We start from the raw sequence: 115,343 nt of genomic DNA, 5'->3' as shown, positions 1-115,343 counted from the left end.
CGGTTGCGTTCTACCTGTCGATCCCGCCAGTCGTCTCGTCCCTCGTCGCCCGCTTCCAGTCGGCGAGACCGACGATCTCGCCGTCGAGTACGTCCGGATCGCACTCCGTCGCCGCCCAGACGAAGAGCTCGGCTACCGACTCGGGGTCTCGACCCTCGCCACCAGTGAGGTCCGTCGCGACCTGTCCTGGATCGAGACAGCCGACGACGGAATCGGTGTCGGCGGCGAACCCGCGAATGACCGCCTCGGCGCCCGCTTTCGAGACGGCGTAGGAGCCGTAGCCTGGATTCCCGTCGCGGGTAACTGAACCCGTCGGCACGAGTACCCGGGCGCCGTCGCTCAAATGCGGCAGGGCTTCCGTAACCGTGGCGAACACGCCGCGCGCGTTCGTCCGCCAGTGATCGTCGAACCGGCTGTAGGATTCGTCGTCGAGAGGCGTCGTCCCTGGGCCGCCGTGGTAGACGCCGGCACAGGCGACGACGACGTCGATTCCGCTCCCGGGTCCGGTTCTCGAGGCAGTCTCCATCAATCGCTCGCAGTCGAACTCGTCGCGGACGTCGGTCCGGAGGCCCGTGACGGTGCCGTCGGTCTCCGAGGTGATGTCCGCGACCGTCTCCTCGAGTTGGGCGACATCTCGAGCCCCGACGACGACCGTCCACGCCTCGGCCGCGAAGGCCGAAGCGACCGCTCGACCGATTCCGCGCGTCCCGCCGGTGACGACGACCGTCCGTTCGTCCATGCGCGACCCACGGCGGCCAGTTACTCGAGCGTATCGACTCGCCGCGGCCAGTTGCTCGAGTGTCTCGACCGTCGGAGTCGGTCATTCGAGTGCATGACCGGCGGCGAGAGACCCCTTCGTGAGCGACACCTACGTGGGTAGGCACACGTTTATCACCAATCCAACACTACTTTGGGACCATGCACTCGCTCGTGGGAGAGTCGGTCGTCGTGATCGGGGCCGGGATCGGCGGGTTGTCGACAGCGTGCTACCTCGCGGACGCCGGGGCCGATGTGCGAGTCATCGAGAAGAACGAGCAACTCGGCGGTCGAGCCAGCCGCCTCGAGAAAGACGGCTTTCGCTTCGACATGGGGCCGTCCTGGTACCTCATGCCCGACGTATTCGAGCGGTTTTTCGCGACGTTCGACCGCTCGCCGGGCGACTATTACGACCTCACCCACCTCGATCCTCACTACCGGATCTTCTTCAAGGACGGAGACCGGGTGGACGTCACGCGCGACCTCGAACGGACCAAATCGGTGTTCGAGTCGTACGAAGACGGTGCCGGCGACGCCCTGGAACGCTACCTCGAGAAATCGAGGGAGAACTACGAGGTCGGGATGGAACACTTCGTCTACGAGGACCGCGAGCGCCTGCGCGACTATCTCGACCTCGACGTGGCCCGCCAGGCCCGCGGTCTCTCGTTGCTGGGGTCGATGCAGGGTCACGTCGAGAACTACTTCGACCACCCCAAGCTCCAGCAGATAATGCAGTACACCCTCGTCTTCCTGGGCGGGTCGCCCCGGAACACCCCCGCGCTGTACAATTTGATGAGCCACGTCGACTTCAATCTCGGCGTCTGGTACCCCGACGACGGCATTGGCGGGGTCATCGACGGCATCGCCGACCTCGGGCACGAACTCGGAGTTACCTACGAGACGAACCGGCCGGCGACCGAGATCAAGGGCCGCGAGGGGGCGTTCTGTGTCGAAACCCCCAATGGGCCCCTCGAGGCCGATCTGGTGGTCAGCAACGCCGATTACGCCCACACCGAGCAGGACCTGCTCCCGCCCGAGAAGCGCGGCTACGACGCCGGCTACTGGGCGTCGCGCACCTACGCCCCCTCCGCGTTTTTGTGCTACCTCGGTGTGGAGGGTGACGTGCCGGAACTCGCTCACCACACCCTCGTACTCCCGACGGACTGGGAGCACCACTTCGGGCAGATCTTCGACGACCCCGTCTGGCCGGACGACCCGGCCTACTACCTCTGTGTCCCCTCCGAGACCGACGACACCGTCGCCCCCGAGGGCCACAGCAACCTGTTCGTGCTCGTCCCGGTCGCGCCCGGCCTCGAGGACACCCCCGAAATCCGCGAGGAGTACCGCGACTTCGTCCTCGCGGACGTCGCCGAGCACACGGGAACCGACCTCCGCGACCGAATCGTCTTCCAGGAGACGTTCAGCGTCGAGGACTTCGCCGACCGGTACAACAGCTTCGCGGGTACTGCGCTGGGGATGGCCCACACCCTGCGACAGACGGCCCTCTTTCGACCGCCGCATCGCTCGAAGGAAGTCGACGGCCTCTACTTCACCGGATCGTATACCACGCCGGGCATCGGCGTCCCGATGTGTCTCATCAGTGGCGAACTCACGGCCGAGAAGGTGTTCGAGGATTTCGGTGCAAACCACGCTGATACCTGATTCGAAGTGATCACGATGGCATCGACCGACACGCAGATCCGAACCCAGACCCCGCCGACCCGACACTGGCACTCGGCAGCGACGGCGCCGCCGGGTGAACGACCGTGACCGCCAACCGACGCCCCACGAGCGACCGCCCGATCCTCGACCCGCTCGCGTACCTGGTGACGCTGTCTCGACCTCGATTCTGGCTGTACCTGGCCGGACCGGTCCTGGTGGGGGTCGCCTACGCCGCCGAGAGCGTCGGGGACCTGCTTTCACCCGCAGCGCTCGTCCTGGTCGCGTACTTCCTGGTCCCGGCGAACGTCTTCCTGTACGGGATCAACGACGTGTACGACCGGGAAATCGACGCCGAGAATCCGAAGAAGGACGGTCGCGAAGCGCGCTACGAGGGGCAGCGATTCGTTCCCGTTGCCGTCGTCGCGTGTGCGCTCGTCCCGCTGGTCCTGCTCCCGTGGCTGCCAGCGCAGTCGTGGCCCTGGATCGCCGTCTTCCTCCTGCTGGGGGCGGGCTACAGCGCCCCGCCGCTTCGATTCAAGACGACGCCGGTGCTCGATTCGATCTCGAACGGACTCTACATCGCCCCCGGTGCGGCCGCCTACGCCGCCATCTCTGGCTCCCAGCCGCCGATTCTGGCCCTCGCCGGCGCCTGGTTCTGGGCGATGGGCATGCACACCTTTTCGGCCGTTCCCGACATCGAACCCGATCGTCGGGCGGGGATTCGGACGACCGCGACCGCGCTGGGGAAACGGCGCACCTACGCCTACTGCGCCGCCTGCTGGCTCACCGCCGCCCTCGCCTTCGGGGCACTCGACTACCGCCTGGGCCTGTTGCTCGGCATCTACCCGCTGTTCGTCCTCGGCGTTGCGACTTCGAGCGTGGCCGTCTCGCGAGCCTACTGGTGGTTCCCGGCAATCAACACGGTCGTCGGCGCTGCGCTGACGATGGGTGGGCTCTGGAGGGTGTTCTATGGCTGACGACGGGACCGCAGCAACTCCGAATCGAGCAGACAGAGAACGAATCCAGCGTCGTCTTGAGGCGCTCATCCTCGAGAATCGATTCACCATCGCCGTGATCTTCCCGCTGGTGGGTGCGATCAGCCTGGTCGGAAGCGCCGAAGGCGTAATTCCGGACCCCTTCGCGTACAACCCGCTGTTGATCCTCTTCGGGACGCTCGTGATGCGCTCGCCCCTCGTGGTGGGTCTCTTACCCCGGATCGGCTGGCGGACGCTTGGCTGGCTCGGCCTGCTCACGGCCTACACCTACGGCGTCGAACTGCTGGGCGTGCGTACCGGCTGGCCCTACGGCGACTTCGAGTACGCAATCTCGCTCGGGCCGATGCTCTTTGGAGAGATTCCACTCGCGCTGCCGCTGTTCTTCGTCCCGCTCGTACTCAACGCCTACCTCCTCACGGTGCTCGTCTTCGGCCAGCGGGCCGCGAACCCGCTGGTCCGACTCCCGGCGGCCGTCGTCGCCGTCGTCGCCGTCGACCTCGTGCTCGACCCCGCGGCGGTCTCGATCGGCTTCTGGGCGTTCGAAGAGGGGATCTACTACGGCGTTCCGCTCTCGAACTACGCCGGATGGCTCCTCTCGGGCACCGTCGCCGTGATTCTCCTCGACCTCGCCTTCGACCGCGAGGCGCTGCTCGAGCGGATCCGCGAGTGTCCGTTCATCCTGGACGACCTGGTGAGTTTCGTGCTCCTGTGGGGATCGATCAACGTCCTCTACGGCAACTGGATCGCCGCGGCCGTCGCTGGCGGCTTCTGTCTCGCCCTCCTGCGGACCGGTCGCTACGATCGCACGATGGTGGCAAACGCCGTTCCGAAGGGGCTTCGAAGCCGAGTGCTCGAGTAGTCCCGGCGGAACGGCTCGATGAGGGGCCGGGAATCGGGTGACCGGTCGCCGTTACGCCGCCCTCGGTACGCGAACGGGCGCCGACTCGCCGAATCGATTGTTGGCGACATCGACGCCGAGCGGTGTACGCGCGAACACAGCGGGAGGCGTAACCGACTTACCGATCAGATTTGATCTCGATGGTCCCCGTTTCGGTCATCTCGCCGACGGTGACGGTCCACTCGTGGTCGCCTTCGCCGATCTCGTCGCCCGCGACTGAGAGAGTCGTCTCGTGACCATCGTCGGCGGCGAGTTCGATCGGCGTCGAACGGTCGACGTCGCTGACGGCGAGCTCGATCGTCGTTTCGACGCCGGTGTCGCCCCGGTTTTCCACGGTGACCTCGAAGGGAACGGTTCCGTTCACGTGGCTGCAGGGGGGAGCGCACACCTCGAGGTCGAGGTCCATTTCGTCGCCGTCGTCCGGATCGTCCTCGCCCGGGCGCAACGCCACGATTTCGTCGTCGAACCGCGCGTACATCATGCCCTCGTCGACGGCAGCGAATCCCTGAAACGCTGGATCGACCTGGTACTCCCACTCGACGTCGCCATTTTCGAGGTCGAAGCCGACGATTCCATCTCCGCGAACGGCCATCAGCGTCTCCCCCGCGATGAGCGGGGCCTGGAAACCGACGCTGTCGGCGCTCCAGCGTGGTCCGGAGTCAGGGGAGGTGACGGTCAGCTTCCCGCCGCCGGGGAAGCTCGTATCGTGTACGACCCGAACGTCGGCCGTCGCAGCCCTCGTGAGTTCGGATTCGTCCACGAACGCGCCGGTGTCGGCATCGAGGACGTAACCGTACGCCGTGTCGCCGGCAGATTCTTGAGCAAAGACGATGTCGTCCGTAGCCAGCAGGCTGTAGGAGGCCCCGTCCTCCGGCGCGACGGCCCACTGGGTCTCGCCGGTCTCCGGGTCGAGTGCGGCGATACCGCCGTCGTAACCCTCGGCGTCGGACGAGAAACGGTCCGTGATCGCGTAGAGGGAATTGCCAGCGACAGCGGTCGTTTCGTGGGCGAACGACGACCGGATGGGGTCGGCCGCTTCGTCGTACTGCGGTTCCACGTCGACCGCCTCGCGATCCCATCGAACTGATCCGTCGGCGGCATCGAGCGCGTAGCACGTTCCCCCGGCGACCACGTACACTGACCCGTCGACGGCTGACGGGCTGGCGAGCCACTCGTCGGTGTCGAACGTTCGCTGCCACCGAACCGACCCATCAGCGGTGTCGAACGCCGTGACCTTCCCCTCGCCGCCGAGGTAGAGGGTGTCCTCGAGTACCGTCGGTCGGTACTGCGCCTCGACGTCGACCTGCCACTCGATGTCGCCGGTCTCGGCGTCGAGCGCGCGGAGTTCGGTTTTGAAGTAGGGAATCGAGCTCGTTTCGCGCCCAGTCAGTACGTAGAGGCGACCGTCGACGACGGCAACGGAATCGCCGTGGTACGCGGACGCGTGCGAAACTTCATGTCGCCAGACGACGGTTCCCGGTTTCGGGAACGATCCCTCGAGGGGCAGGTAGCGCGAGTTCGCGGCGTTCCCGCGGGTCGAAGACCAGCCGTTCGGGTCGCCAATCGCGGCCGTGCTCGAGGGCTGGTCGTCAGTGTCGTCGCCAGAGTCGGGGTCGTCGTCCGACTCCGATTCGTTCGTCGAGTCCGAATCCGACTCCTGGGCGACCGTCGATCCGATCGCCGCGAGAACGCTCGAAGTAGTGAGTGCTGTACAACCCGCGAGTACCGTACGGCGGTTCCACCGTGGCATACCGGTCGAAAATCGAACCAGTCATACTACTATCGGGTTCATAGACCTCGATTTTATGTCGCAAAACTGTTTCAAATTTTGGTCGAACCGCTCGCCGTCCCGGTATTAGACTGCGAAACCGTTTACAGCTCGAGCACTCCGGTCACTCCTGGGCCGTCGTCAACGCCTGGAACGCGATCGTCGGGAATCGCGCCTCGAGCGTGCTCGGACGGCGACCGCCACTCCCTCCCTCGGTCCCAACCGCCTCGTCGATCGACACCCGCTCGAGCAGTCCTCTGTCGGCCAGTTCGTACAGAAACCGCTTGACGGTCCCGTTCGTCAGCGACGACGAGCGAGCGACGTCGTCCGCGAGGGCCCGAATCGATCGGCGGTCGCCCTCGTCGTCACATACCTGGATCAGCGCGACGAGCACGCGCTGGCGCGATTTCGGCAGGGCTAGCGCCCGGTCGACGTGGACGCCGACGCCAGGCACGTCCGCCTTCGCGGCCTCGAGGTGGCGGTCGGCGATCGCTTCGGCGCCCGCTTCCGTCGCCAGGAACGCGGCGCCGAACACTGCCGCCAGCGCGTCGTGGGCGTTGCCGTCGGCCCACTCGGCCAGTAACCGCACCGTCTGGTGGTCGAGCGTACCAGCGGCCAGTCCCGCGGCGGTTCGCTCGGTCACTACGTCGACGAGTTCGTGCTGGCGGTAGGCCGGGACCTCGACGACGGACTCCTCCCACCCGGTGGGCGCTCGCCGCCCGACCGGGACGACCGTGGTGCTCTCGTCGACCGCCTCGAGTAACTCCCGAACCCTCGCCACGTCGATCGTTTCCGGTTCGTCGTGGTGGTCGACGGCGATCACCGCCCGGCGGTCGGGCCGGGCGAGTCGCGCGGCGAGTCGGTCGCGGAGGTCGTCCGTGCCGACGCCGCTGGTCGGAACGGAATCCGTCGAGAGCGACGAGAGGACGGCCCGATAGAAGGCGAACGCGCTGGTCGTCCGCCGGGCGTCGACGTAGACGAACCGGATCGCCCGCCGGTCGCTGCCGGCGCGCGTCGTCGTCCCTATTGCTCGAGTCGAGTCGCCCAGTTCTGCCGCCAACGCGGCGAAGAGCGCAGTGATCACGGCCGAGGTTCCGGACCCGGCGGGCCCGACGACCGCGAACGGTTCCGGCAAGCGGTCGCTGAAGGCGGGTTCGACGGCGTCCAGGAGCGCCTCGAGGGTCGATTCCCGGCCGACGGGCTCACTGCGGTGGACGGTCGGGCTCAGCACTTCCCGGTCGAGGACGAACCCCGAACGCGGCTGGGCGGTTCGCCGACGGCCGATTCGTTCCGCGAGATCCATCAGTTTGCTCCGAATGGCTCGTGTTGGCCTTCGTGGTTCGGTCCGCCTGTCTCGTCTTCGCGGTCCGCCTCGTCCACCTCGTCGACGCCGCCGTCAGTTCTCGCACGCACGGGCCCCGGAGAGTCCTGGACGAGCGCCACATCGAGCACCTCGAGTGGATGTTTGATCTCGTAGCCCGTCCCGTGTTCCATCTGCATCGAGCAGGTCGGACACTCGGTGAGGCCTGTTTCGGCGTCGGCGCGTTCCATGTGCTCGAACATCTCCTCGCCGATCTGCATCGAGGTCTCGTAGTGTTCTTCCTTCCAGCCGTAGGTGCCCGAGATACCCGAACAGGAGTCGCCCACGTCCTGGGCCTTGACGCCGTCGATGGTCGTCAGCACCTCGACGGCCTGTCCGTCCAGCCCCTGGTTGCGGGCGTGACACGGCACGTGGTAAGCCAGGTTCGGCACGTCGGCGCGAGTCCCCTCGAGTTCGCCCTCGAGGTCCTCGTGGACGCGAAGGTACTCCAGGCCCTCCCAGGTGTTGCTCGAGACGTCCTGGACGCCGTCGATGTCGAACAGTTCGGGGTACTCCTGGCGAAGCGACATCGAACACGAGGTGCAGGAGGCGACCACGTCGGCGCCGTCCTGGATGGCGGCCGCGAGTTCGGGGACGTTGGTGTCGGCGGCTCGCCGGGCGTCGTCGAGCATCCCGTTGGCGTACATCGGCGTCCCCGAACAGCGCTGCTCGGGAACCACTACTTCGTAGCCGAAGTGTTCGTACACCCGCACGAGGGCCTTGCCGACCTCGGGCGTGTTGTAGTTGGAGTAGCAACCGTGGAAGTACGCGACTTTTTTTGCAGTGCCGGACTCGCCGCGGCGCTCGCGGGCCGTCTGTGCTCGTTCTCTCGAGGCCTCGTGGCCGCCCCGCGCTTGCCACCACTCTCGAAAGGTCTCGGTGGCGAACTCTGGGAACTCGCGTTCGCCCGTGATGCCGAGGACCTTCTCGTTGAACACCCTGGTGAGTGTAAGCCCCATCACGAAGTTCGTCAACCGAGGGACTTTGCTCCCGATGTGAGCCATCAGCCGGTAGTTCGAGAGCAGACGGTTTCGCCAGTACTCGAGCGATCGCTTGCTCATCCGCTCGTCGACGTACTCTCCGCGAGCGCTGTTGTGCATCTGGGAGAGTGGCACTTCCGAGGGGCAGGCGTGGTCACAGCGCATGCAGTTCGAACACTTCATGATCGAGTCGTCGACGTCCTGGTCGGACTGGCGCTTCAGGCGCCACTGCTCCGGTCCCTGGAACTTCGGCCCGGGGAACTCGTCGTCGACCTCCGCGACTGGGCAGTTGGTGTCGCACGTCGAGCACTTGTAGCAGTTGTCCGCCCCCGGCCGGAGGTCCATGTCGTCGGCCTCCGGAAAGACCTCGATGGGGTCGAACTCGTCGTCGCCCGGGACGTGGTCGTCGGTCGGTCGTGCCGCGTCGCTCATTGAATCACCGTCATGTTGATTTGAAACTGGGTCCGTCTCTGAATCTGCACGTGTGCCTGAGCCTGGTTCTGAAACTTGGCCCCACCGCAGGTATCGGTCTCGGTCTCGGTCTCGGTCTCGATCCTGGTCGACCGTCGATCGGGCCGCCACTGCTTGCACACACCGCTCGAGGGCGCACTCGAGGCCGCGTACGGTCCGTACACTGCGCCCAGCGCCAGCGTGTACGCCGCCTCCGGGCCAGCACGCGAACGAACCACTCGGCTCATCTGCGCACCTCCGACCCGGCCCGGTTGCCCGCGACGAACCCCGTCGCGAGCGAGACGCCGCTGCCGGACTTCTCGGCGGCGAAGTCGTAGCCCGAGAGGACGGCACCCGCCGCCCGCAGGTTCGCGAACTCGAGGTCGTCCTCGGCGTCGAGCGGGCGCAACTCGCGGTCGACGCTCACGCCGAAGCGAGCGAACGGGTGGTCGCCGAAGGCATCGCCGTCGAACCAGTCGTAGCGGTCCGGTGACGCCTCGACGTGGCAGTCGAAGATGGGGTCGAAGACCCGCTCGCGGTCGGATCGAACGCCCTTGCCGACGAGACCGCCGGTGGCGAGGACGTACTCGTCGGCGCGGTAGGGGACGTCTTGGCCCTTGCGGTCGACCAGGACGTGTTCGATTCGGCCGGGATTCGAGCCACCGCCGCGTCCGCTTTCTCTCACCTCGTAGCCGACGACCGGGACACCCGTCGTGACGCGAACGCCGGCGTCCTCGAGCGCGTCGTACAGGCGATCCTCGAGGCGCATTCCGGGCAGGCTCGGCGGTCCCGAAGGCACTTCGAAGACGTCGACGCCGAGGCGCTCCTGGAGGTCCCGGCGGACGGTCGCGTGATTGTCGTCGCCGAGGATTGGCGGGAACCCTACGCGGGACTCGCCCTCGAGTTGATCGCGGACGATGGCGGCCAACGCGGCCCGCGCGGAGGTCTCACCGCGGCCGATATCGACGCCCTCGTCGCGGTCGAGCAGGTGCGCGTATCGGGTTACCTTGGCGTCGTCCCGACGGATGCCTGGGAACGAGAGGGTGACGCCTCGAGCCTCGAACGGAACGCCGGTGTCCCCCAGGTGGGCCGCGACGAGCGGGGCGTCGAACTCGGGCAGCGTCTCGAAGCCGACGAGCAGCGCGTCGCTGGGATCGCTCGCGAGCCCAGGCGCGACGCCGGTGGGGTAGCGGGCCGTGGGCTTGATCGCGCCGCTCGAGGTGGGGACGAGCGCGTTTGCGTCCGTGTGCTCGCCCGCGTAGGCGTCGTCGACGACCGCGTCGAAGAAGAGTAGCGCCTCTCGAACCGCATCGCTTCCCACGCGTTCGTAGGGGTGGCCCTCCGGGAGCGACTCGAGGGCGTCGAAGGGGTCGGCGAGTGGCCCCTGGCCGTCGGGCGCGTACCCGAGGACGTCGATCAACCCGCTGGCGTGGCGGAGCGTGCTCTGCTTGTAGGTGAGCAGGCGTACCTGGACGCCCCGTTCGGCCGCGGCGAGCGCCGCCGTCGTACCAGCGAGTCCGCCGCCGATGACGAGTACGTCGTCGGTGATGGCCATCTCAGCGATCACCTCCGTCCAGGTCCTCGCCACGCCGCTGGGAGTCTCGAGGACCGCCGTCAGTCACTACGCTGCCGGCGCCCCCTCGAGCCGAGTCCGGCCGTCCGCCGTCGAACGCGCCGAAGTCGACAGATTGGTCGCCATCGACTCGAGCCGGATCGCCGTCGGCGTTGAACGTCGTCGCGTGCAGCGCGTAGGTGAGCATCGCCTGGGAGAGCTGTTCGCCCCAGAGCGCGTGGCGTTCACCCTTCCAGCGCTCCTGGAAGAGTTCGTCGTAGGCGGCTCGCGCCGTCGGCTCGTCGTACTCGGGGTGGAGTTCGTTGGCCATGACGTGACAGCAGAAGCCGCCCTGGCAGTTCCCCATCGACGCCCGGGTCCGGATTCGCACGGCGTTCAGGTCCGAGCCGGACTGCTCGATGGCGTCCTGGATCTCGGCGCGCGTGACGCCCTCGCAGGCACAGACGACCGGGTTCGGATCGATGGTTCCGAGTACTTCCTGTGAACGACTTCCGAGGCGCTGTTTGCTCCGTCGGGCGATCGGCGAGCGCAGGCCGAAGTCGTCCATCGCGTCCTCCAGGGTCTCGAGATTCTCGCTTCCTGGAAGCGGTTCGCTCGCGGTGTCACAGGTGGCGCGGTGGCCGAGTTTCTCACAGACGTGATCGGAAATTTGCTCGGCCATCATCCGGTAGGTGGTGAACTTGCCGCCGACGATGCTGGTGATTCCCGAGACGCCGTCGCGTTCAGCGTGATCGAGGAGGAAGAAATCACGGGTGATGTCGGTGGGATCTTCGGTACCGGTTCCCGGCGGTTCGTACAGCGGTCGAACCCCCCAGAACGAGCGGATCGTGCGGGCCTCCGAGAGGATCGGTACCAGTTCCGAGAGGGTATCGATCATCAGGTCGACCTCCCAGCCCGCCTCCGGGTAGTCGTCGGGATCCTCGACCTCCTCGTCCGTGGTGCCGAGGATGGCCGTCGTCTCGTGGGGGACGACGATGTCGGCGTCGCCTTTCGGTCGACAGCGGTTGATAACCGTGTCGACCTGGCGGACGTTCATGATGGTCATGACGCCTTTCGAGGGGCGGACGGCGACCTCGAGGTCGGCCATTTCGCCGATCTGTCCGGCCCACGCGCCTGTCGCGTTGACGACGTACTCGGCGGTGATCTCCTCGGTCGATCCGGGCGTCCGGTGGGTCCGCTTTCCGGGGCCGGAGTCGTGGCGGACCTCGACGCCGTAGACGTCGTCGCCCTCGCGAAGGAGGTCGATCACTTCGGCGTGGGTTTCGACGCGCGCCCCGTGGGATTCGGCGTCGATGGCGTTCGCGACGCAGAGTCTGAATGGATCGATCGCACCGTCGGGGACATGAATCGCCCGCTCGATGTCTTTGGCGAGGTACGGTTCGATCTCACGGGCTTCCCGTCCCGAGAGGGCACGCGCGGGGATGTCACACGCTCTGCACCCACGCAGCTTTTCCTGGAAGTAGTCGTCTGGATCCTCCGGTCGTTGGACGAACAGTCCGCCGGTCATCTCGACGCAGTGGCCGGCGATGTCGCGGAGGACCTCGTTCTCCTCGATGCACTCCTTCGCGCTGGCCTGGTCCGACACGGCGTAGCGGCCCCCGCTATGTAAGAGGCCGTGCATCCGCCCGGTCGTCCCATGTGTGAGGTTTCCCCGCTCGACGAGCGTCACCTCGAGCCCGCGCATCGCCAGGTCGCGGGCGATGCCACAGCCGGTGGAGCCGCCGCCGACGACGAGTACCTCCGTATCGTATGCCATCCGTTGACTCAACGACGGGGCGACGCCCCATTATTTTATCGGTGGTCAGCCAACAGCCATAACAATCACCGTTTTTCGCGACAGTTAGCTGTCGTGTCAGGAATCCTCGCGGGTCAGGCGAGTACGGGCGATAAACGGCCCATAAACTCGTCTACTCGGCGCATCTCGCCACGAAGAGTTTGATTCGCAGAGTTTACCTCGAGAAATACATAAATTCAGAATTACATATTGGGCAATGTTTATACCGATCGTTGGTGTTGTTTATCAGTAATACCGGATCGACGGTAAAGATGTTCGCAACCGAGCGATACAACGGGTGACCACCAGTGACAGACACATACGTCGGCGCAGTTGACCAGGGAACGACCGGCACGCGATTCATGGTGTTCGACCACAGCGGTCAGGTCGTCGCCAACGCGTACGAGAAACACGAACAGATCTACCCGGAACCCGGCTGGGTCGAACACGACCCGATGGAAATCTGGGAGAACACCAAGTCGGTGATCACGAGCGCGCTCGGCCAGGCCGGGGTCAGCCCGGACCAGCTCGAGGCCATCGGCGTCACCAACCAGCGCGAGACGACGCTGCTCTGGGACGCGGAGTCCGGAAAACCGGTTCACAACGCGCTCGTCTGGCAGGATCGCCGGACGACCAGCCGCGTCGAGCAACTCGAGGAAGACGGTCTCGTCGGAACGATTCGCGAGAAGACCGGCCTCGAAGCCGACGCCTACTTCTCGGCGACGAAAGCCGAGTGGCTCCTCGAAAATGCCGACCCGATCAAGATGGAGCGTACCCGGCCCGCGGACATCCAGGACCGCGCGGCCGAGGGCGACGTCCTCTTCGGGACCATCGACACCTGGCTGATCTACAACCTCACAGGCAACCACATCACCGAGGTCACGAACGCCTCGCGGACGATGCTCTACAACATCCACGACCTCGAGTGGGACGACGAGTTGCTCGAGGAGTTCGGCGTATCCCGCGAGATGCTCCCCGAGGTTCGCCCCTCGAGCGACGAGGACACCTACGGGACGACCGACCCGGACGGTTTCCTCGAGGCCGAAATTCCGGTCGCGGGCGCGCTCGGCGACCAGCAGGCGGCGCTGTTCGGCCAGACCTGTTTCGACGCCGGTGAGGCAAAGAACACCTACGGCACGGGCTCGTTCTTCCTCATGAACACCGGTGAGGAAGCCGTCGAGTCCGAGCACGGCCTGCTCACCACCATCGGCTTCCAGCGCTCGGGTGAACCCGTCCAGTACGCCCTCGAGGGCGCCATCTTCATCACCGGCGCGGCGATCGAGTGGCTCGAGGACATGACGCTGATCGACGACCCGGCCGAGACGGCGGAACTGGCCCGGAGCGTCGACTCGACCGACGGCGTCTACGTCGTTCCAGCTTTCACGGGTCTGGGCGCCCCGCACTGGGACCAGCGCGCCCGCGGGACCATCGTCGGGCTGACCCGCGGTACCCGCAAGGAACACGTCGTTCGGGCGACCCTCGAGTCCATCGCCTACCAGACCCGCGACGTAGCCGAGGCGATGGAAGCCGACTCGGGCATCGAGATGCAGGATCTCAAGGTCGACGGCGGCGCGGTGAAGAACAACTACCTCTGTCAGCTCCAGTCGGACATCATCGGCTCGGAGATTTCCCGCCCCGTCGTCGACGAGACGACGGCCTTGGGGTCGGCCTACGCAGCCGGCCTGGCGGTAGGCTACTGGGGCGACGTCGAGGGGCTGCGCGACAACTGGCAGGTCGACCGCGAGTTCAGCCCCGAGATGGATTCGGCACAAGCCGACCGCATGTACGGTCGCTGGAGTGACGCCGTCGAGCGCTCGCTCGGCTGGGCCACCGACGATGACGGCGACGGCGACGGTGACGGAGGCGACTGACCATGGTTCTCGGTGAACTCCTCGAGGCACTGCTCGACCTCGAGATGCTCCTCGCCGCGTTCGGTGGCGGTGCGTTCGGGGCGGCCCTCGGGGCGCTCCCGGCGTTCATCTTTACGGGGTTCATGGTCATCGCGGGTGAGGCGGCGACGCTCGTCAATCCGGATGCCGAAGCAATCACCGCACAGGTCGCGTTCGGCCCGCCGTTCTCGCCGGCGATTAGCTTCGCCGGCGGTGCTGCAGCGACGGCCTACGCCGCTCGTCGGGGCTACATCGACACCGCATTCGACTACCACGAGGCGAAGAACATCGCCTACGCCCTCGGGACGAAACCCGACGTGCTCGCCGTGGGCGGCGCCTTCGGCGTTCTCGGGTACGTCCTTCAGGTGACCTCGGGGACGCTCGGGTTGCCCTGGGATCCCATCGCAATGGGGGTCGTCCTCTCGGCCCTGTTCCACCGGCTGATCCTGGGCTACAGCATCATCGGGAAGGTTCGCGGAACGGGCTACTTCGACATGACGCCGTTCGAGCGCGAGGAGACGCGGACGATTACCGACGGTGGCGAAGTGGAATCGGGAGCAGAGACGGAGGCAGCAGCTGCCCAGAGTTCGCGTCTCGCCGTCGAACCGTGGCTCCCCCACCAGTACGAGTGGGACCACGTCGCCATGATCGGGCTGGCTGGCGGCCTCCTGGGCGGGTACACGGCAATCGTCACCGAGAGCCCGTTCCTGGCGTTCGGTATCAGCGCCGCCTCCCTCGTCTTCCTCAACTGCGGCGTCGAGAAGATTCCGGTCACCCACCACATCACGCTCCCGTCCTCGACGGCCGCGCTCGCGGTCGTCGCGAGCGGCGACGCGATTCTCGCGGGGACCAGCAACGAGGTCGCCCTGATCGTCGCCGCCATCTTCGGGATCGTCTGTGCCCTGTTCGGGGAAGTGTTCCAGCGGGTGTTCTACGCCCACGGCGACACCCACTGGGACCCGCCCGCGGCGGCCATCGTCTTCGGGACGATCCTGATCGCCGTGGCGTTCTTCCTCGGCATCTTCCCCACGACGGTCTGGGTCCCGACGCCCTAACCTTTGATCACCACCCCTTCTGAGTTACACGCACAGCAGCGACCTCGGGTCCAGCCCACTCACGCCCGCCTCGAGAGGCACCGTTCGTCTCGACACCGCGTGCACCCAGCCGACCCCGCATATAGCTGGAACGCAACCGTGCCCGACGCTACCGAAAACCGACCCCTTTAGGCCTCGCCTCGAGCACCTTTCGATATGACCGCCGACCCGCCGCTCGTCCTCGACATCGACGGCACGCTCACCCGCCCGGAGGGGTGGGGAATCGACCCTCGCATCTTCGATCCGCTGCTCGAGTGGGACGCCCCGGTCGTCGTCGCCACCGGAAAAGCGTTCCCGTATCCCGTCGCCCTCTGTCACTTCGCGGCGATCCCCGAACTCGTCGTCGCCGAAAACGGCGGCGTCGTCTACACCGGCGAGTCCGTCCACTACACCGCCGACCCCGCTGCCGCCCAGGCCGTCGCGGAGGCCTACCAGGAGGCCGGCTACGACCTCGGCTGGGGGCCCGAGGACACGGTCAACCGCTGGCGTCAGACCGAGGTCGCCGTCAACCACGAGCAACCCGAAGGACCGCTGCGGAAACTGGCCGCCGAGTACGGCCTCGATGTCCTGGACACCGGCTACGCCTACCACGTCGTCAGTCCGGAGACGAGCAAGGGCCGCGGCGTCGCTCGCCTGGCCGAGCACGTCGGCTTCGCCCTCCAGGACGCGGTGGCCGTCGGCGACTCCGAGAACGACATCTCGACGTTCGAGACCGTGGGTCGGAGTTTCGCCGTCGCCAATGCGGACGACGCCGCGAAGGCGGCGGCCGGTGAGGTGCTCGAGACGGCTCACGCAGACGGGACACTGGCGGTGCTCGAGCGCGTTCGCGGTGAATGAACGCATCTAAGCGGGCATCCTTTGTGCTTCTTTCTGAGAAACCGACTCTTTCGAGGGCATGACGACTGTTACAACACCCGTACCGACAGTGAGCCTCCGTCATTTCTCGTCGTCGAGGCGATCGACAGTCAGAACGGTGGCGGGTCGATCGTGAACAGGACGTCGAATGCGTATTGGTCCATCTCCCCGGTTTCGTAGTCCTCGCGTGCCCATTCGCTGTTAGCAGCATAGCTTGCAAGTCCTTCCGGGGCGCTGTCTTCGTTGCCAGCATCGACTGCGGCCTCTGCGTCCTGGACGCTCGAATACACCCAGACGCGTAGTCCCAGCGACGGCGGATCCTCGGCTTCGCCGACGAATCCGCGAACGCTCCGACGAGACTGCCCACTTCCTCGTGGAACGTGGACTCGGTTAATTCGTCACTCCCGGTCGTTACGGTCACGTCGACGAGCAATCGACCGTGATCGGCGTCGACGAGGTCGGCGCCGCGATCCTCGTAGAGGTTCTGGACGACCGTGACGAACTGCTCGAACAGGTCGGCATCTTCCTCCTGGGCCGCTACGCGCTCGAAATTGGCAATTCCACCCGTGAACGCGGCAAGTACGCCACCACCGATGATCAGGTACTGTCTACGACGCATAGGACAGCTACCACGACCAAAATACATAATCTGCTGTCACAATTTAGGAGACTGTCACGCCTGACGAATTGTGGAACGGCATCGACGTTCCTGGACGCCTGGACCGCTTCTACAACTCGTGGAGGGATAGAGCGGTCGACCACTCTCCTTTTACCGTATCGGACACATGCACTATCCATGAGCAACGCCGCGGATTCCGGGGCCGATGCGTCGTCGGAGGACGGCGACGTAGACGTAGACGTGAACGTAGACGGGGACGACAGTGGCGGACCGATGCAGGTCGACTCGCCGAACTACCACCACGAGAACCACACCGCCGCCCAGACCTGCGGGTGGACGGCCAACGCCCTCCGCGGTGAGGGCAAGTGCTACAAGAACATCTGGTATGGCATCGAATCGCATCGGTGTATCCAGATGACGCCCGTCGTCCGCTGTAACGAGCGCTGCGTCTTCTGCTGGCGCGACCACAACGGCCACGCCTACGAACTCGAGGGCGTCGAGTGGGACGACCCCGAGGCCGTCGTCGACGCCTCCATCCGCCTCCAGAAGAAGCTCCTCTCGGGATTCGGCGGCAACGACCAGGTCCCTCGATCCGTGTTCGAGGAGGCGATGGAACCCCGCCACGTCGCCATCAGCCTCGACGGCGAGCCTTCCTTGTATCCCTATCTCCCCGAGCTACTCGAGGCGTTCCACGACCGTGACGTCACGACGTTCCTCGTCTCGAACGGCACCCGCCCCGAGGTCCTGCGCGAGTGCGACCCGACCCAGCTCTACGTCAGCGTCGACGCCCCCGAGCGCTGGACGTTCGACCAGGTCGTCAAAGCGATGGAGGACGACGCCTGGGAGCACCTCGTCGAGACGATGGACGTACTCGCCGAAAAGGACGAGACGCGCACGGTCTTACGGACGACGTTGATCGACGGCGAGAACATGCGCGACCCGGACTGGTACGCCGCCTTCTACCAGCGGGCCGACCCCGACTTCGTCGAGCTCAAGGCGTACATGCACGTCGGGCACTCCCGCGGCCGACTCGACAGATCCTCGATGCCCGACCACGAAGACGTCGCCGAGTTCGCGCGCGAGGTCGCCTCCCACATGCCCGAATTCACCGAGGTGAAGGAGGTTCCCGCCTCGCGGGTCGCCCTGCTCTCGAAGACGAGTGACACCTGGGTTCCAAAACTGAAGAAGGACAGTTCGTTCTGGGAGCGCGACCCTGTCTCGAGCGACTGAGTGGTCCTCCGTTTGGCCTTGATTGGATCACCTCCGACCGTCAGTGTCGAGACGACAGTCCAGGTAGAGGAAGACCCGCCTCTCGAAGCAGTACCCACGGCTGTCGGTCTCGAAAATGGGACGGACCGATCGATACATACCGATGGAGTCGAAACACAATCTCGAGAGAATTCTCGGGCCGTCGAAGCGATAAACCGCCGACAATCCCATAACAGTTTTGGAATGCGTGCCACATTCGGTACGCTTATGCCACGGAGGGGCGAACCGTCGCGTATGCACGAGACCGTATCGACCACCGTCGGGCACGACGAACTCGCCGTGCTCAAACTTCTCGCGCTCGACGGCGGTCTCGAGGGCGACCACAAAATTTCCTGTTCGGCCCTCGCGGATCGACTCGAGGCGTCGAACCAGACCGCCTCGCGACGTCTCCAGCGTCTCGAGAGTGCGGGCTACCTCGAGCGCGACACCGTCGCGGACGGCCAGTGGGTCGTCGTCACCGACGCGGGCGAGGGCGCGCTTCGCACCGAGTACGAGGAGTACAAACGGCTCTTCGAGGCCGACCCCGAGGTCGAACTCGAGGGCGTCGTCACCAGCGGCATGGGCGAGGGACGCCACTACATCTCACTGCCCGGCTATAGCCGCCAATTTTCCGACCGTCTGGGCTACGAGCCGTTCCCCGGAACGCTCAACATCGACCTCCAGGACGAGAGCATACGACGGCGCCGGGCGATGGCCTCCCTCGAGTCGATTCCGATCGACGGCTGGGAGAACGACGAGCGCACCTACGGCCCCGCCGTCTGTCACCCCGCCACTATCGAGACGGCCGACGGCGACGTTTACGAGACTGTCCACGCGATCGCCCCCGAACGAACCCACCACGACGAGGACCAACTCGAGTTGATCGCGCCTGCGAAACTCCGCGACGAACTCGACCTCCAGGACGACGACCACGTGGCGATCACCGTCGGAGACCGCTAACATGAACGGATCTGACACTACCAACCCCCGCCAGGAACCGCTGACAGCTGCCGCAGCCGTCGACGCCGCCCTCGAGCGCCTGCAGGCTGGCGAGCCGATTCTCGTCCACGACGCGGCCGACCGCGAGGGCGAGACCGACCTGATCTACCACGCCGACGCCGTCACGCCCGAGGCCGTCTCCCGACTGCGCAACGATGCCGGCGGCCTCGTCTGCGTCGCGTTCGAGGACGCAGTCGCCGACGCGTTCGACCTCCCGTTCTACGACGACGCCGTCGACCACCCGGCCACGGCCGGCCACGACCTGGGCTACGACGAGCGGTCGTCGTTCTCCGTGACGGTCAACCACCGCGATACCTACACCGGAATCACCGATAACGACCGTTCGCTGACAATCCAGTCGCTCGGCGAGGCCGCCGCCGACCCGGACGAAACCGACTTCGCCGAGGAGTTTCGCGTCCCCGGTCACGTCCACCTGCTTCGGGCGGCCCCCGACCTCCTCGCTCAGCGCGAGGGCCACACCGAACTGGGCGTCGCGCTGGCCCTCGAGGCCGACCTGCCGCCCGCCGTCGTCGTCTGTGAGATGCTCGACGACCGGACTGGCGAGGCGCTCGCGCCTGCGGACGCGCGAGCCTACGCCGAGCGACACGACTTCGTCTACCTCGAGGGGAGCGACGTACTCGGGTATCTCGACTGATCTCGAGGGCAGGTAGTTCGAGTGCTCTCGAGATCAAGCTTCTCGAGCGCTCTCGATATTTGGTTATATCGACTCCGCTCGAGGCCTTTCTCGCCCTTTATAGGCCTCGAACACCGTCGACTGACTCCCTCAAAAGGAGAGATGTGAGGTCGACGATGGACCGCCGTCGCCGTCTTCGTCGCTCCCGTTCCCGTTTTCGTCCACGTCTCCGTCGTCCTGGAGGTTGCCCTCGTGGTCGAAGCGGTATATCGAATCCGTCAGGAAGACCCGGCCGTCCTCGACGGTCACGTCGACGCCGACGAGCCGAGTCCCAGCGGCTTCGCCGTTATCGCACGCCCCCGAACAGGCGTCGTACATCGAGCCGTGTCGTGGGCAGATGATCTCCTCGTCGCGCATCGCGACGCCGCGGCCGACGTCGAGTCGTTGCGGTTCGTGCATACAACGGTTGATCCACCCCTCGACGCCGTCCTCGCAAGGGACGAGGATCGCCTCCTCGGCCTCGCCGTAGCGGTCGCGAACCGTGAACAGCCACGACCGCGATTCGTGGACCGTCTCGACCGTCGTGAGTTCCGTCCGACCTGCCATGTATGGGCCGGTTCCGACGCGAGCGACAAAACGTCACCGTTAGGACATCGGAGTGGCGACAGGAGATATGAACGTGCCGTGTGTCCGCGTTCGCCCCGAACACGGCGAGACCGTTCGGAGTCGGCTTGCCGACGCGGACCTGATCGCCGACGAGTTCGAGATCACCGTCGAGGACGGCTGGCTCTACGTTCCAGTCGCGGTCCAGGGTGGGTACTCGAGCGAAGCGGACGACGAGGGCGAGAGCGAAACGGACGGCGAGAGCGGACGCCCGGTAGACGCCCTGCTCTCGGATCTCGAGGATCTCGAGGTGGACTACGCGCTCGTCGACCAGGACGTACCCGCTCGCGATACACAGACGATGCCCGCGGATCTCCTCGGCTTCGAGCCTTCCTACGAACGACTGGGCGACACCGCGCTCCTGGAGGAAGACGACCCACAGCGGGCCCAGGAGATCGCCGCCGCCATCCTCGCGTCCGACCTGCCCCTCGAGACGGTCCTGAACAAGGCCTCGAAGATCAAGGGCGAGACTCGCGTGCGCGACTGGAACGTGGTTGCCGGCGAGGGCACGACCGTCGTCCACCGGGAGTACGGCTGTGAGTTCGCACTCGACCTCGCGTCGGTGTACTTCTCGCCGCGTCTCGCCACCGAACGCCACCGGGTCGTCGAGCAGGCGACCGAGGGCGAGCGCGTCTTCGACATGTTCGCGGGCGTCGGCCCGTTCGTGATCCCGTTCGCAAGACGCGGCGCCGAGTGCGTCGGCGTCGACGTCAACGAAATCGCGATCGAGTACCTCCAGGAGAACGCCGATCTGAACGGCGTCGTGGATCGGGTGACGGCGATCGACGCCGACGTCCGCGAGGTCGCCCCCGACTACGAGGGCTGGGCCGATCGGATCGTGATGAATCTCCCTCACAGTGCGGACGCATTCCTCGAGTCTGCGGTGACGATCGCCGGTGACGACTGCGTAATTCACTACTACGACATCCAGCACGAGGACGATCCCTTCGGTCCAGGAGAGCGAGCGATTCGCGCAGCAGCGGAACCCGAGTACGAGGTGACTGTCGAGACCCGGCGCGTCGTTCGATCCTACGCGCCTCACGAACTCAACGTCTGCCTGGACGTGCACCTCGAGCGGCTGTGAGGCGATGGTCAAAACCAGCCGCGTTGAAAGGTGACCGAACCGGACTCGGTGAAAGAGATCGAACACGACTCGAGCGACAGACTCGATTCGCAATCCTTATGCCGGCTATCGGTCCTACGTAGAAGTGGACGCAGACACCTGCGCCAGTATAGCTCAGCTGGCAGAGCGAATCCTTCGTAAGGATTAGGTCGAGGGTTCAAATCCCTCTACTGGCTCTTTCTGTTCGACCGTCACCGAACGAGCGACTGCTGGATTCGAGTCGGGTACGACCCCACGGCCGCGAGCGAGTTCTACGTCTCACTGCCGTTCACAGCCGCGGTCTCTCGAGTACTCTGTGCGCCGGGAATTGACGTGTGCGCTCGGTCGACGCGGACGCCAGACGAAACGTGGGTTCGACGACGTTCTCGGAAAAAGCGGGGGTGACCGGGCGAGAACATTTATCCACCCATTTCTGGTACTAGGGACGTCATGCAATTCGGAGTGAGACCGGAAACGGACACGCTTAACTGGGTGTTGCTGGCCCTGGGTCTTCTCCTGGCGGGGATCCACCTGTACCTGGGTCTCGTCGCTCCATTCACGCCCGACGAACTGATCACGGAGTTCGTCGTCATCGGTCTCCTCTTCCTCGGTGGGCCGCTCCTCTACGCGACGCCGTACTGGCGCCCCGTGCTATACCTCGTCGGCGCGTTGTTTGCGCTGTATCTCGGTATCCTCTGGGTACTCGAAGGAATGGAGCGGTTTCCGATCGGGATCCTTACGGGCATCGTAGCGTCGGCTTTCATCGCCCTCGCGATCTACCTGTTTTTACGTGACGATGTCTTTGCCGCGGCGGCAGGAGAATGATCACGCGAATCGGATGCGACGGATTTCACCTCGATCCTCAGAATACCGCAGCGTCTACCGCAACTCGAGTTTCGGTTCCGAGACCTTTACACCGACGCCCGCATCGTCGTCAGGTACCCCGCCAGGTCGGTCGTCGTGACGATGCCGACGACGCCCTCGTCCTGGTCGACGACCGGCAGGTGGTGGACCCCGTTTTCGAGCATTACGTTCGCCACCTCGGTGATCGGCTGCTGGGGCGAAACGGTCACGACATCGGTCGTCATGTAGCGCTCGACGGTCGTCTCCGCTTTTGGATAGCTCTCAGCGACGATAGTGACGAAGTCGGTCGTCGTCAGGATCCCCTCGAGGCGACCGTCGTCGTCGACCACGACGAGTGAGCTAATGCCGTTCTCGAGCATCGTCTGGCCGGCGTCCTCGACGAGGGTGTCGGGGGCGACCGTTATGAGATCCGAGCTCATCAATCTGGCAACGAAAATGTCGTCCATACGTGGTGGTATTGGAGTCCGGCTATAAATATTCTCACGCAATGGGGCGATAGCTCGGCTTGCTCGAGCGCGACCCGCAGTCACCGACGTGTCAGCTCCGATGACTCATCCTCACAGCGCGTCAAACGTGGTGAATAGGTGGCGCTGTGCCGGGTAATCGAGTTCATGCGGTCACGACACCCTACCGAGCTCTGTGTAGCTCTATTGAAGTTGTCGAAAATTGATGTGAAGTTCCTGTCGAGTACAGGAAACGTGTGCAGCACGGCTAATTTATTTCGCTATCTCAGGGAGATGCCAATTCTTGCACACGGGTGGCTATTGTGTACTTGGAGAAGGGATAAAATGCGTTTGACCTTGCAGAACGCATTTATTCACACATCATGTTGAATTGATTATGAAACGGCGCACGTTCGTTGCGGGCACTGGAATCGCCTTCTCACTGCCCATCGCTGGCTGTCTTGATGAAGTTTCTACTTCCAGAGCGTCTGATGGCAATGATAACACTCCTGGAGATACCAACGAGCAAAATGACGATTCGGGTGGCCAGCCAACTGACGACAACTCGTACACCTACGACGAAACGAGGCACGACTCGATATTTATAGAGAACACCATAGAGACAGAAATCGTCGTAGAAGTAATCGTCGAACGAAAATCTGATCGAAACGTTCTCATCGAAAACGTGTATGCCGTCCCCCCAGAGACGGGGATCGAGATTCCAGATATCGCCAAGGTAGGGAACGAATATGCAATTACAGCCAAATTCGAGAAGAAGGTTGATACGTTTGACTGGACGGTTCTTACGTGCGCACACGAGGAGGGGCCTGAAGTGGGTGGCGAGACCGCTCTCGGGGTAGAAATAATCGACGATGAGCCACGTATTCTTCACACCGGTTGCGATGAGTCAGGCGCAGGAGACAATCGAGATTTGACGTACGAGAATCACGAGAAGTACGCGAAAGACGACTAGTGAAGTCGTATTTGCTCTCCCTGTAGTGACCGATCACCACCTTCGAAAATCGAGCCAGGCCTCGTGTGACATTCGCGTTGTGAGTTCAGCACAACGGCTGAAATCTGTTATCGTATGCGGGTTTCGACAAGACCAACTGTGTCTCGATGAATGAGCGCGACAGGAGTTCTCCGACGATGACCGGCCGATTATTGATCCTGGCTCGGCGCGAGTTCGTCCAGGTCGACCCGCTTCTCCAGGAGGACCTCGGCCTGGTCGGCGACGATACGCTGTTGGCGCATGAGTTGTTTGAGCTTGCTCTGGGCGGAGAGGTCGCCGATGAGGACGCCACCGACGACCTTGCCGTCCTTGAACGCGATGCGGCGCCACTCGGTGTCGGAGTAGCGACGTTCTGCGTGTTCGTCGCCCAGGGTGGGGTGGCCAAACGAGAGGAACGGGAAGTCGAAGTGAGTGATCGAATACGAGGAAACCCATTCGAAGGGCTCGGCCTCGTTGTCGGCAGCCATGTTGATGCCCGCGACTCGCCCCTGCTCTTTGGCCGAGCCCCAGGAGCCGTTCTGGGCCTGTTCTCCCAGGAGAACGTCGTAGAACTGCGTCAGGTCGCCCGCCGCGTAGACGTCCTCGAGGTTCGTCTGCATGTACTCGTCGACGACGATGCCGTTGTCCTGCTCGATGTCGGTGTCGTGGAGGAATTCGGTGTTGAACGTCAGACCGATCGCGACGCCGGCGAAGTCACACGGGTAGCGGTTGCCGTCGCCGCCGATGGCGGCCTCGACGCGGCCGTCGTCGTCGACCTCGAACTCGCTGACGCCGCTGTCGAAGATCGGCTCGACGCCCACGCTTCGCATCCCGTCGTGCATGATCTCGGCGCCGTCGGCCGAGAGCGCGTAGCGCCACCAGCGGTCCCCGCGCATCAGGAACTTGCCGTCGACTCCCTGGGAGCCACAGACCGCCGCGAAGTCGATGCCCAACAATCCGGCGCCGACGATGACCGCGTCGTCGGCGGCTTCGGCGCTCTCGCGGATTTTCCGGGCGTCCTGGAACGTCCAGAAGTGGTGGACGCCCTCGGCGTCGCTGTTTTCGACCGGCAACTGCGTGGGCGTTCCGCCCGTCGCGATCAGCAGTTTGTCGTAGGGGACGTCGTCTTTCTCGTGGGTGCGGACGACCTTCTCGTCGGTGTCGATCGTCGTCACGTGCGTGTTGAGCGAGAGGTCGATGTTACGCTCGTCGTACCAGTCCTCGTCGTGGATCGAGATCGGGGCCTCGGGCAGTTTGCCTTTGGCGTGTTCTTTGATCAGGATGCGATTGTACAGCGGTTCGCCCTCATCGGTGATGACGGTGATCGACGACTCCGGGTCCTCCTCCCGGAGTGTCTCCGCGGCCGAACTGCCGGAGATCCCATCCCCGATGATAACGTACTCGGTCATGTCGGGAAATTTCGTAACGGGGGTTAAAGTCGGTTGCTATCTGGACTACCTTCGATCTCGAATCGTCGCACTTTGCCTCCACAATGCACGCGAATTGGGCCGGATACTCGGGCCGTACGACGGCACTATCGATTTTGTAGTGCAAGTTTACGCGGATCTTCCTCCACATCGCTCATTAGGGTCGCGGCCTAACCCACGGGCATGAAGCTTCGACAGAACGCTCGTCACTTCGCCTCCCGGAAGGCCCTCGAGACCCCAGTCGTTCGCTCGGTGGCCATTTCGGGTCTCGTTCGCCTCCACACGAAAATTTTCCTGGGGAAAGCCGATCCGGCCCGCGCCGACGAGCGCAAGGCCCACCTGGACGGCCTCTTCGAGGCGACGATGGACAGCTACCTCGAGGCCCTGCGCGCCGGGTACTCCGAGGCCGAGGCCCGCGAGATCACGCACATCCAGGCGAATTTCGACTTCTACAACCACGGTTGGACCGAAATGATGGAGTTCCCCGCCGACGAACTCGAGGACCACTACGACCGGTACCACGACTTCTTCGCGACCTGGGGGATCACGATCGATCGACCCCTGGGGGAGTTCAGGCCCGACGGTGGGCTTCCGGAGGCGCCGTCGACGCCCGAACGACTCCAGAACCCGGAGCATCCCCACGCCGAGGGCGGGTTCGCCGACGACGTCTACGTCGAGAACGAAGACGGTGAGTTGGTCGTCGGTGGCCAGGATGAGCCAGGGACAGTGGACGTCTCGAGAGCCGTCGGCGTGAACGACGAGTCGCTCGAGGAAGAGTAGCCGTTACGCCGTCCGAAATTGAATAGCCGGCGAACTCCCTCGCCCATCAGAACGGACGGTATCGAGAAAAGTGGTTTCGGCGAATCGATTTCACGATCAGCGCTGCCCCTCCGACCCCGAATACCAGCGCGAGCAATGCACTTGACTGAACTCGTCGACGGTGTCGTCTTCGCCTCGTCTGGTCGCCTCGTCAGTTCTTCCCCGGCGCAGGCCACCGCGGATCGATTGGCTCTTCGATGCGCTCGAGGTCACCCTCCGTCAACTGGAACCCGACGGCTTCCACGTTCTCCTCCAGGTGATCGATCGACCGCGGGCCGACGATCGGCGCGTCGACGACGTCCTTGTGGAGGAGCCAGGCCAGCGACACTTGTGCAGGGGTCGCGCCCCGTTCCTCGGCGAGCTCTTCGATGACCTCGAGAACGGCCCAGTTCTCGTCGGTGAAGCGCCGTCTCGTGTACTCGTCGGTTGCGGCCCGCCCCTCGTCGGGATCGTCGTCCTGGACGTACTTTCCGGTCAGAAAGCCGCCGGCCAGGGGCGACCAGGGGATGACGCCGACTCCCTCGCCTGCGCACACGGGAAGGAGATTCGCCTCCTCGTGGCGATCCACGGCGTTGTACTCCGGTTGCATGCAGACGAACCGCTCGATGTGCTCGACGTCGGCGGTGTACAGCGCCTTCGTGAACTGGTAGGCGGTCATCGTGCTCGCGCCGACGTAGCGAACGACTCCTTCGTCGATCAGGGCGTCGAGCGCGCGCAAGGTCTCCTGGATCGGCGTCTCCTCGTCCCACCGGTGGATCTGGTAGAGGTCGACGTAGTCGGTCCCGAGGCGCTCGAGACTCGCTCGACACTGGTCGAAGATGTGCTTCCTCGAGAGGCCCTGCCGATTCGGCCCGTCGCCCATGCGCCCGAACACCTTCGTCGCGATTGCGAGTTCGTCCCGGTCGTAGGGCTCGACCGCCCGGCCGACGATCTCTTCGCTCTCCCCGCGGGAGTAGACGTTGGCCGTGTCCAGGAAATTGATCCCGAGATCCAGTGCGCGCTCGACGATCTCGATCGATTGCTCCTCGTCGTCGATCATCCAGGGCTCGGCGCTCCCGAAGTTCATGCAGCCCAGACAGAGACGAGAGACCTCGAGTCCCGTCTCGCCCAGGGTCGTGTACTCCATCTCGTCGGCGTAGCCGATCGTCCGATCCGCCATACCCCGTCACACACCGGTATTCGATAAAAGCGTGGGGGGACTGACGTCGTGTTCTCGGTCGTGACCTCGTCTTCCACCCCGACCTCGTCCTCGTCCTCGACCTCCACGATCGCGGCCACAGAACGTCGCCTACCACCCTGCCGATTTCCGAGTGGCTAAGTACCCCGGCGCCAGCCGTTTGACCACTGACTCGCATGTCTCTCGATTCGAACGACCGCTCGATCGCCGGTTTCACCATGGCGGGTCACGCCCTCGTCCACTGGTTCGAGACCTCGATCCCGATATTCCTCGTCGTCTGGCTCGCCGAGTTCGACGTGAGCGTCACCCTCGTCGGGTTCGTCGTCGCGCTGGGGTACGCCCCCTTCGGCATCGGCGCCCTTCCCGGCGGCGTCCTCGCCGACCGGTACGGCCCGAAGCGGCTCATCCTGCTCTGTCTGCTGGGGATGAGCCTCGCGTTCGTCGTCCTCGCGGCGGCGTCCATTCTGGAATCCATCTACGCCGTCGCCGTCGGCCTCCTGCTGTGGGGTATCGCCGCCAGCGTCTACCACCCCGCCGGACTCGCGCTCATCAGCACAGGCGTTGAGGAGCGTGGCACCGTCTTCGCCTGGCACGGCATCGCCGGCAACTTCGGCATCGCCCTCGGGCCGTTCGTCGCCGCCACGCTGTTGATCGTCCTGGAGTGGCCCGTGGTCGCCGCCCTGCTGGCGACCCCCGGGTTCGTCGCCGTCGCTTACGGGCTCAGTGCGAACTTCGACGCGACCGCCGCGGTCGCGGACGACGTCGACGCCGGGCCGGACGAGGCACTCTCGCTGCCGGAGTTTCTCGCCAACTCCCGGGCACTCTTCGCCAGCGCCTTCGCCATCGTCTTCGTGCTCGTCACCTTCGAGGGGCTGTACTACCGCGGCGTGCTCACCTACCTGCCCGAAATCATGACCGGCCTGCCGGCGCTCGAGGGACTCGAACTGTTCCCGACGCTCGAGCGCTACGACATCGATCCCGGTTTCTACGTCTACGTCGGCCTGCTGGTCGTCGGCATGGCCGGTCAGTACGCCGGCGGAAAGCTCACGGACCGCGTTCCAGCGGCTCGCGGGTTGGCCGCACTCTTCGCCGTCCTGGCCGCCCTCGCGCTCGCGTTCGTCCCCGTCGTCGACCGTGGCCTGGGCGCCCTGCTCGCTCTCTGTGGCGTCCTCGGCTTCGTCCTGTTCGCCATCCAGCCGTTCTACCAGAACGCCGTCGCCGTCTACACGCCCGCCGACAGTCGCGGGCTCTCCTACGGTTACACCTACCTCGGCGAGTTCGGGTTCGGCGCGACCAGCATCGCCATCGGCGGATTTCTGCTCGGCGAGGCGGGCCTCGCGACCTTCTTCGTCGCGCTCGCCGGATTCGCCCTCGTCGGAGCCACCCTGTCGGCCGCGCTCGCACTCGGCCTCGACCGCCTGTTCGACCGGACGGACGCGGACTCGAGCACCGACGCGAAGGCCTAGCGCGCTGCTTCGAACCGGTCAGTCGGCTTCTTCCTCCTGAGGGGCGGTTTCTGGATCGCGGACCTCGCGGAACTCCGTCGACCCGCACTGACAGCCGTTCTTCGTTCCGATCGGTTGCAGTTTTCCGTCGGGCCAGCTCGTGGCAGCGTAGGCGGTTCCACAGGTAGAACATGCGACGAGTGTACGCTCGCGTTCACTGGAGGGCATCGTTCGTGTATTCGACGGAGAACGATCATCAGGATTGCTTCGCGTTATACAAAACCCTTTTAAGCGATCTATCGGTCCGAGCGTCCCGTCTCGGAGAGCGTACTCCCCAGAATGTGCTTTATTCCGCGCCGAAGGCGAGAGGCGACGGCCTGCTGGGAGATGCCGAGTTCGTCGCCGACTTCCGACATCGTCACCTCCCGGGGAGTCTCGAAGTAGCCGCGGTCGAAGGCGAGTACCAGCGCTTCCTGTTGGGGATCGGTGAGTGCCGCCTCGGTGTTCGTCTCGACCGGTGTCAACGCGTGGAGACTCGTCAGCGTGACCGGTACGTCAAATCTCTTACAGTGTTGCTGGAAGGCCGCGATGTCGCTTCGGTCGTCACCGCGAACGTCGAACGTCCACTCCTGGCTCGTGCCGACGGCTTCGATGAGCGGTATCTCCGTCTCTACGAGCGCACTGAGCACCCCCGAATACTCGACCGACCACTCGACACGCAACAGGTACTCGTCCGCGACGGAGTCGACGAGACGGATGTCTCTGACGCCGGGATGTTCGGTAAACGCCTCCTCGATGTCGTCGACGACGGTTCCTCGCACCCAGAAGTAGGGCACTACCACGTCCTGTGCGGGGATAATCCGCTCCAGGGTGACCGTCACGTTCGGTAGCTGCTCGAATACGGTCCCCAGCGGGAACTGACTCGAGGGGACGGTAAACGTCGCTTCGGTGGCCATCGTTGAGTCTATTTGTTGGCATCGGCCTTCGATTTTGTGGAGCGGATCGAAACGAGAGACGTAGTTCGTACGGTCCATTATCGACAGGGAGTCTCATCCGACGAGGGTGGCCGTATCCGAACGGCCGAGATCAGGCCCGTCTACCTCGGGGTGAAACAAAACCTCAGCCGCAGCGGACCACACCAGTTTTGTCCGCCCAGTCGAACCCTCGAGCATGATCGAGGCGACGCTCTGTTTCGTCCTGGACGGCGACGATGTGCTCCTCATCGAGAAGCGACGCGGACTCGGCGAGGGGTGGTATAACGGACCCGGCGGCAAACTCGAGGACGGCGAGACGCCGAGGGAGTGTGCCGTTCGCGAGGTGCGCGAGGAGGTCGGCCTCGAGATTCCCCTCGAGGCACTCGAACGGGCCGGCGAACTCACCTTCACCCTGGACGGGGAGGCCCACACCGTCTGTCACGTCTTCCGAACCGAGACCTACGAGGGCCAACCGGTGGCGACCGCGGAGGCCCGCCCCGAGTGGGTTCCAATCGAGGAGGTGCCCTACGACCGCATGTGGGAGGACGATCACATCTGGCTGCCCGCGGTGCTCGAGGGCGATACCGTCGAGGGAACGTTCGCATTCGAGGGCGGCCGACCGCTCGACGAGGCCGAGTTCGTCGACTACGACCTCGAGCGCGGCGCGTCGCTGGAGGAGTGACCGCGTCGGCGCACGCGATTCGACTTATTTGCTGACGTTTCGGTCGTCGTCGGCGTGGACCTGAACCTCCACGCCGTTCGGTTCGTACGCGTTCGAAGCGTATCCTCCTTCGTTCCAGGGGTACTCGTCGTTCTCGAGGGCGTCACGCCAGGCGTCCGGTTCGGATATTCGCGACGGCTGTCGACGGCCCAGGTCGTCGGTCGCGCACGAAAGCAGGGTGTGGCGTCCCGGTTCTGCGTCCCAGTCGTACCGGAAGAGTCGCCACGTGCCCGCGTAGTCGGGCCCGAACAGTTCTGCATCGATCCAGGTATCGCCGCCATCGGTGGAGACCTGAACGCGGTCGACCGCGTCGTCGCCTGCCCAGGCGACGCCGCGTACTTCGACCGTCTCACCTGCCCTCACCGTGATCGGGGACGCTCCGTCCGGCGTGCCAATCAGCGACATCACGTTCGCGTCGAACGGGTACGGGTGCTCGACTGCACCCTCGAGCTGGGCCCACGTATCGTACGTGTCGACCGTCTCGTTCTCGTCGGGTTCGTTCCCCCTGGGATGGATACGATAGGACACCTGTTGCCAATGGGCGTGCTCTCCGGGGCGCTCGAGGCTCCCCTCGACGACCATCGAGTCCATGACGCGGAGTTCCTCGACCCACTTGACGTTGTTGACGCCGTACCAGCCTGGAACGATCAAGCGGACGGGGTAGCCGTGCTCTCGCGGCAAGGGCTCGCCGTTCATTTCGTAGGCCAGCACGCAGTCGTCGAGCGCCTTCTCGAGCGGAATCGACCGGGCGAATACGTCGTCGCCGTCCGACGGGTCGCCACCGATGGCGGTGAGCCATCGCCCCTCGGGATCGGTCACACCGTGGTCCCGCAGAATCGAACTCACCGGCGTCCCGGTCCAGAAAGCGGTGGCTGCAGCCTCGCAGTCCCACTGGACGCTGCCTGTCTCGGGTCGGTGTTGCCCCCGCCCGTTACCAGCACACTCCATCGTGTGTGCGACTGCGACCGTCGGATACTCGTCCCTGACGTCGGCCATCGAAAGTTCCCCGTCGAACTCTCCGGTGAGCGAGACGGTCCACGCGTCGGCGTCAGCGTCCGGAATGTCGTTTCGGTGGCAGACGAAGTGCTCCTCGGTCGGTGTCAGCCAGTTCGCGAACGTGCGTCGGCTGGCGGCCCCGAGGACGGTGTACTTGTCGGCTTCGTCTCTCGTCTCCGCGACGCCGCCCGCCTTCGCCTCCACGATCGCGTCGATCTCGCGGTGACGGGCGTCTCGCGGTCGTTCTGTGGCCATGCATATCGAACCACCCAGCAGCGCAAAATAGCTATCACTCGGCCATCGATCGACCGACCGACCCGCCTCCTCGGGTCGACGACCACGAACCGCTCAGGGTACCAGCACGACCTTCCCCATACTCTTTCGATCCTCGATGAACTGGTGAGCCTCGGCGGCGTCCTCGAGCGCGAACGTCTCCCCGACGATCACCTCGAGTTCTCCTTCGGCCAGCCCCTGGGTCAGATCCGGAATCGCCTGCATGACCCGCTTCGGATCGTGTCGAGACGCCTGGCCGAGGTGGAACCCAACGACGGACTTGTTCTCGAAGAGCAGGCGCCGGTTTTCGGCACGCGCGGGTACCCCGCTTGCCACGCCGTAGGTGACCAGTCGCCCGAAGTGTGCGAGGGCGTCGAGGCTTCGGTCGAACACGTCGTCGCCGACGCTCTCCAGGACGAGGTCGACGCCCCGGCCGTCGGTCGCCTCCTCGACGGGGTCGCGGAAGTCGACTTCGGTGTACTGGATCGGGTGGCCACACCCGAGGTCGGCCGCCAGCTCGAGTTTCTCCTCGGTGCTCGCGGTGCCGAAGACCTCCGCGCCGGCCCGCGAGGCCAGCTGCACGGCCGCCGTGCCGACGCCACCCGCGGCGGCCTGGATCAGGACGGACTCGCCCTCTTCGAGGTCACCCCACTCGAACAGGCAGGAGTGGGCGGTCAGGAACTGGACGGGGAAGCCAGCGGCCTCCTCGAAGCTCACCCCGTCGGGGATGGGCAGGAGCATCTGTGCGTTTGCGGTGGCGTACTCGGCGTACCCGCCCCCGCCGAGCATGCCGACCACGCGGTCGCCTACCTCGAGGTCGACGTCTTCACCTGCGGCGTCGACGGTTCCGGCGGCTTCCATCCCGGGGACGTACTGCGGTTCCGGCCCACCCGGATACACGCCGCGTCGTTGCATGACGTCCGCGAAGTTGATCCCCGCGGCCTCGACGTCGATCCGAACTTCGCCCGCGCCTGGATCCGGTCGTTCGCGATCGGCGATCTGGAGGACGCCACTATCACCATATTCGGTGACTTCGATGGCTCGCATACCCCGTCTTCGTGACCGATTTGTATAAAGTCGAGAGAACCGGAAGAAACGGCCTCGCGGTTCCTTGTCGAGTCAGGGATGAGTGGGTCACCCGCCGACCGAGAGCAGTTCCGGCAGGTCGACGATCGAATCGAAGACGTAATTCGGTTCGTACGGTGCACTCGCGAGATCCGTCTCGTCGCTCGCACCCGTGAGAACGAGCGCCGTCGTCATCCCCGAGCGGACACCCATCTCGATGTCGGTCTCGAGGCGATCGCCGACGAGCAGGCACCGTTCGGGGGTGCAGCCCATCCTCGTCGTCGCGATTTCGACTGCCGTGGATGACGGCTTTCCGAGCACGCGGTCGAGAGATCGACCGGTAACACCCTCGATAGCGCCGATCATCCCGGCGGCGTCGGGAATTTCCCCGTCCTCGACTGGGCACGTACGGTCGGGGTTGGTCGCGACGAACAGCGTCTCGTCGTCGACCGCCTCGAGTGCCAGCTGGAGCGTCTCGTAGTCGAACGATCGGTCCATCGACACGACGACGATCTCCGTCCGCCGGGGATCCCGCGTCACGGTGATGCCGGCGTCCTCGAGTTCGGCAACGAGTGGTTGCTCGCCGACGACCAGCGCCGGTCGGTCGGGATGATTCGCCTCGAGCCACTCCGCGGTGATGGCTGCTGAGTTGAGCACGTCCTCGTCGTCGGTTGGAATGCCGAATTCGGTCAGTCGGTCGGCGTACTCTGGCGGCCGCTTCGTGGGATTGTTCGATAGGAACAGGACGTTTGAACCGGCTGCTCGAGCCTGTTCGACCGCGGCCGGGGCTCCGGGAACGATCCGGTCGCCCCGATAGACGGTTCCGTCGAGGTCGAAGATGATCCCGTCGAAGCGCATAGATGGGGGGTCAGCGCACCTTCGACCGAAGGTACGCCGAGATCAATTCGCTGACGAGGACGACCACGAGGATTGCAATGAGAATCGTCAGCACGCGGTGCCAATCGAGGAAGTTGATGCTGTTCTGGAGTTCGACACCGATACCGCCCGCACCGACGAAGCCAATGATCGTACTCGAGCGAACGTTGATGTCCCACCGGTAGACCGAAACGCCGACGAACGCCGGCTTCACCTGTGGGACGATTCCGTACAGCAGCGCCTGCGTTCTGCTCGCGCCGGTGGCACGGACGGCTTCGACTTGCGTCGGATTGATCTCCTCGATTTCTTCGGCGATGAGCTTCGCGACGAATCCGATCGACCGAAAGCCGACTGCCAGGACGCCGGCGAGGGCACCCGATCCAAAGAGAATCACGAAGATGATCGCCCAGATGATGACGTTGACCGAGCGCGTCGCGACGATAAGGAACTTTCCGAGCAGGTAGGTCGCCCGGTTTGGCGTGGTGTTGTCCGCTCCGATAAACGCGACCGGAAGGGCCAGCAGTATGGCCAGCCCCGTCCCGAGAATCGCTATATTGACGGTCTCGAGCAGCGGGCCGACGATTTCGTTCGCGTACGCGGCGTCCGGCGGATACATTCGGTTGAGGAGGTCCTGGACCGACTCGGGGGCCGTCTCGACGTATTCGTAGCGGACGTTGAGCGCCCGCCACGAAATGGCGACGGCAACGAACGTCACAAGCAAGCCGACGTATCGGACGAGACGCCGTTTCCGGCCCCTAGTGCTCCATTCGCCGAAGTCATCAGTTGATTCGATACTCATTGTATCCGCCTCCGGGTGTACGCACTCACGGCTTCACCGAGCAGGACGACGGCGATGATGACCAGGATGATCGCGACCGCGAAGTCGTACTCGTAGCGATCGAACGCGTTGATCAGCGTAATGCCGATGCCGCCCGCGCCGACGATGCCGATGATCGTACTTGCCCGAATGTTGATGTCCCAACGGTAAATCGCGAGGCCAGCAATTCGGGGTACGACCTGAGGATAGACGCCGTACAGCAACACCTGCAACGGGGATCCGCCGACCGCGCGAATTGCGTCCCGCTGGCTCTCGTCGATGTCCTCCAGGTCCTCTGCGAGCAACTTTGCGTAGAATCCAGGCGTGGCGAACACCAGCGCGATCACGCCGGCGAGTGGGCCGATCCCGACGGCGACGACGGCTAGAATTCCCAGCACGAGTTCGTGCAGCGCACGCGAAACGGAGAGGATCCCGCGGCCGACGTAGTAGACCGGTCGAGGGACGAGATTTTCGGCCGCCATCACGGCGATCGGGATGCTGATAATGACGCCGATGAACGTCGCAACGATCGACATCGCGATACTCTCGACCATGCCCTCGTAGATGAGTTCGCGCTTCCGTGGCCCGAAGTTCGGCGGGTACATCCCCTCAGCGAGATTCGCGGCGGCCTCGAAACCGGAAGCGAACCGATCGAAACCGATCCGGATTTCCCAGAGGCTCCAGAGGACGAACGCCGCGATAGCCAGGTAGATGGCGTACTTTACTGTGGCATTGTAAAATACCGTCGGCCGCTCCCAGTGTCCAGGATAACCGCCATCGGCGCGTGCATCTTCGCTCGAGCGCTCCCCGGTTGTTCCTTCGCTCATACGTCTCTGGTTGGGCTGCCTGCCGGGGTGTGCTCGTCCGTGCTCGAGTCTTCGAACTCCGATTCCGAGGAACGGTCGGCGCTTTCACCGCGGTAGATGACGTCGCGTGCCCACTCGTCGACGTCACTGGGGCCACCTTCGAAGACGATTTTGCCGTCGTGAAGCCCAATCACTCGGTCTGCATATTCGAGCGCGAGTTCCACCTCGTGGATGTTGATGAGCACCGGAATCGACTCCTCGCGAGCGATTTCCGTCAGGAGGTCCATCACGGCCCGGGATGTGTCCGGGTCGAGGCTCGACGTCGGTTCGTCCGCGAGCATGATCTTCGGTTGCTGAACGACCGCGCGAGCGATGCCGACGCGCTGGCGCTGGCCGCCCGAGAGTTCGTCCGCTCGCTTGTCTTCCATTTCGCCGAGACCGACCCGATCGAGAGTTTCGTACGCGTACCGAACGTCTTCCTCCGGGAAATTGCGGCGGAACGCGTCCCAGTTGCTGAGGTATCCGAGTCGGCCCGAGAGGACGTTCTCCATCACGGTGAGCCGTTCGACGAGTCCGTACTCCTGGAAGATCATCCCGACGTCTCGGCGCGTCTTCCGAAGGGCTTGCTTCGACAGCCCCGTGAGTTCGGTTTCGTCGAGCCACACCTCCCCGCCGGTCGGCTCAGTCAGCCGGTTGATACACCGGATGAGCGTACTCTTTCCGGCGCCGCTGGGCCCGATGATGGCGACGACTTCGTTGCCAGATACCTCCATCGAGGCGTTTTTGAGCGCTCGGTCGCCGGTTGGGTACGTCTTATCCAGATCGACAACTTTGAGCATCGGGTACTAGGCTTCGTCTTCTTCGTAGTCGACGCCATTGACCTGATGGTTGACGAGGATGTCGTGGTAGTGGGTTGCGTAATCGATTTCGACCCAGGTCCCTCGTCCTTCGAATTCCTCTGCGATCTGGGTATCCTGGTAGTCGTACTCCAGGAAAGCTCGCCTAACGCCCTCCTGAATGTCGGGATGGAGGTTGTAGCGGTAACAGAACGAGGTCGTGGGGAACGGCGCGCTGGCCCAGATACATTTGACCTCGGAGGCTTCGACGTCACCGCGCTCTGCTACGCGTGCGTAGCAGGTACTACAGATCGGTGCAACGTCGTAGTCGCCGTGGTAGATGCCCGTAGCACTGTTCTCGTGGCTGCCTGAGAACTCGATCTCGTAGTCTTCACCGGGGGTCACGCCGGCGTCGGTGAACAGGGCGTTCGGCGCGAGGTGACCCGAGTTCGACGACTGGTCGGTGTGAGCGACGTTCTTCCCGGCCAGATCCTCGAGTTCGGTGATCTCGTCGTTGTCGGCCTGGGTGATGACCCACAGCCGGTAGCCGAACTCCTCCTCGCCGACCTGGATGCTGAAGGGGACGGCGCCGGAATTGTTGACCGCGAATGGCGTCGATCCAGTCGAAAAACCGGAGACGTGCAGGCGCTCGTTGCGCATCGCTTCGATCTGGGCAGCGTAGGACTGAAGCGGATTATTGACGACCTCTTTTCCCGTCTCTTCAGCAATATTTTCGAGCAGTGGATCGAGCACGCCTTCGAAGACCGTGGGATCTTCGGTTGGCACCATCGCGAAGTCGAGGGTGTCGGGATCGAGCCACTCGCTCTCGTCGTCCGGCGTCTCCTGGGGCGAGTTGCCGTAGACGGGTTCGTCACGCTGTTCGAAGTTGTCGAGTTCTTCGATCGATCCGGTTTCGAAGCTGTGCTCAAGGAGTGTCGAGGTCAGCTGTGGGAATTCGGGATCTAGTGGATCGAATTCGGCGTAGTCATTCGAGTTCGAGCCATTCCCGTTCCCGTTGCCGTTACCGTCGTCTTCGTCGTCGTTTCCACTCAAGCAGCCAGCCAGCGTTGCACCACAGCAGGCACAGGCTGCCCCTTTCAGAAATCGCCGTCTGGAATCACCGCTAAATACCATAGTGGGAATAAATATAATGGACCATAATAAATATATCCCATCGTCGCTTCACTCCTGTGCCGAATAGTTGGGGGGTATAATAACCCTGCCGGGTAAACATTTGGGATAATTTACTTCGACGACGTTTCTTCTCGACCGATAGCGATGTGATCTCAGGGAAGAGATATTTACGATCGGAAGGTGCCGAGTAGGCGTAAAAAACTGCCCATTACCCGTAACGCTTACTTCACAAGGGTTTCGAACTGTAGCTGATGGAGTTGTGGGAGCGAATCGGTCGTCGTATCTCGGACGATCGGAACCGTCTCATCGTCGACGAAAACGCACTGAATCCGGCGGTCCGCCCCGACGAACCGATCGGGCACGGACCGATTATCGAACGACTTCTCGACGTCCTGGACCCGGCATTTAGCGGCTCGCTTCCACCGTCTTGTCACGTTTATGGTCCTCGAGGGTCCGGAAAATCCGTACTCGTTGCGAACCTGTTTCAGTTGCTCAGCGAACGGTTCTCGCCCGGCGATGCCCCGATCGTCACCACGACCCGAACGACCAACGTACCGCGGACGGAGTTCGTCTACGTCGACGCGCGCGGACGAACCACGTTCGAAACTCTGCGAGGCGTCCTCGACGCACTTACCGACGAGACCACGCCGAAGCGCGGGATCAGCCTCGACGATATCGAATGGCGATTGACGGATGCAGTCGCGGCGACGGAGCGCACGGTTCTCGCCATCGACCACGTCAGCGAATCTCGGTCGGGAACGATTCGAGACCACCTCCCCGCTAACGTGCCGATTTCGACGGTCACGGTCGACCGACAACCGATGGACACCGCCGATAGCACGGTTCGGATCCCGGCCTACTCTTCTGAAGCGCTGCTCGATATCCTCTTTACGCGAGCTTCGTCCGGCCTCTCGTCGAACGGGCTGAAGTACGCGCTTACGCGGGAGATTGGAGACTGGGCTGCCGGCGATGCGACGAAAGCGATTACCGCGCTGTACGCCGCAGCCATTTTCGCCGAACGAGACGGAGCGACGAACATCGGCTCCGAGCACGTCGGGGAGGCGATCGAAACCACCCCGGACCGGTGTATCCACGTTGAAACCATCGCGTCGCTACACGAGAGCAAGCAAACCGTCCTCGATCGGTTCGTTACGCTGAATCTCTCGGGCACGGAGATCGACGAATCAGCGGAATCGATCGCCGCTGACGTCACTCTCTCCGAAAAAACGGTCAAACGCCATCTCTACGAACTTGCACAGGATGGTGTATTGACTCGCATTCGAACCAGCGGAAACGGCCCGGGGCGACCACCGACCCGGCTGGAGCCCCGATTTTCCCCGCCAGTGTACCGCAGACTTCGCGGTCAGGACTGACGCCGCACGGCCTCTATCGTCTGCTCGGACTGGTTCCACAACGCTGACTCGGCGTCGATACGTACTACCGATCCCCTGTGACTGCTCACACACCTTCGCATCGTTTAAGAGCGCGCTGGCAGACTGTCGAGGTATGAGCGAAGAATCACAGGAACTCGGGATCACCGAGTCCAAGAATCATCGACCCGGCGAGTGGTACGCCGAGGTCGTACAGAAGGCCGGCCTGGCGGACTACGCCCCCATGGGCGGCTTCATCGTCACGAAACCCCGCGGGTACGCGCTGTGGGAGACCCTCCAGGACACCCTCGACGGCTGGTTCAAGGAGACCGGGGTCACGAACGCCTACTTCCCCCTGTTCATCCCCGAGAGCTACCTCGAGCGCGAGAAGGACATCGTCGAGGGATTCGACCCCGAGGTGGCGTGGGTGACCCACGGCGGGCACAACGAACTCGAGGAGCGCCTCGCCGTCCGCCCCACCAGCGAGTCGATCATCGCGCCCTTCATGGCCGAGTGGACGCGCAGTCACCGCGACCTCCCCATGCGACTCAACCAGTGGTGCTCGGTCGTTCGGTGGGAGGCGACGGACACGAAGCCGTTCTTCCGCACGAAGGAGTTCCTCTGGCAGGAGGGCCACACCGCCCACGAGACGAACCAGGGGGCCTGGGAGGAAGTGTGGACCCGCCTCGGGCAGTACGAGCGCGTCTACGAGGAGCTGTTCGCCATCCCCGTCCTGAAGGGGAAAAAGCCAGAACACGACAAGTTCCCCGGTGCCGACACCACGACGACCGTCGAGTGTCTGATGCCCGACGGCAAGTCCGTCCAGGGCGGAACGAGCCACCACCTGGGCCAGAGCTTCGCGAAGGCGTTCGACATCACCTTCGCGGACGAAGACGAGGAGGAGCGGACGGCGTACACGACCTCGTGGGGGCTCTCCTGGCGCGCACTCGGGGCGCTTATCATGACCCACTCCGACGACCAGGGACTCGTCTTGCCCCCCACCGTTGCGCCCACGCAGGTCGTCATCGTCCCCATCTGGCAGGAGGACACCGAGGAGCAGGTCCTGGGGTACGCGAGTGAGGTCGCAGACGACCTCGAGGCCGCGGGCTTCCGCGTCGAACTCGACGACCGCGACGAGCGAAACCCCGGCTTCAAGTTCAACGAACACGAGCTCGAGGGCGTCCCCCTCCGGATCGAAATCGGTCCCAACGAGGCCGACGACGGTGAAGTCACCCTGGTCCACCGCCCGGACAACGAGAAGACCGTCGCCGACCGCGAGGGCGTCGCCTACACGGTCGACGAGCACCTCGACGAAATCTACGAGAAACTGTACGAGGCCGCTCGAGAGACCCTCGAGTCGAACGTACGCACTGCCGACAGCCCCGAGGAGATCATGGGAACGATCGGGCGCCACGGCGGCTACGTGAAGGTGCCATGGTGTGGCGACCAGGCCTGCGAGGAGGTCATCAAGGAGAAGGTCTCCGCGGAAATCGTCCTCCAGCCCCTCGCCGAGGAGAGCGCCGAGACCGACGGCGAGGCTGCCGCGCCCGACGACGAAGACGCTGCCTGTACGGTCTGTGGCGAGCACGCCGATCAGCTGGCGTACTTCGCCAGGACCTACTGATCGAGCGTTCCCGTCCTTCTAGTCGTCTAGAGATCGTCCGCCTCGTTCGTCTCGAAACGGTTCTTCCATTCGTCTCGGGATCGTTCTGCTATTCGTGTTCGCGTAGTGGCTCACCTTCGAGTCCTCGGCTCTGCATGCGTGAGTGGCTCTCCCGAACCTAATCGTTTAGCCCCATAGCGCATATTGCTCCAGCGACGACTACATATCGTGGTGTTCATCCAGCGGATGAGCACTACGTGCCTCTGACACTTTCTCCGACGATGTTCGATACCGAGCGGGAGCGGCGTGGCTCAATTTGATCGTGGACCGAATCATTACCATTGCCGTACTCTCTGCGTTCGTAGACACGCTTTCGAATTCCCGTACACCCTTACGATTTTAATTCCCTAATATGGCATTATAATACCCTTAGTCATAATGGGGTACCCTCTTGTGGGTGCGAATACCTCGGGTGTGTATGACACAGCCACATAGCCACTCGTCTCACGGCGAGCGGGGCCTCGCCAGCCCCGTAGATGAACGATCGAACTGCGGCCTCGGCGTCGTCATGGATCTCGACGGCGGAACGAGCCACGACGTCGTTACAGACGGCCTCGAACTCCTCGTCAACCTCGAGCATCGGGGAACCACCGGCGCCGAAGCGAACACCGGCGACGGCGCAGGGATCGTACTCCAGACGCCGGACGCCTTCTTCCGCGACGAACTCGACGTCGACCTGCCGAAGCAGTACGCCGTCGGCTCTATCTTCTTCCCGCAGGACGACGCCGCCCGCAAAGCGCTCGTCGACCTCGTCCAGGACACCCTCTCCGAGTACGGACTCGAGACCCTCGCCTGGCGGGACGTGCCGACGGAAAACGACGGCCTCGGTGCGACGGCCATCGAGTCTGAACCCGACGTCTGGCAGGTCTTCGTCTCGCCGGCGGACGAACTGGCCGGCGACGACTTCGACCGTCGCCTCTACGTCGCACGGCGTGCGCTCGAGAACGCGGTTTCGACCACGGACGTCGACGGCAACGACCGATTCTACGTCTGCTCGCTGGACTCGAAAACCCTCGTCTACAAGGGCCTGCTCAAGGGCGAGCAGGTCGCCGGCTACTACCCCGATCTCGCCGACGAGCGCCTCGAGTCGACGTTCGTGATGGTCCACGAGCGCTTCTCGACGAACACGCTCGGAGCGTGGCACCTCGCCCACCCCTACCGCAACGTCGTCCACAACGGTGAGTTCAACACCATCCAGGGCAACGTCAACTGGATGCGCGCCCGCGAGACGGATCTCGAGAGCGAGGTCATAGACGATCTCGAGTCCGTCAAACCCGTCATCAACGACCCCGACCAGTCCGACACTGCGAGCGTCGACAACGCGGTCGAACTCCTGTTGCAGGACGGACGAGACCTCCCGCACGTACTCCGCATGCTCGTTCCCGAGGCCTGGCGCGGGGACGAGCAGATGGATCAGGCGCGCAAGGACTGGTACGACTTCCACGCGTCGCTAGTCGAACCCTGGGACGGCCCCGCGCTCGTCGCGGCGACCGACGGCGAACGCGTTGGCGCCGTCCTCGACAGAAACGGCCTGCGCCCGTGCCGGTACGACGTGACGACCGACAACCGCCTGATCGCCGCCAGCGAAGCCGGCGCGCTCGAGACGCCTCCCGAAAACATCGCCGAGCGCGGGCGTCTCCAGCCCGGCCAACTGTTCCTGGCCGACCCGAACGAGGGCCGGGTCATCCCGGATACGGAGGTCTTCGACGGCCTCGTCGACGACCGCTACGGTGAGTGGCTCGCCCGCGAACAGGTTCACGTCGAGGACCTCCTCGAGACGACTGACCTGGAACCGCGTCAGGCCGTCGACGGACTCCGCCACCACCAGGCCGCGTTCGGCTACACCCACGACGAACTCGAGAACCTGATCGAGCCGATGATGCAGAAGGGCAAAGACCCCATCGGCTCGATGGGCGACGACACGCCGCTGTCGGTACTCACCGAGTTCAACCGGCCGCTGTTCTCGTACTTCAAACAACTGTTCGCCCAGGTCACGAATCCGCCGCTCGACTACATCCGCGAGGAACAGGTTACCTCGCTCGAGTCCCGGCTGGGGTTCCAGCGCAACCTGCTCTCGGAGTCGCCCGCACACGCCCGCCAACTGGTCCTCGATTCGCCCGTCCTCACCGACGCCGAACTCGAGGCGATCCGCGACTGCGAGGAAAACGACATCACGGCGGGGACGGTCGACATCACGTACGAGCGCTCGGAAGCCGCCGACCAGTCCGACGGCGGGGCCCTCGAAGCCGCCATCGAGCGCGTTCGCGAGGACGCCGTCGCGACAATCGAAGCCGGCAACGACGTCGTGATTCTCTCCGACCGCGGCGTCGACGACGACAGGGTTGCGATCCTGAGCCTGCTCGCGATGGGCGCGGTTCACCACCACCTCGTACGAAACGGCCTGCGAAACCACGCCGGGATCGTCCTCGAGTCGGCCGACCCGCGGACCGTCCACCACGTCGCGACCCTGGTGGGGTACGGCGCCGACGCGATCAACCCCTACCTCGCCTACCAGACCATCGCGGACCTCACGGCCGGATCCGACGGCGCGGACACCGGCGTCGCCATCGACGCCTACGTCGGCGCGCTCGAGGACGGCCTCCTGAAGATCATGGCGAAGATGGGCATCTCGACGGTCGAGAGCTACCAGGGCGCCCAGATCTTCGAGGCCGTCGGCCTCGACTCGAGCCTCGTCCAAGAGTACTTCGAGGGGACCGAGAACCGCACCGAGGGGATCGGCCTCGCCGAAATCGAAACGGACCTCCTGGAGCGCCACGAGACGGCCTTCGGCGACGAGGCGACCCTCGACCGCCAGGGTGAGTTCGAGCACCGCTCGGGCGGGATCCACCACCAGTGGAATCCCCAGAGCGTGGGAACGCTCCAGCAGGCAGTCCGCTCGGGCGACTACGAGCGCTACCGGGAGTACGCCGAGGGGATCAACGACCAGTCCGCAGACCTGCGGACTCTTCGGGGCCTCCTCGAGTTCGACTCGGATCGCGAGTCGATCCCGCTCGAGGACGTCGAGCCCGTCGCCGACATCGTTGGGCGGTTCTCGACGGCCGCGATGAGCCTCGGGAGCCTCTCGCCGGAGGCCCACGAGAACAACTCCGTCGCGATGAATCGCATCGGTGGAAAGAGCAACTCCGGCGAGGGCGGCGAACCGCCCGAACGCTTCGGCACCGAGCGCGAGTGCACCGTCAAGCAGGTCGCCTCGGGGCGCTTCGGCGTCACCAGCACGTACCTCTCGAGCGCCGACGAACTCCAGATCAAGATGGCGCAGGGATCGAAGCCCGGCGAAGGCGGCCACCTGCCCGGTCAGAAGGTCAACGAGATGATCGCCCACGTGCGCAAGTCGACACCCGGCGTCGGCCTCATCTCGCCGCCGCCGCTGCACGACATCTACTCGATCGAGGACCTGAAACAGCTGATCTTCGACCTGAAGGCGGCCAACGAGGACGCCGACATCAACGTCAAACTCGTCTCCGAGGCCGGTATCGGCACCATCGCTGCGGGCGTCGCGAAGGCCAACGCCGACGTGGTTCACATCTCGGGCCACTCCGGCGGCACCGGCGCGTCGCCCCGGACGTCGATCAAGCACGCTGGCCTCCCGTGGGAACTCGGGCTCGCCGAGGCCAACCAGATGCTGTGTTCCACCGGCCTCCGGGACCGCATCCGCGTCTCCGCCGACGGCGGGATGAAGACCGGCCGCGACGTGGCCGTCGCCGCCCTGCTCGGCGCCGAGGAGTACATCTTCGGCACCGCCTCCCTCGTCGCCGAGGGCTGCGTGATGGCTCGTCAGTGTCACAAGAACACCTGCCCGGTCGGCGTCGCCACCCAGCGCAAGGACCTCCGCAAGCGCTTCCCCGGCGAATCCGAACACGTCATCAACTTCATGACGTTCATCGCCCAGGAGCTGCGCGAGATCATGGCCGAACTCGGCTTCGAAACCGTCGAAGAGATGGTCGGCCGCGTCGAGGTCCTCTCCCAGCGCGAGGACGTCGACCACCCGAAGGCCCGCACCGTCGACCTGTCGGCCGTCCTGGCTGAACCCGAAGGCGACGTCCGGACCAGGATTCGGGAACAGGACCACGGCCTCGAGGATCACCTCGACCGAACCCTCATCCAGGAGGCCAGTGCGGCCATCGAGGACCGGACTCCCCGGACCGTCGAAACCGAGATCACGAACGTCGACCGCGCTGTCGGCACCATGCTCTCGAACCGGGTGTCGAGCCGCTACGGCGAACCCGGCCTCCCCGAGGACACCCTGACGGTGGACCTCGAGGGCACCGCCGGCCAGAGCTTCGGTGCGTTCCTCGCCCACGGCCTCTCGTTCCACCTCGAGGGCAGCGCGAACGACTACGTCGGCAAGGGCCTCTCGGGTGGGAAGCTCACCGTTCGGACGCCCGAAACGGCCGCCTACGAACCGACCGAGAACGTCGCCATCGGCAACGTCGCCCTCTACGGCGCGACCGGCGGCGAACTGTACGTCAACGGCGTCGCCGGCGAGCGCTTCGCCGTTCGCAACTCGGGCACCAAAGCCGTCGTCGAGGGCGTCGGCGATCACGGCTGTGAGTATATGACCGGCGGCGTCGTCGCCGTCCTCGGCGAGACCGGAACCAACTTCGCCGCGGGAATGTCCGGCGGCGTCGCGTACGTCTTCGACCCCGACGCGGCACTCGAGCGCAAGGCCAACACCGGCATGGTCTCCCTCCACGAGGACCTCGAGGAGGCCGACGAGGCCATGCTCGAGCGCCTGCTCGAGAATCACGTCGCCTACACCGGCTCCGAGCGCGGACAGGAACTCCTGGCAAACTGGGTGCGCGCCCTCGAGTCGTTCGTGAAGGTCATGCCCGAAGCCTACCGCCAGGCGATCACCGAGGACGGTCGGAACGACGTCCGCGCCGAACTTCCCGAGTCGCCCGCCGCCGAATCGAGTCCTGGGTCGTCCGGGTTTGTCGCGAGCGACGATTGAGAGCGACACGTCGAACAGCAATACAGCGGTTGGATGGTGTGCGTCTGTGTTTGTGTGTTTTCACAACTTCTGGTAAACGGTCGGTCGAGTCGACGAAATCCGTGCGGATCTCCGTCACCGATCAGACTCGAGCGCCGACAGTACGTCGAGTTCGAGGTCGTGGGGACGGCGTCCGCAGTCGGTAACAGCGCCGGATCTGGAGCCGTCCCCCGAGCAGGCGACGCGTTCGACGGGTCGTGGCAGGGATAGGGAGGATCACGAGCGTCCCTTCGAACGTGGGAGTCTCAGTACCAGCATTACGATATGCCACGGATGAGTAACTGTCTGGGACGCAAACCTACATATGAAATGCTATTTACCGGGATCTCGGGCTCACGACGCCTCGAGCACCGTCAGATACGCCACGTACACGAGTGCGGCGGCGACGAGCGAAATCGCGACGACGGTGACGCCGACGAAGTTCTCGAGGAAGACCGCCGGGTCGTCCAGGATGTACGCTCCTCCCTCGACAGCGAGGACGAACAGGGCGCCGTAGAGGGCCGCGACAGCCATGGCGCGGGCGACGGCGACGATTAGCCCGGCCCGGCGACTGTTGAGGAGTTCGACGACGAACAGCAGGGCAATCGCGAGCAGGTAAAACGGCTCGGGGAGGGCCTGTCCGAGACCCTGTGGCCCTCGAATCGCGAGCCAGCCGTAGTATGCCAGCGCCAGCAGGACGCCGGCAACGAACGTCATCGCGACACCGTAGCCCGTCGTGTCGTCGACGCGTGGGCGCCTCGGCTGTGTCGCTTCGTCGCTCGACTCGGACGATTCTGGTGTGGCCATCGTATCTCGGGGTACGTAGGACCGCGAGCGGGTTAGTTCTCGAGGGTACGTTCACCACGTTTGACGCGCTGTGAGGGTTCACCACGTTTGACGCGCTTCAGATTCCCTACAATCGAGTAGAATATGACACGCCTTCGACGTATCAATTTTTTATTGGTCGATCGAGCGGAGCCACAACACGGATAACGTCCCCACTCACAAGAGAATGCGTAGAGACACGCGCCGGCAAGCGCTGAAAGACAATTCATGGAATGGCACCTATCACTGTGGACGGCACTTCTCAGTGCCAGCGCGCTCGTCTCGTTCGGATTCGCGATGTACGTCTTCCGGAATTACTACCCACGGAACGACGTCGTCGTCGTGGCCTTTTTCGGCATCGCGACCGCGACCGTCTGGTGGTCGCTGACCTACGCACTCCAGGTCTCGGCGACGACGGTGTCGGCCAAATTGGCCTGGAATCGATTCCTCTGGATCGGCGTCGCACTGATGATGCTCTCGTGGCCGCTATTCATTCTCGTCTACACGGGAGGTGAGCGGTGGGCCCGTGGGAGACGACTCGCCCTGCTTGCCGCAGTACCGACGGCGACGCTCCTGGTCGTGTGGAGTGGCAGGGCAGACCAGTTTATGTATCTCGATCCGACCGTCGAATACGTCGACGGGCTCTACGTGCTCACATTCACGCCGGGCGCGTTCTTCCTGTTCGTGCAGGTATATTCCTACGCGATCAACTTCGTAACGTACGTGCTACTCTGGCGAACGATCAGGCGCCAGGCAGGGCCGGTCCGTCGCCAGGCGATACTCCTGTTGCTCGCGGGACTCGTCCCGGCCGTCGCCACGATCGTCGGCATGACCGGATGGATCACGCCGCTGTTTTTCGATCTCACGCCGGTCGCGTTCCTGCTCACGACACCGCTCGTCGCCTGGGCGCTGTTCAGCCACCGATTGTTCGAAATCTCACCGATCGCCCGGGACGTGGTGTTCGAGAATCTTGCGGAAGGCGTCGTCGTCCTCTCGCACGAAAAGACCGTTATCGACGCCAACGACCCCGCACGGTCGCTGTTCGGCGATCGAATACTCGGAAGTTCGCTCGTAGACGCGTTCGAAGCGTATCCGGAGGTCGTCTCGGTCGTCGAGAACGACGCCGAGGACGCACGCGTAACGGTCGAGGCGAGCGGGGGAGCAAAACGGCTCGAGGTATCAGCGCTGGGAGTGACGTCCGGGAGTACCGTCGCCACCGTCCTTCTGTTCGAGGACGTGACCGACGAGGAAACGTTCCAGCGACGATACCAAAGTATGATCGAAAAGTCACCGAACGTGGTCGCCACCATCGACGAAAGCTGGACGCTTCGATACGTGAGCCCCTCACTCACGCGAGTGCTCGGGTACGAGCCGACACAGGTAGTCGAACGCTCGCTCCTCGAGTACGTCCATCCGGACGACCGCGAAGACGTCCGCAAGTTACGGAAACAGGTCAGTGAACGGTCCAGCAGCGGTTCGGTCCAACATCGCGCTCGACACGTCGATGGGACGTGGAGCCTGTTCAGGACGACGATCGAACCGCTGTTCGACGGGGCCGGCGAGTTCGTCGTGACCGGGACGGACGTCACCGACGAGCGGATATACGAACAGCGACTGCAGGTGCTCAATCGCGTACTCAGACACGACGTCAAAAACAACGTGAACATCATCACGGGCTACGCGAATCTGCTCGAAGACCACGTCGACGCCGGTGGCGAATCCCACCTCGAGACGATCGAAGAGAAAGCGACGGCGCTCGCCGAGCTCAGCGAACTGGCACGGGACGTTGACATGGTATTACACGGGGAGGCGGACCATCGAACGGTCGACATGGCGGCTGCTGTCGATGCGGCGACCGAGCGGCTACAGCGGAGGTACGACGACGCGATCGTTACTGTCGACATCGACGTCAACGCCGACGCTAACGAAAAGGCGCTCGCCCTGGTAAATCCCCTGTACACGTCGGCGATCGACAACGTCCTCAAGAATGCGGTCGAGCACAGCGATCGCTCGGACCCGTCTATCGAAGTCACCATCGACCGGACGGAAACGACCGTCGACGTAGTCATCGCCGACGACGGGCCGGGGATTCCGGCGGTCGAACAGGAGGTGCTGACTGCCGGACGGGAGACGTCGCTGGAACACGCCAGCGGACTCGGGCTGTGGCTCGTGAACTGGGTCGTCGCCCGATCCGGCGGGGACGTCGAATTCGCCGAGAACGACCCACGGGGGAGCATCGTTCGGCTCCGGTTCCCGCGAGCGACCACGGCGACGGCGAGCGCACAGGCCAGTTAATTCCTCGAAAGATGAGACGGACGCCGTTCGAACCCTTCACGCTCGAGAAGGACTCTCGTCGACGATTGCTGGACTGTAGCAGGAAGAGGAGAAAGTAGCAGGAAGAGGAGGGGGTGAATTTGCGTCCGTGGCCCGGCAAATTATTGGTGGACAAAATACCTCGTCAATGGATGAAGGGAATTGATGGAGGGAGAAATGACTCGTCGATGGATGAAACGAGTTGACGGAAGGGGAAACGAGTCGTCGGTCGACGCACATCTTATTCCACACGACTCTTCCTGGAACCGAACGCTTATGAGTTCCCATGTCATTTGGTATCTTGGAACATGTCCACCAGTGACACTGAGCCCCTCCATCGGACGTTGACCCTCCGGCGAACCGACTCGATCCCGACGTCGTCACGGGTTCGCCACGTCGATCAGTTGAGCGAGGAGGCGCTGACCCGGTTTCTCGAGGGCCTGGAATCCGGTTCGATTGCCGTTCTCGAGGACGAAGAACTGGCCGATGGCGACGTGATTATTCACACCGACTACTTCTGTGTGAGGTACGACTGACCCCCGACTCGTCCCCGGTTCCAGGTTTCAGGGAGTGCGTGTCGAACCGCCCCCACCTACGACTGGGTCGTCAATCCGTCTCTGGCCGGTGTGGCGCCGACCTTTGCCGGGCGTATCGAAGCGGTTTTCCGGAGTGCGACGCAATCTAGGCGACATGAACGGCGGAAGCGACATGACGCTCGCGTTCGAACTCGATGCCCTGCAGACGCTCGCCTCGCCGGAGGCCGTCTTCGACGACGCCCGGGGCTGGAGTTCCTACGTCGGCGTCGTCTCCGAGGAGCCGACGTACGTGGTGACGAACTTCACCCGGAAGAACCGGGTCCGACAGGACTTCTTCTCCGGCCCCCGCGGCAAGGCCGAGAGCCTCGATAGCGTCAAACGCCAGTTCGACACCGAGCGACACGTCTTTGTCGGCGTCGGCGACGACGACGAGGCCCTCGCCGACGAGGTCGGCTGGGAGTTCCTCCACGTCCAGGACGCCGCGGAGGCGGCCGGGTGGACGCTGGCGACTGAGCCGGAGGAGGCGGACGATCCAGACGAAGCGATTCGCGACGACTGGCCCTGAACATGGCGCAGCTCTCGGTACTGACGGCAATCGACGAGGCGTTCGAGCGCATGAGCGATCGGCGCGCCCTGACAGTTCTGGGCGGGCTGGTCGTCGTCCAGGCGCTGATGCTGGTCGGCCTCCAGAGCCAGCTCGAGGCCCAGCGGGCGTTCATCGAGGACGAAGAGCTGTTCGTCCCGGGGTTCGAGACGCTCCCCGACGAGTTTCCCCTCGCCGTCGATCTCTCGGTCGGGGTGGCGACCGCGCTCTGGCTCGCCATGCTGATCGCGTTCGTCGCGCTCTCGGTGGTGGCGTTTCGGGTGCTCTCGGAGCGGGCAGCGCGTACACGTGGGCGGGAAGACGCCGCCGACGGTGAGCCCGTCGACGGTGAACCGCTCCTCGATCCCACGTCAGCCGAGCAACCGGGGTGGAACGACGGGCTCGGTCGGGCGACGCTCTCGGCAGTCGCCGCCGCGTTCGGCGGGTCCCTGCTGGTGGGACTCGGCCTCGCGCTGTTCGTCGTCCCCGGGCTCGTCGTCGCCACGGCCCTCGCGTTCACTCACCCGTACCTCGCAACCGAGCGAGTCGGACCGATCGACGCGGCCCGCCGGAGCGTCGAGCTGACCCGTGGGTCCTGGCTTCGTGTCTTTACGCTCCTGGCCGTCATCGTCCTGAGCTTCCTCACCGTGAGTTCACTGGGCGCCGTCGCCCTCGCCGCCCTCGAGTCGTCGCCCCTTGCGGGCGAACTCGCGAACGTTGCGTTCAGTTCGTTGGCCTGGCTCTTCGCGCTAGCTCTGCTCGCGAGCGGATTCGATCAGCTCGAGGCCCGCCGGGCCGAGGAGGACGAAAAGTGGGCGGGTATCGACGACGAACTTCTCCCGTAGGCTCGACGCGGGGCCGTCTCGAGTCGTCGTCCTTATCACGACACCGGCCTAAGCCCCGGCGATGGCCGACCCCGAGCCTCGCGTCCCGGGCGACGACACCAACCAACTCGAGCTACCGTGCGGAGAGTCGCTCGACCCCCACGAGATCGACCTCGGTATGCGCGAGTACAGCTGTTCGTGCGGTGATCGCCACGCCGTGGTCACAGACGTCCACCCACCCTCGCGGTTCGTCCCCGAGTCACTCGTCGCGGTCCTCCAGGAGACCGTCGATACGGCCGACGACTTCGACGAGTTCGGCACGCCCCACCTGCTCGGTATCGTCATGGAGGAGTTCCCCGACGAGGTCGTCGTCCACGACGCCTCCGAGGACGGTTCGGTCGGGTACACCCTCCTGTGGGTCACGGATTTCGAGGCTCGACGGCTCCACGTCGTCGTCGTCGAACTAATCGTCGAGTTGATGGAACACGCGATCAGCCACGCCGACGATGGCGACGCGATCACCGAGTTCGAGACGCAGATGCTCGAGTTCGACGTCGAGTCGTTCGTCGATCAGTACCGGGACGTGCGGGACTTCGAGAGCGAGCACGACGCGCCGGTGTGACCGGCGTCCGTTTTCGCCGAGACAGTTCGTGTCCAGGTCACCATTTTGTGACGTCGAAGCGTGAGCTAGCCGAGAAAGAGCGCGACGATACCGTGAACGGCCATACGGCCTCTCGCGCTCACGACGGCCCTTCGTGCTCGTGACGGCCCGGAACTCGAGTCACCGTGTCTCGACAGAACGGGGCCTACTCCGTGTCGATCTGTGTCACTCGGTCTCCATTCCTGTCGCCATCGTCGCCCTGGTCCTGGTTGTAATTGTGATCGTAATCGTGATCGTCGTCCTGGTCGTGATCGACACCGCCCGCCTCTTTTCCGAGCGAAACGTCGAATCGCGCGCCGCCGGCCTTGCTCTCCGTCACCGCTATCTCCCAGCCGTGAGCGTCCACGACCTCCGTCACGATCGCCAGACCGAATCCCGTCCCCTCCGGGTGGGTCGTGTAGCCGGACTCGAGGACCGCCTCCCGTTCGTCCGGCGGAATGCCCGGCCCATCATCGGCCACGTAGAAGCCGTCGTCGAACGAACCGACCGTGAGCGAAACGTCGGATCCGACGTGCTCGAGGGCGTTTCGAAAGAGGTTCTCGAACAGCGCCAGCAGTCGCGTCTCCTCACCGGTCACGGCCGGAAGCGAGCCCTCGACGTCGATGTCGAGCGCTGGATCGACCGTTCGACCGGCCCGTCGAACCACCGTCTCGAGGGAAATCGATTCGGTGTCGGTGAGTTGTCGCCCGCTGCGAGCGAGCACGAGCACGTCGTCGATGATGTCGTCCATTCGATCGAGCGCCCACTGCACTTCGCTGAGGTGGTCGCCGTGCTCTTCTTCTCGTTCGGTAGCGAGTATATCAACGTGGCCGGTCGCGAGCGTCAGCGGGTTTCTGAGGTCGTGTGAGACCGTTCCTGCGAACTCCTCTAAGCGTTCGTTCTGGCGCTCGAGCTCTCGCCGCTGGCGCTCGAGTTCCCGGCGACGGCGGTCGAGTTCGGTTTCGCGTTCGGCACGCTCGAGGGCGGCTTCGACGTTCGCGGCGAGGATTTTCGCGATTGCGAGCGACTCCTCGTCGAAGGCGTCGCGCTCCGTCGAGGAGACGATGAGGACGCCGTACTCGCCGAGCGGAAAGTGTGCCTCGCTCCTGATCGCCGTCTCTGGGTTTCGAACACCCTCTTCCCGTCGGACGTCCCCGTGAGCCATCACCTGACCGGAGTCGAAGGCCGTCCAGGCCAGGCCGCCGTCGCGTTCGATGACGTCCGGCTCGTCCAGGAGGTCGGCGACGTCGTCCGAGACAGCGATGGGGACCAGCCCGTCAGCCTCCGGATCGTACCGGTGGATGCCAGTGAGGGGGTACTCGAGGATGTCGGTCGCGAGTGCACAGCCGACGGTCGCGACCTCTGGGGCGTTCTCGGCGGCCATCAGCCGCCGGGTGCCGTCGTGGAGCGCGCGGATTCGTTGTTCGCGCTCTTTTCGCGCAGCGATGTCGCGAATAACGCCGACGTTGCCGACGAGGTCGCCGTCGTCGACCAGCGGGGCGACGTTAGCCTCGGCGACGTGAGTGCGGTCGCTGGCGTCCGTGAATTCGAACTCGAACGTTCCCCACTGCCGGTCTTCCTGGAGAATCGCCCGCAGTTCTCGTTTTCCTCGTTCGAGTGTCGATTCGGGCATGAACGATCGAGCGTGGGCGCCGAGGATCGCGCTTCTGGGTTGACCGACCGCCTCGGCCATCGCGTCGTTAGCCACTGCCACGGTCCCGTCCGCGTCGAGGACGTACATGGGATCGCCGACCGTCTCGACGAGCGTTCGGTACTCCTCGAGTTCCCGTTCGCGCCGTTTCCGTTCGGTGACGTCGGTGTAGATGATGTACTCGTAGATGGTGCCGTCGAGTTCGACGGCGAACCCCCTGAGGAGGAACTCACGGGGACCGTCGACCGTCAGTCGCGTGACCTCCTCGGTGACGACTTCATCTAGCCCGACTGCGTCGTAGATCGGGACGACGTCCTCGCCCGCCGGGAGCAGCGATTCGCCGAGGATCTCGCCCGCGACCTCGTCCGCCTCGTAGCCGAACAGGCGCTCGAAACCGGGGTTAGCGGCGACGATCCGATCCAGTCCCGGTTCGCTGACGACGACGACGCCGTCGGGGACGTTCTCGAACAGCGCGCCGAAGCGGTCGCGTTCACGACGGACGGCCCGTTCCGACCGAATGCGCGAAATCGCCGCGGAGACGTGTGCCGCGAGCAACTCCGCCAGCGTGCGGTCGCGTTCGGTAAACGCCGCCGCATCGCGCGAGGTGGCCTGGAGCACGCCGAAGGATCCGACGGGCACGCTGAGCCCGGAGCGAAGCTCGTCGGCGACGGGATCGGCGTCCTCGTCGGAGCCGATGTCCAGGTCGAGGGACGACTCGCCGGACCGGTAGGTCCGCCCGACGACGCCCTGGTCGGGTTCGAACGTCTCGGTGAGTTCGGAGACGATGGCGCCGTTGGCGGCTGCCGGCCGCAACACGCCGTCTTCCTCGACGTACAGCGCGCTGTCGTCGCTCTCGAGGACGTGAATCATCGCCTCGACCGCGAGCCGGTAGACGGTTTCGGGGTCGTGGCAGGTCTCGAACTCGAGAGCGACGTCGTGCATCGCGTCGACCCGACGAAATCGACCGTCGCCGGTCGACGCCAGCACACGCTCGACGCGGTCGCACAGGTGCTCGACGGCGTCCGCGGGACCGTCGAAGGCGGCGGGGACGTACGCCGTCACGTCTGCGTCGATCGCGCGACTCGCGAGTTCCTCGGAGCCGTGACGGGCGTACAGCACGATCGGAAGGGTGGGGTGAGTTCGGCGGATCGTTTCGACGAGTGCGAGCCCGTCGGAATCGGGGAGTCGGTCGACGGTCACCACGCCGTCGACCGATCGATTGTCGAGCGCTCGAACCGCGTCTGCAGCAGTCTCGGCCCTGTGAACGGACAGTCCAGGACACGATGACTCGAGGGCGTCGACGACTCGCGGCGCTCGGTCGGTCGGGTCGACGTATACGATCGACCCACCACCGAATGCTCGTTGTCCACCACTACCACCACCAGACATGTAGTTAGCAATAGATGACTGGGTACTACTATAAGGAGTTCGGCCGTTGAGGCAGCTCAGCGACCAGGTGTGGCGAGTCGATCGTACGAAATTCGAAATTCTATTTCGAGAATCGCACTATTTCGTGGCGCTTATTACGATGTACACACTTCGGACGGACAACGAATGAGCACCGACCACGACACCGGGGACGACGGACGCACGATCCTGCTCATCGGCAGCGGGCCGATCCAGATCGGACAGGCCGCCGAATTCGACTATTCGGGCGCCCAGGCCTGCCGAGCCCTCCAGGAGGAGGGCGCGCGCGTCGTTCTCGTCAACTCGAACCCGGCGACGATCATGACCGATCCGGAGATGGCCGACCGGGTCTACCTCGAGCCGATCACGACCGACGCCATCGCCGAGATTATCCGGAAAGAGCGCCCGGACGGCGTCATCGCCGGCCTCGGCGGCCAGACTGGACTGAACGTCACGGCCGAACTCGCCGAGGAGGGCGTCCTCGATGAGTACGACGTCGAGATCATGGGGACGCCGCTCGACACCATCTACGCCACGGAGGACCGGGACCTCTTCCGCCAGCGCATGGAGAGCATCGGCCAGCCAGTGCCGCGGTCGACGACCATCTCGCTGGATTCGGGCGAGTCGGTCACCGAGGTTACGGACGAGGACCTCCGCGAGCGCGTCGAGGACGCCGTCGACGCCGTCGGCGGGCTCCCTGTCATCGCCCGGACGACCTACACGCTGGGTGGCTCCGGATCGGGTGTCGTCGAGGAGATGGACGAACTCCTCGCTCGCGTGCGGAAAGGACTCCGCCTCTCGCGGAACAACGAGGTCCTCATCACGGAATCGATCGCCGGCTGGGTCGAACTCGAGTACGAGGTGATGCGCGACGCCGACGACTCGTGTATCATCATCTGCAACATGGAGAACCTCGACCCGATGGGCATCCACACCGGCGAGTCGACGGTCGTCACCCCCTCGCAGGTCATCCCCGACGACGGTCACCAGGAGATGCGCACCGCGGCGCTGGACGTCATCCGCGAACTCGGCATCCAGGGCGGGTGTAACATCCAGTTCGCCTGGCACGACGATGGCACGCCCGGCGGCGAGTACCGCGTCGTCGAGGTGAACCCGCGCGTCTCTCGCTCGTCGGCGCTCGCCTCGAAGGCGACGGGCTACCCCATCGCCCGCGTGACCGCGAAAGTAGCGCTGGGCAAACGGCTCCACGAGATCGAAAACGAAATTACGGGACAGACGACCGCGGCGTTCGAGCCGGCGATCGACTACGTCGTGACGAAAGTGCCCCGCTGGCCCAAGGACAAGTTCGACGACGTCGACTTCGAACTCGGCACGGCGATGAAGTCGACCGGCGAGGCGATGGCCATCGGCCGCACGTTCGAGGAGAGTCTGTTGAAGGCGCTCCGCTCCTCGGAGTACGACCCCGCCGTCGACTGGGCCGACGTTTCCGACGAGGAACTCGAGGCCGACTACCTCGAAACGCCGACGCCCGACCGCCCTTACGCCATCTTCGAGGCGTTCGAGCGCGGCTACACCGTCGAGGACGTCTGCAGCCTGACGGGCATCTACGAGTGGTACGTCGAGCGCTTCGAGAACATCGCCGAGGCGTCGGTCGCCGCTTCCGAGGGCGACTTCACCGAGGCTGCCGAACTCGGCTTCACGAACCAGCAAGTCGCAGCTCGTGCCGGCGCCGACGTTGGAAGCGTCGAGTCCGTCGCTCCCGAGCGCACCTTCAAGCAGGTCGACACCTGCGCCGGTGAGTTCGCCGCGTCAACGCCGTACTACTACTCGGCGCGGGACGCCCTCGAGTCCGGTTCCTCGCCCATCGCCCACGACGAGGTCCAAGTCGACACCGACGTCGAGAGCGTCGTCGTCGTCGGCGGCGGCCCGATCCGCATCGGACAGGGCGTCGAGTTCGACTATTGCGCCGTCCACGCAGTGCGCGCCCTGCGGGAACTGGGCATCGACGCCCACGTCGTCAACAACAACCCCGAGACGGTCTCGACGGACTACGACACCAGCGACGGCCTGTTCTTCGAGCCGATCACCGCCGAGGAGGTCGCGGACGTGGTCGAGACGACCGGCGCCGACGGCGTCATGGTCCAGTTCGGCGGCCAGACCTCCGTCGACATCGGGGAACCGCTCGAGGCCGAACTCGAGCGCCGCGGCCTCGATTGTTCGGTGATGGGAACCAGCGTCGAAGCGATGGACCTCGCGGAGGACCGCGACCGGTTCAACCAGCTCATGGACGATCTGGGCATCGCCCAGCCCGAAGGTGGTGCTGCCTACAGCCGCGAGGAAGCGTTCGACCTCGCTCACGATATCGGCTACCCGGTTCTCGTCCGTCCATCCTACGTCCTCGGCGGCCGCGCGATGCAGGTCGTCCACAGCGACGACGAACTCGAGACGTACATCGAGGAGGCCGTCCGCGTGAGCCCCGACAAACCGATACTCATCGACCAGTTCCTCGAGGGCGCGGTCGAACTCGACGTCGATGCCGTCTCGGACGGCGAGGACATCGTGATCGGCGGCGTCATGGAACACGTCGAGAGCGCCGGGGTTCACTCCGGCGACTCCGCGTGTACGATCCCGCCGCGCTCGCTCGACGACGAGACGATGGCTCGCGTGCGCGAAGTCACCGAGGAGATCGCGACCGCGCTCGAGACCGTCGGTCTGCTGAACGTTCAGTTGGCGGTCACCGGCGTCCACGACGATCAGGACGTCGAGGTGTACGTCCTGGAGGCCAACCCGCGCTCCTCGCGCACCGTCCCGTTCGTCTCGAAGGCGACCGGCGTTCCGATCGCCAAACTCGCCGCGAAGGTGATGGCGGGCGAGTCGCTCGCAGAGCAGGGTGTCGACGAGCGAATTCCCGAGCACACGTCGATCAAGGAGGTCGTCCTTCCGTTCGACCGCCTGCCGGGAAGCGACCCACGTCTGGGCCCGGAGATGAAGTCGACCGGCGAAGTGATGGGCACCGCGAGCGACTTCGCGACGGCCTACTGGAAGGGCCAGCAGGCCGCCGGCAACGCCGTCAGCGAGGGAACCGCCGTGATCGACCTCGCGGTCGACGGCTTCGAGGGGTCCTTCGACGTCGCCGAGTTCGAGGACGTCCCCGCCGCGATCATGAAGGGCGAGGTCGACTTCGTCGTCAGCGACGACCGCGACGCCCTCGAGATGGCCGTCGAGGAGGACGTCCCGTACCTCTCGACGGCGGCCAGCGCTCGCGCGTACCTCGAGGCGCTCGAGGGATTCGACGGCGACCTCGACGTGGCGGCCGTGACCGACCGGCCACAGCGGGTGGCGAACTGGGGCGGCTGATCGGGCCGGACTTACCCTGGTAAGGGGGCACTGGTGAAGAGTCACCCACCACCGAAAGAATTCTGTCGGGCGATTCGGTATTCGGGCTATGGACGACGTTCCCGAAGCACGAGCACTGTCGGCGTCGGCCGTCGAGAAGTTCGTCGAGATGGTCGACCCAACGCTCGAGCTTCGAGACGCGACCCCGGTCGAACGCGGCTTCTGTTCGGTCTACCGTCTCGAGGCCGTCGATGACGGCGGTTCGCGGCCCCTGTACCTGAAGGCCTCGCCCGACGGGAAAACGTGGGGAATCCCCGACGAGGCGCGCATCCAGGCCGTCCTGGACGCCCACACGTCGATCCCGGTCCCCGAAGTGCTCGGCGTCCTGGACGACCACGAGACGCTCCCTGCTCCGTGTTACCTGATGGAGGCATTGCCCGGCGAGGCGCTGCCCTACGAGGACGTGTGCCACCTCGAGGACGACACCCTCTCGCGACTCGCACGGGAGACGGGCGAGTACCTGGCCGAGTTACACGCAGTGCCGGCGGTCGAGCGGTTCGGTCACGTCCGTCGCGACGGGCCCGACCTCGTCGGCGGGCGGCCCGAGTGCGAGCCGTCGGCCCTGACGGTTGGAGATCTGCGGGCCACCTGGCCGGAGTTTCTGCAGTCGTACGTCGACCGCGAACTAGAGCGCCACGCCGATTCCCGTTTTTCGCCGCTTACACCCGATTTGCGGCGGTGGATCGAGGCGAGAATCGATGCCCTGGAGAGGCCGTTCGATCCCGTTCTGGGCCGCAACGATCACGGCTTACACAACCTCCTCGTCGAGTCCGAGGCGGGCGAGATCACGGCGATGCTCGACTGGGGCTACACCCTCGCCGTCCCGGCGGCGTTCGATTTCGAGTTCGCCGCCTACCTCTACAGCGGCGCCTTCCTGGCGGGGCTGTCCGGCGTGTCGGATCGGCGACCCCTCGTCCGCGAGGCGATGCTGTCGGGGTACCGGACGGCGAGGCCGGATCGAGCGGACGCGGTTTCGACCCCCGAGCCGCTCTACGAACTGGTCGCGATGGTCCGCATCATGAACGACTTCGAGCATCTCGAGGTGCCCGACGGGAGCGAACGCGCGGTGATGGACCGTATCGAGGCGGATGCTCGAGCAATTTTCGAGAGCCAGAACAGAGCGCCTTCCCGTGCGGAATAACGTACAGAACGCACTCCATCGTGGTCGTGATTGTCTGTGCACACGGACGGCCGTTCGTCGACTAGTCGTCGACTTCGCTCCACGCGACTCCGAGCGCAACGCCGGTTCCGACGCCGATAGCGATTCCCGCACCGATATTGTCCATCGCTACGCCAATGGATACCCCCATTCCGACGCCCACCGCAATTCCCACGCCCAGTTTCGACTCATCGTCGTCCGTTTCGATTCCCATAGCGATACAGACGCCCGCCGGATTATTACCGTATCGCTCGCCCCATTTCGCAGCGGAGACGAGACACCACACTATTACGGCACGTTCCCGGTTATCGCCAGGAGTATCAAAACTAATTTGGCGAGCGACCCCGTACCGTCTACCGGTGATTACAATGACGACGAGAGGCATCGATACGCCGACTGATCCCCGATTCGACCTCGAGATAGAATTCGACCGATACGACCTGCACCTCGCAATTATCCCGCTCGCCTTCCTGACCACCGCTGGGGCGAGTCTGTTGGCCGACATCGCATTCGAGTCCGCGCTCATGATGGCCAGTCTGGTGGGTCTCGTGGCGATGCTCGACGGCATGGTGTTGCGGCCGCCGAACGGTCACGGCGGAGTCTGACGTCGGTTCGACACACGGTATCGATAAATGAACCGCACGTGGGAATCGATATGGTCTATACTATAAAACATATAGTAATAAATTGGTAGGAACTATCGCTTCGGATACGGCATCGACACGCGCTACCACTGATTTCGAAAGTACCACGTCTCGAGTCTCCGCTCACCGAGGTTCGACACCCTAAAGCGGACGCGCTCTGAGTGACGCGTATGGAATACCACGAGGCGGCGGACCTCCTCGTCGGCCTACGTCGATTCCGTCCCAGCCCGGGCACGGAGTCGACCCGGGCGTTCCTCGAGCACCTCGAGGACCCACACGAGGGCGTCTCGTTCGTACAGGTCGCCGGGTCGAACGGAAAGGGCAGTACGTCGCGGATGCTCGAGTCGGTCCTCCGGGAAGCGGGGCTCACGGTGGGACTCTTCACGTCTCCGCACCTCGAGGACCTCCGCGAGCGGGTCCGCGTCGATGGGCGGAAGATCCCGAAGGCCGCCGTTGGGGAGTTCGGCGAGCGAACCGGCGAGTACCTGACCGCCCAGGCGGCCGCGGGCGCCTCGCCGACGTTCTTCGAGGCGATGACGACCCTCGCGTGCTGGCACTTCGGCCGAAAGGACGTCGACGTCGCCGTCCTCGAGGTCGGCATCGGTGGCCGCTACGACGCCACCAGTGTAGTCGACCCCGTCGCCAGCGCAGTCACCAGCGTCAGCCTCGAACACACGGGAATTATCGGCGACACGATCGAAGAGATCGCCGCGGACAAGGCTCAGGTCGCCCCCGCGGACGCGCCATTGGTCACGGCGACGACCGGGACGGCCCTCGAAACGGTGCGATCGGTCGCAGGTGAGGTGGTGACGGTGGGGACCGTCGAAGGCGGCCCTCTCGAGGCTGAGGGCGAACCAGCCGACCGACCCGACGTCACCGTCCGCTACGGAGGCCGAACGAACCACGCCGAGGCCGCCGTCTCCATCGACGGCGACGGATGGACTGTCGACGCCCGCCTCCCGGTACTGGGCGCCCACCAGGCCGAAAACGCCGGCATCGCCGCCGTGCTCGCCAGACAGGTCGCCGACGTCTCGACGCGCGACGTCGAGCGCGGCCTCCGAAACGCCCACTGGCCGGGCCGATTCGAGGTCATGGGAACCGACCCCCTGGTCGTCCTGGACGGCGCGCACAACCCGGGGGCCTGCGAGCGACTCGCCGAGACGCTCGCCTCGTTCGAATACGACGACCTCCAGCTCGTCTTCGGCGCGATGCACGACAAGGACCACCGCGAGATGGCCGCCGCGCTGCCGACCCCCGACCAGGTCACCGCCTGTGAACCGAGCCTCGAGCGCGCCGAGGACGCCGACGTACTCGCGCGGGTCTTCGCGAACGCCGGCGCCCCGTCGGTCGACACCGAAGTGGCTGTCCTGGACGCGCTGAACGCGGCTCTCGAGGCGGCGGAGCCCGACGACTGCGTGCTCGTCACCGGGTCGCTGTTTGCCGTCGCCGAGGCTCGTCGTCGGTGGACGCGAACGGCCGTCCCGAAGCGGGTGCGCGACCGGAGCGACGCCCGTGACGTGCTCGAGGCGGCGGACGTCGACGAGGCGACGATCACCGACGTGACCGAGAGCGGCGTCCACCGCGTCGTCACGATGGCCCTACCCCGCGACGGGGCGAGCACGATCGAACGGGAACTCGTGCGAGTCGGCGGGGAGTGTTCGCTCTCGCGCATCCGGACCGCGGACGACCCGATAGAGGCCGTTCTAATGGGGACACTCGCCCAGTTCGACCGCCTGACCGGGACGCTCGTCGACCGATCGGATGGCCTGGCGTCGATTGCCCACGACCTTCGGACGACGCTCGAGCTCGACGCCCCTGTAAACGAGCCGTCCAAGTATCCCTGGGAAACTGGTCCCTGCATCATGGGCGTCCTGAACGTGACCCCCGACAGCTTCCACGACGGCGGCCGGTACGACGCCCTCGAGGACGCCCTCGACCGCGCCAAGCACATGGTCGACGCCGGTGCCGAAATCGTCGACGTGGGCGGAGAATCGACCCGCCCCGGCGCCGATCCCGTCTCGGTCGACGACGAAATCGACCGCGTCGTGCCCGTGATCGAACGGCTAGCTGGGGGCGGGGGCAGTGATGGACACAGTGACGAGGACCAGGACAGGGGCGTGGACGGTGACGAGGGCGTGGACGCCCTGCTCTCCGTCGACACCCGGCGAGCAGCCGTCGCCGAGGCCGCCCTCGAGGCCGGCGCAGACGTCGTGAACGACGTCTCCGGGCTGGCCGACCCCGAGATGCGCTTCGTCGCCGCCGAGCACGACGCCCCCGTCGTCCTCATGCACAGCATCGACGCGCCGGTCGTCCCGGATCGTGACGTCCAGTACGACGACGTCGTCGAGGACGTCATCGAGCAACTCACCGAGCGCGTGTTGCTGGCGGAGAAGGCCGGCCTCGAGCGCGACCAGATCCTCATCGATCCTGGACTCGGCTTCGCGAAGACGCCCGACGAAGGCTTCGAACTCCTGGATCGACTCGAGGAATTTCGCACCTTCGGTTGCCCGATTCTCATCGGCCACTCCCACAAGTCGATGTTCGAGCGCGTCGGTCGCGCCCGCGGCGAGCGCCTCGAGCCGACGATCGCAGCGACGGCCCTCGCGGTCGACCGGGGCGCAGACGTCGTTCGCGTCCACGACGTCCCCGAGAACGTCGCCGCGATGAAGACGGCGCTCGCGACTCGCGGCGACGACGTCTCGAGTGGCGAGCCCTGATGGCGGAACCGGGGTAGAGCCGGAACCGGGCTCAAAAACTGGGACCGGAATCGGCTCACCCAGCGCAATCACTCTGCACGAGCCACAGGAAGCGTAAACGAGAACGTCGCTCCTTCGCCAGGCTCGGACTCGACCCAGATCTCGCCGCCGTGGCGTTCGACGATACGCTGGCAGAGCGCGAGTCCGATACCGGTTCCTGGATGTTCCTCGTGCGTGTGCAGACGCTGGAACACCTCGAAAATGCGCTCTGCATCCTCCCGATCGATCCCGACCCCCTCGTCGCGGACCGAAAGTACCCAGTGCTCGCCCGCTCGCTCGGCGGAGACGTCGATCTGCGGTGGCTCCTCACCCCGGTACTCGATCGCGTTCGACAGGAGGTTCTGGAACAGTTGTCGTAACTGGCTGGGGTCGCCGTTCACACGGGGAAGGTCATCGGTCGCGATGTCGGCGTCGCTCTCCTCGATCCGCACCGTCAGATCCTCCTGAACGTCTTCGAGTACGGCGTCCAGGTCGACCGGTTCGAACGGATCGCCACGGGTGTCGACGCGCGAGTACTCGAGGAGCGCGTCGATCATCTCGCGCATCCGCTCGGCGCCGTCGACGGCGAATTCGAGGAACTCCTGTCCATCGTCGTCGAAGACGTCGCTATACCGGCGTTCCAGCAACTGAAGATAGCTCGTGACCATACGAAGGGGCTCCTGGAGGTCGTGGCTGGCGGCGTAGGCGAACTGCTCGAGTCGTTCGTTGGACTCCTTGAGTTTTCGCTGGTACTCCCGGCGTTCGGTGATGTCGGTGAGCGTCACGACGGCACGGCTCACGTTCCCGTACTCGTCTCGCACCGGCTTGCCGTGTTCCATGATGATTCGGTGCTCGCCATCGAACGTATCGATCTCGTAGACGTTCGGTTCCGTGACTTCCTCGCCCTGGAGCACCTGGTACATCGTCCAGTCCTCGGGCCCGACTGGCTCGCCCGAGTCCGACCATACCGCAGTGTACTTCTCGTACTCCTGGACGGACTCGGCATCGAAGACGTCACCGCCCCAGATGTCCCTGGCCGTGTCGTTCGCTCTGCGCAGCGATCCGTCCGCGTTCGCGACCACGGCGCCGACGGGCAGGACCTGAAACAGCGTTGCGAGTTCCCGCGACTGCTTTTCGACCTGGAGTTCGGCTCGCTTGCGTTCGGTGATGTCGGTGAGCGCGCCGGGGAACCGCTCGGGGGTGCCGTCTTCGTCGCACTCGACGTGACCGCGGGCGACGACCCACCGAAGTTCGTCGTCGGCGTTCCAGACGCGGTACTCCGCCTCGTACGTACCGCAGTTCTCGACGACGTTCTCGATTTCCGCGGCAACGCGGTCGCGGTCGTCTTCGTGGACCGACGACAGTACCCGATCGAGCGGGATGCCCTCGCGAGCGGCTTCCGGATCGACGCCGAACGTTCGAGCGAAGGAGGCGCCGGTGACGAACGAATCCTCGGAGATGTACCACTCCCAGGTACCGACCGCGCCGGCTTCCGTCGCGGCTTCGAGTTGCGTCTTGGCAGCCTCCAGGTACTGCTCGCGCTCCTTGCGCTCGGTGACGTCCTGGAAGTACACCGACACGCCGGTTTCGGAGGGATAGATGGTCGCTTCGACCCAGAATTCCAGGGGGTCGAAGTAGAGTTCGTAACTCTGGGGTTCCTGGGTTTCCATCGCCGCCTGGAAGGCGTCCCACACGTCGTCGATTTCGGCCGCCTCCGGATACAGCTCCCACAGTACTTCACCGAGCAGTTCCTCCTCGGATGCCTGGAGCAGCTCTTCGGCCCGGTTGTTCACGTGGGTGAACCGGAACTCCTCGTCGAGGGCGTAGAAGGCGTCGGTTACCCGTCCGAGGATCTCCTCGACTTCGGTCTCTGCGTCGCGCTGGTCGGTGACGTCCTCGAACACGAAGACGGCGCCGTCGAACTCGTCGTTCTCGTTCCACTGTGGCGCGCCGTTGACCGACAGCCACGTGCACGCTCCGGAGAGGCGACGGAGGCCGACAATCTGATCGGAAATCGGGATCTGCCGAGCGCGAACGCGATCGAACGGGAACTCGCCCGACCCGAGCCGCTCGCCGGCCTCGTCGACGAGGGTCCAGCGAGCATCGTCGGCGGAGACGAGAGCCTCGTGAGGCCGTCCGAGGAGATCCTCGGCACGTTCGTTCGCGAACGTTACCTCGCCGGCGGCATCGACGACCGTGATCCCGTCGTCGAGCGCGTTTACCAGCGAACGACAGCGCTGGCTTGCCTCGGAGCCGTCTTCGCCGTCCCAGAACCTCCCGTCGACGTCCTCGGCTTGCTCACTCATTAGCGGCTACAGGGCATCGAGTTGGATAAGGGCCTCGGCAGCCGATCCCACTAAAGCAGCCCGCGTCCGTCCTGGAGCTCCCGATAGGTCTCGAGATACGTCGCCAGCACCGCCTCTCGGTCCAGATTCGCGAACGACTCGTCGTAGGTCCGGTGCTCGAGGTCACCGGCCTCGAGAATGGCGTCGGCGAGTTCCTGCTCGCTCGTGGTCCGGAAGCCCCGTTCCCAGCCCTCGACGAGTTCGTGGGCCGCGGAGTCGACGTGGTACTCGACGATGCCGACACAGCCCGCGGCCAGCGCCCAGGCGAACTCGGTCGGGAAGACGCACTCGGTGGCCGTCTGGGCGAAGACGTGCGCGCTCCGGTATGCCGCGATGCGCTCGTCACGACTCGTCTCTCCGGCAAAGGTTACCCGGTCGTCGATCCGCAGGTCCTGCGCGAGTTGCTCGTACATCCCTCGCTGTGGTCCGTCGCCGAGGACGAGGGTGTGCCAGTTGCGGTCCCGGAGTTCCGCGAGTCCCAGGAGCAGGCTCTCGAGGTTCGCCCCCTCGTCGAGGCGCCGGGCGTAGACGACGTCGACCCGGTCGCCCGGCGGCGTCGCCTCGATCCGGTCGATGTCGATCGGATTCGGGACGACGTCGACCCGGTCGCCCGAAGCGCCCCGCTCTCTGACCCACGTACGGACCATCCGCGACGGCGTGACGATGCGGTCCGCCTTCTGGGCCGCGTAGCGATGGCCACGGTCGTCCGGGATGCCGACGGCACCGTCGACGCCGATCCCCGCGCCGTACCACTCGAGGACCAGCGGGGATCGAGCCAGCGTCGCCCCCCAGTTGGCCGCCCGCACCTGGCCCGCGGGGTCGGCGCTCGTGTGGATCACGTCCGGGCCGATCGATCGGAGGACGAACGGGAGGCGAAGCAGGAACGATTGGCGCGCTTCGAGGCCGGTCGAGACGCCGTGGTAGGTGACCTCGTCCCGCTCGAGCGTGGACGCCTCGCCTGGCCAGAACTGGGCACAGCAAACGTGGATGTCGTGACCGCGGTCGGTGAGGAGTTCAAGAATGGTCCGAAAGCGTTCGTTCGTCTCCGTCTCTCGGTGGTGGGCGGTTTCGAAGGAGACGAACGCGATTCGCATCTACGCTGTAGATGCCAGCGAGGGGGTAAAAATATAGGGTATTTGTGATTCCGGCCGTCGTTCGAGGTGGATCATTACATCCCTACGGTGAACGGAGAGAAGTGGGGTCGCCACTTTCCACGGCGAAGCGAGACCGGCTACTGAAGGCGTCGACGGTACTTCCCTCGTTCATCATCGAGACGGAATGTAACACCCGTCTACGCGCTCGCTGGAGACGACAGAAACACGTAATTACGCAGACGAACGGTTGTCGCCGTTAATACCGTTGCACCCTCTCGTATCCTCCCGATGGTCACCGACGCGTCGGGCCGGGAAACGGTCCTTCTTCCCGCGAAATACAACCCCGCTTGCTACACGTGCGTTCGCTCGCTCGCCGAGCGCGGCGTCCACACGATCGTCGCCTCGGAACGCGAAGACGTCCCCGCTGGCGGATCGCGATTCTGTGACGAACAAATCCAGATCTGTTCCCCCGACGACGACCTCGTCGCGTACAAAGACGCACTGAAGGGAATCGCCGCACGACCGGACGTTCGGGCGATCCTCCCGCTACGCCCGGCCGATCCCTACGTGTTCGCGACCTACCGAGACGAGTTCGAACGATACGCGTCGGTGATCGCGCCGCCGACTGAAGCGCTCGAGGTCGTCAACGACCGAACGAAACTCTACGAGGCCGCTCGCGAGGCCGGCGTTCCAGTTCCGGAAACGCGATGCCTCGACGATGTCGACCGGTGGGACGATCCATCAGTCATCAAATCAAGGTACAATCTTCTCACCGCGGAACTTACGCCGACGCTCGCCTCGAACACGTCCGCGGTCGAAAAAGACGTTGTCTACGTCGAGCCCGGGGACGAACCCGACAAAGCGACGATTCGTGCCATCATGCGACACGAACCAATCGTCCAGGAGTACGTTCGACACGACGACCAGTACGTGTTTGGTGCGCTGTACGACCATGGCGAGGCCGTCGCGACGTTCCAGCACAGACAGATCCGCGGGACGTCCTACACAGGCGGTGGTGGCGTCTATCGGGAATCCATACACGATTCAAAACTGGAGGCGGTCGGCCGGAGGCTATTAGATAGCCTCGACTGGCACGGCATCGCGTGCATCGAGTACGCGAAGGACGCCACCACCGGCGAGTACAAGCTGCTCGAGATCAACCCGCGGTTCTGGCAATCGCTCCCCTGTGCGGTCCGGGCGGGCGCCAACTTTCCGGCGTACTACTGGCTGCAAGCGCTTGGCCGAAAATCATCGATCAGCGCGAAGTACGAACGTGGCGTCAGGAGTCACTACCTCTACGGCGAGGTCCACTACCTGCTCAGCCTTCGACGAGACGAGCCGATACTCGTCGATCGACCCCCGGTCCTGGACACGGCACGAGACATTCTCGAGTCGTGTGTCCGGACGCCTCACTTCGACGTCTTTCGGCTGGACGACCCCGTTCCGTTTTCGCGTGAACTCTGTCGGGTCCTCCGAAACAGGGCGGGGTAGAGAGGGGGTCGAAGTAGGGTAGTGAGGAGTCAACGCCGGTAGGAAGGAATCCAAGCCGGTAACGAGTTCGCCCTTTCGCCAAACCTCGACTGTTCACGAATCGCCTTCCTCGACCCACAGGTGCACCCGATACGCTGCGGACTCGATCGACGGTTCCTCAGGAGCGTCGCCGTCGACGTACAGCAACCAGACGATGCGTACCTCGCCGTCCGCGGTCGGCTCGATATCGTGAGCGAGACGCCACGTCTCACCGTGATCGGTCGTCGACTCGAACCGATCGAGTTCGCGCTGGTCCACGACTCGGGTTTCGTTTTCAGAGACGTCCATCTCCTGCTCGACGACGACGACCGTGTACGTCGTCGCGCGTCGTTCGCGGTTGTCGACGCCCACGACGACCTCTCGACTTTCTCCTGGCGGGATCTCGAGAACCGAATCTGCATCGCCTTCGGAGAGAACGTATATCGTGGAGTACTCGTCGTCCTGTGGAAGTGCCGTGGCCGCGTATCCAACGCTCGCGATCACGAGCAGTATCGTACAGACTAGTGCAACGTTCAGGATCGCTGAACCGCGAGAGTTGGGATCGAACACCGCCGCACGAAGGGTGTCCGTCCACTCGCCATATGGAACTCGAAACCGATCGTCCGGTGAGAGCGCCAGGCGTCTCCAGATTGCGCCGACAGTGAGGGCGACGGTAACGGCCGAGACGGCGACGAACGTCGGTCCAAACTGGAACGATCCCTGAACGGTTACCACGATAAAGCCGACCACCGGGGCGATCACGGCGCTCGAAGCGATCGAAAACGCGATGCGTTCCGGGCCGTCGATCGTTCCCCACCACGACCGAGGGCGTTCGAGAATGGTCGTCGGTGACCGCATCTCCCCGTTGACATCGTCGAATCGGTCTACTGGCCCGCGCTCCGGAAACACGAGAGCAACCAGCGCGTATCCTGGAGCAACGAGGATGAAGACCAGGCCGAACGCAACACGAAGGGGCGTTTCCCGTATCACCGGGGCAAACACGACGACGTTCGTCAGTACCGTGAGAGCGAGAACGACCGTCAGGTCCGCCGGCAGTCGACGAACGTGCGGTCGGACGGGCGAACGAATCATCCTCTCTGTCTCTTTTACGAACCGCGATTAAAATCGGATGGACGGTTGACCGGACAGTCTGGAACCGATGATCGTTGAACCGGCGAACGCTATCGTGATACGCAGAATGGACGCAGCTATACTGTGAGAAATCGTCCGTTAAGACCCGTTAACGACAGGTAAACCGTGATTGACGACCAGCAATTTAAAGCAGTCGTCCTCGGTAGTTTGAGAAGAGACACTGTGACGACCTCCAGAGACGGCCGCAATCACTTGCACGTCCCTCGGTGGCAGGACGAGACTGGTTCGTGCCCGCAACGCCTGTTCGTCCCTCACTGGCTTCAGGTGGCACGGTCGTGCATCGACGAGTCCTCCCATTCGAACGAACCGCCGTCTCGTTCGAGAAACCCCATATGAGCCCGGAAAAATACGATAGCACGCCGGATGCATCGTCCGCTGCGTTCGACCAGAGCGGTGATAAGCGGGGCTTCGAAGGAGGAACTGCTCCAGCTGATGGTGCCGGAACCTCCGTCGTTCGTGATCGTCCGGTACGGTTCCCTGTCGGCGCTCGAACGACGCGCGAGCGACTTACGATAGCGGGATTCGTCGCCATCGGCGTGTTCTGTTTCGCCGCTGGGTTTGTCGTATCGGCAGGCCGCGAAGTCCTCTTCTCGCTCGGGGGGATCGGACTGTTCGCCGGCGTTCTCACGTACGGGATGACTGGTACTCGGTCGATCGATGCCAGAGATGGGTCCCAGGTCTACGGGACGTGTGCGACAAACCTCGAGGCGATCACGACGACATTCGGTTCGAGTACCGAGCGGATCTACGTGCCGAACCCGAGCGGTGTCGAGTCCGGAGCTCGGTTATTCGTCCCGGCCGACGTCGACAGCGGCGTCCAGGACGCGGCTGGATTCTCTATTGTCGACTCGGGCGAACGTGGACTCGTCCTCGAGCCGACCGGGGCAACGCTGTTCCAGGAGTTCGAACGGGCACTGGACGAACCGGTCGCAAACTCCCCGGAACTTCTGGTCGAACAATTGATAGATTCGCTCCGACAGCGTTTTGAGTTTATCACGGATGCCGACGCGATCGTGCGACCGGACGGAGGAACTGTCACGATCACTATTTCGGGGAACGTCTTCGGCCCCCTGAATCAGTTCGACCACCCGGTCGCCTCCTTTCTCGCGGTCGGCCTCGCAGTCGGTCTCGACCGCCGGATCTCGTTCGAGGCCTTCGCGGTAGACGACGGAAAGTGGGTTCTCGAGTATCGATAGAGATCGTTCGAAGCGATGACTTTTGCAGATTTCCAGTTGCTTCCAGCGAAGTGGTGCTGTGTCGAGTCACACGTAACGAGACGAACCGAACCAGACGCGAGGTATCAATTCGACTTATCGATCGACGCTCGACGGGCGCTGACTACGGTGACAAGACGAACAGGCTGACGAAACGATAACAGAGAACTGCTGTGGCACCCGCCAACAAGACCCTGGTGAGGACTCGAGGCCGATCGATCCAACGCGACTGCACGTGTGACAGATTGAGCAGATTCGTCAGGATGGCGACGCCGAGTGCGGAGAACAGAATAAACAAGCCGTACGAGTAGAGCCCGGTCACTGAGAGTACGAGTACCGTTCCCAGCAGCCACGAACACTGAACGAGAACGAACCGCATTCGATGCGGTCTCATCTGTGGACGTATCGAACGAGAAACGCGGTAAAAGCTATAGCGACCGTATTTGTGGCGCCTCTCGAGTAATCCACTGTTGAAAGTCATTTGACCCCACCGTCTGTGCGTCATATCCCCGCTGGTCGACTCGTATCCAGAATGTAATAGTCGAGTGCCAGTCGGAGAACAGAGGTGAGGCTCGTTTACCGCCCAGATCCGTTCCGGTTATATTGACCTGCAACAGTAAAGCAACCCCTTCGGTAATCAGGAATTATACGCTAAAAATTTATGCCCTTCAATTTCGGATAGAGACTCCATGTCGAGCAGTAGTCAACCCGTAGCCTGCATGACACTCGATCTCGAGGAAGATTGGTGTATCCCGGGCGACGAGAGTCCCAATCCGACGTTCGACCACGTAGACGACTATATCGCCCTCATCAAGCAGCTGGACGTCCCGATTAGCGTCTTCGCCGTCGGGATTACGATTGAGAATCATCCCTGGATCGTCGAGCGCCTTCGGCGGGAGCTAGACGCCGAATTCCACCTTCACTCGTATCAACACGACATGACGAAATCGTACGAATTCGAGACTGAAATCCAGCGCGGGATAGCAGCATTCGAGTCACACTTCGGTGAACCACCCCGTGGGTACCGGGCACCGCAGGGCAACATCGTCCAGGGCGAGTGGGCTGAACTCGAGCGGGCGGGGTTCGAGTTCAGTTCCAGCGTCTTCCCCTCCTATCGCCCCGGCGTATACAACAATATCCACGCCCCGCTCACGCCGTACGTCCCGCCGGAAGCCGATCAACTCCTCGAGATCCCGTTTGCGGCCGTCCCTGGGCTCCGGATTCCGATCTCCCAGAACTATCTTAAACTCCTCGGGCGTCCATATATCTCCCTACTGAAACACACGCCCCTTCCCACGCCGCTAGTGTACGACTCCCACCTGCAGGATTTCTGGAGGACCGAGTTTCACGATCACCTGCCACAACCAAAGCGCACGCTCATGACCCGGAACATGGATCGATCCGTCGACATACTCACCGGGTTCGTCTCGACGCTGAGACGAAACGGGTACACGTTCGAGAAAGTGTCCGACCTCTACGAACCGGTGGCGTACGCATGGACGTGATCCTCTTCACGCAGGACGGCCCCATCTACATGCCGCGGTACCTCGAGCCGGTGTTCGCCGAACGATCCGAGGCCCTCTCGAAGGTCGTTCTCGCGCCGATGCAACGATCGGCGCTCGAGGAGGTCCGAGGCCGGTTCCAAATGTTCGGTCCGTCGGCGTTTTTTCGGTTTGGCCTCCGGTATGCAGCGGGGAAAATCGCCGCCAGGTTGCCGACGGGACCAGTCTATCGGACCACGGGGCGATTTCACTCAGTTCGATCGCTAGCGGCGGCTTACGACGTTCCGGTGGAAGAAGTGAACGACGTCAACGACGAGGCGTTTGTCGGTGAGATCCGAGAATCGGAACCGGATCTCATTCTATCGATCGCCTGTGGTCAACGAATGGAAGAAGACCTACTGGAGATTCCGAAGGACGGTGCGATCAACGTGCACGGGTCCCTCCTGCCGAAGTATCGCGGCCTGTCGACGTCGTTCTGGGTGCTCTATCACGGGGAGGACGAGAACGGCGTCACCGCCCATTACATGACGCCGGAGTTCGATTCCGGCGATATCATCGTGCAACGGAAGTACGAGGTACGGCCCAATGACACGATGCACGACGTCTATCTCAAACTGACAGAGGTTGGGCCAACCGTCGCGGTAGACGTCATCGATCAAGTCGCCGACGGAACTATCGAAACGAGGCCCAACAATCTCGAAGAGGGCGAGTACTACTCGTTTCCGACCCGGGACGACCGACGGGAGTTTCGGCGTCGCGGGAATCGATTCATCTAGTCTCGACCAGCCGGCACTCGCCGATTTCGAGTACCACCTTCCCTCGATTCATCCTCGAGCCACAGTCGAAAACGTCACACTACTCTGAGGATTCGGACGAAGTTATTTCTGCCTCCCCGTGGGTCGTTGACCGACCGTAACGAGCCCTATGTCCCTCACTGTAAAGCGTCTCGACAGCATCGAACAGGCCGATCGAAACCAGTGGAACCACGTCGTCGAACAGGCCGACCTGGGAAGCGTCTTTCATCGTTACGGCTGGCTTCGCGCAATCGAACGGGGCCAACCGCTCGAGCCACGTCATCTACTCGTCGAGAAGAAGGGTAATCCCATCGCTATTTCGCCGAACTTCGTCGGTTCGATCGGGTCAGTCCCAATTCGACGGCTCTACAGTATAAGACCTGGGTCGGGTGGACCAATCGCTATGGGCGACGAGGAAGCAGCACTTGATTTGATATTTAAGTCGACTGCTCGACTCTGTGAAGGAACGGTTCGCTTCCATCAAATCGATAATCTCGATTCGCCCTACGTTCGATATCACGATCACTTCTTGGAGCACGGGTATAGCCTCCGAATTAATAACTGTCACATGCTCCTCGACACCACACATGATTGGGAGACGCTCCTCATAGAGATGGACAGCTCAAGGCGACGGGCAATCAGACGAGGTCACGATCACGATGGAACGGTCGTCGACGAGGAGTTGACCGAAGAGGTTCTCAGCGAAGTCCACGAGAACTACACCGAGGTCGCAGAGCGAGTCGGCGAAGCGGTGTTACCTCGGTCGTTCTTCGTCGAACTCGCCACCCTTCCCGAGCGAGTAAAGGTGTTCTCACTCCACGTCAACGGCAAACGATGTGGGCTGATGCTGTTCGTGCTCGACGATGAGCAATCGACGGTCCACTACCTTCGTTCAGCTGTCACGGAAGATCACTTTCAGTTCAACGCATCGGAACTAATCCACGAATACGCAATTAAGTGGGCCATCGAAAACGGTTACAAGACGTACAACTTCCGCGGAGCGGAGCCCGACTTTCGAAACGGACTGTTTCGGTTCAAGGAACGCTTCGCTACCCGCGCGGCCCCCTGTCTCACCTGGGAACGGGGGTATCCCCGGGCCGCCCTGGCGGCACTGAACGGCGGACGCGTCGCTCACCAGTGGTACACGTCATCTACGCCGGTCGCCCCAGAGGCCGTACGAGAGAGAACGGCAGAAATCAAATCCAAAGTCGTCGGTCAGATTTTCTCGTGATCAGACTTCCGAGTAGCACGCAGTCACCGAGACGAACGCACGCTCCAGTCTGAACCATGCGCAATTCATTTTCATCCGCGGTCGTCTCGATCATCGTTTCGAAGGCATACATCTTGCTACTCGGAGTGGGGTTCACACCAGTTCTCGTTCGGCTTCTCGGACCAGTCGAGTACGGTCGGTACGCGCTCGTCCTGTCCGTCTACTCCGTCGTCGGAATCGTTCTGGTCTCGGGAACGGGCGATACGGTTCGAAAGTACATCTCCGAGCGGTCGGACGCGGCGTGGCAAGCTGCCATTTTCGGGTACGTGTTCAGAGCGGTGTTCGTGATTGGGCTCCTCGCCGCTACGCTACTCTCTCTGGCGGCGTACACGGGTCTCGCAGCATCCACGTTCGGACCGGCGTTTACGTCACTCTTCTACGTGCTTGCCGCGTACCTCGTTTTCAACCAGCTGGCGACGCACGTCCTGTGGACGCTCATGGGACTCCAACTGGAGTCTCGCTCGGAACCGCTAAAAGTAATCAAGGAGACGCTATTCGTCGCGTTCGCGATCACGTTCGTCTACCTCGGATACGGCGTCGAGGGCGTATTGCTCGGATCCATCGTCTCCAGTGCGTTCACTATCGTGTTCGGATTGGGCATCGTCAGTCGTCTGTTACCTTTTCGCCAGGCCCTCTTCCCGAGCGATGTGGGCCTTCCGAAACGACAGATACTCACCTACACCGTGAGTACGATCGGCTTCTTCCTCTTTTTGACGTCCCTGTACCACGTCGACGTGCTCTTGCTCCAGGTCTGGCTATCCGACGAGTTCGTGGGATACTACAAAGGTGCGCTGGTGATCGCCGAAGTTCTTTGGTTCGCGCCGATCGCCGTTCAGTACGCACTATTGCAGCGGGTTTCACACCTCTGGGAGCGCGGGGATATCGACGCTATCGAGCGGCAATCTCAGATCGTTACTCGCTACGTGTTCCTGTTTACGACGTTGCTGGTACTCGGCCTCGCTGCGCTGGCAGCCGACTTCGTTCCGCTATACCTGGGCGAGTCGTTTCGACCGGCAATCACGCCCCTGTTGTTGCTGCTCCCGGGCGTACTCGGGTTCGCGGTCGCCAGACCGTCCCTCGCCATCAACCAGGCCAGGCGATCGCTTCGTCCGCTCCTCCTCGCGACGGGCGCCAGTTCGCTGATTAATTTACTGTTGAACCTGTTATTGATTCCGAGCTACGGAATGATCGGGGCCGCCATCGCGACGTCTATCGGCTACGGGAGTCTCGTCGTGTTCCAGACGGCCATCGCTCGCCGATTGGGATACCGACCGCTCGCGGGCATCCGCTGGGGGGCTACGTTCGTCACGATCATCGTATCAGCCACGTCGATATTTCTCGTTTCGTGGACGATCGAGTCGTCGATCCTCTCGCTCGTGATCGTCCCACCGTTCGGTGCGGTCGTGTTCGCCGTCGCCTCGGTCATGACCGGCGCGATTACGAGCGACGACCTCGAAGAAATCGCGACCGCGACGGCGTTACCGAAGACGATCGAACGGCACCTGCTCGAACTGCTCGAGCGGATTCCGACGTTCCACGATTGAGAGGGTGGAGTCGGCACACAAGAAACGGCACCGTCGAGAGACGACGAAGAGACGAGTTGCCGAGGACTACCGAGTCGATCGCTTTTCGCGGGTACCATGGGGGGCAGAGACCAGGTCAGGCCGGGAATATACTATTCTCGACCGACTCGAACTGGCAATCACGTCGACAGCACTTCTGTTGCCGTTCTATCAGCCGGGTGCGAGTTTCGTGACGAGTCCATTACGATCTCGAAGTCTGAGATACAGCTGAACGGCAGCGGCCATTCCCTGACCGGTTCGTTGCATCGTGTAGTACGTTCGGACGTTCGGATTGTACTTCGACTTCCACTCGTTAATTCGCGGGATGTTGGCGTCGACAATTTCGTACTCACTGACACCGCGTTCCATCGCATCGGTGAGCATCCGCCACTCGAGGAGTTCGTTCGCTGGGAGTGAGGTCCCCGGCTTTGTTCCACCTTGCCACCGGTGGGCCGTCTCCCCGTCCACGAGGAGAATCGTACCGGTGACGGGGTCTCCGTCGACGGAGAGCACGTACGGGTTCACGACACCTTCAGGAAGTCGCTCGTAGAGTTCGACCACGAACGACGGGGACATCGTCGCCGTCTTTCCTTGCTCTTCGAATCGACCGACTACTTGCTCCATGATCCACCTGGCCGCGTCGACACCGCCAACTGTCACCGTGTACTCGTCGTCGAGATGATTCCGGATGGTTCGACGCGTCGTTCGACTGAACCGACGGATCAACGTCTCTTCGTCGGTCTCGAGGTCGACGACGTACGTGTAACTCGGGTGGACATCGAATCCGTTCCACTTGAACGGTCGCATGTCGTCGTACCGCCACGACGTTCGAATCGAGGTGTACGTCGGCTCGAGTTCGCGGTCGATCCACTCGAAACACCCATCGATGAACCGACTGTGGCGCTTCTCCCGTTTGCGTTGTTTGAGCTGGTCCATGTTGAGCAACGCGGGACCGAGAGCGGGTACGTGTAACCCGTGCGGTGGAGAGAACGCGAACGCGACGGGGCCCGTGTGGCTTTCGAAAACGGGAAAGATCCCGATCGGTTCCTCGCCTTTGTACCCGACGAGAGGGTATATCCTGGCGTCTGAGTACGCCGCCTGCGTTCTGAGCGCATCGTACCGATGGAAGACCGATCCTTGCGGTGACCGCTCGACGTATTCGTTCCACGACTCACGATCGGCGGGGTTCAATACCGAAATTCTAACACTCATCTCTAGTTTTCTCGAGACCGAAACGGCGCTAGCCGAGTCGCTGATACGTGTGTCCGAGATAGCCTTTGTTATCCTACCGGTACGGGATCGGAATGAGCTATTACTCCAGCGTCGGAGGCGCGTCGCCGTCTTCCTGATCCTGGACTCGAGCAGCAGCAGCACTTTCGTCATTCGTGCACTCACCGATCATGTCGGATATCGTGTTAAAAAACGAGACCAGTAGCGAATATTCTGTCGAAATGTCGAATTGAACTGGTCATCTAGCCACGCTTCTAAGAAATTGGTATCCCTCCGCGTGGCGTCTCGCGGAGTATGAATCGCCGGAAGTACCTGACGGCAGTCGGTGGCCTCCCACCGACCCTCGCTGGCTACGTACTGTCCGTCCAGGGTGCAGAAATAGACGAGGACGGGAACGTACCAGCACCCGATGCCGACAGGGCGACGTTCGCGGATCACTGGCGCCACGTCGACGTCGTCGACTACGGAGCGGACCCGACCGGCGAGGACGACGTCACACCAGTTCTCGAGGAGATTATCGCCGAGGAAGGCGGCGACGAACTACTCGTCCTCTTTCCACCCGGGACGTACCGGATGGACGCCGGATTCGAACACGATTCGTTTCGAGACTTCGGATTACTCGGCTACAACGCGACGATCGAACCGTCCTCGACGTTCGAGGGAGTCGGCGTCTACGATTCTAAGGTATTTGCACTGGGTCCGTCCCGGTCGTTCAGCGGACACAACGTCTACATCGGCGGCTTCGAGTTCGATTTCGGGAACGTCGAAGACGAAGACGGCATCGCGGGTTCCGCTGTCGTCTCGTACGCGACCGGAGACGTGATTTTCGAACATCTCGTGACAGCGGGAAGGCCGACGAGCGGTCGGCGCATGATCGAACTGATGGGGATGGAAGACTCTCGTGGACAAATCTACGACTGCGTCGTCGATGGGGGGCCAGGCGTGGGTGTCTACGTCGAGACGACCGACAACGCGGTCGCAACGATCACGCACAGTCTGGTCCGGAACTGCGCCGACAACGGATTCTACTGTTCGAACGGGTCGGTCGTCATCGAGAACTGTACGGCTATCGACAACGACATTTCGAACGTTCGAATCGGCGGCGTCGTTCGCGACAGCGTCGTCTGGGTCCGCGATTCTGAGCTGTCCAACGCCCGCGGCTACTGGCTTCGTGACGGCGACTGCTGGGTCGAGAACTGCTACGGGTACAACGACGCCGAGGGATCACGGCCAGTGCTCGAGGTTGCGCCTTCAGGCGCGTCAGTCACGATAACCGGCTCTCGGTTCGGATCCGACGCGGATCGACGGATCGCGGTCGTCAACGAGGACGGCGAAGGCGACGACGGCCTGGTGACGTTTCGAGACTGCACGTTCTTTGGCGAAAAGAACTCCAACGTCACGGAAGACGCGATCACCGTGGCCAGGGACGAGACGGCGTTTCTGGATTGTTCGTGTTCGCTCACCGGCGACGTGTATCCGATACGATTCAACGGGGGCCCCCAGAACTGCCGCGTGATCGGCGGTCGATACGACTCCGAGCGACCAATACGTTTCGAATCGGGAAGAGGCGGTGTCGTCCGGGACGTCACTCTCGAGACCGGTGATTCGGTCGGACGACTCGAAATCGACGTGCCAGACGTCGTCGTCGAAAACGTTCCAGGGGACGTTTCGACGGGCGTTCGAACGGTCATCGACGGACTCGGGGCCAACGGGTCGTCGAATCCGGCCGACGACGGCGATTGGCACGATCACGGGCGTGAGGGAGTCCTCGTCGCCTGGACGGATCCGGATGCTGACGAGGAACGACTCTCGATCTATCGAAACGGGGACTGGTACTCCTGGACGGTCGAGTGAGCGGCCAAAGTCGTCGTTCCTCGAGGCGGAAAGGGACGCTGTTAGTCGCTCCTCGAGACGAGAGAGCCGCACTACCGGTAGTACGTGACCGAACCGGAGTCGTACACGCGGTTACGCTCAGCCAGGTTCTCGAGCGGAATCTCCTCGTCGACGTACGCCGTGAACTGCAACGGACGGCGCTCGAGTTCGCCGTCTCGTATCAGTACGCTCTCTGCTTCCGCGAACATCGCATTCTCCGTGCTGGCGTCGACCACGACGCACTCGGCGTCGAGCATTTCGCCCATGTACCGACACGTCGGTCTATCGGTTTCGATCACCCCGTCGTACATCGCGTCGAGATCATCGTACGACTGGCGTTCCTGCTCGGTCAGGTAGTAAGTGTAGAACGGCCGCTCGACGGCGGGGTTGTCCCTCGCGACGAAGTCGTTCGAGACCGCGGTGAAGCCGAAGAGCGATAGCAGGAGGACGAGAACGACGAACAGTTTGAACCCGCCCCGTGAGAACAGTCGATACGCGCCGATGGCCCCCGTCAGTGCGAAGAGCATGTACGTGTAGTGAACGAACCGGTTGACGTTGATCCCGGCGAGACCCTCGAGGAGGAGTGTGGGTCCCGGGACGGAGAGAGGAACGAGCAGCAGCGCGGAGATGCCGATAACGCCGGTGGCGATCCACTCGCGCGTGTCGTCCCGGAGCCACAGCAATGCACCGAGGAGCATGAAGAAGATGAAAAACGAGTACGGGACGTAGTTTGCAACCTCCGCCCACGGACTGGCAACGACCCCCTGCGGCGGCGGTTCGGTTCGAGAACCCGATGCGGCGCTCGTCAGTGCTCCGAGGATCGTTTCGACCAGGGGTTCGGCCGCGTACAGCCAGTAGGTGAGCGTCACCAGTCCCGTGGCTACCATCGTGAAGGAATCGACGGTCGGCGGTTGGGTCTCGACCGCAGACGAGCGCCTGACGATTCGTTCGACCGCGTAAACGATCGTCATGATGATGAACACGAACGGAATAGAGACGGGGTGATAAACGACGATTGCGACGAGAAACACCAGGCCAGCGAGGCGCATACCGGGGGCCGTCCGGCCGAGGAGGGTGATGAGGAGCGCAAGAAAGACAATTGAGGTGACGCTCCGCGGAATCGAGTACATTCCGTAGAAGATATAGAACGGGTGAAATATTGTGAACAGCGCCGTCAGGAGCGCCACGCGTTCGTTCAGCGTGACCCGCCGTCCGAATCCGTACGCTGCGAGGACGCCGGCTCCGAACAGCACCCCGCTGAGCACGTACACCGTTCGGTGGGTCGTCAAGTAACCGCCCAGCAGCTGGTGCGTCGTCGCCGCGTACACGTGCCACAGCTGAAACGGTTCGTACAGTTCCAACGACACCGGCGCACCGGTTTCGACGAGCGAATCGATCAGCGAGACGTGAACGGTCAAATCCGTGTTCCCGATAAAAAAGTCATACTTCAACGTCACGCTGAACACGGTGAGCGCGAAGGCAACGACCATGTGGTACAGGCAGACCGGCGTGCGTCTGGGGGCGAGGTTAGGCAACCAGATCAACACGATGATCAGTCCGTACAGGACGGCGAGTCCGACGAAGAACGCGAGAGGACGGACATCGTAAATCGCAAGCGAAACGACGAGGCTGGAGACGACGAGGTGAAAACCGATGGAGAACACGCGCCAGTCGACGGCAATCCATCCGACCGGTTCTCGGTCGCGACGGTTCCCTCCGCGCCACAGTACGACGACGGCCAGCGTCATCGGCAGGGCCAGGTAGAGTCCCAGGATAGAGAGGTTCACGCGACCGACGACGTATGGGCCAGCGACGCCCAGGACAGCGATGGGAATCAAGAATAACTTCGAAACAAGGTAGGCACGGTCGAACATCGTCTTCATGCACTACCACGCCCCTTCTGGCCGTCTCTCAGCGATTTCCGGTCGGTGGTCACTCCCCGAGGTACGTTCGAAAATCGCTCGCCGTCCTGGACGAATGACCCGATGGAGGCACGCTCGAGACCGACAGATGTGCTCTCGAGACGTGCGACCCGGCTGTCGACCTCGGTAGAGCGACCAGTGTAGGGTTCACGATCGATTCGCAGATACCCGTCATCGTCGATTCGGTTCTCACTGATACCCGTCATCGTCGATCCTCCCTGACGTTCCGCGATCGGCGGCCGGTTACGGTCTCGACGGCGGCCTCGAGTCGAGTCTCTACGTCGGTGACTCGTTCCATCGCGGCGACGGGTGGCATCAGCCAGGCGATGGGGTCGGTCCAGTCGAGGCTCCACTTCGCACCTGGGGTCAGTACCGTCCTGGCAGCGGCCGAGATTTCGCTTCGGGTCGGTTGCCGAACGCAGTACTGGAGTTCCCGAAGCGGAAATACCATTTCGTCGACCGTTTCGAGGGTCCTGACCGGTATGTCGACGTTCAGGCCGAGAGCGGAGGCGACCATCGTCGAGGCGAATCGGTAGCCGCGCTCGCTGGCCAGCGCGTACGACGCCCAGAACTTCGGGTTCACCTCCATGAGCACGAACGAACCGTCGGACCGGCGTTTGAACTCGACAAGTGCGATTCCGTTCCACCCTATGTCCTGTAGCAAGGCCGTTGCCTGGGTCTCGAGAGAGGGGTTCCGGTAGGTTCGGAGATGTGTCCCACTTCCGCCCCAACGAGGAACGGACCGAAGTTCCTCGTGACCGAACCTGAGCACGACGTCGTTGTCCGAACAGAGGACGCCGATCCCGTAGGTCGACCTCGTCCCCTCGATTAGCTCCTGGACGAGCACGTCCCCTCCCGGCGCAACCGCCGCAATGTGGTCGTAGGTTCGCCAGAAGCGAGCAGGGTCGTCGACCCTGGCCGTCGTCTCGCCACCGCCGGATTCGTGTCTGGCCTTGAGAAACACGGGGAAGTTCAGTCGCTCGAGAGCACCCCTCGGTCGCCCGTTCGCGTCGATTTGCTCGACGACGCTCGAGTACTCCTCCGGAACGTCGATTCCGAGACGGGCCGCACGGTCGAGGACAACGGACTTGTCGGCTCCGGCATGGAGCGACTCGCTCGAGGGGAGAGAGGTAGAAACAGAGGAGGGGAGGATCGATCGAAGTCGGTCGACTGCAACCGTCGATTGGTACCCGACTGGCAAGACGAAGTCCGGGCGATAGGTCCGAACCGCCGACTCGACGGCGTCGCCGTATCTCTCGCTCTCCGGCGGAGGGGCGAGGATTTTCTCGTCGCAGTACCTCGATCGGAGCAGGCGACTGTATCGCGTCGTTCCGACGCCGACGATCGTCGCACCGAGATCCTCGGAGAGTTCCTTTGCGACGGTCAGCGCAGTCGGGTAATCTCCATCGAGAAGGAGGACCGTCGGATCGGCAGACATAGAGTTCGTAACCACCGCCCTCCGTGAAAAGCCAACCGGTGGTACTCGATCATTGCGTTCGGTAACCCCTGTTTTCCCGCTCGTGCAGCCTCACTGCCTGCGTGGTTGACCGGCGTGAAACCGAGTGAAACGTCGGAATCACGAACCGAATACGCGAACGTCGCCCTTCCAGGGTTCGCTCCGGACGGTCTGATCGGCCAGATTGCCTCCTGACCACCAGTACGTTCTCCAATCTTGAGTGTTTTTTGAGGTGGAAAGTAAGATTCCGATTTATGAGATAAATGTACGATTTTCACACGACAAGGTTGATAACCAGAGGTTACTTCCCCGGTTTTGTATGCGAGGCAAGCAATCTGATGTTTCCGGCGACAAGCCCCGTGACGATAAGCCACGAACGAAAAGGGGCACGCTCGGCCGACGCTCGTATCTCTCACTGCTGGGGGCGACGGCGACGGGCGCACTGTTCTCGAACGCGGTTCGTGGAGAGGCAGGCGGTTCGGCGGAAACCGACCTCGAGTTCGTCGACGTCGATTACGGCGAGTGTTACGACCCGTCCTCGAAGTACAACGGTCTGGACGACGTCTATCGCGTGTGGAACCAGCGCTCGGGAGCTGATCCGGAGATTGTAGTCGGTCAGCCAGGACCCGGGGACCGGTGTCTCGCACACCACTTCCAGGGGAACCAGATGACTGCCAATACGGTCTACTCGTTTGCCGCTAATCACGACGACGTCGTAGAGGAAACGTACCAGCGGTTCCGGTTCCACCCAAACGGGATGACATTAGCGGACAGGGGGACCTTCCGGTTCTTCTGGGCAGGAATCCGGAACGGGCCGACGTCATCGGGCGGGACGACCCAGGAAGATATTCCGAACGGGAAAGACGGGTGGTCCATTCGACTGGGATACGCCCGACGTGGCTCCCACGACCATCCCGACGAGTACCCGCTCTTCGTCTACGTATACCACATGGATCAGGTTAACCCGGTCCCCGAATTGAACGTCACGGATACGGGCGTTCGGATGAACGAGTGGAACGATTTCCGATGTCACCAGGTGCTGAATACGGTCGGGAACGGCCGGGCGAACGCCGACGGCGAAATCCGCGTCTGGGTGAACGGCGAACTAGCGTTCGAGCGAACCGACTACCGCTGGACCAGCATTCCAGGACAGGGCATCGAAGAGGCCGGTCCGCACGGCTACTGGTGGGGATCGAACCAGAACGGTGAGACCGTTTACTTCGACGATCACCACATCGTCGCCGGCGGAGTTCCCGAGAATATCGTGTCACCAACGCGGTCCTAAGCATCCGAAGGCGGCAATCTATTTGATACCGGACCTCGAGACGCTCAGAACGGGACGCCCGCGTGTCGATTTCTCACTCGAGCAATTGCTCTGGTCCGCAGACGAACCACTGATCGCCGGACCCGTGAACCGAGTCTGACGGTACTGAATACGCCTAAATAACCGGTTTGTACATCTGGAAGACGGGGTCGTTTTCCGAAGGCGTAAGAGGATACAACAGCTAACCTGACAGTAATTCGTCGACGTATAAAGTTCCGGTATGTTCATGAGAGCGTTGAGGTCAGCATAGTTGGCTAGTCAAGTTGCATGGCACGTGAGCGCTCGAAACGAGCAATCGATAACACACTGAAAAGCGGTAAAGAGAACAGCACGGCGAACGACATCGAACGCAGAACGTACCTCAAGGTACTCGGCTCAACCGCGATTGCCGGTGGGGCGCTCCTGAGTTCGGGCACCGCCGCAGCCGATTCTCACGACCAGGATCTGATCGAGATCGATTACGACGAGTACTACGATCCGTCGTCATCGTACAACGGTCTGGGTGACGTCTACGACGTGTGGAACCAGCGCTCGAGGACGAGCCCCGACATCACGTCGAGCACCTCCCGAACGGGAGAGACGAGTTGTGCGCACTATCTCGACGGCGACCAGATGAGCGCGAATACGGTGTACCCGTTCGACGACCACTACGACACGGAGGTCGACGAGCTGTACCAGCGGTTCTACGTCCACCCCAATGGGATGTGGCTCTCGGAGAACAACACGATGCGGTTCTTCTGGGCTGGATTACGGAGCGAGGGAGACCAGGACAGCGGAAACTTCGTCACGCCGCCCCCGTTCACGGGCGAAGACGGGTGGTCGGTCCGGCTCGGCTTCACCCGTCGGGAGAACCACGATCACCCCGACACGTACACGTTCTTCGTCTACTCCTACGACGCGCGACTCACCGACAGCACGACCCCGTACCTCGAGTTCGGCAACCGGGTCCAGATGCCGATGAACGAGTGGGTGAAGATCGAAACCTACCAGAAGCTGAATACGTACACCTCGAGCGGGTCGATGAACAACGACGGCGTCTTCCGCGCGTGGGTGAACGACGAACTCGCCTACGAGCGGGAGAACTTCGCGTGGCGGTCCGCCGACGGAAACGGGATCGAGTACGCGGGTCCGCACGGGTACGACCTCTACCAGGACAACGATCCGTACACGATCTACTTCGACAATCACGTGATGCTGGTCAATGGGACCCGCGAGGACTGGCTAAACTACGACGGTGGGGAGAGTGGTAGCGGCGACGATGGAGACGAGGAGGAGACCGACGACACCGGGGACCAGAACGAACTGGCAATTCTGACGGAATCCGGCGCCGACCGCGTGCGCTACCGGTTCGTCGCCGACGGACCCGTCACCGCCACCGATCTCGGCACCTCGCCCTCGGGTGGTTCGGTCTCGGCGAACGGCAACGATACGATCACCGAGCGTGAAGACGGCACCTACGAGGTCGAGGGGCTCACGGGTAACGGCTGGGGCGATGCGTTCGCCATCGATGGCGATATCGTCACCTTCGAGGCCGAGAACGCCGACGCAGACGCTGATCCGGCCTTCTGGCTCGAGTGGAACGGCGAGGAGATCGCCGTCGACGAATTGGTCGCTGACAAGGAAGAAGGAACAGAAGACGATACCAGCGGCGAGAACGAACTGGCGATTCTGACGGAACCCGGCGCCGACCGCGTGCGCTACCGATTCGTTGCCAACGGTCCAGTTACGGTTGCCGATCTCGGGACGTCGCCCTCCGGCAACCCGGTCTCGGCGAACGGCAACGATACGATCACCGAGCGTGAAGACGGCACCTACGAGATTGAAGGGGTGACGGGCAACGGCTGGGGCGACGGCTTCATCATCGAGGGTGATATTATCTCTTTCGAGGCCGAAAACGCCGACGTCGATACTGACCCCGCCTTCTGGCTCGAGTGGAACGGCGAAGAGATCGCCGTTGACGACCTTACCGGTGAGAACGACGAAGACGACGAACCGGAACCGGCCGAGTTCGCAATCCTGACCGAACCGGGGGCCGACCGCGTGCGCTACCGGTTCATCGCCAACGGGCCTGTCACCGCTGCCGACCTCGGGACGTCCCCCTCCGGCAACCCGATCTCGGCGAACGACAACGACACCATCACCTACTACGAGACCGGGTACTACGAAGTCGAGGGGCTGACGGGCAACGGCTGGGGCGACGGCTTCGTCGTCGAGGGTGACATCGTCACCTTCGAGGCCGAGAACGCCGATACCGACGCCGACCCCGCCTTCTGGCTCGAGTGGGACGGCGAGGAAGTCGCCGCCGACGACCTCTAGGCGGCCCTCCAGGACGTCGAATTCGCCGGTGTCATGGCCGACGCCGGTCGGAGCGGCTCACCGCGGATCGGTAGCGATCCCGACGACCTCTGCAGTCATCGGCAGTAACCCTCGTTTCGAGAGCCGTCGTTCGATTTCGGCGAGTTCGTATATCGCTCCTTCGAGGTCGATTGGTGCGATCGCATCCAGGAGCGTACAGATCGGAGAGATTACGTAAAACCCGGTTAGATCGACCGTTTCGAACGACGCCTCCAGCGTCGATCGAAGCGTGAACGGATTCAGTGGAACTTCGGCCTCGGTCCGCTTTCGCGTCTCGAGAAATCGACGCGCGAACATGGCGAACGGATTGTATCGCAATGGATCGAAGAAGAGGAACACCCCATCGGGGCTGAGAACGCGACAGATTTCGTTCAGGATCGCGTCTTTCCATTGCGGGAGGTGGTGTAGTACAGCCGCGGCCAGGACAAAATCGATCGAGTCGTCGCGGACGGGCAACCGTTCGGCGTCGCCGCAGAGCCACTCGATCCGGTCTCCGTTCTCCGCGTTCGATCCTCGTCGTAGTTCGTTGACAGAGATGTCCAGTGCGAGGGAATGTCGCGGATCGTGCCTGGTAGACTCGCGGAGCCAGTCACCTTGTCCCGCTCCGATCGACAGGACCGACGCGTTCGATGTCAGGTGTTTCGCCAGCGTCTCGCGAACGAGTCGGTGATGTCCAGCATCCATGAGGTCGTTGTACCCATCAGTAGATAGATAGTCAGCAATCCACTTGCCCTCGTCGTCGTCTTCGTTGTAACGATCCATCTCTGCCCGCTTTCTGTCCGTGAATAGGTCGGTATTCATTCGTCAGTCGTACCTCGTCGAACCCCATAAATCTCCCAATCCGTTCCACTCGAGCGAATATTTTGTATTTCTTTCATGAGTCGTCCCTGAGAGCTATGGACGCTCTCGAACTGGCTTTCGTTCCAATTCGTTCGATTCGTCGATACGTCGGAGGAACTCCGCGCAGGAGCCGATCCAGGCGTTGCGTTCCTGGGCGTACTCGACGAGGTCGATGTACAACTGGCGATACCCACTGAATTCGTCCTCGTTGAAAAACCGTGGGTGCCACAGCAACGTGGCGACGGCGTCGTTTCGCTCGGCCTCACGGAGCAGTTCGTAGCCTCGTTCCCGGGCCGACTCGAGGTCTGTTTCCGGCCCGAGAAGGGCAACCTCCATCGCGGTGAGTGGGAAGACCGCGAACTCGTCGTCGAAGGGGCGCAAAAGACCGTACTCGTGTTGAAAGCCGACCTCGTCCGTCGAACCGAGACTGGCGTCGTACCGTAACCCGATATTTCGGTGAATTTCCCACGTGTCCGGCCGAGTCAGTCGGAGATAGTGCTGCCTCCCACCGGTGATTTCGTGACCCAGGACTCGCTCCAACTGCGACTTCTCCTCTCTCAACCGAACCGGATCGTCAGGAGACTCGTAAGAACCGTGCAATCCGACTTCCCACCCGCCGGCATCGAGCTCACGAATGACGTCGACGATCGCCGGATCCGTGATCTCGTATCGGCCCACGAAGTGTTTCCAGTTCGCCGGTCGCAGCCACTCCCGCGGCGATTTGTCGCGGAACAGATTCTGCTCGTTCAGAAAGAAGAACGTCGACCTGACGCCGAGGTCCTCCTCGAGGGCCATGATCTCCTCGAACTGCCAGTACGGTCGATCCCTCGAGAACAGGGACCGCAGTTGCGAAGGGTCTCGGTTCATGAGGGCGTAGTACGGCGCCTGGTACGTTTTGTACGGTCGGTCGACGTCGTGCGTGAGACAGACCGCGAACGCGTGCTCATCGAGCACGTTCGAGCACCTCGATGATGGATTCGGCTGCCCGTCCGTCGCCGTACGGCGACGGCTTGTCCTCGAGTGAGCGTTCTCGTTCCAGGGCACGCTCGATCGCTCGTCCATCCGTGCCGACGAGTTCGTTCCAGCCACATTCGACCGTTTCGCCCCACTCGGTCTCCTCCCGGAGCGTGACACAGGGGGTATCGAGGAAAAACGCCTCCTTCTGGACCCCGCCCGAGTCGGTGACGACACGGTCGGCCGCGTCGAGTAACCGGACGAAGTCAAGGTACCCAACCGGCTCGGTAAGGTGTAGATCGCGTCTCGCTCGGTCGAGGAGGTCGTTGCGCTCGAGCCGATCGATAGTTCGAGGGTGCGCCGGGAATACGACCGGAAGCGACGACGTCGAGAGCGCGTCGACGATCGATCGAAGCCTGGCCGGATCGTCCGTGTTTCGCTCGCGGTGGACGGTCGCCAGGACGTAGTTTCCAGGCGTCACCTCGAATCGCTCGAGAATCGTCGTCCGATCGACTGGAAGATCGACGACCCGCAAGAGCACGTCGTACATTACGTCGCCACTCCGGTAGACGCCCTCTTTGAGGCCTTCAGCGGCGAGGTTCGTAACCGCTCTCGCCGTTGGCGCAAATAGCAGGTCCGCCGCGTGATCCGTCAGTCGTCGGTTCACCTCTTCGGGCATGTCGGTGAAACTCCGCAGACCGGCCTCGACGTGAGCGACTGTCGTGTCGACCTTCGAACCGACGATCGCGCCGGCGAGCGTCGAGTTCGTGTCCCCGTAGAGGACGATTACGTCTGGTTCGACCTCGGCGACGACCGATTCGAGGCCGTCGATCATCGCCGCTGTTTGCGCGCCGTGAGATGCCGAACCGACCCCCAGTTCGTAGGCGGGGTCGGGAATCTCGAGTTCCTCGAAGAAGACGTCCGAGAGTTCCTCGTCGTAGTGCTGGCCGGTGTGGACGAGTTGCTCGTCGTGGCCCGCTGCGTTCAGCGCACGCGAAACGGCCGACGCCTTCACGAACTGTGGACGGGCGCCGACGACGGTGAGTACCTTCATCGACCGATCCCCGTTTCGAGGTCGATCCCAGGTTTTTCGCGCGGTTCGCCCGCCGTCTCGAGAATCGTCTCGAGGAGGTACGCAGTCACGTCGATCTTGTCATCGAGGAGTTTCCGTCGCTTTCGCCTCCAGTGTGCTTTCGCGTCGAGATCGGTCAAGAGATCGCGAGCGAGCGCCAGCGTCTCCCGCTCGTCCGACCGAGAGTAGAGGAGGCCGTACTTGGACTCGAGTTCCACGAAGTTGCTCATGTCGCCGTCGCCGACGAACGAGTTCGATCGGATCGCCGGCGTCCCCAGGATAGCCGCCTCCGTCGCCATAGTCTGGGAGTCGCCGACGTAGAGGTCGGCGTAGTAGAGCAGATCGTGAATCAGTTCAGGCGGAATCGGGAGACGATGGGGCTCGAATTCCGGTGAAAGCGGATCCTCGCTGGTGACGTACGCCGGCCCCTCCTCGGAGAGGAGCGAAAGTAGTTCGCGTTTTCCCTCACGTGAGAACCCGCGGTTGCCGCTGTCGTGACTGGCGCTCCAGGAGACGAACCGACAGACCGAGTAACGCTCGTGCGGATCGACGCCGACAGCCCTGAGTCGGTCTGGATCAGGTTCGAACCGATTCGGATGGAGGTACGCGAGTTCGTGATATCCCGCGTACCGCTCCTGTTTCGCGCCGAGGTCGCGACCGTAGTTCACCGGCGTACAGATCTTGGTCGCAAACGGATGCGTCAGCCGCGCTTGCAACGTGGCGACCTCGCTGTCGTCGAAGAGGATCATTGGCGTCCCGTTTAATCGAGCGGCGTGGGCGGCCGGCGGGATCGGTGAACTGACGACCACGTCTGGATCGATTCGCCGCGTGGCGCGGAGAGTTCGGATCTCGCGCTCGAGCAGCTCGAGAAACAACCCGAGTTCGCTCGACCGCTTCCGAGAGAGGGGGGTATGGTCGATCCCGTACCGGTCGAGGAGTGTGACTGTGAGGTCCTTTTCCCGGGAGAACACGTGCGTTTCGTGACCGAGGTCCTCGAGTTCGCGAATAGCGTGTTTGAACAGGTGGACGTGTGCCGGATGGCCGATATCGAACAGAACGGTCGCCGTCATTCGTGAATCACCACTTCACGATCTTCGTTTTCCTGCATGTCGAACACCATCGCGAACAGCAGGAACAGCCAGCCGGTGAGAAACAGGAGGGCACTCATGAGGACGCGAATGAATGGCGATTCTCTGGAACGGTCGCGAGAGAGGAACGACCAGAGCACGCCGAGCGTCCCGAGTGCGGACGCACCCGCACCGAAGAGGTAGAACAGGACGATAGGGTGGAAATCGAACCGAAGGTATCGGGTCTCGAGTCGCCAGATGAAGTTCCGTAGGAGCATTCCCGAGACGTTCCGGACGTACGTCGAGTAGACGATGCTCGACTCCTCGTCGCCGTAGACTGCAGGAATCGAAACGTCGGCGACACGGGTACTTCTGGCGTTCAGCTTCACGAGGAGGTCGTTGCAGTAGCCGTAGTACTCGTACATCGACTCGAGGTCGACGGCTTCTAGCGCGTCCCTCGAAATCGCCGTGTAACCGTTCTGGGGGTCACTCAGCTTCCAGTATCCCGAAGCGATTTTCGTCAGCAGCGAGAGGATCGCGTTGCCAAACAGTCGAAACCGCGGCATCGATCGCTGATGATCGGTAGCGAGCAGTCGATTCCCCTTCGCGTAGTCCGCGACCCCGTCGACGATCGGGTCGAGGAGTTTCGGCATCGCCTCGAGATCCATCTGGCCGTCGCCGTCGACGGTGACGACGATGTCGAGTCGCCCGGCCCGTGCCGCCAGATAGCCGGTCTTGATCGCGCCTCCGGCGCCGCGGTTCTCGCGGTGATCGATCGGGACGACGCGACCGATCGGGTCGTGAACGGTTGCTCTCGCTGCGAGCGCGTGGTTCTCTCCACCGTCGGTCCGAATTCGTTCGACCCGGTCCGCAACGGCTCCCTCTCGGTCGACCCGACGGCGTGCGTCCGACCGCGCTGCCTCGAGAATTGCCTCCCACGTGCCGTCCGTGGAACAGTCGTTCACGACGTACAGTCGGTCGACGAACGGAGGCATCTTCCTGACGACGTCGCCGATTAATCGTTCCTCATTGTACGCCGGAACGACAGCGGCGACGGAGTGATTTCGGTACATCACAACCTCCAGTAGCGACAATTGTGTTCGCCCGCCCGGTCCTCGAACGTCCCGTCGACGTCGACGAGGACGGGATTCTCGTTCATCTCGGCGAGTAACCCACCGACGTCGAGTTCGTCGAAGACGTCGTGGGGCGTTCCGATCACAACGGCGTCGATTCCCTCCCCGGACGGTTCGGGAGCGACGTCGATATCGAAGCGCTCTCGGATCTCGGCGTCGGCCGCGTGCGGGTCGTATCCGACGACGGAGACGCCGTACTCGCGGAGGTAGTCGATCACGCCGCCGATCGACGATCTGAGATCCGCCACATTCGGCTTGTAAGTCAGTCCGAGGATCAGGACGGTACTGTGCTTGAGCACGTTTTCGGCGTCGTTCAGGGTCTTTACAGTCATCTCTCCGACGTGGGTTGGTACGTAGTCGTTGATCTCGCGCGCGGTTCGAACGAGTTCGAGTTTGAAGCCGTTTCGTTCGCTCTCGTAGGCGAGGTAGAACGGATCGACCGGAATACAGTGACCGCCGACGAGGCCAGGTCGGTAGTCGTGAAAGTTCCACTTCGTCTTCGCCGCGTCGAGCACGGCCTGTGTCTCGATCCCCAGGTGCGTACACGCCACCGCGAGTTCGTTCACCAGCGCAATGTTGAGGTCGCGCTGCGTATTCTCGACGCACTTCGCGGCTTCGGCAGTTTCGATCGTCGGCGCTTCGTGGACGCCTGCGTCGACGATCGATCCGTAGAGGTCGACGAGATCCGCCCGCGACCTCTCGGTCAATCCGCTCACGATCTTGACGACGTTGCGCAGATCGTGATCGTCGTCGCCCGGGACGATTCGTTCGGGTGAATAGCCGACGCCGAAATCCTCGCCCGCCGTCAGGCTCGAGCCTCGTTCGAGTGCCGGAACGAATAGCTCGCGAGTCGCCCCCGGATACACCGTCGACTCGAGGACGACAGTCGCCCCCGCGGTGAGATGTTCGCCGACTGTCTCCCCCGCCCGTTCGACCAGGCTGAGGTCCGGCTTCTCGAGTTCGTCGACCGGAGTCGGCACCGCCACGACGACGTAATCGGCCGTCGATATCACCCTTGGATCGGTCGTAAACTGTATTGAACTCTCGGCGATCGATCGGTCGCTGACGTCGCCCGTCGGATCGAGTCCGCGTTCGAGCGTTCGAACCTTGTCCGTATCGACGTCGTAGCCGCGGACGTCGTACCCGACGCTATCGAACTCGCACGCGAGCGGGAGTCCGACGTAGCCGAGTCCAACGACGCAGATCCGGTTGGCAGACGGAGTGAAAGCACTGCTCGCATTCGCGGTATTGCTCACGAATCCCACCCCCGCTCCTCACGAACCCCGCCACCGATTTCGTATACCCACGAATCGATCGGGCCAGCGACGGTTCCGCGACCGTCGACGACGACCGGACGGTGATCTCTACGAGCACTGGGTTCGTCCTCACGGTCCGTTCCCAGGTCAGCCCACCGAATCTCGTCGAACTCCTCGTGCGGTGTAACGAGAATCACGCCGTCGATTGGGAGGTCGTACGCCGCCTCGAACGAAATCGCCTCCAGGTCGAAGGCCTCCAGGTCGTCCGACTCGAGCATTGGGTCGACGCCGTAGACCGTCGCACCGGCCGCGGAGAGTTCGGCGGCGATATCGATCGACGGCGAGGCCCTGATCTCTTCGACACCAGGCCTGTACGTCAGCCCGAGAACCAGTACCGTCGCGTCCGACAGCGCCGTCCCTTCCGCCTCGAGGCCGTCGCGCAGTTTTGTGACCGTGAACGCCGGCATCGAGTCGTTGACCGCTCGAGCGGTCTCGAGCAGCGGGGCGTCGGTCTCGAAGGGGTCGATCACGAAGTACGGGTAGAACGGGATGCAGTGGCCGCCGACGCCGGGTCCCGGTTCGTGTATGTCACAGTAGGGCTGGGTGTTCGCGACGTCGATCGCTTCGCGGACGTCGATTCCGAACTCGTCCGTGAACGTCGCGAGTTCGTTCGCGAGCGCGATGTTGACATCGCGGTACAGTCCCTCGAAGACCTTGACGCACTCGGCCGTGGTCGCATCGGAGACCGTAATCACGCCCTCATCGTTGATGGTCTCGTAAATTGCTCGCGCAGCTGCGGTACTCTCCGCGTCGACGCCGCCGACGACCTTCGGGTACGCGCCGTGGATGTCCTGGAGCGCCCGTCCCGAGGACGTCCGTTCGGGGCAGAAAGCCACGCCGAACGTCCCGCGCGTGAGTCCCGACGCCGCCTCGAGCGCCGGACGTACCCGATCGCTGGTCGTCCGGGGTGGAACGGTACACTCGACGAGCACCAGATCGCCCGGGTCCAGTCCGGTTCCGATCGCCTCGATCGTGGCGTCCAGGATCGAGAGGTCGGGCGCTCGCTCGTCCGTGATCGGCGTCGGCACGATGACGACGTGAACCGCGCATTGCGCTGCAGCCTCACGAGGGTTCGTCGTCGCCTCGAGCGCGCCGGCGGACACTCGCTCGGAGACCAGGTCGTCCAGGCCGGGTTCTCGTTTGACGTGACAGTCTCCGGCCCGAATCTTCGCCACGACGTCGGGGTCGATATCGACGCCGAGGACGTTGCCGGTCGTCTCGGCGAACACTGCGGCGAGGGGGAGTCCCATCTTTCCGAGTCCGTAGACGGCCACCGGAATCGATCCCGAGACGAACGCGCGACGCAGTCGTTCGCTCGAGCGGCCGGTTCCGTACGGTCGGGTGCTCACCGCTGTGGATTCCGCTGACGAGTCTCGGTCGTCTGCACGATCGACTGTTCCGCCGTCGGCCACGACGACCTCGAGACCGTCAGTATCCGCGACCTCGAGTTCGTCGGCCTTGGCGACCGATTGTCGATCAGTCATCGGCCACCCTCACCCCGATGTTAGATCGGTCGCCCAGGGCCTGTGCTTCGATCTGGTGGGTCAACTCGAGCGCGGCCAATCCGTCGTCGATGGTCACGAGCGGCGTCTCGTTCGACGCGACGGCATCGACGAACGCCTCGAGTTCGTTCCGTAGCGGTTCCTCGTTCGGCACGTGCGGTCGTTCGACGACGCTCTCGTGCTGGAATCGAACGTTGCCGTCGCGTTCGGCGTACTTGGGGACCGAGTTGCGGTGGATTGCAATCGACTGGGCGATGTAGTCGAGTTCGACGAGACACTCTCTGGCGGTCACAGTGAGTCGACGCACTTTTCGCTGGGTGAGTCGGCTGGCAGTGAGCGACGCCATGATCCCGGAGTCGAACTCGAGCAGTGCCGATGCGTGGCGGTTGTCGTTCACGCCGGTGCTCTTGACGCTCGTCGGCGACTCGTCGAGCAACGAGAGCACGACGTCGATGTCGTGGATCATCAGGTCGAGGACGGCGCTGTCGTCGATTCGACGGTTCGGTGGCGGTCCGAGCCGTTCTGCGTGTATACTGATGATCGAGAGATCCTCGACGATTTTGCGGAGCGTCACCACGGCTGGGTTGAACCGCTCGACGTGACCGACCTGTACCGCCACGTCGGCGCGGTTCGCTCTCGAACGGAGCCGTCGCCCTTCCTCGATATTCGTGACGAGAGGTTTCTCGATGAGCATCGCGACGCCCGCCTCCAGACACTGCACGGCGATGTCGTAGTGATGCACGGTCGGGACAGCAATCGAAGCGGCGTCGACCGACGCGAGGAGCGACTCCAGGTCTATGGCGGTCGTGCCGTGTTCGTCCGCGACGCGAGCGGCGCGTTCGTCGTCGACGTCAAAGACGCCGACTAGATTCGCCTCCGACAGTCCGGCGTAGACGCGCGCGTGCTGTCTCCCCATCGACCCGACGCCGATGACGCCGACGTCTATCCGTCGTTCAGGCTGCATACGCGACGCTCACCCCCCTGGCGAACGCGATGATGGCGATCATGCAGCGTTTCCCCCTCGAAGCGACGCCGGAAGCGGTTCGTGTCTCGCCGGCACGCCGACGGCCAGCGTCTCCTCGGGGACGTCCGCCGAGACGACCGCACCCGCGGCGACGAACGAGCCTCGCCCGACGGTCACACCGGGGAGGATCGTCGCGTTGGCGCCGACCGAGACGTGATCCTCGAGGGTCGGGCCCTCGAGTTCGACCTCCCGACGGAGTGGATAGGGGTCGTTCGTCAGGACGGCGTTCGGACCGAGAAACACGTGATCCCCGATGGTGGTCCCTGCGGGTACGTAGACGCTGGTCTGCATGCTCACGTTCGAACCGACGGTCGACGTCCCGTCTATGGTTGCGTTCGTCCCGACGAGCACGTCGTCGCCGATTCGGGTTCGCTCGCGTATCAGCGCGTAGTGACCAGTGGTGAATCGATCGCCGATCAGGACGTCGTCGTAGATAATCGTCCCTGTCCTGATCGTCGGATCGGCGCCGATGACCGGCGATCGCGTATCGTCGTCGTACTCGTATCCAACCGACGAACCTTCGGTTGGTCCGCTCAGTAATTCGGTGTCTCTCATTTTTAACCCCTAAACCTGGATGAACACACGCTCTCAAAAGGGACCGCGACCGTTTCAGCCGTTAATTCACGGCCCGAGCCCTGTAACCGCTGTGTAGCCTGCGGAGCGATGGACCCCGCTCGCCGGGAACAACGTCGTTGCTTGACGACGATTTCACGCGCTCGCCGATTCACAGAAACGGGTGAACACTACGGCCAGAAACGGTCGCCGTCTTACCGCATCTCGAGTGCGAGTAACGGGTTCTAGCCGCGCCGTTTCACCCATATCGGCGGACACCGTTCCGACTCTCCTCGTTCAGTGCTAAAACACTGGATCTGCGAGCGAACGGTCGTGACCCCGGTAATGAGAATTTATTTTACCGGAATCGAGTGACGCTGCTCGTCTCGAGGGCCTCTTCTCCTGGAAAGCATCGACTGACCGGTTTCGTCGAGGACACAATGCCGGAATTGGATGGGACTGGGGACGCCGACCCGCCCTGGCACATCGAGGGACCGAGTCGAAACCGTTACCATATCGAATCGAGACTGGTGAGCCATGGGACCGTACGACATCGAGCGCTATCTCAATATTCGAAGCGCCTACGGCGCCTCTCTCGGACCGGCGGGCGACCGACTGGCGTTTCTGATGAACACCACCGGAACGCCCCAGGTCTGGACGCTCGAGGACGCCCAGGCGTGGCCCGAACAGCGAACGTTCTACGACGAGCGGGTGACGTTCGCCTCCTGGTCGCCCGAACGAGCGGAACTGGCGTTCGGGATGGACGAAGGTGGCAACGAGCGCGCGCAACTGTACCGACTCGACGCCGAGACGGGCGAGATCACGAACCTGACTGGGATGCCGGAGGCGAAACACCGCTGGGGCGGCTGGAGCCACGACGGCGAGCAGTTCGCGTTCACCTCGAATCGCCGGGACGAGAGCGTCTTCGACGTGTACGTCCAGGGCCGAGCGGACACCGGCGACGACGCCGAACTCGTGGCCGAGGGAGACGGCTGGCTCACGGTCGGCGGCTGGAGCCCCGATGACTCACGACTGCTGGTCTCCCAGGCGTACTCGAACTTCGACCAGGACCTCTACAGCCTCGACCTCGCAACCAGCGAGATGACCCACCTCACGCCCCACGAAGGCGACGTTCGCTACCAGAGCGCCTCCTGGGCACCCGACGGCGAGGGCCTCTACCTCGTGACCGACGAGGAGACCGACACGCTCGCGCTCGCCTATCTGGACCTCGAGACCCTCGAGATCGAGACGGTCGTCGAGGGAGCAGGATGGAACGTCGACGGGCTCGCCCTGGACGACGAGACGGGTCGGTTCGTCTACTCGCGAAACGTGGAGGGATACACGGAGCTCACCGCAGGCGAACTCGCAGGCGATGACCCAACGGCGTTCGAGACGTTCCCCGAACCCGACCTGCCGGGCGGACTCTCGGGGGGCGTGAGTTTCGGCCCGGACGCCGAGGTCTTCGCCTGCTCGACGACTGGCGATGCGGTCAACGCGAACGTCTTCGTCGTCGACGTCGAATCCGGCGAGAGCGAGCAGTGGACCCTCGCCCCCACGGCAGGAATCCCGCCCGAGACCTTCCGGTCCTCGGAACTCGTTCACGTCGAGAGCTTCGACGGCCTCGAAGTGCCAGGATTTCTGACGCTCCCGGAGGGGTCGGCGGGAGTGCTCGAGGGCGTTGTGGATGGGAACGGAACCGCCGACGACGGCTACCCCGTCATCGTCGACATCCACGGCGGCCCCGAGAGTCAACGCCGACCCTCGTTCTCGAGCGTCAAGCAGTACTTCCTGAACCGGGGCTACGCCTACTTCGAGCCCAACGTGCGCGGGTCTTCGGGATACGGGAGCGAGTACGCCAGCCTGGACGACGTCGAAAAGCGGATGGACTCCGTCGCCGACGTCGCGGCCTGCGTCGAGTGGCTTTCAGGCCACGAAGCGATCGACCCAGATCGAGTCGTCGCCATGGGCGGCTCCTACGGCGGGTTCATGGTGCTGGCCTCGCTCACCGAGTATCCAGAGCTCTGGGCCGCCGGCGTCGACGTCGTCGGCATCGCCAACTTCGTCACGTTCCTCGAGAATACGGGCGACTGGCGCCGGAAACTCCGCGAGGCCGAATATGGCTCGCTGGTCGAGGATCGCGAGTTCCTCGAGTCCATCTCCCCGATCAACACCGTCGAGAACATCGAGGCCCCGCTGTTCGTTCTCCATGGCGCGAACGATCCCCGCGTTCCGGTCGGGGAGGCCGAACAGATCGCCGAAGAGGCACGCGAGCAGGGCGTCCCCGTCCGCAAGCTCATCTTCGAGGACGAAGGCCACGGCTTCAGCAAGCTCGAGAACCGAATCGAGGCCTACTCGGCGATCGCCGAGTTCCTCGAGGAGCACGTGTAACGCGTCCGTCTCCAGGTACCAGAAGCTATTTACTTTCCTGCTTAGACCTCACGAATATCCCATGGCAAAACGGGCAGCCACGTGGTTGATCGAAGAGGACGAGAGATGACTGCCGTTGCGATTCTCGTTGGTGGACTTCTTGTCGTCGGAATTGGCCTCTCGATCGCCACCGCCGGAATCGGATGGGGCGTCTGTAAACGGTTCATCGCACCCGCGACAGCCTCCGGCCTCGCGACGAGACGGGTACAGTGGTACCTCATCGGGGCGGGTGCTCCCCTCGTGTGTTTCACTGTTGCCGGTAGCTTCACGGCGATTGTACTCATCGATGACCTGCTAATCGGGGTTCTCGTCACTGGTGTCGCCGGTATTCTGGGATTCGGTATCGGCACCGCTGCCATCCTCCCACTCTCCGCGTTCGATTTGCTCAAGCTGACCGAGTACGGGAACCGACGACGAGCGGCGATTTCGACAGGTGTCCACGGCGTATTCGTTTGCGCTAGCATTCCCTTCGTATTCACCCTCGTACGCACCTCGCCCTACGAGATAGTCCCGCTCGGCGTCGTCGTGACGCTCGCGTACTTCGCGATCGGCCCGTGGCTCGTCGATCGACTGAACGACACGGCTGAACTCCCCTCCGAGGTCGCCGATCGCTGTGAACGGCTCGCAGCAGCGGCCGACGTCGACATTCGGTTTCGACTCGTCGACGACGACCGTTCGAACGCGCTCGCATCCGGGATCGTTCCCGGTCTACGAACGATTTTCGTATCCGACTCCCTGAGAACTAGGCTGGAGCCGACGGAGTTCGAGGCCGTCGTCATACACGAACTGGGGCACGTCCAACGTCGGCACCTGGAACGACGGGCGTTCTGGCACGCAGCACTAGTGGCAGCAATGTTGCTCACGTTTGTTCACTCGTTCCTGTTTGCCCCCGTCGTTTTCGTCTTCCTTTATACCAGTAAACGGAGAGAACTCGCCCACGAGTACGAGGCTGACGCATTCGCCGCGTCGACGACGAGTGCGAGTGCAATGAGAGACGCGCTCGAACGAATCGCAGCTCTCGGGCACGTGCCCCGAAACTCGAGCCGTACGTTCGACCTCCTCGTCGATCGCCACTCCATCGACCGCCGCGTCGAGCGACTCGACGCGATGCTCGAGTGAACTGTCCTCGGTTCGACGTCGAGAACGTTCCGTTCCCCGACAGTACGTTCAAGTCAGTGAATGTCGTTGCTCCCGGCAGATGCGCCGATTGCGGGTCGCCGCCGGCTTCGCGGTTGCCCTCCTGGTCACCGGGATACTTGTCTACGGCACCGGCTGGGAGGCCGTGGTCTCGAGCATCCGTCGCGCCGATCCGATTCTAATCGCCGGCGGCGCAGTTGCCGGAGCGACGATGCTCGCGCTGCGCGCCCTGATCGTCTACCGACTGCTCGGGCCGGTCGAGGGATCGGCCCGCGGGGCTGACTTCGTCGGCGCGTTCCTGGCGGGGTACTTCTCCCGGAGCGTCGTACCGTGGGGACAGTCCGTCGGTGTCGCCGTGACCGCGTACCTGCTCGCGGGGTCGTCCGAGTCGCCGTTCGAGGACAACGCCGCCGTCATCAGCGTGCGGAGGTGCTCGTCTTCCTCACGTCCGTCGTCGTTGCCGTCGTCGGACTCGTCGGGGTCGTTTCGAACGGTTCCGTCGACGTCGGCTCGAGCGTGACCGTCGGGTCGGCCCCGTCGAACCGTCTCGCGACCGGCCTCCTGGGAGCGCTGTTCGCGGCCGTCCTCGTCGCCGCTTCAGCCGTCTCCGTCACCCGCGACGGCGTCGCACGGACCATCCTGTTCGGGATCACTGCTCGGCTCGAGGAAACGCTGGCCAGGCTGCCCGGCGTCGAGCGCGCCGCCGTTCGAACCCGCGTCCGTGGGTTCCTCTCGACGATCGACGACGTCGCGGCGGATCGGTCGGTCCTGCTGGGCGCGGTGACGGTCGCGCTGGCGAGCTGGATCTTCAACGCGCTTGCGCTGTTCCTCTCGCTGATCGCTCTCGGCATCGACGCCCCGTTCGCGGTCGCGCTCCTCTGTGTACCGCTGTCCACGGTGGCAGCTGTGGTTCCGCTTCCGGGCGGGATGGGCGGTGTCGAGGTGTTCCTAGCCGGGCTACTGGTCGCGACGACCGCGGTCTCGAGCGACGTCGCGACTGCCGCTGCGTTACTCTACCGGCTGTGTACCTACTGGGTGCACGTCGGTTTCGGCGGAATCGGTGCGACGTACGTGTCGGCCACCGGCGTCGGGCTGGTTCGTGTCGATGGGTGATCCCGTTCAGTCGACGAGATCCGTCCAGTTGACGAGGCCCCGTCTACCGATAATGCCCGGTCAACCGATAACGCCCGTCTTCACCGCAACCTCTCGAGCGGCCCGCTCGTCCATCCCGTTGCCGAGAATCGTGTATCGGTCACGGATGGCGTGACAGGTCGTCAGTGCCTCGATCACGGTTTCGTCGTCGATGCCGAGATCGGCGGCCGTGGTCGGCGCGTCGATGCTCGCCAGGGCGTCCCGGATTTCGGTCCAGATGCCCGACTCCCCCTCGTGCAGATAGGCCGTCATGATCGAGCCGACGCCGACCTGGTGACCGTGGAGGGCTGCGCCGGGCGCGAGGCGATCTAGCTGGTGGGAAAAGAGGTGCTCGGCGCCGCTGGCCGGGCGAGAAGAACTCGCTATGGACATCGCCACTCCCGAGGACATGAGCGCCTTGGTGACGATCCAGGCGGACTCCTCGAGACCGGGGCGGATCATGTCGGCGTTACCGACGAGGATTTCGGCGGTCATCTCCGCGAGGGCGGCCGCGTACTCGGAGTACTCGACGTTTTTGAGTCGGTGGGCGAGTCGCCAGTCCATCACCGCGGTGTAGTTAGAGATGATGTCGGCACAGCCCGCGGTCGTCAGTTCCCAGGGTGCGTTCGCCAGAATCCCGGTGTCGGCGATCACGGCGAGTGGCGGTTCGGCGGCGACGCTGTGGCGCGTGTTTCCGTCCGGGACCGAGCCACGATTGCTGACGATGCCGTCGTGACTCGCGGCCGTCGGCACCGAGAGGAAGCCGGTACCGAGGTGGTCGGTGGCCATCTTGGCGATGTCGATGGCCTTCCCGCCGCCGACACCGATTAGGTACGATGCCCCGACGTCTTCGGCGGCGTCAATGACCGACTCCACGGCCTCGAAACTCGCCTCCTCGACGGTGACGATGGCGGGTTCGATACCGCGTTCCTCGAAATCGGCGGCGATCGGTTCGGCCGCGAGTTTTCGCGGCGTTGGGCTCGTGACCAGCAGTGGCCGCCCCTCCAGGTGAAGGTCGTCGACGACGCTCACGGTTTCGGCGAGGACGTCGTGACCGACGACGACGTTCCGCGGGAGGCGGATCCACGTCGACTTCTCGAACATAGGTGAGAGGAGGCGGGGAACGATATAAAGGCGTTCCCGTCGATCGTGCGGTGGTAGCCTCTCGAGACGAGGGACCTCGAGGAGAGCGTTCGAATCGTCCCCAGATGGTACGTCGGACGAGACCGGTTAGACTCATCTCGCGGGTTGTGCTTTTTGCGCCGGAGACAAACCGGACAACTGCGGAATCGAGAGATCCACTCGCCGGAGTAACTGCGCGTTAATCGCGACGATCACGGTGCTGAGCGACATGAGCAGGGCCCCGACAGCGGGCGAGAGAAGGATTCCAACCGGCGCGAGAACGCCGGCCGCGAGCGGGATGGCGAAGACGTTGTACCCCGCCGCCCAGACGAGGTTTTCCTGCATCTTTCGGTAACTCGCTCGGCTCAGTTTGACGAGTCGGGCCACGTCCATCGGGTTGTTCTGCACGAGAACGATGTCCGCCGACTGGACGGCGACGTCGGTCCCGGATCCGATGGCAATCCCGACGTCGGCGCGGACCAGCGCCGGGGCGTCGTTGACGCCGTCGCCGACCATCGCCACCAGTTTGTCCTGGTCCTGCAGTTCGGTCACCTTCTCGTCCTTGTCCTCGGGCAACACCTCGGCGAAGACCGTCTCGATGCCGAGTTCGTCTGCGACGGCCGCGGCGACGTCCTCGCTGTCGCCGGTCAGCATCGCCACCTCGATGCCGAGGTCGTGAAGCGCATCGACGACCCGGTAGCTCTCCTCGCGGATCACGTCCGCGAGGGCGAAGGCCGCGATTGGCCTCGCCTGGTCGGTACCTGGCTCCTGACCGGCACCTGCCTCTGTGTTCGCCTGGGCGCTCGAGTCGCCGTCGCGACCGCCCTCGCGAACGAGGTAGACGACCGTTCGTGCGTTTTCTCCGGACCGTTCAGCGAACCCCGCCAGTTCCGGGGAGACCTCGGCCTCGAGGTGAGAGAGGAGGTTCGGACCGCCGACGTATATCGCGTCGCCGTCGACGGTCGCGCGCACCCCACGACCCTTGAGCGCCTCGAAATCCGAGACGTTCGGCGGCTTCAGACCGCGGTCGGCCGCGGCCTCGCGCATCGCCTGGGCGATCATGTGCTCTGAATCGCTCTCGACGGCGGCCGCGAGCGCGAGCGCCTCGTCCTCGTCCACGAGGTCGACCGTCGCAACGTCTACGACGCCCTGTTCGCCCGCCGTGAGCGTTCCCGTTTTGTCGAAGACGATCGTATCCAGGTCCCGCGCCCGTTCCATGGCGATCCGGTCCCGGATCAGCATCCCGTTTCGCGCGGCGAGAGACGTGTTGATCGCGACGACGAGCGGGATAGCGAGTCCGAGGGCGTGCGGGCAGGCGATCACCAGGACGGTCACCACGCGCTCGATGACCGTGGCGTTAAACTGGACGGCGGCGGTCCAGGCGATGGCCGTCACCACCGCGGCGGCCAGGGCGACGTAGAACAGCCAGCCTGCCGCCCTGTCGGCCAGCATCTGTGTCCTGGACTCGCTTCGCTGGGCCTCCTCCACGAGCCGCATGATCCCCGCCAACGTCGTTTCCTCGCCCGTCGCGCTGATCCGAACGCGAAGGCTTCCGTCGCCGTTGATCGTGCCGCCGATCACCTCGTCACCCGGGTCCTTCGCAACCGGTTTCGACTCGCCGGTGATCATCGACTCGTTCACGTCCGAGTCACCCTCCTCGACGACGCCGTCGGCGGGGACGTTCGCCCCGGGACGAACGAGTACGAGATCGCCCTCCGACAGGTCGCTGACGGGGACCTCTTCAGTTTCACCGTCCTCGGTGATGCGTTCTGCGGTGTCCGGGAGCAGTTTCGCCAACTCGTCGAGCGCGCTCGAGGCCCGCCGAACCGACCGCATCTCGATCCAGTGACCGAGCAACATGATGTCGATCAGCGTCACCAGTTCCCAGAAGAACGCCGACTGGGTGGGGAAGACGACGCTCGCCAGGCTGTAGACGAACGCGACGGTGATCGCCATCGAGATGAGCGTCATCATTCCCGGCGACCGGTCCTCGAGTTCGGGGACGGCCATCCGCAGGAAGGGAACGCCACCGTAAGCGAAGACGATTACCGCGAAGACCGGATTGATCCACTCGCTGCCGGGGAACGCCAGAACCGAGAAGCCGAGCCACGATTGCAGAGTCTCGCTGTACAGAAGAACGGGGATCGAAAGCAGCGTCGAGACGAAGAATCGTCGTCGGAACATTTGCTCGTGGCCCTCGTGCATGCCGCCGTGGTTGTGGTCGCCGCCTCCGTGGTCATCGTGGCCGCCGCCTCCATGGTCGTCGTGTCCAGCCCTACGTTCGTACCGGTCATCGACCTCGCGTCTCGCTTCGTCGGCATCTTCGGCTTCCTCCTCGAGCATAGACTGTTCTACGCGGGGTTCCGACCGATCGGCCTCGGCGTCAATTTCCTGGTTCTCGGTCGTCTCCGGGTCGTGACGATGGCTGTGGTCGTGGTCACGATGGCCGCCGTCGGGTCCCTCACCGTCGGCGTCTCTATGATCGTCCATCTCGTTGCTTCGTCACACGACACCGCGAGTCAAGAAGGGATACCCCCGCTCGAGGCGGCGCACACAGAGCAGATCCGTTCCGAACGTCTCAGAGCGTATCGAGAATCCCAAGCACTCGTTCTTCGGCGTCTCGTCCAGGATCGTACTCGCTCCCGTCCCGACCGCTCACCTCGTGTTCCTCGAGCGTCCGCATCATCGCCTCCTGGAGCGGGGTCGACTCCCAGCCGAGGTTGGCGAGTTTCGCAGTCGAGAGGACGTGCGGATAGTCGCGGTAGAGGACGTATTCGTCCGTCGAGAGGCCGCCGGCCTCGAGTTCGCGCGGGCCGGCGTGGACGACCTCGACGTCCCTACCTGCGGCGTCGGCGATCAGGTCGACCATCTCCTCGAGCGTGACGATCCGGCGGTCCCCGACGTTGTAGAACTCGCCCGGCTCGCCGCGTTCGGCGACGATCCGAAGGGCACTGGCGACGTCCTCGACGTAGGCGCGGTGCCAGACGTTGGTACCGTCGCCGGGAACGATCACGCGGTCGTACTCCAGGACGCGGTCGAGCCAGAAGTCCATCCGCTCGGTATAGTCGTGGGGGCCGTACACGATACAGGGGCGGACCGACGTGGCGTTGATCCCACGGTCGGCCGCGGCGACGACCGCGCGGTCGCCCTCAGCCTTTCGGTTGCCGTAGGTGTCGTCCGACTCGTCGGTCGCCTGGTCAGGGGTGCAGGGTCGCATCGGCGTCTCGTCTTCCCGCTTGGGAATCTCCTCGCGGCCGTAGGCGTCCCCGCTCGAGATGTAGACGTAGGCGTCGACGCCGGCGAAGATTTCGGTGGCCGCGCGCACGTCCCGCGGGTAGTAGGCCACGCAGTCGAAGACGGCGTCCGGATCGACGTCGGCCGCGGCGGCCTCGAGCGCCGAGTCGTTCGTCCGGTCGCCCTGGACGTGATCGACCCGCTCGTCGTCTGCGAAGGGGTCGTCGTGGTTTCCGCGATTGAAGATGGTGACGTCGTAGTCGTGTTCGAGGAGGTCGGTGACGAGGTGGCGGCCGATGAATCGCGTGCCGCCGATGACGAGTGCGGTGTCCATACCGAACGCTCGCCCGAGAGGGTCAAAACGGTGGCGGAGGCGGCGAGGGAGACGTTCGGCTGGCCGAGAGACGAGCGATACGCTCGAGCGCAATCGAACCACACTCGAGACCGACGCACGAGCAATCGCCAACGTTCATTACGAAGGGCTTCGTCCCTCCGGGTATGGGATTTGACGAGATGGACGTCGACACGATCTGGATGGACGGCGAGTTCGTCGACTGGGAGGACGCGCAGATCCACGTCCTCACGCACGGACTCCACTACGGGACCGGCGTCTTCGAGGGGGCGCGCTGTTACGACACCGAGAACGGACCCGCGCTCTTTCGCTGGGAGGAACACGTCGACCGCCTCTTTCAGTCCTGTAAGCCCTACGAGATGGAAATCGGTCACTCCCACGAGGAACTGACGGAGGCAACCAAGGAACTCATCCGCCGCCAGGACCTCTCGTCGTGTTACATCCGCCCGCTCGTCTACTACGGCTACAAGAGTCTCGGCGTCAGCCCCCAGGACTGTCCGACGAAGACCACCATCGCCGTCTGGCCCTGGGGCGCCTACCTTGGCGAGGACGCCATCGAGAACGGCATCGACGTCAAAGTTTCGTCCTGGCGCAAGCACGCCTCGAGCCAGATTCCGACGAACGCCAAGACGACGGGATTGTACGTCAACAGCTTACTAGCCGGGGAAGAGGCCCGCCGCAACGGGTTCGCCGAAGCCATCGTCCTCAACAAGGAGGGCAACGTCGCAGAGGGCCCCGGAGAGAACCTCTTCCTCGTGCGCGACGGCGAAATCTTCACGCCCGGCCTCTCCGAGTCGATCCTCGACGGGATCACCCGCAACGCGGTCATTCGAATCGCCCGCGACCTGGGCTACACCGTCCACGATACCGTCTCCATCTCCCGAGGCGAACTCAACACGGCCGACGAACTCTTCTTCACTGGCTCCGCCGCGGAGGTAACCCCGATCAAGCGCGTCGACAACGTCACGATCGGCGAGGGAACCCGCGGGCCGATCACCGAGGAGATCCAGCAGAAATTCTTCGACGTCGTCGAGCGCCGGACCGACGAGTACGAGGAGTGGTTCGAATACGTCGAAGCGTAGACCGCGTTTCGTTTTTCGAGTCCCCCGTGGTTCACACAGCCCCCGTCGTTCACCCGTGGACCTTCACTCGAGCCCCTCGCTCCCGAGAAACGCGTCGAATGCATCCGCCGGTCCGTCGTCCACACCGACGCCGTCAGCGTCACCGTACGTGTAGAAGTAGCCGTTCTCGTCCTCGGCGATCCGGGTCTCGAGGTACGACTGGGCGGCCCGCCGCGAGAGGACGCCCATCTCGACGACGTCGGCCAGGACGGTCTTCGTGGCGCGAAACCAGGTCCGGACAGCGAAGTCGCGTTCCCCAGGTTCGACGGCGACGAGCGCGCCTCGACCCTGTTCGCGGCCGTCGCCCCACTCGAGCCAGCAGACGCGGTAGGCGCGAATCTCGTACTCGGGAGACACCAGAATCAGCGCCTCGTATCCACAGGGATCGAGGTAGTCGGTGAGGACGCTGTCCAGGGCGACGGAGTCAGCGAGGAGGTCGGAGTCGATTCGTCCACCTGCGAGCGGTGCGTCGACGGAGAGGGACTCGAAGACGCTGAGTTCGTCGCCGCCCCAGTGGCTGTACCGGAGGTCGTAGAGTCGGTCGGGGCGTCGGTAGGCGACGAGCGCTCTATGCCCCATCGTGCCACCTCGATCGGTGCCGCTGGGTCGGCGGTCGACAGGGACGAGCAGCGATCCGGCGGACGGCTTGGATACGCGAACGGGCTCGGATACGCGAACGGGAGTGCATCACCCCCCTTTGGCCGCGGACTGGTACTTGAACTCCCGGGTCGTCAGCGGGTGATCGACGGCCCGCTGTCCGCCGATCTGCCGATCCGACACCAGACACCGGACACCAGACACCAGACACCGGACACCGGACACCGGACACCGGACGATCCCACATCCCACCCGGCGTAAAGCCAAAACCCTTTCGCCCCCTATCCCCGGTGAATGGCATACGACGCAGTCGTCTTCGACAACGACGGTGTGTTGACGACTCCGACAAGCTACGAGGCGCTGACACGAGCGATGACCCTCGCGTTCGAACGCCACGGCATCGACGACCCCGTCCAGGACGACCTTGAGACCCTGATCTCCCCGACGATCGACGAACTCGAGGCCGTCACTGATCGGTACGGCCTCGAGACGGAGTCACTCTGGGCGGCCCGCGAACGGGCGGCGATCGAAGTCCAGCGCGAGGAACTCCTGGACGGGAACAAGACGCTCTACGACGACGTGACGACACTCGAAACCGTCGACGTCCCAATGGCTATCGTGAGCAACAACCAGCACGAGACCATCGAGAATATCGTCGCCCACTTCGAACTCGAAGCCTTCGACCCGTACTACGGCCGCGAGCCGACCGTCGACGGCATCAGACGAAAGAAGCCCACGCCGTACTACCTCGAGCGAGCGATCGACGACCTGGCGTGTTCGAACCCGCTGTACGTCGGCGACAGCTGGGTCGATGTCGCGGTCGCGGAGGCCCTCGAGATCGACTCGGCGTTCATCCGTCGGTCCCACCGTGAGAACTACGCGTTCACAGACTTCGGCTACGACGGCGAGCCTACCCACGAGATCACGTCCCTCGAGGCGCTGACGGAGCTCGAGCCGCCATCCTGACCGGTCGCCAGATTGCGTTCTCGGCGTGTCGACCCTCTCAAAACAACGTTCAGGCGGTCGCCCGAACCCGGTGCTCCGCTCGCTCCTTGAGTCCCCGGTTCATCGCACGAAAACCTCGTTCGATTCGACGCCGGTGAAACAGCACTGGAACCAGCGCTCCTCGAAACGTCTCCCGCTGGAGCAGCTGCGTTCGTCGCCCGCCGTCGATCGGCTCGAGGTGGAATTCGTGGTAGCCGTCGAAGGCGAACGGAACTCCCAGCCGACCGAGCCAGACGAGCCGACGGTTCGTCTCGACGGTGAGAACCCTGGTCCAGATCGTCCGGCTTCGACCACCCGGCAACCGGACGCGAATCATCAGCCGCTCCCCTTCGACGGGGAGTCCCTCGACGGAGCGGAGAAACGGGTTCCACTCGGGATAGGCGTCGAACTCGAGAAGGACCTGCCAGACGGTCTCCGGTGGAGCGTCGATCGTCTCGAACACCTCGAGTTGTTCCATGGTAGCAGCGAACGTGGCGAATGGCAAAGCACCTGTCGGTCACGTGGGGTGCGTTCACCTTCTCACCAACTGCCATCTCATACCTCGCCAACTACCATCTCATACCTCGCCAACTACCATCACGTCCTCTCACACCTGTCACCACACACTTCACCGATTGCCACCTCTCGACCCGCCACCTCACCACCGCACGACCCCACCACAACCCCCATTACCGCGCAGTCCCGAGAGCCGATATATGACGCGTTCGTCGCGCACGATTTCGCGCCGGTCCTTCGTCCGCAGTGCCGTCGCCATCGGCGGCGCGAGCGCCCTCTCCGCCTGCCTCGATCGAGAGAGCGGAGATGCGGACGCCCCGCCTCGAGGCGCCGACACCGACGAACTCGAGGCTCTCCCCGAGCGCCAGCACGCCTGGACGGCCGCCCAGCGGACCGACAAGCACGGCAACCCGCTCGTCCCCGAACACCACGTCGCTCTCCACCTCGCATACGTCGGCGACGGTCCGACCGACGAGGAGCGCGAACAAGTGGAGACGGCGTTCGAAACCCTCGAGCGAGCGTACGCCCGGAGCAACGAGGGCTTGCTGTTCACCGTCGGCTACGGCCCCGCCTACTTCGACCGGTTCGATGAGACCCTCACCGAGCACGTCGACCTCCCCGAACCGACGGCGCTCGCGCCCATCGAAACGCCCGAGTTCGACAGCTACGACGCCATGGTCCACCTCGCCAGCGACCGCGGGTCGGTCGTGTTGAGCGCCGAGGAGGCACTCACCGGCGAACTCCAGTCGATCAACGGCGTCGACGTCGAAACCACAGTCGAGGGCATCCTCGAGGTCGAGGAACGCCGAACCGGGTTCACAGGCGCCGGATTACCCGCGAAGAACCAGGATGGCGTTCGCGGAATTCCCGACAGCGAACCCGTCTCCGAGGACGCCCCGATGTTCATGGGCTTCAAATCCGGATTCAAGAAGAACCAGGCCACCGAGGACCGTGTGACGATCCAGGAGGGACCGTTCGCCGAGGGAACCACGACCCACCTCTCTCGCATTCGTCTCTCGCTCGACCAGTGGTACGAACAGGACAGTCGAACGATTCGCGAACGGAAGATGTTCTGCCCGGCCCACGCCGACGAGGGGAAAATCGAGGGCGCGGGCGACAATCTCGGCGACTCGAGTCAACTTGGCAACTGCCCAGCGGACACGCTTGAGGACGCCCGCGAGTACGGGACCGTAGGCCACTCCCAGAAGTCGGCGCGTGCCCGCGAGAACGACGAACCGATCATCCTTCGCCGGGACTTCAATTCGACGGACGCCGACGAGGCGGGGCTTCACTTCCTCTCCCACCAGCGTCGCATCCAGGACTTCGTAAAAACACGCGAGGCGATGAACGGGACCGACGTCGCCGAGCAGTCCGCGATCGGCGCGCGGACGAACAACGGCATCCTCCAGTACATGACCGTTCGACGTCGGGCGAACTACCTGGTTCCGCCGCGACGGCACCGGTCGTTGCCGACGCCGCAACCCGAGTAGGGACTCGACGGCGGTAGCGAAGACCAGACGACGTCAATTTGTCGAGCCACATCGCACGTACTTCTCGAACGGTTATGCGAATCGACTGCGGAACACACTGTTCTAGGTGATCCGAAGACGAAACTGAGACGGATCCTCGAAAACAGCCTCGAACGCGAAAACAGCCAGTCCGGGCTCTGCCCGCCGCCTACATCAGGTAGAACAGCGGGAAGAGGAACACCCAGACGATGTCGACGAAGTGCCAGTAGAGCCCGAAGTACTCGACCGGCCGGTGATCCTCGAGGTAAGCGTCGACCGTGGCCACGCGGTAGATCATGAAGCCAGCGACGAGCAGCCCCAGGATCACGTGCAGAGCGTGAAGCCCCGTCGTGACGTAGTAGATCGAGTACTCGAGGCCGTTGAACCAGTAGTCGCCGTGGGAGAACTTTTGGCCCCACTCCCAGCCCTTGACGCCCATGAACGTCAGGCCGAGCAGGACTGTCGCGCTCATCGTGGCGAGCAGGCCCTTCTTGTTCCCGCGTTCGGCCATCACCAGCGCCAGGATGACCGTGAAACTCGAGGTCAACAGGATGTAGGTGTTGACGAGTCCGGCCATGGGGATCGCGTCGAACTCCCAGGCAGACCACCCCATGTGGATGCGCATGAACACAAACGCGCCAATGGCCGCCCCGAAGACGACCACGTCCGACGCCAGGAAGAACCAGACGCCGAGCTTCGTGTTGTTGACGCCCTCGAACGGCCAGCGCTCGGCGACGTCCATCACCGGGGGGTTGAACTGTTCCATGCCGAAGTTCCAGAGGGTGTAGCCGAGCATCCCCACCCCGAGAACGATCAGCGCCGGAGAGAGAAGGGTCGGCTCCTGGGCGGAGACGTCGGCCCCATTCGCTGCGGCGAATTCGGCGACGTACGGCGTCAATCCGGCCAGCCCGAGGAAGAAGACGGCCAGTGAGAGCCCGACTCCGAACGGCCAGATGCTGGCGTGGTCGGCGTGTTCTTCCTCGTGGGCGTGCTGAACCGTTGCCGGCGTCGCGTGACCCTGGCCTGTTTCGGGAACGGCGACGGTCCCGCCGTCGGTTGCGGCGCCAGGCTCGTCGTCGACGAACTCGAGGCGACCGCTCGCGTAACTCGGGCGACCAGACCAGTTTTCGAGCGGGGGCGGGGACGGAACCGCCCACTCAGCCGTGCGGGAGAACTCCCACGGGTTGTCCGGCGCGTCCGGCCCCGAAATCAGGCTCTTGCCCAGGATGTAGAACATGAGTAGGAACGACGCGCCGAAGATGAACGCGCCGACCGTCGCGAGCTGGTGGTAGATCTCTAACCCCTCACTGAAGTGGAAGACGCGTCGTGGGGTCTCCCAGGCGAGGAACATCGGGAAGTAGAGCAGGTTGAACCCGAAGAAGTAGATCGCGAAGTGGATCTTTCCGAGGGTCTCGTCGTACATCTTCCCGCTGATCTTTGGCCACCAGTAGTAGATACCGGCGACCAGCGCGGTCACGCCCGAAACCATCACGTAGTGGAAGTGAGCGACGACCCAGTAGGTGCCGCGGAACTCGTAGTCGAGCACGACGGCGCCGAGGAACACCCCGGTGATGCCACCGAGGATGAACAGCAAGAGCGCGCCCAGGCTAAACAGGAACGGCGTGGTGAACCGCACTCGGCCCTTGACCATCGTGTAGATCAGCGCGAAGACCATCAGGTCGAACGGCAGCGAGATCCCGATCGTGGTGGCCATGAACAGTGTTTTGATCTCGAGGTTGATCGTCGTCAGGAACATGTGATGCATCCAGACCAGGAAGGATTGCACCGCGACGAGGACCATCGCGATGATGACCCACTTCCGGCCGACGAGACGCCGACCACAGAAGGTCTGGAACGTCTCGAACATGATCCCCAGTGCGGGGAAGAAGACGATGTACACCTCGGGGTGGCCGAAGAACCAGAAGACGTGGGCCCAGAGTAAACTCGAGCCCTGATCCGTCGCGAAGTACTGGGTCAGGAAGATTCGATCGACCCCGAGCAACAGCAATGCGGCGAGCAGGGCCGCGAACGCGAACAGCATCATCCAGACGGTCAGGAGCCACGACCAGGTGAACATCGGCATGTTCCACAGGCCGAGGCCCTCCGCGCGCGAACGGTGGATCGTCGTGAGGAAGTTGACCGTCCCCAGCGTGATCGAGAACACGAACAGCATCAACGCGAGAACTGTTGCGGTTCCGCCGGTGGTCGCTTCCACGGCGGGCGTGTACGTCGGCACGTTCAGCGGCGCGTACATCGTCCAGCCGCCCTCGAACGTCCCACCCTGGAAGAACGAGATCATGAACATCGCACCAGAGAATAGGTAGAACCAGTAGCTCAGGGCGTTCAGACGGGGGAACGCGAGGTCTTTTGCCCCAATCTGGAGTGGGACGAAGTAGTTCGCGAAGCCCGAGGCGATGGGTGAGAGGAACCAGAACACCATCAACAGTCCGTGGGCGGTCACCGCCTGGTTGTAGGCACTATCGGTGAGGAGACCGGCACCGCCGCTCTGCCAGAGGTGGGCTCGGAACAGGAGCGCCATCAGCCCACCGAACAGCAAGAAGAACAGGGCCGTCGCCATATAGAGTATCCCGACGTCTTTGTGGTTGGTCGTGACCAGCCACCGCTTGACGGACGTCATCGGTGGAAAGTCATCGGACATCAGTTCTCACCTCCGCTGTCGTCGGTTTCGTTTTCGTTTTCGTCTTCGTTTCCATTACCATCTTCATCACCGTCACTGCTGGATTCGTCGTTGCCGTTTCCGTCGTCGGACCCGCCAATCTGAAGCGATTCTTCGGGGCCGTCGACGATCTCGAAGTCGTCCTCCGTGGTCTCGAAGGAGCCATCGGTCGATTCGACGATCACGGTGTAGGTGTCACCCTGCTCGACGCCGATTTCGAGGGCGCCCTCGTCGTCGAAGTCCTCACCAGTGTAGGTTCCGACCGTTTCGCCGTCGGAGTCCTGGACCGTGACCTCGACGTTCTCGGTTTCGTTGAGCTGTTCGCCCTCGCCGTCCTCGAGGGTCAGCGTGAGTGTGAGCTGATCCTGGACCCACTGCTCGTAGTCCTCCTGGCTCATCACGGTGAGTGTCCCCTCCATGCTGGAGTGTCCGGGCCCGCAGAGTTCGAAGCACTCGATCAGGTACTCACCCTCGTCGTCGGCCTGGAACCACGTCTGGTCGTGCTCACCCGGAATTGCGTCGGCTTTCACCCGTTGTGAAGTGATGCCGAACGAGTGCCACACGTCGACGGATGTCACATCGACCCAGACTGGTGTCCCCGCGGGAACGACGAGTTCGTTGCTGGACTCGACGCCGTTCTCGTAGTAGAACGACCAGCTAAAGGTCTGGCCTTCCACGTCGACCTCGAGGGCATCCTCGCTTGGGCCCTCAGGACCGCTCTCGACGTCGATTAGCATGCCATACGACCAGAGCGTGAGCGAGATGACGATAAGCGCGCTCAGGAAGAACGACACGAAGAGTTTCTTCCCGCCGGTTCCGCCAGTCGGAAGCTCTCCGAGCGTCGGCAGGTCCTCGTCCGGGTGGCGCTCTCCGTCGTCACGGTATTTGTACGCATTGTACAGGATGTACGCTACGACGATGATGCCGACGATCGTCCCTAATCCCAGGAACACGAGGAAGAGCTCCTGGAAGATATCGACACGCGTCATCGGCGTCTGGAGTGGAGTGGAGATTGTGTTCACCTCAATTATACGGGTCTCTTAGTGGGGGCTCATTGCCGCGTGCACTTATCTATTTGGAAACGCCCGACGGCGACCGTAGTCTGGCGCCGGCGGGACGCTTTGTGGCCGCCTGCGGAGTCTCGTAGGAACCCCCGAATGTGCCCTTACGTAGACCGATTGACTCGGGTACCTTTTGTCTATCGTTCTTGCGGATGGACACCGCCGGCACGGGTGAACCTTGGCGGAAACATGTTCGGGAGCTGTTCGAGCAATGCCCGATTATCGGACGTCGGCCAGTCCCGGTGAACACCTTGCCCCGATTTCTGCGTATATTATTTACACCTGGGCATCCAAGAACGGGTATGCCAGAAGAAGTACTCTTTACGTTCGAGCAATCACTGACGCGCGCTGAAATCGCCGATTACCTCCGGACCGTTGCCGATCGACTCGAGAGCGGCGACGAGCTCGTCCTCGAGAGTGGGAGCGACTCGGTCACGATGCAGCCGCCGGGCCGGCCGACGTTCGAAGTCAAGGCCGAACGCGAAACCTCGCGGTCGGGCGGTCCAGCCGAGTTCAGCGTCGAGCTCGAACTCGAGTGGGAGGAAGGAGACGACGAGAACGGAACCGGTGACGGCTCCCTGACGATTTCCTGATTCCGGGCCGGTCGTAGTTGCCTCGAGCATCCGATCACGCAAGCACTCAAGCGCCGCATTCGTCACACCGCGGCGATCCAGATCGTCGCATCCTCTGGACACTCGAACACCGCACGCAAAACGTGCTCGCAGAACTGGGCGATCCGATTGGGATCGGCCTTCGCGCTCACGCGTACGTTCGTTCCTTCGGCGTCTTCAGGCCGCGTCAACTCGTCGGTTTTGAACGCGGGGTACTCGTTCAGTAGCGTTTTCAATCGCTCGAGTTCGCCGTCCGTACAGTCGAGGCTCACGACCCCGTCGGCGAACTGGATCCAGGGCACGCCGAGGTCGGGATCCGGGGCGTCATCGCGCTCGAGGACGGCTTCGTCGACTTCGATGGTCAGAAACGGGCTCGCTCGCTCGCGGTGGGCGACGATAGCGTCGACGATCAGGCGTCGACGTTCCTGTGGGTCGGCGGCCGAGAATCGCGTCATACCCGGACGATTGTGCGCCATTCTTTAAGCCTTTATGCGCTGGGGCAGAAAGACGAGGTATGGCACAGCCACGGATTCTCATCCTCGGTGCCCCCGGAGCGGGGAAAGGAACTCAGAGCGCAAAGATCACGGAGCACTTCGACATCGAACACATCACCACTGGCGACGCCCTCCGGTCGAACAAACAGATGGACATCTCCCATCTCGGCCTCGAGTACGATACCCCGGCCGAGTACATGGACCAGGGCGAACTCGTCCCCGACGAGGTCGTCAACGCCATCGTCGACGAGGCGCTCTCGTCGGCCGACGGCTTCATCCTGGACGGCTACCCGCGCAACCTCGAGCAGGTCGAGGCCCTCGAAGAGATGACCAACCTGGACGTTGTCCTGGCGCTGGACGTGGGCGAGGAGGAGCTCGTTCACCGGCTGACGGGCCGGCGGATGGATCCCGAGACGGGCGATATCTATCACGTGGAGTACAACCCGCCGGAGGACCCCGAGGTCGAGGAACGCCTCGAGCAGCGCGAGGACGACACCGAGGAAACCGTCCGCGAGCGCCTGCGCGTGTACCAAGAGAACACGGCGTCGGTACTCGAGTACTACGAGGACGAGGGGTCGCTCGAGCGCGTCGACGGTGAGCAGGCGCCCGGCGAGGTGTGGGAGGACGTGAAGGCGACGATCGAAGAAAACGCGTAACGGCGGCCGATTGATTGAGCAGCTATTAGGATTCTTCTGAAATCTCGACGTTCCAGTGATCGATGGCGATGGCGTAGTCGTTCGATCCGCCGACGGCGGAGTGGTCGGCGTGGACCTCGAAACGCGTATCCGCCTCGATGACGTCCTCTGCAATCCCGTCGAAGATATCCATGAGATCATCCGCGTTGTCGGCGTGTCTGTACTCTCCACCAGTCGTACGGGCGACCGTTTGCAATAATTCCTCGTCCGCCCCGTCTCCGAGCCCAATTGTGTAAATCGTAATTTCCGCATCAGCAGCGGCTTCAGCGGTTTCGAGCGTAGCGTCGTCGTGATCGGACGGGTCATTGAAGCCATCGCTCAACAAGACTAGGATACTGTCGGCGTCTCGCAGATTAGCCTCGAGTTCGTTGACGCCGGCCTCGAGTCCGGCAGCCATGTTGGTGGCGCCACCAACGTTGTTTTCGACGCTGTCGTTTACCGTCTCGAGGTTGGTAGACAGACCATGGGCGCGATGAGAAGTGCTGTTGAACTCGAAAACCGCCGCCCGATCACGGTAGTCGGGATCTAGCGCGTTCGATGCATTCAACTCACCGATGAACGATCGCGTGGCGTCAACGCGGAGGCCGTTGGGATCGTATCCTGGATGCTGATGATCGACGGCTACCGAAACGTTACCCCACCAGGGGTGCGTCTGACTAGAACGTACCGTGTCACCGTCGCTGAGCGTCGTTCTGTCACCATAGCTCAATTCTTCAATTCCTCCTGTCGCACGATTGATCTCCAGATCGCCCCCTGCAACGACGTCACCGGTGTGAATTGGATGTTGCCACGGACCGTGATCGTAACGCTCACGGATCGTGTGCGGCCCCATCGATCCCGACCGATCCAGGACGAATCCGACATCGATCGGGTTCCTGGTCATCACGTTCTCGAACTCGAGCGTTCGGTTCTCCTCCGGAATCGGGACGTCGGTTCGAAGTGAGCGATCGAAGTGCACCTCCAGGTGAGAGCCGCTGTCGGCGTTCCCCGATCCGCCGATCCCTTCGAACGTCCCGCTCACGATGGCGCCGTAGATTTCGGCCCCGTCCTGGACTTCGAGAGAACCGTCACCCGGCGCGTAGACGACACCCTGGACCGTGCCTGCGACGGTGACGTCGGTTTCGCTCGTTCCGTATACCCAGAGCTGTGATGCCCGATCGTCCTGGACCGTCACGGACTCGATGTCGATTGCGGAGCCGTCGGCGTAGATACTGACCTGCCCCGAGCCGACGACGGTGACGTCCTCGAGGGAGACGTCGCCGTCGACAGCGACGTAGATGTCGCCACTGGCCGTGTCGAATTCGATGCCTTCGCGGGTGAAATCGCCGTCAACGGAGTACGCTCCGGCGTCGATGTTGCCGTCTGCGTCCTCCTCGAGTTTCGGCTCGTTTTCGAGCAGCGTCGTCGTGCGCGCAATCTCGTCGTCGATCGGTTGGATTCCATCGAACGCGGTCGCCATCCTCGCGGTTGGAACGTCGACGCTCGCCGGCGAGAGATCGTCCCCGACGTACAATGCGGCCGGTGAGACGTCCGCTTCGGGCTGGATCTGGATATCGCCGTTCACCACGGGAAAGCCGGTGATCTCGGCCTGTTGAATCCAGAGCGTATCGACATCCGCAACGAACAGGTCGTCAGTGACGGTAGTGGATTCGGCGTACGATCCCGCGCGTCCATCGTAGGAGTCGACGACGAGAGATTCGTGGGTTCCGAACTGGACCGTCTCGTCCGACACGTAGAGGCCGCCGTAGATCGTGGGTTCGACGCCGAGATAGTCGTCGATGGGACGGTCGACGTCGACCGTGGCGAGAACTGACACCGTCCCCGTCGATTCGTCGTGACAGACGACGTTCTCGTCGCCCGCGTTCTCGAGCGAGCAGTCCTCGACTGCTGCATCCCCCACGTCGACCGCCTCGAACTCCTCACGCACGAAGTCGT

94 protein-coding genes and 1 tRNA gene (1 of these 95 cut by a window edge) are annotated in these 115,343 nt (G+C 63.5%); 46 read left to right on the top strand and 49 right to left on the bottom strand.

Features of this window, described 5'->3' with window-relative positions:
* Nucleotides 1-10 precede the first annotated feature (10 nt).
* A complete protein-coding gene (locus NGM15_RS02180) occupies nt 11-739 on the bottom strand; it encodes an SDR family NAD(P)-dependent oxidoreductase (protein ID WP_253434692.1) in 729 nt (242 codons plus the stop codon).
* A gap of 179 nt (nt 740-918) precedes the next feature.
* Here NGM15_RS02180 and NGM15_RS02175 point away from each other — a divergent pair, with 179 nt between their 5' ends.
* The 3 genes from NGM15_RS02175 (at nt 919) to cruF (ending at nt 4,272) form a co-directional block, all read left to right on the top strand.
* Nucleotides 919-2,418 (top strand): phytoene desaturase family protein, encoded by a 1,500-nt coding sequence (locus tag NGM15_RS02175; RefSeq protein ID WP_253434689.1) that lies wholly within the window; start codon nt 919-921, stop codon nt 2,416-2,418.
* Nucleotides 2,419-2,522: 104 nt separating this feature from the next.
* Nucleotides 2,523-3,395: a prenyltransferase gene (locus NGM15_RS02170; RefSeq protein ID WP_253434686.1), complete on the top strand. Its 873-nt coding sequence runs from the start codon at nt 2,523-2,525 to the stop codon at nt 3,393-3,395.
* The gene (gene cruF, locus NGM15_RS02165; protein WP_253434683.1) at nt 3,388-4,272 is read left to right on the top strand and encodes a bisanhydrobacterioruberin hydratase; all 885 of its coding nucleotides are present in this window, start codon (nt 3,388-3,390) and stop codon (nt 4,270-4,272) included. The genes NGM15_RS02170 and cruF overlap by 8 nt, the downstream gene beginning before the upstream one ends.
* A gap of 157 nt (nt 4,273-4,429) precedes the next feature.
* On the opposite strand, the gene NGM15_RS02160 is transcribed toward cruF, so the two are convergent.
* The 6 genes from NGM15_RS02160 to glpA all read right to left on the bottom strand — a co-directional run bounded on the left by NGM15_RS02160 (nt 4,430) and on the right by glpA (nt 12,198).
* Nucleotides 4,430-6,061 carry a PQQ-like beta-propeller repeat protein gene (locus tag NGM15_RS02160; protein ID WP_253434680.1) on the bottom strand — a complete coding sequence of 544 codons (1,632 nt, stop codon included), beginning with the start codon at nt 6,059-6,061 and terminating at the stop codon, nt 4,430-4,432.
* Nucleotides 6,062-6,203: 142 nt separating this feature from the next.
* Nucleotides 6,204-7,382 carry a Cdc6/Cdc18 family protein gene (locus tag NGM15_RS02155; protein ID WP_253434678.1) on the bottom strand — a complete coding sequence of 393 codons (1,179 nt, stop codon included), beginning with the start codon at nt 7,380-7,382 and terminating at the stop codon, nt 6,204-6,206.
* Complete coding sequence (locus tag NGM15_RS02150; protein WP_253434675.1) at nt 7,382-8,851, bottom strand: anaerobic glycerol-3-phosphate dehydrogenase subunit C; 1,470 nt, start codon at nt 8,849-8,851, stop codon at nt 7,382-7,384. The genes NGM15_RS02155 and NGM15_RS02150 overlap by 1 nt, the downstream gene beginning before the upstream one ends.
* On the bottom strand, nt 8,848-9,117 hold the full coding sequence (locus tag NGM15_RS02145) for a hypothetical protein (RefSeq protein ID WP_253434672.1): 270 nt from the start codon (nt 9,115-9,117) through the stop codon (nt 8,848-8,850). The genes NGM15_RS02150 and NGM15_RS02145 overlap by 4 nt, the downstream gene beginning before the upstream one ends.
* A complete protein-coding gene (gene glpB / locus NGM15_RS02140; protein WP_253434669.1) occupies nt 9,114-10,424 on the bottom strand; it encodes a glycerol-3-phosphate dehydrogenase subunit GlpB in 1,311 nt (436 codons plus the stop codon). Before glpB ends, NGM15_RS02145 begins: the two co-directional genes overlap by 4 nt.
* Nucleotide 10,425: 1 nt before the next feature.
* Nucleotides 10,426-12,198, bottom strand: coding sequence for an anaerobic glycerol-3-phosphate dehydrogenase subunit GlpA (gene glpA, locus NGM15_RS02135; protein ID WP_253434665.1), 1,773 nt, complete (start codon nt 12,196-12,198; stop codon nt 10,426-10,428).
* A gap of 326 nt (nt 12,199-12,524) precedes the next feature.
* On the opposite strand from glpA, the gene glpK reads away from it, so the two are divergent.
* The 3 genes from glpK (at nt 12,525) to NGM15_RS02120 (ending at nt 16,036) form a co-directional block, all read left to right on the top strand.
* Nucleotides 12,525-14,087 (top strand): glycerol kinase GlpK, encoded by a 1,563-nt coding sequence (gene glpK, locus NGM15_RS02130; protein WP_256498911.1) that lies wholly within the window; start codon nt 12,525-12,527, stop codon nt 14,085-14,087.
* Between the two features lie 2 nt (nt 14,088-14,089).
* Nucleotides 14,090-15,160 (top strand): DUF7973 family transport facilitator, encoded by a 1,071-nt coding sequence (locus NGM15_RS02125; RefSeq protein ID WP_253434663.1) that lies wholly within the window; start codon nt 14,090-14,092, stop codon nt 15,158-15,160.
* A 195-nt stretch (nt 15,161-15,355) separates the two neighbouring features.
* The gene (locus NGM15_RS02120) at nt 15,356-16,036 is read left to right on the top strand and encodes an HAD-IIB family hydrolase (protein WP_253434660.1); all 681 of its coding nucleotides are present in this window, start codon (nt 15,356-15,358) and stop codon (nt 16,034-16,036) included.
* A 128-nt stretch (nt 16,037-16,164) separates the two neighbouring features.
* Here the strand turns inward: NGM15_RS02120 and NGM15_RS02115 are convergent, their stop codons facing one another.
* On the bottom strand, nt 16,165-16,344 hold the full coding sequence (locus NGM15_RS02115; protein WP_253434658.1) for a hypothetical protein: 180 nt from the start codon (nt 16,342-16,344) through the stop codon (nt 16,165-16,167).
* 506 nt (nt 16,345-16,850) lie between these two features.
* Between NGM15_RS02115 and twy1 the strand changes: the two genes are divergently transcribed.
* The 3 genes from twy1 (at nt 16,851) to ribB (ending at nt 19,575) form a co-directional block, all read left to right on the top strand.
* Complete coding sequence (gene twy1, locus NGM15_RS02110) at nt 16,851-17,903, top strand: 4-demethylwyosine synthase TYW1 (RefSeq protein ID WP_253434656.1); 1,053 nt, start codon at nt 16,851-16,853, stop codon at nt 17,901-17,903.
* A 273-nt stretch (nt 17,904-18,176) separates the two neighbouring features.
* Nucleotides 18,177-18,881, top strand: a complete 705-nt coding sequence (locus NGM15_RS02105) for a DUF120 domain-containing protein (RefSeq protein ID WP_253434655.1) — start codon at nt 18,177-18,179, stop codon at nt 18,879-18,881.
* Between the two features lies 1 nt (nt 18,882).
* Nucleotides 18,883-19,575, top strand: coding sequence for a 3,4-dihydroxy-2-butanone-4-phosphate synthase (gene ribB, locus NGM15_RS02100; protein ID WP_253434653.1), 693 nt, complete (start codon nt 18,883-18,885; stop codon nt 19,573-19,575).
* A 129-nt stretch (nt 19,576-19,704) separates the two neighbouring features.
* Here ribB and NGM15_RS02095 read toward each other — a convergent pair whose 3' ends face one another.
* A complete protein-coding gene (locus NGM15_RS02095) occupies nt 19,705-20,160 on the bottom strand; it encodes a Rieske (2Fe-2S) protein (protein ID WP_253434651.1) in 456 nt (151 codons plus the stop codon).
* A 67-nt stretch (nt 20,161-20,227) separates the two neighbouring features.
* Here NGM15_RS02095 and NGM15_RS02090 point away from each other — a divergent pair, with 67 nt between their 5' ends.
* The 3 genes from NGM15_RS02090 (at nt 20,228) to NGM15_RS02080 (ending at nt 22,144) form a co-directional block, all read left to right on the top strand.
* Nucleotides 20,228-21,301: a class I SAM-dependent methyltransferase gene (locus NGM15_RS02090; protein ID WP_253434649.1), complete on the top strand. Its 1,074-nt coding sequence runs from the start codon at nt 20,228-20,230 to the stop codon at nt 21,299-21,301.
* Between the two features lie 142 nt (nt 21,302-21,443).
* Nucleotides 21,444-21,516, top strand: a tRNA-Thr gene (locus NGM15_RS02085).
* Between the two features lie 253 nt (nt 21,517-21,769).
* Nucleotides 21,770-22,144 carry a DUF7475 family protein gene (locus tag NGM15_RS02080; protein WP_253434647.1) on the top strand — a complete coding sequence of 125 codons (375 nt, stop codon included), beginning with the start codon at nt 21,770-21,772 and terminating at the stop codon, nt 22,142-22,144.
* Nucleotides 22,145-22,230: 86 nt separating this feature from the next.
* Here the strand turns inward: NGM15_RS02080 and NGM15_RS02075 are convergent, their stop codons facing one another.
* Nucleotides 22,231-22,629, bottom strand: a complete 399-nt coding sequence (locus tag NGM15_RS02075; RefSeq protein WP_253434645.1) for a CBS domain-containing protein — start codon at nt 22,627-22,629, stop codon at nt 22,231-22,233.
* A 394-nt stretch (nt 22,630-23,023) separates the two neighbouring features.
* Here NGM15_RS02075 and NGM15_RS02070 point away from each other — a divergent pair, with 394 nt between their 5' ends.
* Entirely contained in the window at nt 23,024-23,599 is a 576-nt protein-coding gene (locus tag NGM15_RS02070) for a hypothetical protein (protein ID WP_253434643.1), read from the top strand.
* A gap of 188 nt (nt 23,600-23,787) precedes the next feature.
* Here NGM15_RS02070 and NGM15_RS02065 read toward each other — a convergent pair whose 3' ends face one another.
* Nucleotides 23,788-25,026, bottom strand: a complete 1,239-nt coding sequence (locus NGM15_RS02065) for an NAD(P)/FAD-dependent oxidoreductase (protein WP_253434640.1) — start codon at nt 25,024-25,026, stop codon at nt 23,788-23,790.
* 201 nt (nt 25,027-25,227) lie between these two features.
* Here NGM15_RS02065 and NGM15_RS02060 point away from each other — a divergent pair, with 201 nt between their 5' ends.
* Nucleotides 25,228-25,824, top strand: a complete 597-nt coding sequence (locus tag NGM15_RS02060; protein ID WP_253434637.1) for a DUF6149 family protein — start codon at nt 25,228-25,230, stop codon at nt 25,822-25,824.
* A 190-nt stretch (nt 25,825-26,014) separates the two neighbouring features.
* Here NGM15_RS02060 and NGM15_RS02055 read toward each other — a convergent pair whose 3' ends face one another.
* Nucleotides 26,015-26,989, bottom strand: a complete 975-nt coding sequence (locus NGM15_RS02055) for an aldo/keto reductase (protein ID WP_253438207.1) — start codon at nt 26,987-26,989, stop codon at nt 26,015-26,017.
* A 227-nt stretch (nt 26,990-27,216) separates the two neighbouring features.
* Here NGM15_RS02055 and NGM15_RS02050 point away from each other — a divergent pair, with 227 nt between their 5' ends.
* Nucleotides 27,217-28,506 carry an MFS transporter gene (locus NGM15_RS02050; RefSeq protein ID WP_253434634.1) on the top strand — a complete coding sequence of 430 codons (1,290 nt, stop codon included), beginning with the start codon at nt 27,217-27,219 and terminating at the stop codon, nt 28,504-28,506.
* An 18-nt stretch (nt 28,507-28,524) separates the two neighbouring features.
* On the opposite strand, the gene NGM15_RS02045 is transcribed toward NGM15_RS02050, so the two are convergent.
* Both NGM15_RS02045 and NGM15_RS02040 read right to left on the bottom strand, forming a co-directional pair.
* Nucleotides 28,525-28,713, bottom strand: a complete 189-nt coding sequence (locus NGM15_RS02045; RefSeq protein ID WP_253434631.1) for a hypothetical protein — start codon at nt 28,711-28,713, stop codon at nt 28,525-28,527.
* A gap of 68 nt (nt 28,714-28,781) precedes the next feature.
* Nucleotides 28,782-29,441 carry a helix-turn-helix domain-containing protein gene (locus NGM15_RS02040; RefSeq protein ID WP_253434628.1) on the bottom strand — a complete coding sequence of 220 codons (660 nt, stop codon included), beginning with the start codon at nt 29,439-29,441 and terminating at the stop codon, nt 28,782-28,784.
* A gap of 214 nt (nt 29,442-29,655) precedes the next feature.
* Here NGM15_RS02040 and NGM15_RS02035 point away from each other — a divergent pair, with 214 nt between their 5' ends.
* Nucleotides 29,656-30,141, top strand: coding sequence for an 8-oxo-dGTP diphosphatase (locus NGM15_RS02035; RefSeq protein WP_253434625.1), 486 nt, complete (start codon nt 29,656-29,658; stop codon nt 30,139-30,141).
* Nucleotides 30,142-30,165: 24 nt separating this feature from the next.
* Here the strand turns inward: NGM15_RS02035 and NGM15_RS02030 are convergent, their stop codons facing one another.
* From NGM15_RS02030 to phnD, 7 genes are all read right to left on the bottom strand, one after another.
* Nucleotides 30,166-31,431, bottom strand: a complete 1,266-nt coding sequence (locus tag NGM15_RS02030; RefSeq protein WP_253434622.1) for a sulfite oxidase — start codon at nt 31,429-31,431, stop codon at nt 30,166-30,168.
* Nucleotides 31,432-31,524: 93 nt separating this feature from the next.
* On the bottom strand, nt 31,525-32,496 hold the full coding sequence (locus tag NGM15_RS02025; protein ID WP_253434619.1) for a quinone oxidoreductase family protein: 972 nt from the start codon (nt 32,494-32,496) through the stop codon (nt 31,525-31,527).
* A gap of 87 nt (nt 32,497-32,583) precedes the next feature.
* A complete protein-coding gene (locus NGM15_RS02020; RefSeq protein WP_253434616.1) occupies nt 32,584-33,372 on the bottom strand; it encodes an HAD-IIA family hydrolase in 789 nt (262 codons plus the stop codon).
* A 10-nt stretch (nt 33,373-33,382) separates the two neighbouring features.
* Nucleotides 33,383-34,189: a phosphonate ABC transporter, permease protein PhnE gene (gene phnE, locus NGM15_RS02015; RefSeq protein ID WP_253434614.1), complete on the bottom strand. Its 807-nt coding sequence runs from the start codon at nt 34,187-34,189 to the stop codon at nt 33,383-33,385.
* On the bottom strand, nt 34,186-35,034 hold the full coding sequence (gene phnE, locus NGM15_RS02010; RefSeq protein WP_253434612.1) for a phosphonate ABC transporter, permease protein PhnE: 849 nt from the start codon (nt 35,032-35,034) through the stop codon (nt 34,186-34,188). The genes phnE (NGM15_RS02015) and phnE (NGM15_RS02010) overlap by 4 nt, the downstream gene beginning before the upstream one ends.
* Nucleotides 35,031-35,852: a phosphonate ABC transporter ATP-binding protein gene (gene phnC / locus NGM15_RS02005; RefSeq protein WP_253434610.1), complete on the bottom strand. Its 822-nt coding sequence runs from the start codon at nt 35,850-35,852 to the stop codon at nt 35,031-35,033. The genes phnE (NGM15_RS02010) and phnC overlap by 4 nt, the downstream gene beginning before the upstream one ends.
* A 6-nt stretch (nt 35,853-35,858) precedes the next feature.
* On the bottom strand, nt 35,859-36,983 hold the full coding sequence (phnD, locus tag NGM15_RS02000) for a phosphate/phosphite/phosphonate ABC transporter substrate-binding protein (RefSeq protein WP_253434608.1): 1,125 nt from the start codon (nt 36,981-36,983) through the stop codon (nt 35,859-35,861).
* Between the two features lie 251 nt (nt 36,984-37,234).
* Between phnD and NGM15_RS01995 the strand changes: the two genes are divergently transcribed.
* From NGM15_RS01995 to gltB, 3 genes are all read left to right on the top strand, one after another.
* On the top strand, nt 37,235-38,356 hold the full coding sequence (locus NGM15_RS01995) for a Cdc6/Cdc18 family protein (RefSeq protein ID WP_253434607.1): 1,122 nt from the start codon (nt 37,235-37,237) through the stop codon (nt 38,354-38,356).
* Between the two features lie 133 nt (nt 38,357-38,489).
* Entirely contained in the window at nt 38,490-39,977 is a 1,488-nt protein-coding gene (proS, locus tag NGM15_RS01990) for a proline--tRNA ligase (protein WP_253434605.1), read from the top strand.
* A gap of 457 nt (nt 39,978-40,434) precedes the next feature.
* Nucleotides 40,435-44,988 (top strand): glutamate synthase large subunit, encoded by a 4,554-nt coding sequence (gltB, locus tag NGM15_RS01985; protein WP_253434603.1) that lies wholly within the window; start codon nt 40,435-40,437, stop codon nt 44,986-44,988.
* 372 nt (nt 44,989-45,360) lie between these two features.
* Here gltB and NGM15_RS01980 read toward each other — a convergent pair whose 3' ends face one another.
* Complete coding sequence (locus NGM15_RS01980; protein ID WP_253434601.1) at nt 45,361-45,813, bottom strand: hypothetical protein; 453 nt, start codon at nt 45,811-45,813, stop codon at nt 45,361-45,363.
* Between the two features lie 246 nt (nt 45,814-46,059).
* Here NGM15_RS01980 and NGM15_RS01975 point away from each other — a divergent pair, with 246 nt between their 5' ends.
* The 5 genes from NGM15_RS01975 (at nt 46,060) to NGM15_RS01955 (ending at nt 50,709) form a co-directional block, all read left to right on the top strand.
* On the top strand, nt 46,060-48,126 hold the full coding sequence (locus tag NGM15_RS01975; RefSeq protein WP_253434600.1) for a histidine kinase N-terminal 7TM domain-containing protein: 2,067 nt from the start codon (nt 46,060-46,062) through the stop codon (nt 48,124-48,126).
* A gap of 326 nt (nt 48,127-48,452) precedes the next feature.
* Nucleotides 48,453-48,680: a DUF7979 domain-containing protein gene (locus NGM15_RS01970; protein WP_253434597.1), complete on the top strand. Its 228-nt coding sequence runs from the start codon at nt 48,453-48,455 to the stop codon at nt 48,678-48,680.
* Between the two features lie 154 nt (nt 48,681-48,834).
* On the top strand, nt 48,835-49,245 hold the full coding sequence (locus NGM15_RS01965) for a DUF7124 domain-containing protein (protein WP_253434594.1): 411 nt from the start codon (nt 48,835-48,837) through the stop codon (nt 49,243-49,245).
* Nucleotides 49,246-49,247: 2 nt separating this feature from the next.
* Nucleotides 49,248-50,108 (top strand): DUF7847 domain-containing protein, encoded by an 861-nt coding sequence (locus NGM15_RS01960; protein WP_253434591.1) that lies wholly within the window; start codon nt 49,248-49,250, stop codon nt 50,106-50,108.
* A gap of 61 nt (nt 50,109-50,169) precedes the next feature.
* Nucleotides 50,170-50,709 carry a DUF5815 family protein gene (locus NGM15_RS01955; protein ID WP_253434588.1) on the top strand — a complete coding sequence of 180 codons (540 nt, stop codon included), beginning with the start codon at nt 50,170-50,172 and terminating at the stop codon, nt 50,707-50,709.
* A 184-nt stretch (nt 50,710-50,893) separates the two neighbouring features.
* Here the strand turns inward: NGM15_RS01955 and NGM15_RS01950 are convergent, their stop codons facing one another.
* Nucleotides 50,894-53,767, bottom strand: a complete 2,874-nt coding sequence (locus tag NGM15_RS01950; protein WP_253434585.1) for a hybrid sensor histidine kinase/response regulator — start codon at nt 53,765-53,767, stop codon at nt 50,894-50,896.
* Nucleotides 53,768-53,932: 165 nt separating this feature from the next.
* On the opposite strand from NGM15_RS01950, the gene carB reads away from it, so the two are divergent.
* Together carB and NGM15_RS01940 are read left to right on the top strand one after the other, a co-directional pair.
* The gene (gene carB / locus NGM15_RS01945) at nt 53,933-57,103 is read left to right on the top strand and encodes a carbamoyl-phosphate synthase large subunit (protein WP_253434582.1); all 3,171 of its coding nucleotides are present in this window, start codon (nt 53,933-53,935) and stop codon (nt 57,101-57,103) included.
* An 88-nt stretch (nt 57,104-57,191) separates the two neighbouring features.
* The gene (locus NGM15_RS01940; protein ID WP_253434579.1) at nt 57,192-58,283 is read left to right on the top strand and encodes a phosphotransferase family protein; all 1,092 of its coding nucleotides are present in this window, start codon (nt 57,192-57,194) and stop codon (nt 58,281-58,283) included.
* Nucleotides 58,284-58,344: 61 nt separating this feature from the next.
* On the opposite strand, the gene NGM15_RS01935 is transcribed toward NGM15_RS01940, so the two are convergent.
* Entirely contained in the window at nt 58,345-58,515 is a 171-nt protein-coding gene (locus tag NGM15_RS01935) for a glycine zipper domain-containing protein (RefSeq protein ID WP_253434577.1), read from the bottom strand.
* Nucleotides 58,516-58,669: 154 nt separating this feature from the next.
* On the opposite strand from NGM15_RS01935, the gene NGM15_RS01930 reads away from it, so the two are divergent.
* Both NGM15_RS01930 and folP read left to right on the top strand, forming a co-directional pair.
* On the top strand, nt 58,670-58,906 hold the full coding sequence (locus NGM15_RS01930; protein WP_253434574.1) for a DUF8015 family protein: 237 nt from the start codon (nt 58,670-58,672) through the stop codon (nt 58,904-58,906).
* A gap of 209 nt (nt 58,907-59,115) precedes the next feature.
* Nucleotides 59,116-61,662, top strand: a complete 2,547-nt coding sequence (gene folP, locus NGM15_RS01925; protein ID WP_253434572.1) for a dihydropteroate synthase — start codon at nt 59,116-59,118, stop codon at nt 61,660-61,662.
* Between the two features lie 68 nt (nt 61,663-61,730).
* Here the strand turns inward: folP and NGM15_RS01920 are convergent, their stop codons facing one another.
* Complete coding sequence (locus NGM15_RS01920) at nt 61,731-63,986, bottom strand: PAS domain-containing sensor histidine kinase (protein WP_253434568.1); 2,256 nt, start codon at nt 63,984-63,986, stop codon at nt 61,731-61,733.
* A 50-nt stretch (nt 63,987-64,036) separates the two neighbouring features.
* On the bottom strand, nt 64,037-65,119 hold the full coding sequence (locus NGM15_RS01915) for a glycosyltransferase family 4 protein (protein ID WP_253434566.1): 1,083 nt from the start codon (nt 65,117-65,119) through the stop codon (nt 64,037-64,039).
* 288 nt (nt 65,120-65,407) lie between these two features.
* Here NGM15_RS01915 and NGM15_RS01910 point away from each other — a divergent pair, with 288 nt between their 5' ends.
* Nucleotides 65,408-66,610, top strand: coding sequence for a carboxylate--amine ligase (locus NGM15_RS01910; protein WP_253434564.1), 1,203 nt, complete (start codon nt 65,408-65,410; stop codon nt 66,608-66,610).
* Between the two features lie 93 nt (nt 66,611-66,703).
* Here NGM15_RS01910 and NGM15_RS01905 read toward each other — a convergent pair whose 3' ends face one another.
* Nucleotides 66,704-67,720, bottom strand: coding sequence for a DUF1616 domain-containing protein (locus NGM15_RS01905; RefSeq protein ID WP_253434563.1), 1,017 nt, complete (start codon nt 67,718-67,720; stop codon nt 66,704-66,706).
* Between the two features lie 392 nt (nt 67,721-68,112).
* Here NGM15_RS01905 and NGM15_RS01900 point away from each other — a divergent pair, with 392 nt between their 5' ends.
* Nucleotides 68,113-68,976, top strand: a complete 864-nt coding sequence (locus tag NGM15_RS01900; RefSeq protein WP_253434561.1) for a DUF7982 domain-containing protein — start codon at nt 68,113-68,115, stop codon at nt 68,974-68,976.
* 142 nt (nt 68,977-69,118) lie between these two features.
* Here the strand turns inward: NGM15_RS01900 and NGM15_RS18990 are convergent, their stop codons facing one another.
* Nucleotides 69,119-69,388: a DUF8044 family membrane protein gene (locus tag NGM15_RS18990; protein WP_484549594.1), complete on the bottom strand. Its 270-nt coding sequence runs from the start codon at nt 69,386-69,388 to the stop codon at nt 69,119-69,121.
* A gap of 295 nt (nt 69,389-69,683) precedes the next feature.
* On the opposite strand from NGM15_RS18990, the gene NGM15_RS01895 reads away from it, so the two are divergent.
* From NGM15_RS01895 to NGM15_RS01880, 4 genes are all read left to right on the top strand, one after another.
* Complete coding sequence (locus NGM15_RS01895) at nt 69,684-70,499, top strand: polysaccharide deacetylase family protein (protein ID WP_253434560.1); 816 nt, start codon at nt 69,684-69,686, stop codon at nt 70,497-70,499.
* Complete coding sequence (locus tag NGM15_RS01890; protein ID WP_253434558.1) at nt 70,490-71,272, top strand: methionyl-tRNA formyltransferase; 783 nt, start codon at nt 70,490-70,492, stop codon at nt 71,270-71,272. The genes NGM15_RS01895 and NGM15_RS01890 overlap by 10 nt, the downstream gene beginning before the upstream one ends.
* 148 nt (nt 71,273-71,420) lie before the next feature.
* Nucleotides 71,421-72,521, top strand: coding sequence for a lipid II:glycine glycyltransferase FemX (locus tag NGM15_RS01885; RefSeq protein WP_253434556.1), 1,101 nt, complete (start codon nt 71,421-71,423; stop codon nt 72,519-72,521).
* A gap of 56 nt (nt 72,522-72,577) precedes the next feature.
* A complete protein-coding gene (locus NGM15_RS01880) occupies nt 72,578-74,104 on the top strand; it encodes an oligosaccharide flippase family protein (protein ID WP_256498904.1) in 1,527 nt (508 codons plus the stop codon).
* A 189-nt stretch (nt 74,105-74,293) separates the two neighbouring features.
* On the opposite strand, the gene NGM15_RS01875 is transcribed toward NGM15_RS01880, so the two are convergent.
* Nucleotides 74,294-75,334, bottom strand: a complete 1,041-nt coding sequence (locus NGM15_RS01875; RefSeq protein ID WP_253434551.1) for a GNAT family N-acetyltransferase — start codon at nt 75,332-75,334, stop codon at nt 74,294-74,296.
* Between the two features lie 312 nt (nt 75,335-75,646).
* Between NGM15_RS01875 and NGM15_RS01870 the strand changes: the two genes are divergently transcribed.
* On the top strand, nt 75,647-77,206 hold the full coding sequence (locus NGM15_RS01870; RefSeq protein ID WP_253434549.1) for a glycosyl hydrolase family 28-related protein: 1,560 nt from the start codon (nt 75,647-75,649) through the stop codon (nt 77,204-77,206).
* A gap of 71 nt (nt 77,207-77,277) precedes the next feature.
* On the opposite strand, the gene NGM15_RS01865 is transcribed toward NGM15_RS01870, so the two are convergent.
* Together NGM15_RS01865 and NGM15_RS01860 are read right to left on the bottom strand one after the other, a co-directional pair.
* The gene (locus NGM15_RS01865; protein WP_253434548.1) at nt 77,278-79,107 is read right to left on the bottom strand and encodes a hypothetical protein; all 1,830 of its coding nucleotides are present in this window, start codon (nt 79,105-79,107) and stop codon (nt 77,278-77,280) included.
* 241 nt (nt 79,108-79,348) lie between these two features.
* Complete coding sequence (locus NGM15_RS01860) at nt 79,349-80,584, bottom strand: ATP-binding protein (protein ID WP_253434546.1); 1,236 nt, start codon at nt 80,582-80,584, stop codon at nt 79,349-79,351.
* A 337-nt stretch (nt 80,585-80,921) separates the two neighbouring features.
* Here NGM15_RS01860 and NGM15_RS01855 point away from each other — a divergent pair, with 337 nt between their 5' ends.
* Complete coding sequence (locus NGM15_RS01855) at nt 80,922-81,887, top strand: hypothetical protein (protein WP_253434544.1); 966 nt, start codon at nt 80,922-80,924, stop codon at nt 81,885-81,887.
* Nucleotides 81,888-82,193: 306 nt separating this feature from the next.
* Complete coding sequence (locus tag NGM15_RS01850) at nt 82,194-84,242, top strand: hypothetical protein (protein WP_253434543.1); 2,049 nt, start codon at nt 82,194-82,196, stop codon at nt 84,240-84,242.
* A gap of 57 nt (nt 84,243-84,299) precedes the next feature.
* On the opposite strand, the gene NGM15_RS01845 is transcribed toward NGM15_RS01850, so the two are convergent.
* The 9 genes from NGM15_RS01845 to NGM15_RS01805 form a co-directional block, all read right to left on the bottom strand.
* Nucleotides 84,300-85,082: a class I SAM-dependent methyltransferase gene (locus tag NGM15_RS01845; RefSeq protein WP_253434541.1), complete on the bottom strand. Its 783-nt coding sequence runs from the start codon at nt 85,080-85,082 to the stop codon at nt 84,300-84,302.
* Between the two features lie 93 nt (nt 85,083-85,175).
* The gene (locus tag NGM15_RS01840; RefSeq protein ID WP_253434538.1) at nt 85,176-86,075 is read right to left on the bottom strand and encodes a polysaccharide deacetylase family protein; all 900 of its coding nucleotides are present in this window, start codon (nt 86,073-86,075) and stop codon (nt 85,176-85,178) included.
* The gene (gene wecB, locus NGM15_RS01835; protein WP_253434536.1) at nt 86,065-87,129 is read right to left on the bottom strand and encodes a non-hydrolyzing UDP-N-acetylglucosamine 2-epimerase; all 1,065 of its coding nucleotides are present in this window, start codon (nt 87,127-87,129) and stop codon (nt 86,065-86,067) included. The genes NGM15_RS01840 and wecB overlap by 11 nt, the downstream gene beginning before the upstream one ends.
* Nucleotides 87,126-88,217 (bottom strand): hypothetical protein, encoded by a 1,092-nt coding sequence (locus NGM15_RS01830; RefSeq protein ID WP_253434533.1) that lies wholly within the window; start codon nt 88,215-88,217, stop codon nt 87,126-87,128. Before NGM15_RS01830 ends, wecB begins: the two co-directional genes overlap by 4 nt.
* On the bottom strand, nt 88,214-89,287 hold the full coding sequence (locus NGM15_RS01825; protein ID WP_253434529.1) for a glycosyltransferase family 2 protein: 1,074 nt from the start codon (nt 89,285-89,287) through the stop codon (nt 88,214-88,216). The genes NGM15_RS01830 and NGM15_RS01825 overlap by 4 nt, the downstream gene beginning before the upstream one ends.
* Entirely contained in the window at nt 89,287-90,603 is a 1,317-nt protein-coding gene (locus tag NGM15_RS01820) for a nucleotide sugar dehydrogenase (protein ID WP_253434526.1), read from the bottom strand. The genes NGM15_RS01825 and NGM15_RS01820 overlap by 1 nt, the downstream gene beginning before the upstream one ends.
* A complete protein-coding gene (locus NGM15_RS01815) occupies nt 90,600-92,147 on the bottom strand; it encodes a nucleotide sugar dehydrogenase (protein WP_253434523.1) in 1,548 nt (515 codons plus the stop codon). Before NGM15_RS01815 ends, NGM15_RS01820 begins: the two co-directional genes overlap by 4 nt.
* Entirely contained in the window at nt 92,140-93,129 is a 990-nt protein-coding gene (locus NGM15_RS01810; RefSeq protein ID WP_253434520.1) for a Gfo/Idh/MocA family protein, read from the bottom strand. Before NGM15_RS01810 ends, NGM15_RS01815 begins: the two co-directional genes overlap by 8 nt.
* 39 nt (nt 93,130-93,168) lie before the next feature.
* Entirely contained in the window at nt 93,169-93,744 is a 576-nt protein-coding gene (locus NGM15_RS01805; RefSeq protein WP_253434518.1) for an acyltransferase, read from the bottom strand.
* A gap of 534 nt (nt 93,745-94,278) precedes the next feature.
* Here NGM15_RS01805 and NGM15_RS01800 point away from each other — a divergent pair.
* The 4 genes from NGM15_RS01800 to NGM15_RS01785 all read left to right on the top strand — a co-directional run bounded on the left by NGM15_RS01800 (nt 94,279) and on the right by NGM15_RS01785 (nt 98,418).
* Complete coding sequence (locus NGM15_RS01800; RefSeq protein ID WP_253434516.1) at nt 94,279-96,129, top strand: S9 family peptidase; 1,851 nt, start codon at nt 94,279-94,281, stop codon at nt 96,127-96,129.
* Nucleotides 96,130-96,234: 105 nt separating this feature from the next.
* Nucleotides 96,235-97,287, top strand: a complete 1,053-nt coding sequence (locus tag NGM15_RS01795; RefSeq protein WP_253434513.1) for a M48 family metallopeptidase — start codon at nt 96,235-96,237, stop codon at nt 97,285-97,287.
* 79 nt (nt 97,288-97,366) lie between these two features.
* Entirely contained in the window at nt 97,367-97,825 is a 459-nt protein-coding gene (locus NGM15_RS01790; RefSeq protein ID WP_253434511.1) for a lysylphosphatidylglycerol synthase domain-containing protein, read from the top strand.
* Nucleotides 97,735-98,418: a flippase-like domain-containing protein gene (locus tag NGM15_RS01785; RefSeq protein WP_253434508.1), complete on the top strand. Its 684-nt coding sequence runs from the start codon at nt 97,735-97,737 to the stop codon at nt 98,416-98,418. The genes NGM15_RS01790 and NGM15_RS01785 overlap by 91 nt, the downstream gene beginning before the upstream one ends.
* Nucleotides 98,419-98,478: 60 nt before the next feature.
* Here NGM15_RS01785 and NGM15_RS01780 read toward each other — a convergent pair whose 3' ends face one another.
* The 3 genes from NGM15_RS01780 to NGM15_RS01770 all read right to left on the bottom strand — a co-directional run bounded on the left by NGM15_RS01780 (nt 98,479) and on the right by NGM15_RS01770 (nt 103,126).
* Complete coding sequence (locus tag NGM15_RS01780; RefSeq protein WP_253434505.1) at nt 98,479-99,540, bottom strand: NAD(P)-dependent glycerol-1-phosphate dehydrogenase; 1,062 nt, start codon at nt 99,538-99,540, stop codon at nt 98,479-98,481.
* A gap of 132 nt (nt 99,541-99,672) precedes the next feature.
* Nucleotides 99,673-102,048 (bottom strand): heavy metal translocating P-type ATPase, encoded by a 2,376-nt coding sequence (locus NGM15_RS01775; protein ID WP_253434502.1) that lies wholly within the window; start codon nt 102,046-102,048, stop codon nt 99,673-99,675.
* Between the two features lie 88 nt (nt 102,049-102,136).
* Nucleotides 102,137-103,126 (bottom strand): NAD-dependent epimerase/dehydratase family protein, encoded by a 990-nt coding sequence (locus NGM15_RS01770; RefSeq protein ID WP_253434499.1) that lies wholly within the window; start codon nt 103,124-103,126, stop codon nt 102,137-102,139.
* A 164-nt stretch (nt 103,127-103,290) separates the two neighbouring features.
* On the opposite strand from NGM15_RS01770, the gene NGM15_RS01765 reads away from it, so the two are divergent.
* Nucleotides 103,291-104,226, top strand: a complete 936-nt coding sequence (locus tag NGM15_RS01765) for a branched-chain amino acid transaminase (protein ID WP_253434496.1) — start codon at nt 103,291-103,293, stop codon at nt 104,224-104,226.
* 63 nt (nt 104,227-104,289) lie between these two features.
* Here the strand turns inward: NGM15_RS01765 and NGM15_RS01760 are convergent, their stop codons facing one another.
* Complete coding sequence (locus NGM15_RS01760; protein WP_253434493.1) at nt 104,290-104,844, bottom strand: DUF6735 family protein; 555 nt, start codon at nt 104,842-104,844, stop codon at nt 104,290-104,292.
* Nucleotides 104,845-105,156: 312 nt separating this feature from the next.
* On the opposite strand from NGM15_RS01760, the gene NGM15_RS01755 reads away from it, so the two are divergent.
* Nucleotides 105,157-105,828, top strand: coding sequence for an HAD family hydrolase (locus NGM15_RS01755; RefSeq protein WP_253434490.1), 672 nt, complete (start codon nt 105,157-105,159; stop codon nt 105,826-105,828).
* 49 nt (nt 105,829-105,877) lie between these two features.
* On the opposite strand, the gene NGM15_RS01750 is transcribed toward NGM15_RS01755, so the two are convergent.
* A complete protein-coding gene (locus NGM15_RS01750) occupies nt 105,878-106,324 on the bottom strand; it encodes an SRPBCC domain-containing protein (RefSeq protein ID WP_253434487.1) in 447 nt (148 codons plus the stop codon).
* A gap of 238 nt (nt 106,325-106,562) precedes the next feature.
* On the opposite strand from NGM15_RS01750, the gene NGM15_RS01745 reads away from it, so the two are divergent.
* Nucleotides 106,563-107,852: a Dyp-type peroxidase gene (locus NGM15_RS01745; RefSeq protein ID WP_253434485.1), complete on the top strand. Its 1,290-nt coding sequence runs from the start codon at nt 106,563-106,565 to the stop codon at nt 107,850-107,852.
* Nucleotides 107,853-108,039: 187 nt separating this feature from the next.
* On the opposite strand, the gene NGM15_RS01740 is transcribed toward NGM15_RS01745, so the two are convergent.
* Entirely contained in the window at nt 108,040-110,529 is a 2,490-nt protein-coding gene (locus NGM15_RS01740; protein ID WP_253434482.1) for a cbb3-type cytochrome c oxidase subunit I, read from the bottom strand.
* Nucleotides 110,529-111,536, bottom strand: coding sequence for a cytochrome c oxidase subunit II (coxB, locus tag NGM15_RS01735; protein ID WP_253434479.1), 1,008 nt, complete (start codon nt 111,534-111,536; stop codon nt 110,529-110,531). Before coxB ends, NGM15_RS01740 begins: the two co-directional genes overlap by 1 nt.
* A gap of 374 nt (nt 111,537-111,910) precedes the next feature.
* Between coxB and NGM15_RS01730 the strand changes: the two genes are divergently transcribed.
* Nucleotides 111,911-112,201 (top strand): amphi-Trp domain-containing protein, encoded by a 291-nt coding sequence (locus tag NGM15_RS01730; protein WP_253434476.1) that lies wholly within the window; start codon nt 111,911-111,913, stop codon nt 112,199-112,201.
* Nucleotides 112,202-112,263: 62 nt separating this feature from the next.
* Here NGM15_RS01730 and NGM15_RS01725 read toward each other — a convergent pair whose 3' ends face one another.
* Nucleotides 112,264-112,674 (bottom strand): DUF7975 family protein, encoded by a 411-nt coding sequence (locus NGM15_RS01725; RefSeq protein ID WP_253434473.1) that lies wholly within the window; start codon nt 112,672-112,674, stop codon nt 112,264-112,266.
* Between the two features lie 59 nt (nt 112,675-112,733).
* On the opposite strand from NGM15_RS01725, the gene NGM15_RS01720 reads away from it, so the two are divergent.
* Entirely contained in the window at nt 112,734-113,369 is a 636-nt protein-coding gene (locus tag NGM15_RS01720) for an adenylate kinase (RefSeq protein ID WP_253434470.1), read from the top strand.
* Between the two features lie 25 nt (nt 113,370-113,394).
* Here the strand turns inward: NGM15_RS01720 and NGM15_RS01715 are convergent, their stop codons facing one another.
* Nucleotides 113,395-115,343: the 3' portion of a vWA domain-containing protein gene (locus NGM15_RS01715; protein WP_253434467.1), read on the bottom strand. The gene runs 622 nt beyond the window's last position; the window shows 1,949 of its 2,571 coding nt (coding positions 623-2,571); its start codon lies off the right edge, out of view; the stop codon is at nt 113,395-113,397.

It is taken from the genome of Natronosalvus halobius (assembly GCF_024138145.1).
GTDB classification, from domain to species: domain Archaea; phylum Halobacteriota; class Halobacteria; order Halobacteriales; family Natrialbaceae; genus Natronosalvus; species Natronosalvus halobius.
This window is presented reverse-complemented; position numbering and strand designations above follow the sequence as displayed.

What these genes read in the sequence shown, in the direction of transcription:
- phnD (WP_253434608.1), bottom strand. Translation starts at nt 36,983, where the DNA reads ATGGTATTTAGCGGTGATTCCAGACGGCGATTTCTGAAAGGGGCAGCC.
- NGM15_RS01765 (WP_253434496.1), top strand. Translation starts at nt 103,291, where the DNA reads ATGGGATTTGACGAGATGGACGTCGACACGATCTGGATGGACGGCGAG.
- carB (WP_253434582.1), top strand. Translation starts at nt 53,933, where the DNA reads ATGAGCACCGACCACGACACCGGGGACGACGGACGCACGATCCTGCTC.
- NGM15_RS02065 (WP_253434640.1), bottom strand. Translation starts at nt 25,026, where the DNA reads ATGACCGAGTACGTTATCATCGGGGATGGGATCTCCGGCAGTTCGGCC.
- NGM15_RS02040 (WP_253434628.1), bottom strand. Translation starts at nt 29,441, where the DNA reads ATGGCCACCGAAGCGACGTTTACCGTCCCCTCGAGTCAGTTCCCGCTG.
- NGM15_RS01975 (WP_253434600.1), top strand. Translation starts at nt 46,060, where the DNA reads ATGGAATGGCACCTATCACTGTGGACGGCACTTCTCAGTGCCAGCGCG.
- NGM15_RS18990 (WP_484549594.1), bottom strand. Translation starts at nt 69,388, where the DNA reads ATGAGACCGCATCGAATGCGGTTCGTTCTCGTTCAGTGTTCGTGGCTG.
- NGM15_RS01965 (WP_253434594.1), top strand. Translation starts at nt 48,835, where the DNA reads ATGAACGGCGGAAGCGACATGACGCTCGCGTTCGAACTCGATGCCCTG.
- NGM15_RS02145 (WP_253434672.1), bottom strand. Translation starts at nt 9,117, where the DNA reads ATGAGCCGAGTGGTTCGTTCGCGTGCTGGCCCGGAGGCGGCGTACACG.
- NGM15_RS02090 (WP_253434649.1), top strand. Translation starts at nt 20,228, where the DNA reads ATGAACGTGCCGTGTGTCCGCGTTCGCCCCGAACACGGCGAGACCGTT.
- NGM15_RS01930 (WP_253434574.1), top strand. Translation starts at nt 58,670, where the DNA reads ATGACGACGAGAGGCATCGATACGCCGACTGATCCCCGATTCGACCTC.
- NGM15_RS01900 (WP_253434561.1), top strand. Translation starts at nt 68,113, where the DNA reads ATGAGCCCGGAAAAATACGATAGCACGCCGGATGCATCGTCCGCTGCG.
- NGM15_RS01825 (WP_253434529.1), bottom strand. Translation starts at nt 89,287, where the DNA reads ATGTACCGAAATCACTCCGTCGCCGCTGTCGTTCCGGCGTACAATGAG.
- NGM15_RS01770 (WP_253434499.1), bottom strand. Translation starts at nt 103,126, where the DNA reads ATGGACACCGCACTCGTCATCGGCGGCACGCGATTCATCGGCCGCCAC.
- NGM15_RS02020 (WP_253434616.1), bottom strand. Translation starts at nt 33,372, where the DNA reads ATGCGCTTCGACGGGATCATCTTCGACCTCGACGGAACCGTCTATCGG.
- NGM15_RS01880 (WP_256498904.1), top strand. Translation starts at nt 72,578, where the DNA reads ATGCGCAATTCATTTTCATCCGCGGTCGTCTCGATCATCGTTTCGAAG.
- NGM15_RS01760 (WP_253434493.1), bottom strand. Translation starts at nt 104,844, where the DNA reads ATGGGGCATAGAGCGCTCGTCGCCTACCGACGCCCCGACCGACTCTAC.
- NGM15_RS01890 (WP_253434558.1), top strand. Translation starts at nt 70,490, where the DNA reads ATGGACGTGATCCTCTTCACGCAGGACGGCCCCATCTACATGCCGCGG.
- coxB (WP_253434479.1), bottom strand. Translation starts at nt 111,536, where the DNA reads ATGACGCGTGTCGATATCTTCCAGGAGCTCTTCCTCGTGTTCCTGGGA.
- NGM15_RS01775 (WP_253434502.1), bottom strand. Translation starts at nt 102,048, where the DNA reads ATGGACGATCATAGAGACGCCGACGGTGAGGGACCCGACGGCGGCCAT.
- NGM15_RS02060 (WP_253434637.1), top strand. Translation starts at nt 25,228, where the DNA reads ATGAAGCTTCGACAGAACGCTCGTCACTTCGCCTCCCGGAAGGCCCTC.
- NGM15_RS01810 (WP_253434520.1), bottom strand. Translation starts at nt 93,129, where the DNA reads ATGCAGCCTGAACGACGGATAGACGTCGGCGTCATCGGCGTCGGGTCG.
- NGM15_RS02105 (WP_253434655.1), top strand. Translation starts at nt 18,177, where the DNA reads ATGCACGAGACCGTATCGACCACCGTCGGGCACGACGAACTCGCCGTG.
- NGM15_RS02150 (WP_253434675.1), bottom strand. Translation starts at nt 8,851, where the DNA reads ATGAGCGACGCGGCACGACCGACCGACGACCACGTCCCGGGCGACGAC.
- NGM15_RS02030 (WP_253434622.1), bottom strand. Translation starts at nt 31,431, where the DNA reads ATGGCCACAGAACGACCGCGAGACGCCCGTCACCGCGAGATCGACGCG.
- NGM15_RS01805 (WP_253434518.1), bottom strand. Translation starts at nt 93,744, where the DNA reads ATGAGAGACACCGAATTACTGAGCGGACCAACCGAAGGTTCGTCGGTT.
- NGM15_RS01740 (WP_253434482.1), bottom strand. Translation starts at nt 110,529, where the DNA reads ATGTCCGATGACTTTCCACCGATGACGTCCGTCAAGCGGTGGCTGGTC.
- NGM15_RS01720 (WP_253434470.1), top strand. Translation starts at nt 112,734, where the DNA reads ATGGCACAGCCACGGATTCTCATCCTCGGTGCCCCCGGAGCGGGGAAA.
- NGM15_RS01850 (WP_253434543.1), top strand. Translation starts at nt 82,194, where the DNA reads ATGGCACGTGAGCGCTCGAAACGAGCAATCGATAACACACTGAAAAGC.
- NGM15_RS01940 (WP_253434579.1), top strand. Translation starts at nt 57,192, where the DNA reads ATGGACGACGTTCCCGAAGCACGAGCACTGTCGGCGTCGGCCGTCGAG.
- phnE (WP_253434612.1), bottom strand. Translation starts at nt 35,034, where the DNA reads ATGAGCGAAGGAACAACCGGGGAGCGCTCGAGCGAAGATGCACGCGCC.
- cruF (WP_253434683.1), top strand. Translation starts at nt 3,388, where the DNA reads ATGGCTGACGACGGGACCGCAGCAACTCCGAATCGAGCAGACAGAGAA.
- NGM15_RS02080 (WP_253434647.1), top strand. Translation starts at nt 21,770, where the DNA reads ATGCAATTCGGAGTGAGACCGGAAACGGACACGCTTAACTGGGTGTTG.
- NGM15_RS01905 (WP_253434563.1), bottom strand. Translation starts at nt 67,720, where the DNA reads ATGATTCGTTCGCCCGTCCGACCGCACGTTCGTCGACTGCCGGCGGAC.
- NGM15_RS02055 (WP_253438207.1), bottom strand. Translation starts at nt 26,989, where the DNA reads ATGGAGTACACGACCCTGGGCGAGACGGGACTCGAGGTCTCTCGTCTC.
- NGM15_RS02125 (WP_253434663.1), top strand. Translation starts at nt 14,090, where the DNA reads ATGGTTCTCGGTGAACTCCTCGAGGCACTGCTCGACCTCGAGATGCTC.
- NGM15_RS01870 (WP_253434549.1), top strand. Translation starts at nt 75,647, where the DNA reads ATGAATCGCCGGAAGTACCTGACGGCAGTCGGTGGCCTCCCACCGACC.
- NGM15_RS01875 (WP_253434551.1), bottom strand. Translation starts at nt 75,334, where the DNA reads ATGAGTGTTAGAATTTCGGTATTGAACCCCGCCGATCGTGAGTCGTGG.
- NGM15_RS01865 (WP_253434548.1), bottom strand. Translation starts at nt 79,107, where the DNA reads ATGAAGACGATGTTCGACCGTGCCTACCTTGTTTCGAAGTTATTCTTG.
- NGM15_RS01950 (WP_253434585.1), bottom strand. Translation starts at nt 53,767, where the DNA reads ATGTCTGGTGGTGGTAGTGGTGGACAACGAGCATTCGGTGGTGGGTCG.
- NGM15_RS01855 (WP_253434544.1), top strand. Translation starts at nt 80,922, where the DNA reads ATGCGAGGCAAGCAATCTGATGTTTCCGGCGACAAGCCCCGTGACGAT.
- NGM15_RS01745 (WP_253434485.1), top strand. Translation starts at nt 106,563, where the DNA reads ATGACGCGTTCGTCGCGCACGATTTCGCGCCGGTCCTTCGTCCGCAGT.
- NGM15_RS02160 (WP_253434680.1), bottom strand. Translation starts at nt 6,061, where the DNA reads ATGCCACGGTGGAACCGCCGTACGGTACTCGCGGGTTGTACAGCACTC.
- NGM15_RS01860 (WP_253434546.1), bottom strand. Translation starts at nt 80,584, where the DNA reads ATGTCTGCCGATCCGACGGTCCTCCTTCTCGATGGAGATTACCCGACT.
- NGM15_RS02045 (WP_253434631.1), bottom strand. Translation starts at nt 28,713, where the DNA reads ATGCCCTCCAGTGAACGCGAGCGTACACTCGTCGCATGTTCTACCTGT.
- glpB (WP_253434669.1), bottom strand. Translation starts at nt 10,424, where the DNA reads ATGGCCATCACCGACGACGTACTCGTCATCGGCGGCGGACTCGCTGGT.
- NGM15_RS01800 (WP_253434516.1), top strand. Translation starts at nt 94,279, where the DNA reads ATGGGACCGTACGACATCGAGCGCTATCTCAATATTCGAAGCGCCTAC.
- NGM15_RS02025 (WP_253434619.1), bottom strand. Translation starts at nt 32,496, where the DNA reads ATGCGAGCCATCGAAGTCACCGAATATGGTGATAGTGGCGTCCTCCAG.
- NGM15_RS02180 (WP_253434692.1), bottom strand. Translation starts at nt 739, where the DNA reads ATGGACGAACGGACGGTCGTCGTCACCGGCGGGACGCGCGGAATCGGT.
- NGM15_RS01915 (WP_253434566.1), bottom strand. Translation starts at nt 65,119, where the DNA reads ATGCGAATCGCGTTCGTCTCCTTCGAAACCGCCCACCACCGAGAGACG.
- NGM15_RS01995 (WP_253434607.1), top strand. Translation starts at nt 37,235, where the DNA reads ATGGAGTTGTGGGAGCGAATCGGTCGTCGTATCTCGGACGATCGGAAC.
- phnE (WP_253434614.1), bottom strand. Translation starts at nt 34,189, where the DNA reads ATGAGTATCGAATCAACTGATGACTTCGGCGAATGGAGCACTAGGGGC.
- twy1 (WP_253434656.1), top strand. Translation starts at nt 16,851, where the DNA reads ATGAGCAACGCCGCGGATTCCGGGGCCGATGCGTCGTCGGAGGACGGC.
- NGM15_RS02070 (WP_253434643.1), top strand. Translation starts at nt 23,024, where the DNA reads ATGAAACGGCGCACGTTCGTTGCGGGCACTGGAATCGCCTTCTCACTG.
- NGM15_RS01885 (WP_253434556.1), top strand. Translation starts at nt 71,421, where the DNA reads ATGTCCCTCACTGTAAAGCGTCTCGACAGCATCGAACAGGCCGATCGA.
- NGM15_RS02075 (WP_253434645.1), bottom strand. Translation starts at nt 22,629, where the DNA reads ATGGACGACATTTTCGTTGCCAGATTGATGAGCTCGGATCTCATAACG.
- NGM15_RS02050 (WP_253434634.1), top strand. Translation starts at nt 27,217, where the DNA reads ATGTCTCTCGATTCGAACGACCGCTCGATCGCCGGTTTCACCATGGCG.
- NGM15_RS01750 (WP_253434487.1), bottom strand. Translation starts at nt 106,324, where the DNA reads ATGGAACAACTCGAGGTGTTCGAGACGATCGACGCTCCACCGGAGACC.
- NGM15_RS01815 (WP_253434523.1), bottom strand. Translation starts at nt 92,147, where the DNA reads ATGACTGATCGACAATCGGTCGCCAAGGCCGACGAACTCGAGGTCGCG.
- NGM15_RS01790 (WP_253434511.1), top strand. Translation starts at nt 97,367, where the DNA reads ATGCGCCGATTGCGGGTCGCCGCCGGCTTCGCGGTTGCCCTCCTGGTC.
- NGM15_RS01980 (WP_253434601.1), bottom strand. Translation starts at nt 45,813, where the DNA reads ATGGCCACACCAGAATCGTCCGAGTCGAGCGACGAAGCGACACAGCCG.
- NGM15_RS01730 (WP_253434476.1), top strand. Translation starts at nt 111,911, where the DNA reads ATGCCAGAAGAAGTACTCTTTACGTTCGAGCAATCACTGACGCGCGCT.
- NGM15_RS01955 (WP_253434588.1), top strand. Translation starts at nt 50,170, where the DNA reads ATGGCCGACCCCGAGCCTCGCGTCCCGGGCGACGACACCAACCAACTC.
- NGM15_RS01755 (WP_253434490.1), top strand. Translation starts at nt 105,157, where the DNA reads ATGGCATACGACGCAGTCGTCTTCGACAACGACGGTGTGTTGACGACT.
- NGM15_RS01960 (WP_253434591.1), top strand. Translation starts at nt 49,248, where the DNA reads ATGGCGCAGCTCTCGGTACTGACGGCAATCGACGAGGCGTTCGAGCGC.
- NGM15_RS01780 (WP_253434505.1), bottom strand. Translation starts at nt 99,540, where the DNA reads ATGTTCGAGAAGTCGACGTGGATCCGCCTCCCGCGGAACGTCGTCGTC.
- NGM15_RS01725 (WP_253434473.1), bottom strand. Translation starts at nt 112,674, where the DNA reads ATGACGCGATTCTCGGCCGCCGACCCACAGGAACGTCGACGCCTGATC.
- ribB (WP_253434653.1), top strand. Translation starts at nt 18,883, where the DNA reads ATGAACGGATCTGACACTACCAACCCCCGCCAGGAACCGCTGACAGCT.
- NGM15_RS01935 (WP_253434577.1), bottom strand. Translation starts at nt 58,515, where the DNA reads ATGGGAATCGAAACGGACGACGATGAGTCGAAACTGGGCGTGGGAATT.
- NGM15_RS01895 (WP_253434560.1), top strand. Translation starts at nt 69,684, where the DNA reads ATGTCGAGCAGTAGTCAACCCGTAGCCTGCATGACACTCGATCTCGAG.
- gltB (WP_253434603.1), top strand. Translation starts at nt 40,435, where the DNA reads ATGACACAGCCACATAGCCACTCGTCTCACGGCGAGCGGGGCCTCGCC.
- NGM15_RS02095 (WP_253434651.1), bottom strand. Translation starts at nt 20,160, where the DNA reads ATGGCAGGTCGGACGGAACTCACGACGGTCGAGACGGTCCACGAATCG.
- wecB (WP_253434536.1), bottom strand. Translation starts at nt 87,129, where the DNA reads ATGAAGGTACTCACCGTCGTCGGCGCCCGTCCACAGTTCGTGAAGGCG.
- NGM15_RS01830 (WP_253434533.1), bottom strand. Translation starts at nt 88,217, where the DNA reads ATGACGGCGACCGTTCTGTTCGATATCGGCCATCCGGCACACGTCCAC.
- NGM15_RS01910 (WP_253434564.1), top strand. Translation starts at nt 65,408, where the DNA reads ATGGTCACCGACGCGTCGGGCCGGGAAACGGTCCTTCTTCCCGCGAAA.
- NGM15_RS02175 (WP_253434689.1), top strand. Translation starts at nt 919, where the DNA reads ATGCACTCGCTCGTGGGAGAGTCGGTCGTCGTGATCGGGGCCGGGATC.
- proS (WP_253434605.1), top strand. Translation starts at nt 38,490, where the DNA reads ATGAGCGAAGAATCACAGGAACTCGGGATCACCGAGTCCAAGAATCAT.
- NGM15_RS02155 (WP_253434678.1), bottom strand. Translation starts at nt 7,382, where the DNA reads ATGGATCTCGCGGAACGAATCGGCCGTCGGCGAACCGCCCAGCCGCGT.
- NGM15_RS01970 (WP_253434597.1), top strand. Translation starts at nt 48,453, where the DNA reads ATGTCCACCAGTGACACTGAGCCCCTCCATCGGACGTTGACCCTCCGG.
- NGM15_RS01920 (WP_253434568.1), bottom strand. Translation starts at nt 63,986, where the DNA reads ATGAGTGAGCAAGCCGAGGACGTCGACGGGAGGTTCTGGGACGGCGAA.
- NGM15_RS02035 (WP_253434625.1), top strand. Translation starts at nt 29,656, where the DNA reads ATGATCGAGGCGACGCTCTGTTTCGTCCTGGACGGCGACGATGTGCTC.
- glpA (WP_253434665.1), bottom strand. Translation starts at nt 12,198, where the DNA reads ATGGCATACGATACGGAGGTACTCGTCGTCGGCGGCGGCTCCACCGGC.
- phnC (WP_253434610.1), bottom strand. Translation starts at nt 35,852, where the DNA reads ATGCTCAAAGTTGTCGATCTGGATAAGACGTACCCAACCGGCGACCGA.
- NGM15_RS01845 (WP_253434541.1), bottom strand. Translation starts at nt 85,082, where the DNA reads ATGAATACCGACCTATTCACGGACAGAAAGCGGGCAGAGATGGATCGT.
- NGM15_RS02120 (WP_253434660.1), top strand. Translation starts at nt 15,356, where the DNA reads ATGACCGCCGACCCGCCGCTCGTCCTCGACATCGACGGCACGCTCACC.
- NGM15_RS01795 (WP_253434513.1), top strand. Translation starts at nt 96,235, where the DNA reads ATGACTGCCGTTGCGATTCTCGTTGGTGGACTTCTTGTCGTCGGAATT.
- folP (WP_253434572.1), top strand. Translation starts at nt 59,116, where the DNA reads ATGGAATACCACGAGGCGGCGGACCTCCTCGTCGGCCTACGTCGATTC.